This is a genomic window from Paenibacillus sp. 2RAB27 (genome assembly GCF_052115445.1).
GTDB lineage: Bacteria > Bacillota > Bacilli > Paenibacillales > NBRC-103111 > Paenibacillus_E.
The window spans coordinates 1-115,343 of record NZ_JBFRGR010000001.1; the positions used below are offsets into that span (position 1 = coordinate 1).

General features: G+C 44.9%; 108 protein-coding genes (1 of these 108 running past the window's edge). 17 read left to right on the forward strand and 91 right to left on the reverse strand.

Going from position 1 to position 115,343, the window contains the following annotated elements:
- Positions 1-1,062 (reverse strand): 3-hydroxyacyl-CoA dehydrogenase family protein (locus AB4114_RS00005; protein WP_441986559.1); only part of this gene is annotated, 1,062 nt, incomplete at its 3' end.
- Positions 1,063-1,114: 52 nt separating this feature from the next.
- Positions 1,115-3,154 (reverse strand): (Fe-S)-binding protein, encoded by a 2,040-nt coding sequence (locus AB4114_RS00010; protein ID WP_441986560.1) that lies wholly within the window; start codon positions 3,152-3,154, stop codon positions 1,115-1,117.
- 252 nt (positions 3,155-3,406) lie between these two features.
- Between AB4114_RS00010 and AB4114_RS00015 the strand changes: the two genes are divergently transcribed.
- The 3 genes from AB4114_RS00015 to AB4114_RS00025 all read left to right on the forward strand — a co-directional run bounded on the left by AB4114_RS00015 (position 3,407) and on the right by AB4114_RS00025 (position 5,844).
- The gene (locus AB4114_RS00015; RefSeq protein ID WP_441986561.1) at positions 3,407-3,994 is read left to right on the forward strand and encodes a TetR/AcrR family transcriptional regulator; all 588 of its coding nucleotides are present in this window, start codon (positions 3,407-3,409) and stop codon (positions 3,992-3,994) included.
- A 63-nt stretch (positions 3,995-4,057) separates the two neighbouring features.
- Positions 4,058-4,822 (forward strand): electron transfer flavoprotein subunit beta/FixA family protein, encoded by a 765-nt coding sequence (locus AB4114_RS00020; protein WP_441986562.1) that lies wholly within the window; start codon positions 4,058-4,060, stop codon positions 4,820-4,822.
- A 38-nt stretch (positions 4,823-4,860) separates the two neighbouring features.
- Positions 4,861-5,844, forward strand: a complete 984-nt coding sequence (locus tag AB4114_RS00025; protein ID WP_441986563.1) for an electron transfer flavoprotein subunit alpha/FixB family protein — start codon at positions 4,861-4,863, stop codon at positions 5,842-5,844.
- Positions 5,845-5,899: 55 nt separating this feature from the next.
- Here AB4114_RS00025 and AB4114_RS00030 read toward each other — a convergent pair whose 3' ends face one another.
- From AB4114_RS00030 to AB4114_RS00045, 4 genes are all read right to left on the reverse strand, one after another.
- The gene (locus tag AB4114_RS00030; RefSeq protein ID WP_441986564.1) at positions 5,900-6,472 is read right to left on the reverse strand and encodes a hypothetical protein; all 573 of its coding nucleotides are present in this window, start codon (positions 6,470-6,472) and stop codon (positions 5,900-5,902) included.
- 161 nt (positions 6,473-6,633) lie between these two features.
- Positions 6,634-7,779 carry a winged helix DNA-binding domain-containing protein gene (locus tag AB4114_RS00035; protein WP_441986565.1) on the reverse strand — a complete coding sequence of 382 codons (1,146 nt, stop codon included), beginning with the start codon at positions 7,777-7,779 and terminating at the stop codon, positions 6,634-6,636.
- A gap of 163 nt (positions 7,780-7,942) precedes the next feature.
- Positions 7,943-8,737: an SDR family NAD(P)-dependent oxidoreductase gene (locus AB4114_RS00040; RefSeq protein ID WP_441986566.1), complete on the reverse strand. Its 795-nt coding sequence runs from the start codon at positions 8,735-8,737 to the stop codon at positions 7,943-7,945.
- A gap of 131 nt (positions 8,738-8,868) precedes the next feature.
- Positions 8,869-9,888: a helix-turn-helix domain-containing protein gene (locus AB4114_RS00045; RefSeq protein ID WP_441986567.1), complete on the reverse strand. Its 1,020-nt coding sequence runs from the start codon at positions 9,886-9,888 to the stop codon at positions 8,869-8,871.
- Between the two features lie 205 nt (positions 9,889-10,093).
- On the opposite strand from AB4114_RS00045, the gene AB4114_RS00050 reads away from it, so the two are divergent.
- A complete protein-coding gene (locus tag AB4114_RS00050; protein WP_441986568.1) occupies positions 10,094-10,519 on the forward strand; it encodes an ester cyclase in 426 nt (141 codons plus the stop codon).
- Positions 10,520-10,608: 89 nt separating this feature from the next.
- Here AB4114_RS00050 and AB4114_RS00055 read toward each other — a convergent pair whose 3' ends face one another.
- The 3 genes from AB4114_RS00055 to AB4114_RS00065 all read right to left on the reverse strand — a co-directional run bounded on the left by AB4114_RS00055 (position 10,609) and on the right by AB4114_RS00065 (position 12,741).
- Entirely contained in the window at positions 10,609-11,559 is a 951-nt protein-coding gene (locus AB4114_RS00055; protein ID WP_441986569.1) for an alpha/beta fold hydrolase, read from the reverse strand.
- A gap of 113 nt (positions 11,560-11,672) precedes the next feature.
- A complete protein-coding gene (locus tag AB4114_RS00060) occupies positions 11,673-11,891 on the reverse strand; it encodes a YezD family protein (protein ID WP_441986570.1) in 219 nt (72 codons plus the stop codon).
- A 19-nt stretch (positions 11,892-11,910) separates the two neighbouring features.
- Entirely contained in the window at positions 11,911-12,741 is an 831-nt protein-coding gene (locus AB4114_RS00065; protein ID WP_441986571.1) for an alpha/beta hydrolase family protein, read from the reverse strand.
- 327 nt (positions 12,742-13,068) lie between these two features.
- Here AB4114_RS00065 and cysT point away from each other — a divergent pair, with 327 nt between their 5' ends.
- Genes cysT through AB4114_RS00085 form a run of 4 tightly spaced genes read left to right on the forward strand, consistent with a single transcriptional unit; the run spans position 13,069 to position 16,937 of the window.
- Positions 13,069-13,875, forward strand: a complete 807-nt coding sequence (cysT, locus tag AB4114_RS00070; protein WP_441986572.1) for a sulfate ABC transporter permease subunit CysT — start codon at positions 13,069-13,071, stop codon at positions 13,873-13,875.
- Entirely contained in the window at positions 13,872-14,702 is an 831-nt protein-coding gene (locus AB4114_RS00075) for a sulfate ABC transporter permease subunit (protein ID WP_441986573.1), read from the forward strand. The genes cysT and AB4114_RS00075 overlap by 4 nt, the downstream gene beginning before the upstream one ends.
- On the forward strand, positions 14,692-15,777 hold the full coding sequence (locus AB4114_RS00080; RefSeq protein WP_441986574.1) for an ABC transporter ATP-binding protein: 1,086 nt from the start codon (positions 14,692-14,694) through the stop codon (positions 15,775-15,777). Before AB4114_RS00075 ends, AB4114_RS00080 begins: the two co-directional genes overlap by 11 nt.
- A gap of 44 nt (positions 15,778-15,821) precedes the next feature.
- Positions 15,822-16,937: a sulfate ABC transporter substrate-binding protein gene (locus AB4114_RS00085; RefSeq protein WP_441986575.1), complete on the forward strand. Its 1,116-nt coding sequence runs from the start codon at positions 15,822-15,824 to the stop codon at positions 16,935-16,937.
- Between the two features lie 54 nt (positions 16,938-16,991).
- On the opposite strand, the gene AB4114_RS00090 is transcribed toward AB4114_RS00085, so the two are convergent.
- The 12 genes from AB4114_RS00090 to AB4114_RS00145 form a co-directional block, all read right to left on the reverse strand.
- Positions 16,992-17,774, reverse strand: coding sequence for a DUF817 domain-containing protein (locus AB4114_RS00090; RefSeq protein WP_441986576.1), 783 nt, complete (start codon positions 17,772-17,774; stop codon positions 16,992-16,994).
- Positions 17,771-18,586: a VanW family protein gene (locus AB4114_RS00095; protein ID WP_441986577.1), complete on the reverse strand. Its 816-nt coding sequence runs from the start codon at positions 18,584-18,586 to the stop codon at positions 17,771-17,773. Before AB4114_RS00095 ends, AB4114_RS00090 begins: the two co-directional genes overlap by 4 nt.
- A 117-nt stretch (positions 18,587-18,703) precedes the next feature.
- On the reverse strand, positions 18,704-19,168 hold the full coding sequence (locus tag AB4114_RS00100) for a hypothetical protein (RefSeq protein ID WP_441986578.1): 465 nt from the start codon (positions 19,166-19,168) through the stop codon (positions 18,704-18,706).
- Between the two features lie 148 nt (positions 19,169-19,316).
- On the reverse strand, positions 19,317-19,790 hold the full coding sequence (locus AB4114_RS00105) for an acyl-CoA thioesterase (protein ID WP_056621059.1): 474 nt from the start codon (positions 19,788-19,790) through the stop codon (positions 19,317-19,319).
- A 58-nt stretch (positions 19,791-19,848) separates the two neighbouring features.
- Entirely contained in the window at positions 19,849-21,027 is a 1,179-nt protein-coding gene (gene purT / locus AB4114_RS00110; RefSeq protein WP_441986579.1) for a formate-dependent phosphoribosylglycinamide formyltransferase, read from the reverse strand.
- Positions 21,028-21,349: 322 nt separating this feature from the next.
- Positions 21,350-23,251 carry a cobaltochelatase CobT-related protein gene (locus AB4114_RS00115; protein ID WP_441986580.1) on the reverse strand — a complete coding sequence of 634 codons (1,902 nt, stop codon included), beginning with the start codon at positions 23,249-23,251 and terminating at the stop codon, positions 21,350-21,352.
- A 28-nt stretch (positions 23,252-23,279) separates the two neighbouring features.
- Entirely contained in the window at positions 23,280-24,170 is an 891-nt protein-coding gene (locus AB4114_RS00120; protein WP_441987038.1) for an ATP-binding protein, read from the reverse strand.
- 284 nt (positions 24,171-24,454) lie between these two features.
- Positions 24,455-25,117 carry a hypothetical protein gene (locus tag AB4114_RS00125; RefSeq protein WP_441986581.1) on the reverse strand — a complete coding sequence of 221 codons (663 nt, stop codon included), beginning with the start codon at positions 25,115-25,117 and terminating at the stop codon, positions 24,455-24,457.
- Between the two features lie 28 nt (positions 25,118-25,145).
- Positions 25,146-25,301: a hypothetical protein gene (locus AB4114_RS00130; RefSeq protein WP_171630764.1), complete on the reverse strand. Its 156-nt coding sequence runs from the start codon at positions 25,299-25,301 to the stop codon at positions 25,146-25,148.
- A 358-nt stretch (positions 25,302-25,659) separates the two neighbouring features.
- Complete coding sequence (locus AB4114_RS00135; RefSeq protein ID WP_441986582.1) at positions 25,660-26,139, reverse strand: hypothetical protein; 480 nt, start codon at positions 26,137-26,139, stop codon at positions 25,660-25,662.
- A 47-nt stretch (positions 26,140-26,186) separates the two neighbouring features.
- Positions 26,187-26,822: a trimeric intracellular cation channel family protein gene (locus AB4114_RS00140; protein WP_441986583.1), complete on the reverse strand. Its 636-nt coding sequence runs from the start codon at positions 26,820-26,822 to the stop codon at positions 26,187-26,189.
- Positions 26,823-26,839: 17 nt separating this feature from the next.
- Positions 26,840-27,916 carry a Gfo/Idh/MocA family protein gene (locus tag AB4114_RS00145; protein WP_441986584.1) on the reverse strand — a complete coding sequence of 359 codons (1,077 nt, stop codon included), beginning with the start codon at positions 27,914-27,916 and terminating at the stop codon, positions 26,840-26,842.
- 256 nt (positions 27,917-28,172) lie between these two features.
- On the opposite strand from AB4114_RS00145, the gene AB4114_RS00150 reads away from it, so the two are divergent.
- Positions 28,173-28,394 (forward strand): hypothetical protein, encoded by a 222-nt coding sequence (locus AB4114_RS00150; RefSeq protein WP_056621044.1) that lies wholly within the window; start codon positions 28,173-28,175, stop codon positions 28,392-28,394.
- Here the strand turns inward: AB4114_RS00150 and AB4114_RS00155 are convergent.
- Genes AB4114_RS00155 through AB4114_RS00165 form a run of 3 tightly spaced genes read right to left on the reverse strand, consistent with a single transcriptional unit; the run spans position 28,391 to position 29,636 of the window.
- On the reverse strand, positions 28,391-28,777 hold the full coding sequence (locus AB4114_RS00155; protein ID WP_173119451.1) for a kinase-associated lipoprotein B: 387 nt from the start codon (positions 28,775-28,777) through the stop codon (positions 28,391-28,393). The genes AB4114_RS00150 and AB4114_RS00155 overlap by 4 nt on opposite strands.
- Before the next feature lie 14 nt (positions 28,778-28,791).
- Positions 28,792-29,115 (reverse strand): thioredoxin family protein, encoded by a 324-nt coding sequence (locus tag AB4114_RS00160; RefSeq protein ID WP_441986585.1) that lies wholly within the window; start codon positions 29,113-29,115, stop codon positions 28,792-28,794.
- Between the two features lie 2 nt (positions 29,116-29,117).
- Complete coding sequence (locus AB4114_RS00165; protein WP_441986586.1) at positions 29,118-29,636, reverse strand: hypothetical protein; 519 nt, start codon at positions 29,634-29,636, stop codon at positions 29,118-29,120.
- 73 nt (positions 29,637-29,709) lie between these two features.
- On the opposite strand from AB4114_RS00165, the gene AB4114_RS00170 reads away from it, so the two are divergent.
- Positions 29,710-29,931 (forward strand): hypothetical protein, encoded by a 222-nt coding sequence (locus AB4114_RS00170; RefSeq protein ID WP_171630778.1) that lies wholly within the window; start codon positions 29,710-29,712, stop codon positions 29,929-29,931.
- Positions 29,932-29,995: 64 nt separating this feature from the next.
- Here the strand turns inward: AB4114_RS00170 and AB4114_RS00175 are convergent, their stop codons facing one another.
- The 16 genes from AB4114_RS00175 to AB4114_RS00250 all read right to left on the reverse strand — a co-directional run bounded on the left by AB4114_RS00175 (position 29,996) and on the right by AB4114_RS00250 (position 48,136).
- Complete coding sequence (locus AB4114_RS00175) at positions 29,996-31,609, reverse strand: ABC-F family ATP-binding cassette domain-containing protein (protein WP_441986587.1); 1,614 nt, start codon at positions 31,607-31,609, stop codon at positions 29,996-29,998.
- 221 nt (positions 31,610-31,830) lie between these two features.
- Positions 31,831-33,786 carry an ABC-F family ATP-binding cassette domain-containing protein gene (locus AB4114_RS00180; RefSeq protein ID WP_441986588.1) on the reverse strand — a complete coding sequence of 652 codons (1,956 nt, stop codon included), beginning with the start codon at positions 33,784-33,786 and terminating at the stop codon, positions 31,831-31,833.
- Entirely contained in the window at positions 33,783-34,832 is a 1,050-nt protein-coding gene (locus AB4114_RS00185) for a M42 family metallopeptidase (RefSeq protein WP_441986589.1), read from the reverse strand. The genes AB4114_RS00180 and AB4114_RS00185 overlap by 4 nt, the downstream gene beginning before the upstream one ends.
- 153 nt (positions 34,833-34,985) lie before the next feature.
- Positions 34,986-35,276, reverse strand: coding sequence for a Dabb family protein (locus AB4114_RS00190; protein ID WP_056621024.1), 291 nt, complete (start codon positions 35,274-35,276; stop codon positions 34,986-34,988).
- A 25-nt stretch (positions 35,277-35,301) separates the two neighbouring features.
- On the reverse strand, positions 35,302-36,858 hold the full coding sequence (locus AB4114_RS00195; RefSeq protein ID WP_441986590.1) for an ABC-F family ATP-binding cassette domain-containing protein: 1,557 nt from the start codon (positions 36,856-36,858) through the stop codon (positions 35,302-35,304).
- A 197-nt stretch (positions 36,859-37,055) separates the two neighbouring features.
- A complete protein-coding gene (locus tag AB4114_RS00200) occupies positions 37,056-38,501 on the reverse strand; it encodes a DUF6382 domain-containing protein (protein ID WP_441986591.1) in 1,446 nt (481 codons plus the stop codon).
- Between the two features lie 13 nt (positions 38,502-38,514).
- Complete coding sequence (locus AB4114_RS00205) at positions 38,515-39,051, reverse strand: A24 family peptidase (RefSeq protein ID WP_441986592.1); 537 nt, start codon at positions 39,049-39,051, stop codon at positions 38,515-38,517.
- Complete coding sequence (locus AB4114_RS00210) at positions 39,052-39,717, reverse strand: TadE/TadG family type IV pilus assembly protein (protein ID WP_441986593.1); 666 nt, start codon at positions 39,715-39,717, stop codon at positions 39,052-39,054.
- A 16-nt stretch (positions 39,718-39,733) separates the two neighbouring features.
- A complete protein-coding gene (locus AB4114_RS00215; RefSeq protein WP_441986594.1) occupies positions 39,734-41,992 on the reverse strand; it encodes a hypothetical protein in 2,259 nt (752 codons plus the stop codon).
- 14 nt (positions 41,993-42,006) lie between these two features.
- Positions 42,007-43,011, reverse strand: coding sequence for a TadE family protein (locus AB4114_RS00220; protein WP_441986595.1), 1,005 nt, complete (start codon positions 43,009-43,011; stop codon positions 42,007-42,009).
- Complete coding sequence (locus AB4114_RS00225) at positions 43,001-43,228, reverse strand: Flp1 family type IVb pilin (RefSeq protein WP_441986596.1); 228 nt, start codon at positions 43,226-43,228, stop codon at positions 43,001-43,003. The genes AB4114_RS00220 and AB4114_RS00225 overlap by 11 nt, the downstream gene beginning before the upstream one ends.
- A 15-nt stretch (positions 43,229-43,243) precedes the next feature.
- Positions 43,244-44,113 (reverse strand): type II secretion system F family protein, encoded by an 870-nt coding sequence (locus AB4114_RS00230; RefSeq protein WP_441986597.1) that lies wholly within the window; start codon positions 44,111-44,113, stop codon positions 43,244-43,246.
- Position 44,114: 1 nt separating this feature from the next.
- Entirely contained in the window at positions 44,115-44,993 is an 879-nt protein-coding gene (locus tag AB4114_RS00235; RefSeq protein WP_441986598.1) for a type II secretion system F family protein, read from the reverse strand.
- Positions 44,990-46,249 carry a CpaF family protein gene (locus AB4114_RS00240; RefSeq protein WP_441986599.1) on the reverse strand — a complete coding sequence of 420 codons (1,260 nt, stop codon included), beginning with the start codon at positions 46,247-46,249 and terminating at the stop codon, positions 44,990-44,992. Before AB4114_RS00240 ends, AB4114_RS00235 begins: the two co-directional genes overlap by 4 nt.
- A complete protein-coding gene (locus AB4114_RS00245; RefSeq protein WP_441986600.1) occupies positions 46,230-47,360 on the reverse strand; it encodes a hypothetical protein in 1,131 nt (376 codons plus the stop codon). The genes AB4114_RS00240 and AB4114_RS00245 overlap by 20 nt, the downstream gene beginning before the upstream one ends.
- Positions 47,361-47,623: 263 nt before the next feature.
- Entirely contained in the window at positions 47,624-48,136 is a 513-nt protein-coding gene (locus AB4114_RS00250; RefSeq protein ID WP_171630805.1) for an acyl-CoA thioesterase, read from the reverse strand.
- A gap of 131 nt (positions 48,137-48,267) precedes the next feature.
- Here AB4114_RS00250 and AB4114_RS00255 point away from each other — a divergent pair, with 131 nt between their 5' ends.
- Positions 48,268-48,750: a TspO/MBR family protein gene (locus tag AB4114_RS00255; protein ID WP_441986601.1), complete on the forward strand. Its 483-nt coding sequence runs from the start codon at positions 48,268-48,270 to the stop codon at positions 48,748-48,750.
- On the opposite strand, the gene AB4114_RS00260 is transcribed toward AB4114_RS00255, so the two are convergent.
- The 9 genes from AB4114_RS00260 to AB4114_RS00300 all read right to left on the reverse strand — a co-directional run bounded on the left by AB4114_RS00260 (position 48,734) and on the right by AB4114_RS00300 (position 58,438).
- Positions 48,734-50,377, reverse strand: a complete 1,644-nt coding sequence (locus AB4114_RS00260) for a serine/threonine protein kinase (protein ID WP_441986602.1) — start codon at positions 50,375-50,377, stop codon at positions 48,734-48,736. The two genes, AB4114_RS00255 and AB4114_RS00260, sit on opposite strands and share 17 nt — an antisense overlap.
- Before the next feature lie 88 nt (positions 50,378-50,465).
- Complete coding sequence (locus AB4114_RS00265) at positions 50,466-51,503, reverse strand: SAM-dependent methyltransferase (protein WP_441986603.1); 1,038 nt, start codon at positions 51,501-51,503, stop codon at positions 50,466-50,468.
- A gap of 54 nt (positions 51,504-51,557) precedes the next feature.
- Positions 51,558-52,331, reverse strand: coding sequence for an ABC transporter ATP-binding protein (locus tag AB4114_RS00270; RefSeq protein WP_441986604.1), 774 nt, complete (start codon positions 52,329-52,331; stop codon positions 51,558-51,560).
- A 19-nt stretch (positions 52,332-52,350) separates the two neighbouring features.
- Positions 52,351-52,704 carry a cyclic-phosphate processing receiver domain-containing protein gene (locus tag AB4114_RS00275; protein WP_441986605.1) on the reverse strand — a complete coding sequence of 118 codons (354 nt, stop codon included), beginning with the start codon at positions 52,702-52,704 and terminating at the stop codon, positions 52,351-52,353.
- Positions 52,682-53,542 (reverse strand): deoxyribonuclease IV, encoded by an 861-nt coding sequence (locus AB4114_RS00280; protein ID WP_441986606.1) that lies wholly within the window; start codon positions 53,540-53,542, stop codon positions 52,682-52,684. Before AB4114_RS00280 ends, AB4114_RS00275 begins: the two co-directional genes overlap by 23 nt.
- 15 nt (positions 53,543-53,557) lie before the next feature.
- A complete protein-coding gene (locus tag AB4114_RS00285) occupies positions 53,558-54,361 on the reverse strand; it encodes an Fpg/Nei family DNA glycosylase (protein ID WP_441986607.1) in 804 nt (267 codons plus the stop codon).
- A 107-nt stretch (positions 54,362-54,468) separates the two neighbouring features.
- Complete coding sequence (locus tag AB4114_RS00290; RefSeq protein ID WP_441986608.1) at positions 54,469-55,881, reverse strand: ribonuclease H-like domain-containing protein; 1,413 nt, start codon at positions 55,879-55,881, stop codon at positions 54,469-54,471.
- Entirely contained in the window at positions 55,878-58,166 is a 2,289-nt protein-coding gene (locus AB4114_RS00295) for a DEAD/DEAH box helicase (protein ID WP_441986609.1), read from the reverse strand. The genes AB4114_RS00290 and AB4114_RS00295 overlap by 4 nt, the downstream gene beginning before the upstream one ends.
- A 59-nt stretch (positions 58,167-58,225) precedes the next feature.
- Positions 58,226-58,438 (reverse strand): hypothetical protein, encoded by a 213-nt coding sequence (locus AB4114_RS00300; protein WP_441986610.1) that lies wholly within the window; start codon positions 58,436-58,438, stop codon positions 58,226-58,228.
- Between the two features lie 156 nt (positions 58,439-58,594).
- Here AB4114_RS00300 and AB4114_RS00305 point away from each other — a divergent pair, with 156 nt between their 5' ends.
- Entirely contained in the window at positions 58,595-59,203 is a 609-nt protein-coding gene (locus tag AB4114_RS00305; protein ID WP_441986611.1) for a nitroreductase family protein, read from the forward strand.
- 91 nt (positions 59,204-59,294) lie between these two features.
- The gene (locus AB4114_RS00310; protein WP_441986612.1) at positions 59,295-60,794 is read left to right on the forward strand and encodes a hypothetical protein; all 1,500 of its coding nucleotides are present in this window, start codon (positions 59,295-59,297) and stop codon (positions 60,792-60,794) included.
- 57 nt (positions 60,795-60,851) lie between these two features.
- Here the strand turns inward: AB4114_RS00310 and AB4114_RS00315 are convergent, their stop codons facing one another.
- The 17 genes from AB4114_RS00315 to metH all read right to left on the reverse strand — a co-directional run bounded on the left by AB4114_RS00315 (position 60,852) and on the right by metH (position 82,168).
- A complete protein-coding gene (locus AB4114_RS00315; protein ID WP_441986613.1) occupies positions 60,852-61,415 on the reverse strand; it encodes a PulJ/GspJ family protein in 564 nt (187 codons plus the stop codon).
- Positions 61,412-61,843 carry a type IV pilus modification PilV family protein gene (locus AB4114_RS00320; protein ID WP_441986614.1) on the reverse strand — a complete coding sequence of 144 codons (432 nt, stop codon included), beginning with the start codon at positions 61,841-61,843 and terminating at the stop codon, positions 61,412-61,414. The genes AB4114_RS00315 and AB4114_RS00320 overlap by 4 nt, the downstream gene beginning before the upstream one ends.
- 27 nt (positions 61,844-61,870) lie before the next feature.
- Complete coding sequence (locus AB4114_RS00325) at positions 61,871-62,524, reverse strand: stalk domain-containing protein (protein WP_441986615.1); 654 nt, start codon at positions 62,522-62,524, stop codon at positions 61,871-61,873.
- Positions 62,525-62,543: 19 nt separating this feature from the next.
- Complete coding sequence (locus AB4114_RS00330) at positions 62,544-63,443, reverse strand: hypothetical protein (RefSeq protein ID WP_441986616.1); 900 nt, start codon at positions 63,441-63,443, stop codon at positions 62,544-62,546.
- Between the two features lie 10 nt (positions 63,444-63,453).
- Positions 63,454-64,431: a hypothetical protein gene (locus AB4114_RS00335; RefSeq protein ID WP_441986617.1), complete on the reverse strand. Its 978-nt coding sequence runs from the start codon at positions 64,429-64,431 to the stop codon at positions 63,454-63,456.
- Positions 64,428-65,618, reverse strand: a complete 1,191-nt coding sequence (gene pilM, locus AB4114_RS00340) for a type IV pilus biogenesis protein PilM (protein ID WP_441986618.1) — start codon at positions 65,616-65,618, stop codon at positions 64,428-64,430. The genes AB4114_RS00335 and pilM overlap by 4 nt, the downstream gene beginning before the upstream one ends.
- Positions 65,619-65,672: 54 nt before the next feature.
- On the reverse strand, positions 65,673-66,458 hold the full coding sequence (locus AB4114_RS00345) for a prepilin peptidase (protein WP_441986619.1): 786 nt from the start codon (positions 66,456-66,458) through the stop codon (positions 65,673-65,675).
- 92 nt (positions 66,459-66,550) lie between these two features.
- The gene (locus AB4114_RS00350; protein ID WP_441986620.1) at positions 66,551-66,949 is read right to left on the reverse strand and encodes a prepilin-type N-terminal cleavage/methylation domain-containing protein; all 399 of its coding nucleotides are present in this window, start codon (positions 66,947-66,949) and stop codon (positions 66,551-66,553) included.
- A gap of 32 nt (positions 66,950-66,981) precedes the next feature.
- Positions 66,982-68,193 (reverse strand): type II secretion system F family protein, encoded by a 1,212-nt coding sequence (locus tag AB4114_RS00355; RefSeq protein WP_441986621.1) that lies wholly within the window; start codon positions 68,191-68,193, stop codon positions 66,982-66,984.
- Positions 68,194-68,222: 29 nt separating this feature from the next.
- The gene (locus AB4114_RS00360; protein WP_441987039.1) at positions 68,223-69,257 is read right to left on the reverse strand and encodes a type IV pilus twitching motility protein PilT; all 1,035 of its coding nucleotides are present in this window, start codon (positions 69,255-69,257) and stop codon (positions 68,223-68,225) included.
- 129 nt (positions 69,258-69,386) lie between these two features.
- A complete protein-coding gene (locus tag AB4114_RS00365; RefSeq protein WP_441986622.1) occupies positions 69,387-71,051 on the reverse strand; it encodes a GspE/PulE family protein in 1,665 nt (554 codons plus the stop codon).
- A 210-nt stretch (positions 71,052-71,261) separates the two neighbouring features.
- Positions 71,262-72,257 (reverse strand): metal-dependent hydrolase, encoded by a 996-nt coding sequence (locus AB4114_RS00370; RefSeq protein WP_441986623.1) that lies wholly within the window; start codon positions 72,255-72,257, stop codon positions 71,262-71,264.
- A gap of 28 nt (positions 72,258-72,285) precedes the next feature.
- Positions 72,286-73,200 carry a lysophospholipid acyltransferase family protein gene (locus AB4114_RS00375; protein WP_441986624.1) on the reverse strand — a complete coding sequence of 305 codons (915 nt, stop codon included), beginning with the start codon at positions 73,198-73,200 and terminating at the stop codon, positions 72,286-72,288.
- Between the two features lie 17 nt (positions 73,201-73,217).
- Entirely contained in the window at positions 73,218-73,991 is a 774-nt protein-coding gene (locus AB4114_RS00380) for a GNAT family N-acetyltransferase (RefSeq protein WP_441986625.1), read from the reverse strand.
- A 162-nt stretch (positions 73,992-74,153) separates the two neighbouring features.
- Positions 74,154-77,396, reverse strand: a complete 3,243-nt coding sequence (locus AB4114_RS00385; RefSeq protein ID WP_441986626.1) for a discoidin domain-containing protein — start codon at positions 77,394-77,396, stop codon at positions 74,154-74,156.
- A gap of 304 nt (positions 77,397-77,700) precedes the next feature.
- A complete protein-coding gene (gene rnz / locus AB4114_RS00390; protein ID WP_441986627.1) occupies positions 77,701-78,630 on the reverse strand; it encodes a ribonuclease Z in 930 nt (309 codons plus the stop codon).
- Positions 78,631-78,730: 100 nt separating this feature from the next.
- A complete protein-coding gene (gene metH / locus AB4114_RS00395; protein ID WP_441986628.1) occupies positions 78,731-82,168 on the reverse strand; it encodes a methionine synthase in 3,438 nt (1,145 codons plus the stop codon).
- 215 nt (positions 82,169-82,383) lie between these two features.
- On the opposite strand from metH, the gene AB4114_RS00400 reads away from it, so the two are divergent.
- Complete coding sequence (locus tag AB4114_RS00400) at positions 82,384-82,923, forward strand: 1,2-dihydroxy-3-keto-5-methylthiopentene dioxygenase (protein ID WP_441986629.1); 540 nt, start codon at positions 82,384-82,386, stop codon at positions 82,921-82,923.
- Between the two features lie 84 nt (positions 82,924-83,007).
- On the opposite strand, the gene AB4114_RS00405 is transcribed toward AB4114_RS00400, so the two are convergent.
- The 3 genes from AB4114_RS00405 to AB4114_RS00415 form a co-directional block, all read right to left on the reverse strand.
- Complete coding sequence (locus tag AB4114_RS00405) at positions 83,008-83,802, reverse strand: HAD family hydrolase (protein WP_441987040.1); 795 nt, start codon at positions 83,800-83,802, stop codon at positions 83,008-83,010.
- 41 nt (positions 83,803-83,843) lie between these two features.
- Positions 83,844-84,029 carry a DUF896 domain-containing protein gene (locus AB4114_RS00410; RefSeq protein ID WP_056620911.1) on the reverse strand — a complete coding sequence of 62 codons (186 nt, stop codon included), beginning with the start codon at positions 84,027-84,029 and terminating at the stop codon, positions 83,844-83,846.
- 144 nt (positions 84,030-84,173) lie between these two features.
- A complete protein-coding gene (locus AB4114_RS00415) occupies positions 84,174-84,575 on the reverse strand; it encodes a LysM peptidoglycan-binding domain-containing protein (RefSeq protein WP_441986630.1) in 402 nt (133 codons plus the stop codon).
- A 145-nt stretch (positions 84,576-84,720) separates the two neighbouring features.
- Here AB4114_RS00415 and lexA point away from each other — a divergent pair, with 145 nt between their 5' ends.
- Positions 84,721-85,338, forward strand: a complete 618-nt coding sequence (gene lexA / locus AB4114_RS00420) for a transcriptional repressor LexA (RefSeq protein ID WP_056620907.1) — start codon at positions 84,721-84,723, stop codon at positions 85,336-85,338.
- A 70-nt stretch (positions 85,339-85,408) separates the two neighbouring features.
- On the opposite strand, the gene AB4114_RS00425 is transcribed toward lexA, so the two are convergent.
- The 11 genes from AB4114_RS00425 to AB4114_RS00475 all read right to left on the reverse strand — a co-directional run bounded on the left by AB4114_RS00425 (position 85,409) and on the right by AB4114_RS00475 (position 98,737).
- Positions 85,409-86,647, reverse strand: coding sequence for an aminopeptidase (locus tag AB4114_RS00425; protein WP_441986631.1), 1,239 nt, complete (start codon positions 86,645-86,647; stop codon positions 85,409-85,411).
- A gap of 659 nt (positions 86,648-87,306) precedes the next feature.
- The gene (gene glnA, locus AB4114_RS00430) at positions 87,307-88,635 is read right to left on the reverse strand and encodes a type I glutamate--ammonia ligase (RefSeq protein WP_171630981.1); all 1,329 of its coding nucleotides are present in this window, start codon (positions 88,633-88,635) and stop codon (positions 87,307-87,309) included.
- Positions 88,636-88,691: 56 nt separating this feature from the next.
- Positions 88,692-89,102 (reverse strand): MerR family transcriptional regulator, encoded by a 411-nt coding sequence (locus tag AB4114_RS00435; protein WP_047676992.1) that lies wholly within the window; start codon positions 89,100-89,102, stop codon positions 88,692-88,694.
- Positions 89,103-89,197: 95 nt separating this feature from the next.
- Positions 89,198-90,418 (reverse strand): methionine gamma-lyase family protein, encoded by a 1,221-nt coding sequence (locus AB4114_RS00440; RefSeq protein WP_441987041.1) that lies wholly within the window; start codon positions 90,416-90,418, stop codon positions 89,198-89,200.
- Positions 90,419-90,449: 31 nt separating this feature from the next.
- Positions 90,450-91,778, reverse strand: a complete 1,329-nt coding sequence (gene hflX / locus AB4114_RS00445) for a GTPase HflX (protein WP_441986632.1) — start codon at positions 91,776-91,778, stop codon at positions 90,450-90,452.
- A gap of 210 nt (positions 91,779-91,988) precedes the next feature.
- Positions 91,989-93,254: an iron uptake transporter deferrochelatase/peroxidase subunit gene (gene efeB, locus AB4114_RS00450; RefSeq protein WP_441986633.1), complete on the reverse strand. Its 1,266-nt coding sequence runs from the start codon at positions 93,252-93,254 to the stop codon at positions 91,989-91,991.
- A 19-nt stretch (positions 93,255-93,273) separates the two neighbouring features.
- Positions 93,274-94,440: an imelysin family protein gene (locus tag AB4114_RS00455; protein ID WP_441986634.1), complete on the reverse strand. Its 1,167-nt coding sequence runs from the start codon at positions 94,438-94,440 to the stop codon at positions 93,274-93,276.
- Positions 94,441-94,466: 26 nt separating this feature from the next.
- The gene (locus AB4114_RS00460; RefSeq protein WP_441986635.1) at positions 94,467-95,954 is read right to left on the reverse strand and encodes an FTR1 family iron permease; all 1,488 of its coding nucleotides are present in this window, start codon (positions 95,952-95,954) and stop codon (positions 94,467-94,469) included.
- 184 nt (positions 95,955-96,138) lie between these two features.
- A complete protein-coding gene (locus AB4114_RS00465; protein WP_056620891.1) occupies positions 96,139-97,116 on the reverse strand; it encodes an AAA family ATPase in 978 nt (325 codons plus the stop codon).
- Positions 97,117-97,236: 120 nt separating this feature from the next.
- A complete protein-coding gene (locus AB4114_RS00470; protein WP_441986636.1) occupies positions 97,237-98,244 on the reverse strand; it encodes a lipoate--protein ligase in 1,008 nt (335 codons plus the stop codon).
- Positions 98,245-98,263: 19 nt separating this feature from the next.
- Positions 98,264-98,737, reverse strand: a complete 474-nt coding sequence (locus tag AB4114_RS00475; RefSeq protein ID WP_441986637.1) for a GNAT family N-acetyltransferase — start codon at positions 98,735-98,737, stop codon at positions 98,264-98,266.
- 122 nt (positions 98,738-98,859) lie between these two features.
- Here AB4114_RS00475 and AB4114_RS00480 point away from each other — a divergent pair, with 122 nt between their 5' ends.
- Positions 98,860-99,666: a GNAT family N-acetyltransferase gene (locus AB4114_RS00480; protein WP_441986638.1), complete on the forward strand. Its 807-nt coding sequence runs from the start codon at positions 98,860-98,862 to the stop codon at positions 99,664-99,666.
- A 34-nt stretch (positions 99,667-99,700) separates the two neighbouring features.
- Positions 99,701-100,567 (forward strand): SDR family oxidoreductase, encoded by an 867-nt coding sequence (locus tag AB4114_RS00485; protein WP_441986639.1) that lies wholly within the window; start codon positions 99,701-99,703, stop codon positions 100,565-100,567.
- Positions 100,568-100,621: 54 nt separating this feature from the next.
- Here the strand turns inward: AB4114_RS00485 and AB4114_RS00490 are convergent, their stop codons facing one another.
- The 11 genes from AB4114_RS00490 to AB4114_RS00540 all read right to left on the reverse strand — a co-directional run.
- On the reverse strand, positions 100,622-101,335 hold the full coding sequence (locus AB4114_RS00490) for a YdcF family protein (RefSeq protein ID WP_441986640.1): 714 nt from the start codon (positions 101,333-101,335) through the stop codon (positions 100,622-100,624).
- 5 nt (positions 101,336-101,340) lie between these two features.
- Positions 101,341-102,000, reverse strand: a complete 660-nt coding sequence (locus tag AB4114_RS00495) for an alpha/beta hydrolase (protein WP_441986641.1) — start codon at positions 101,998-102,000, stop codon at positions 101,341-101,343.
- A 44-nt stretch (positions 102,001-102,044) separates the two neighbouring features.
- Complete coding sequence (locus AB4114_RS00500) at positions 102,045-102,782, reverse strand: peptidylprolyl isomerase (protein ID WP_441986642.1); 738 nt, start codon at positions 102,780-102,782, stop codon at positions 102,045-102,047.
- Positions 102,783-102,859: 77 nt separating this feature from the next.
- The gene (locus AB4114_RS00505; RefSeq protein WP_441986643.1) at positions 102,860-105,439 is read right to left on the reverse strand and encodes a PBP1A family penicillin-binding protein; all 2,580 of its coding nucleotides are present in this window, start codon (positions 105,437-105,439) and stop codon (positions 102,860-102,862) included.
- A 176-nt stretch (positions 105,440-105,615) separates the two neighbouring features.
- Complete coding sequence (gene hfq / locus AB4114_RS00510; protein ID WP_441986644.1) at positions 105,616-105,855, reverse strand: RNA chaperone Hfq; 240 nt, start codon at positions 105,853-105,855, stop codon at positions 105,616-105,618.
- A 191-nt stretch (positions 105,856-106,046) separates the two neighbouring features.
- On the reverse strand, positions 106,047-107,018 hold the full coding sequence (gene miaA, locus AB4114_RS00515; RefSeq protein WP_441987042.1) for a tRNA (adenosine(37)-N6)-dimethylallyltransferase MiaA: 972 nt from the start codon (positions 107,016-107,018) through the stop codon (positions 106,047-106,049).
- Complete coding sequence (locus tag AB4114_RS00520; protein WP_441986645.1) at positions 107,009-107,785, reverse strand: class I SAM-dependent methyltransferase; 777 nt, start codon at positions 107,783-107,785, stop codon at positions 107,009-107,011. The genes miaA and AB4114_RS00520 overlap by 10 nt, the downstream gene beginning before the upstream one ends.
- 4 nt (positions 107,786-107,789) lie before the next feature.
- Positions 107,790-109,895 (reverse strand): DNA mismatch repair endonuclease MutL, encoded by a 2,106-nt coding sequence (gene mutL / locus AB4114_RS00525; protein ID WP_441986646.1) that lies wholly within the window; start codon positions 109,893-109,895, stop codon positions 107,790-107,792.
- A gap of 4 nt (positions 109,896-109,899) precedes the next feature.
- Complete coding sequence (locus tag AB4114_RS00530) at positions 109,900-111,339, reverse strand: S41 family peptidase (protein WP_441986647.1); 1,440 nt, start codon at positions 111,337-111,339, stop codon at positions 109,900-109,902.
- Positions 111,340-111,420: 81 nt separating this feature from the next.
- Positions 111,421-114,060 carry a DNA mismatch repair protein MutS gene (mutS, locus tag AB4114_RS00535; RefSeq protein WP_441986648.1) on the reverse strand — a complete coding sequence of 880 codons (2,640 nt, stop codon included), beginning with the start codon at positions 114,058-114,060 and terminating at the stop codon, positions 111,421-111,423.
- 238 nt (positions 114,061-114,298) lie between these two features.
- Positions 114,299-115,343, reverse strand: the 3' portion of a protein-coding gene (locus AB4114_RS00540; protein WP_441986649.1) for a putative amidoligase domain-containing protein. It continues 425 nt past the right edge of the window; only the last 1,045 of its 1,470 coding nucleotides appear in the window; its start codon lies beyond the right edge, outside the window — the gene reads right to left on this strand; its stop codon occupies positions 114,299-114,301.

Consider the following 115,343-nt stretch of genomic DNA (forward strand, 5'->3'; position numbering starts at 1 on the left):
GAGTAAGGCTTTCAGTTTCCCAACTGTCCCCTTTGTTTGTTTGGCCGCCTCCAAGGACGCTGAGCTTATTTTACGGACTACCGCGTATTCCATCGACTCCAAATTCAAAGCCTGAATTTCTTTCCCCTCAGCCGATTTCACTTTCTTATAAAAGCCTTGCCCCTGTTTCTCACCTATCCAGCCTTTGGCAACCATTTCTTTCAATATAACAGGGGTATCGAAGACATCCTTCTGGGCAGGATCTGTCACGAGATCAAACACATTGTTCGCCACATGCACGAATGTATCGAGACCAACAAGGTCCAGCGTGCGGAATGTCGCGCTTTTCGGCCGTCCCATGGCAGGTCCTGTCACCGCATCGACTTCTTCAACCGTATAACCTTTGGCCAGCATTTCTCGTAGAGTAATCAGCAACCCGTAAGTACCAATCCGATTACTTATAAAATTAGGTGTATCTTTCGCTTGCACAACACCCTTACCAAGCTTCTTCTCACAAAAATCACTCATACTCGCGATAATGGCTGGATCCGTTTGCTCATTCGGAATAATTTCCAATAATTTCATGTAGCGCGGAGGATTAAAGAAATGCGTCCCAAGGAAATGTTTCTTGAATGCTGCCCCAGCGTTCTCTACCATGGCATTTATCGAAATCCCTGATGTATTCGACGAAACGATCGTGCCGGGCTTCCACACCTTTTCAATCCGAGCGATAAGCTCTTGTTTCGCCTGTAGATTTTCGATAATAACCTCGACAATCCAATCCACTTGGCTCAGCTTAGCCAAATCATCTTCGATATTCCCTGGTGTGATCCGTGAGGCAAAAGTTTCACTATACAAAGGAGCCGGGTTTGTCTTGCCGAGCTTTTCCATGGCACTTACTGCGAAACGATTCCGCACTTTAGGGTGATCGAGTGTAAGCCCTGCTGCTTCCTCCTGTGGTGTTAACTGTTCAGGCACACGATCGAGCAATAAAACAGGAATACCTACATTGGCCAAATGCGCAGCAATTCCGGAACCMATTACACCCGAACCGATTACCGCTGCCGTACGAATAGTTGTCATGAGATCATCTCCTTTAAGTTTTCGTTAGAAAACTGGCTTCGAAAGCACTACTTTAGTTTTTCGATAGACCAAACACCGATTGTGCCAGAATTTCCGCAATATCCCGTGCTTTCACCTGCTCTTCTACTTCTTTCAGCTTCGTGCCATCCTCCACCATCGTCAAACAATAAGGACACGCCGAGGAGATCACCGTTGGCTTGACACTCAGCAGTTGCTCCGTACGCGCCACATTTACACGAGTACCTGCTGTTTCCTCCATCCACATCATGCCTCCGCCCGCCCCACAGCACATGCTGTTCTCACGAGAACGCGCTTGTTCCACAAGTTCCACGCCAGGAATTGCCCGCAACACATTACGGGGCTCTTCATACACCTCGTTATAACGACCTAAGTAACAAGAATCGTGGTATGTTATGCGTTCTTTGACCTCATATTGCGGAGTCAAGCGTCCTTCTTTCACCCACTGATCCAGCAATTCTGTATGATGAAAAACCTCTGCAAGTAAGCCAAATTCGGGATACTCATTTTTGAACGTGTGATACGTATGCGGGCACGTCGTGACGATCTTCTTTACCTTGTACTTTTGAAACGTAGCGATATTGTCCGCACACAGCTGTTGGAACAAGAATTCATTCCCCATCCGACGCGGAGTGTCACCAGAATTTTTCTCCTCATTTCCTAATATGGCAAAAGAGATACCAGCCTCCTTCATTAATTTCACGAATGCATGTGTTATTTTACGACTGCGATTATCATAGGCACCCATCGAGCCCAAAAAGAACAAATACTCGAAGGTTGGATTTTCCTTTACAGTTCGCACTTGAAGTTCGTCTTCCGGGTCAACCTCTTTGACCCATTTCACTCGATCATTGCGGGAAATTCCCCAAGGATTGCCTTGTCTTTCGATATTCTGCAGTGCGCGTTGCCCGTCATGCGGCATACTGCCTTGCGTCAGCACCAAGTGCCTGCGCATATCGATGATTTTATCCACATGCTCATTCGCAACTGGACATTGATCTTCACAGTTTCGACAGGTTGTACAAGCCCACAGCTCTTCCTCGGTGATCACACCTCCAATGAGTTCCACTTCGAGCGCGTTCCCTTGCGATTCTGGTGCGAATACCATGGCAGGTACCCAAGGCGACTTTGAGGTAATGGCTGCACCTTTCTCCGTCAAATGATCGCGCAGCTTTGTAATGAGGTGCATCGGCGACAGCAGCTTCCCTGTCGTATTAGCGGGACACACGCTCGTACAACGACCACATTCCACACAGGAGTAGAAATCCAGCATCTGCTTTTGCGTAAAATCCTCAATCTTTCCAACCCCGAATGTCTCGGCGTCTTCATCCTCCAAATTCAGAGATGCGAGCTTACCTGTCGGCTCCGTGCGTCGCAAAAGTATATTAATCGGAGCGGTAATAATGTGAAAATGCTTGGACTGCGGCACATAGATAAGGAAAGATAACAGAATCAACAAGTGCATCCACCAGCCTGCATAGAAGCCCACCGTCGCCGCTGATGTTGAGATCCCATCGAATAAGGCCGCCCAAACCGATGTCAGCGGAGCGAAGCCTGATGCTGGAAGCCCCTCACGAATACGTTCAAACCCACCGCTTATAACGACAGACAGCATCAAGAACATGATAAAAAACACGACAATACTTGGCTTCCAGCCTCGTTTAAGGCGTTTGAGCTTCTCGATATAGCGTCGATAGGTCGCGTAACCCATGGCTAGCACGATCAACCCGACCGTCACTTCCTGCATGAGGGTGAAATAGCCATAACCTGGGACAGGTAACCCTCGGTCAATTAATCCTTTTAAAATAAGGTCCAAAGCACCTAGCTGTAGAATAATGAAGCCGTAAAAAATGACGATATGCATGATACCGCTCTTTTTATCCTTCAATAACTTCGTCTGGCCAAACACTTGAACCGCAAATCCCTTGAGCCTTAAGCTAGCTTCCTTCTTCAAATCCACCGATTTCCCCAACTGGATATATAAATATCGGTGATACACTACCCGGCCGAACCCGTAGAGTGCCAAACCCGTAACCGCCAGAAAAAGGAGAAACTGAATCAGCGTACCGGTCATGGAAGACCCTCCTTTTATTAAATTTGTTAACGCTTACATTCGCGGATCGCAAAAAAGCAAATTCCATGAGTCCCTTTTTGAATAAGAGTAGAAACCTGCTTCCATGTGAAGAGTAAGCCGACAAACCTCCCTACTGCTTGGTTAAGCGGAATAAGTCGTTGACAAGGCGTACTACGTATTTTATGATGAAATTACGAAAATGAATGAGTATTCATTCACCGATATTTGTATTCTAACACCGAGGTGATCTCCTTGACAAGTGGCAAAAAACCAGACAAGTATTATGCGATTCTCGAAGGCGCGATGAAAGTATTTGCGGAAAACGGGTTTCATAAATCCCAAGTTTCGCGCATTGCCAAAGAAGCCGGCGTCGCGGATGGCACCATTTATCTGTACTTCAAGAAGAAGGAGGATATCTTAACTAGTCTTTTCCAAGAGAAATTAGGCGAGCTTGTCGAGAAATTCAACGCAGCTGTCCGAGAAAGCACGAGCCCGAAGGATGCGTTGCGCAAAATCTGTGAGATTCATTTTAGCGAGCTGGAAAATAACATTCATATGGCCTACCTCACCCAAATCGAGCTTCGTCAAAGTGATTTGGAGCTTCGTAAAGAGATTGGTCTTGCTCTAAAGAGATATATTATCCTCATTGAAAATATATTAGAAAAAGGAAAGAATGACGGCAGCTTCCGTGCGGATCTGGATGTGAAGCTGGTGAGACTTCTTATTTTTGGAGGTATGGATGAAGTCGTCACCTCTTGGCTGATTTCCGGGCAAAAGTATTCATTAACTGCACAGGTTGGTCCTACGCTTGATTTTTTCATTAAAGGCATTGAGTCATAATTCAAGCGTTCAGCAAGCGAGAAAGTGTCTCTATTTCATGTATATTCAGGAGGGAGCTTGACTATGGACATTTTTGTATTATTGAAGCAAACGTTTGATACAGAGGAGAAAATCGTCTTGCAAAATGGCGTTGTTCAAGAGGATGGCGCGAAGTTCGTCATCAATCCGTACGACGAGTATGCGGTAGAGCAAGCGATACAACTGCGAGATGAGCATGGCGGTAAAGTGACACTGCTATCGATCGGACCTGATCGCACAGCGGAAGCACTGCGAACCGCTCTCGCGATGGGTGCTGACGAGGCTGTTTTGATAACCGATGATCGAATCCTCGGGGACGAATTCGAAATTGCTGAAATTTTGGCAGCGTATTTACGCAGCCAGACTGTCGACCTCCTGCTAGGCGGTAACTTCTCCGTTGATAACGGTGCAGGTCAAGTAGCCATTCGTCTTGCTAATCTACTTGGATTGCCTCATGTCGCTTCGATTACTAAGCTGGAAATTACAGGAGAAACAGCGCATGTTCACCGCGATGCCGAAGGCGATATCGAAGTGATCGAGGTACCACTCCCTGCACTATTTACAGCCCAACAAGGCCTAAATGAACCTAGATATCMCTCCCTTCCTGGGATTATGAAAGCAAAGAAAAAGCCTTTCCAACATTTAACCCTTGATGATATTTCTGGTGCGGATGCCATTCTTGCCAAAACGACTCGACTGGCGTTATCCCTCCCGCCCGAGCGTCAAGCTGGCCGCATCCTCAAAGGTGAGCTTGCCCACCAAGTAACTGAGCTCGTTCAAGCACTACGTAACGAATCCAAAGTGATCTAAATGCAGCCGAAACTATAATAACTTAGGAGGCTATATCGATGGCTAAACAATTTCTTGTAGTTGCTGAAGCTCGCAGTGGCAAGCTTCGTCAAGTATCCTTTGAGGCCCTACGTTCGGCACAGCTTTCTGCTGCTGATGGTGATACACTTGCTGCCGTTATGTTCGGTGGCGCTGGCACCAAGGCGTTAGCTGGTGAGCTCGCTGCTTATGGCGCAGACACCGTCTACGTTGTCGAGGATCCTCAGCTTGAGAGTTATAGCTCGGATGCCTATCTCAGTGCCTTGTTGGCCGTGACCGCTGTTGCCGGACCAAACGCGATTTATTTCGGCCATACGGCGATGGGCCGAGACCTTGCCCCATTGGCTGCCGCTTCGCTTGCAGCCGGCCAAATCTCTGACGTTACCGCCATTGAACGCAGCGGCGATAACGTCTTGTTCACCCGACCGCTTTACGCTGGCAAAGCTGTCGAGAAGAAAGCGTTTACCGACCCGGCTGCGCCTTGGGTCGTCACGGTAAGACCCAACAACATCGCAGCCGCAGAGCCTGACGCTTCGCGTCAATCTGTGATCATCGATGTTGCCTACCCCGCTCCCTCCCTGCGCAGCATCATCCGGGAGGTCGTGCGTAAAACGTCCGGCGCCATCGACTTGGCTGAAGCCAAGATCGTCGTCTCCGGAGGTCGGGGCGTGCGCAGCGCCGATGGGTTCCAGCCGCTCGAAGAGCTGGCTGCCGTCTTAGGCGGCGCTGTTGGAGCTTCCCGCGGGGCTTGCGACGCGGGGTACTGCGAATACGCGATGCAGATCGGCCAGACCGGCAAGGTCGTGACGCCGGAAATTTACATCGCGTGCGGCATTAGCGGCGCCATTCAACATTTGGCGGGGATGAGCTCATCGCGCGTCATCATCGCGATTAACAAGGATGCGGAGGCGCCGATCTTTAAAGTTGCCGACTACGGTATCGTCGGCGATCTGTTCGAGGTCGTGCCGCTGCTGACCGCGGAGTTTAAGAAGCTGCTGGCGTAACGCCAGCAGCAACAAGCAGCCCCCTTCGCATTGCGTGAAGGGGACTGCTTATTCATTACTTTCTCCATTTTCGCCGCCGAACTAAGAAAAAGGTCGTACCTAGCACAACAAATCCAACTATCGCAACCCTGATAGCGGGTTGGATCCGTGACAGTTCACCTTCAAGTTGAACTTGTTCCGTAGGAATTTTCCCCTCACCTAATACAGCCAGATCCTCTTGCGCTTGATTTAAAGCAACCGTCCTGTCACAAATAATGGTAACAAGCAACTCTTTACCTCCATACATCGATGATGGCGCAGCATAAACCAAATATTCTTTGCCTTTTTCAAAATTAATTCCACAATCCCCGCCACCGCTTCCCGTATGAATAATAATTTGAGATTCAGTGCCGCCTTTCCATATACGACTTACGTCGAATAGCGCAGCTTTGGTCATACTTCCGTTTACGTTTTTTTGCTCCTTCACTTCAAGCACTTTCCCAGAAAAAACAGCTTCCGATCGACTAAATTGATCTTTCACAGCTTGAGGCTGAGCACAAGAGCAAGCATATACATTTGAAGAATGGAAGACCATCATGAAGCTTAATCCTAGAACCGACATCAGTATTATACTTATTACTCTTCTCACTACAGCTCCCCCTTCTAACCCCAAAAGCATCAACAACTCACACAACTCTTAAACGGACCATCGTTCCCAAATGTTTCAAGCAAATTGTAAATTAATTCCTACTAGCTGATCCATTTTGGTTTTCGAGACCATGTATTCGTTGTGCTCGCTGAAGGAATTGCCTATGTTATGAATTGGATTTCGTGGGTCTGGTCGTCTACCGCTGCAAATTTCAACAGGTTAGCCCCCTCAAATGCTATTTCATCTTGTTCCTGAGAAGATAACCTCCTGAAGGGTTCAATGGTGAGTGTTGCTATTCCGCTCCCCCGCTTGAGATTCCATAACCCACCAACAAAGCCGTCTATGAGGATAACTGATCGAATAATGCCATTCTTTGTGAATACCCGATTTCGATAAGTGTCATCAATAATTCGCGACCGATCCGCATGCGACAATAGGATATTATCAAACTCGCCCAAAAATCGTGCTGGGGCCGCAATGTCAGGGTCGGGTCGCGGAGCATCTTGCAGGTCGAACAGTTCACTCCCCTGCTCGTCACGAAAGCAGATGAGATCAGGTCGAAGCTTCTCGATTACCTCGCGCAGGCTAGTTAGTCCCGACCATGCCTGCATATCCTTGACTGAAGCTGGGCCAAAGGCAGACAAATAGCGTTGGATCATTAACGCAATCTTCGGTTCGGAAGTGAGGGACGATCCTAACCAGAGTTCTACTGACGTATGCAATGCTTGGCCGCTTTGACCCCAAAGTCCGCGTGGCGGTACTTGAACAAGTGGCACCAAAGTCCGGATGGCAGCTGCGAGAGCATCCGGATCCCGGTCATGCCACTCTTCATTTAGCTGCTTGCCGAGTTCGCTAAATGTCATCGGCTTTGCTTCGACAAGTGCTCTCCCTGCGGCAGCTAGCGCCTGTGCATCTAAACCGTCGAGACTCTTGCCGTAAGCACCGCCAAAACCTCGATCGTGGACTGATTGTACCAAGGGTCGCAACTCCAAACAATCACGAGCCGACACCAAGTGAATCGTAGAGCGCATCATCGCGATGCGCACCACCTTCCTTTCTTCAAGTAACCGGCTAAGTTCTTCCTGTCGAAATCCTTCAAGCCGTGTCCACAAACCATAATACGGAGGATTCGGTGCTTGGGCCTGCAAACCAACTAAATGTTCAATCGCAGCCAGCGCTGGTAGATGAACTCGCCCCAGCAGCAATTGTCTCTCAAGCAAAGCTCGGTTCAAGGCGCGTTTTCCAAGAACTGGAGCCGTTTCTCGGTTTGCTTCGGTATTGGCCACCTTCTTCTTACTTGTGTTCACGCACAAGCCCCCCTATATAAATGATGGATCATAATGAGAAGTTAATGAGATGCAAGTTTTCATCTCTGCTTTCGAGTTTTACTATTATTTTCAATATAATCATAAAAAGAACCTTGAGATCAAATTCAAGGTTCTTTTTATATTTAATMTGCATATTAAACTATCAAAAAATAGTAGGTACCATCCCCCCATCCATACGGATCGGAGAACCTTTAAATGCGGAAGCATAAGGGCTACATACGAACGCAGCTAGTCTTCCTATTTCAATAGGATTGATAAATCGTTGGATTTCTGATTGCGGTAAGATTGTAGACATCAATTGTTTCTCTTTTTCTGAAAAAGTCATATCTTCATTCGGATACATACTTTCAATTATTTGATGCACATTTTCAGAGAGTGTTGGTCCTGGCATGATCGAATTGACGGTAACTTCTGTTCCTCTTGTTAATTTAGATAAGCTTTTTGACAATGATAATAGCATTGATTTCGTCATACAATACTGTGGCATTTGTCCAGACGGCATCATTGCTTCTTCACTCGCGATAAAAATAATGCGACCAAAATCATTTTTCAACATTTTAGGTAAATAAAACTTAGATAACCCATTTGCAGCTAGAACATTGGTACGGAAGTACTTCTCCCATATTTCATCGTCAAGGTCCTCATATTGCATCATTTCATATATCCCCATATTATTCACTAAGATATCAATGTCGGGGTATTTTTTAAATAGAGCCTCACGTTGCATAGTATCCACAATATCGGCAGTCGCATTTTGAGGTGAGGTAGCTGGAAATTCCGACTTCATTTCTTGAACAATACGCTCAACCTCTTCAAAGTTCCGTCCATTAATGAGGACATTCACACCTTCTTTGGCAAGTTCAATGGCTATCGCTCTACCAATCCCCTTTGTAGATCCTGTAACTAAAGCTGTTTTATTGTTTAATCCCATATCCATTATGCTTGTCTCCTTTTATATGAAATACTGGGCCCGGATAGGGATAATATTACTTGGTCTGGATTGTTCCGTAACTAGCCTATTGCGCCTAAGTTCTTGCATAACACGCCAAATTATAAAAAATGCACCTATTAGTTCTTAGCAGCAAAGGTTACGTTGGCCGCACGCCAATTGGAAGGAGTCTCCCCTTCCCACATCCGGAAGGCACGGTAGAATGAATTCTGGTCTTCATATCCGATCAAGAAAGCCACTTCTTTAATTTCGAACGAGGGGTCTGCCAAGTACTCCCTGGCCTGTTCATGTCTAACTTGAGTCAATAGTTGCTGGAAGCTCGTATTTTCATCTGTTAGCCGACGCTGTAATGTTCGATCACTCATACCTAATTCCTTCGAGACAGTATGAATGTCGGGACATCCTGCTGTTAGACTACGCTTCAAGATCCATTTGACCATCTCAGTAATAGAGCGTCTAAGCTGCTGCTCATCCAAGGATTGATCAAGAACAGGAGTCAGCATCTCCAGCAATTCTTCGTTGTACGAAACAAAGGGGCGCTCCAAATCCCTTCGATGTAATGTCAAACGGTTACTTTGCGAACCAACCCCGACGCGGCAACCAAAGTATGCTTCAAGTACTTGTAAATCGCCCATGGGAAGTGCAAATTCGACGAATCTCGCCGTTAAAGGTTGACCAGTACCTCGGCGCCCGAGTTCCAGTAGATATGCCAGTGTAATACCGACCAATACTGGAGGACCGGCTTGCTCTGTCGTCAGCCAATTTAGTTCGATTACACAGTTCTCTCCCTCCTCGGTGATATGTAAGCTTTCAGGCGGGCAYATTTGCTTATAACGAACCATTCGGTTTAATGCGTCGCGATAGTCACGAGCGTGGTAAGTCGCTAAGACGGACGGTGGGTATTTGGCTGTTTCAAAGGCAGTCACAAGCTTGATAATTCCTTGAGCATTGTCGCCAATAAGATCGGAATAAGCCTGCCAGATCGCGAAATATTGGCTAGTGCTGACTTCTGGTTCCGTAATAATGGTTAGTGGCAATTGCGCTTGGCGAGCTATATCGTGAGGGGAAATCCCCAATTCACGTAAAGCAGACCAGAATCCTAGCGGGATTTTAACTCGATCTGAGGTAAGATGCTTCATAAATTGGAGCCTCCTTCATCTCTATATATAGGTTGTGCATAAAATCCAAATTTGATGGCGTACTTGACGCACTTATAGTAGTTTAACACACTACCTTTGAAAGTTACCTGACTCATGGCATTCTCATAGGCCGCTTGCACTTCCACCTGCAATACCCTATACTTTTCTACCAGTCACTCATATTTCATACTAAGGAGCTACCCCTATGTCTTTATCGTCAAGAGACGTCGTGCAACAATTTTTCCAACTCGTCCGCTCTGGACAGCAGCCTGATGCAGCCCATGATTATATGGCCGACCAGGTTCTAGCCCATCAGATGACAGCTGAAAACGAAACAACCGTCCATCGGACCCCGATGAATTACGCTGATCATGTTCGAGAAATGCTTGACGCTTACGGCACTTTTCATTTAGAAGTTCAGGAGCTCCTCGCCCAAAAAGATCGTGTCTATGTACGCTGGAAGCAAACGGGTATACATATTGGAGAAGTTGATGGCTTTCTGCCGACTGGAAAACCAATCATCGAAATCGCTAGTGCTGTTTATCGCGTAGAGCATGGCAAAATCATAGAATACTGGATACAAATCGATCGTGAAGGCATTCGTGCACAACTCGTACGGAACGCGAAATAGCAACTAGTGAACACATTCTGTGACTTTTCCCCACCAACACCAAAAAAGCTGTTCCCATAAGCCATCAGGCCGATAAGGAACAGCATATTTCACTTTGCGATCCAACAATCTAATCTAGCAACAATATCTTGCATGACCTCTTCGCGGTTAATCTCATTCAACATCTCGTGCCTGCCACCTGGATATAACTTATAACTGATATCATGTATCCCCAGCTTCTCATAGGTCTTAATTAAGCTGCGAACTCCCTTCCCTTGCCCGCCAACTGGATCTTCCTCACCCGAGAAAATATAAATTGGAATCTCCTTACGAATACGAGCCAAATGGTGAAATTTATGTATTTCCACTAAACCTTTGAAGAAATCCCTAAAGTATCCCGATGTAAAAATGCTACCGCAATACGGATCATTTATGTAAGCATCGACCTCTCGCTCATCTCGACTCAACCAATCAAACGGTGTACGATTCGGCTTGAACTTCGTATTAAACGATCMGAAAGATAGTGCTGTCAACAGTACACTGCGAAAATGATCTCCTCTTAAAGCTGCTTCCAACGTTGCAATCCCAATTCCAACTTGTAGGACTGGGCCTTCTTTTCCATTCGAACCAGACAATAGAATCCCTTGAACATGTGTAGGGTATCGCTCCAAATAAGATCCCATGTAGTACTGCGTTAAAAATGACCCCATGCTATGCCCTAACATAAATAATGGTAGGTTAGACTCTTCATACCGCGTACGAATTTGTGATGTAATTTCCCCCATTGTATCAGCCATGGCATGAAAGCTATCCTTGCCAAACTTACCCAGGGCTTCTAGAGAACCCGCTGTTTGGCCATGTCCCAAGTGATCATTCGCATAGACAGCGTATCCGTTCTCAGTCAAAACTTGAGCTAACCGCACATATCTAGCGGCCGTTTCTGCCATCCCGTGTGCGATCTGCACAATCCCCTTGAATCCCACGTCTTCCGAAGGTAGCCACTCGTACACATAGTGTTTGATTCCCTGCGCATCTTCCCAAATAAAGTGACCTTTACGCATAAGATTCTCCTTCCAAATCTCGCTCCTACTCCTCCTTAGTATACGTCTTCTGACGAATGAAAACAGCCCCCATTCCAATGAATGAGGGCTAATGGATAAGTGCAATATCATAGCTAAACTTTACTCTTTTGTTTGGTCGTCGATTTCACAGCTTGTAATGTAGCTTGAGCTTGTGGAACAGCAGTCGTCTCAAATCTTTTTCTTTCTGTTTTATCAATCTGTGTAATCTTGCCATCATGAACMACAATTTGTACAGAACCATATTCTAGTCCATCTAAAATTTGTTTAATTCGCTCTACCCAAATTTCATCTAATTCCAGTGGTTTCGCCATCGCCATGCCTCCAACTCATTTATATTGTCCAATCATTCCACTCTTTGTTTCGTTTGTACGTATAGTTCAGCCAATTTTCCGTTTTCTCCAGCAATTCAGTCGTTGATTGTGTCGTCGAGTACGTGTGATTTGCTTGATACACGAGCTCCAGGTCACATTGACCTTCTTTGCGCAGCCAGAACATCTTCTGATATAACGGCGCATAATCGACAGGTATGGTTTCGTCTGCAGTTCCATGAACGACAAATACATCGCCAGTAAATTTACGTAATTGTTCAAACGGTTGATGCTGCGATAATGATTCGAAGAATCGACTTGTTAGTTTGTAGCCATGATGATCGATCGTACCACCTAGCGGCAGTTTCTCGTATTCGTTCTTGCCGACGATTCGCATAATATCGTTGTGTGGATGGGCTACAGCCGACCAAAGGAATAGCGTTTTCACGCGATGATCCTTCGCTGCTGTTAACACTGCCGCGGCACCGCCTAAGCTATGTCCAAGTAGTATAACTCTGCTCAGATCCACACAATCAATTGAAACACCATAATCAATAACTCGTCTAGTCTGTTCAATGAGTACATCTAACCCACCTGCGCCATAATCCCCTGTACTCTCGCCACAGCCTCCATAATCAAAACGAAGTACAAAATAGCCTTGTGCACTGAAAGAGCGAGCTGCCTTTACAAAAAGCCGGTCAACACCGATTCGACTCCCAATAAATCCGTGACAAATGATAATCAAGGGCCAACGCTGACAATCTGCTTGAACCGCTGTAGGTTGCTGTGTAGGGTAATGTAAAGTTGCAGCTATTTCGACATTGTCGCTTTGAATCGTGATGGCATGCTCCATGATGGTAACTCCCTTTCCTTACTCATATTAATCTTATCTACTTACTCGGAATTAAAATGTAAACTAATCTTAGCACGGGATGGTACTTGTGTCAACGTATGTTTTACTTATTTACCCAAACTTTTCTCATAAAAATTGTTAATTACTTTCTTATCGATCCCTTTTCACTTTCGGAAAATGTCTTTGTACTATTATATGCAAAAATAAAGACTTAACATCAGTCATTTTACCGAAAAATACGTATTGACAGAATAATCCTGTCGCTGTTATAGTCATTTTAATAAAACCAAGTAAGTTGGTATGTTTTATGAGAATAGGTGGTGTTCCATGCGTAACAAGGTTTTCAAAGCGACGGTTCGATCCGTGCTTATAGGCTACTTAATTGTGCTTCTTCTTATCCCCATTGCCACCATCTACGTCAAAGGCTTTTCGCTAGGCTGGGAACCTTTTTGGAAAGAAGTCACAGGACCTTTAGCATGGAAATCAATTGTCTTAACAGTCAAGTTAAGTATTATTGCAACGGTTATTCAAGCAGTGGTGGGAACGATCATCGCTTATGTCCTTGTCCGATATCGATTCCGAGGACAGAGCATTCTGAACAGCATGGTCGATCTCCCCTTCTCACTTCCTACTTCCGTTGCAGGCTTAATGTTCCTCACCCTACTAGGACCACAAAGTCCACTAGGAGCTTGGTTAGACTCGGTAGGAATCAAACTGCTCTATAATCAAACTGCCATTGTTATTGGTCTAGTCTTTGTCACTTTCCCATTCGTAGTACGTACAGTTCAACCACTATTGGAGCAGATTGATCCAGCAGAAGAACAGGCGAGTTTCACACTTGGTGCAAACAGATTCTATACGTTTTACCGCATCGTATTGCCAGCGCTATTACCTGGTACGATTGCTGGTAGTATGCTCGCTTTCTCCCGATCACTTGCAGAATTTGGTGCCATCTCCCTAATCTCCGGTAATTTACYCGGTAAAACGATGGTCGCCTCAGTCTATATATATGGTGAAACACAGAACTACAATCCTGAAGGTGCAGCTGCTATCTCACTAGTCCTCCTGACGCTCTCCGTCCTGATTTTATGGGGAATCCATTTATGGACTCGCGGAAAGGGGCGGCTAGCATGAGAAAATTATTGATTGGCATTTCTTTTTCGGTCATATTCCTACTAATCATATTGCCTTTCTTAGGAATTTCCTTTGGTGCATTCGAAGATGGCCCTGGCGCATTCTTTGATGCCCTTGTTCGTCCAGAAGCCCTGCACGCTTTGAAAATTTCTTTGATAATCGTCAGTATCGTTACCGTGCTTAATGCCATTATCGGAATTTATATTTCCATAGAAATTGTAAGAGGTTCCTGGATTTCACGTTGGATGAAACCGATCATTAATGCCCTGATCGACCTGCCATTTGCGGTGTCACCTGTCATTGTAGGTTTAATGGTGATCTTGATCTTCGGACCCAACACGGCACTCGGTGCATTTCTCGAAGATCATAATATGAAAATCGTTTATGCGATTCCAGGGATGGTCATTGCCACTATGTTTATCACCTTTCCTCTAATGGTACGTGAGGTAGTCCCCTTACTCGAGGAGATCGGAACACAGTCCGAAGAAGCTTCTGCAACCTTAGGCGCAGGACCTGTCCGTACTTTCTTCCAGGTGACATGGCCGAGTATCCGATGGGGTGTCATGTATGGCTTGATTTTGACAATCGCTCGGTCGCTTGGTGAATTCGGCTCCATTCTTGTCGTATCAGGCAACATCATTAATCAAACACAAACAGCAACGACACTCGTCTATCAAGATGCTGAACAATTTCAGCTCGTAGCAGCCAATAGCGTGGCCTTCGTATTAGGTCTCATCTCCATAACGATTTTATTAACGCTAGAGTGGCTGAAACGAAGAAGCGAAGCAACAAGAAATCATGGAGGAGGATCCCCACATGCACATTGAAGTAACCAATCTTAATAAACATTTCGGAGACTTTCATGCGATCAAAGATGTTAATTTCAAAATTAAAGAAGGGAATCTTGTCGGTTTGATTGGACCGAGCGGCGGTGGTAAAACCTCCATCCTTCGGATGCTATCTGGACTCGAATCCCCAACAAGCGGTGATATTTATTTTGATGGGAAGCTTGCTACTCACCTTCCAGTTCAAGAAAGAGGTATTGGCTTCGTTTTTCAAAGTTATGCACTTTTTAAACATATGACGGTGTTTGACAACGTCGCTTATGGATTGAAAGTGCTCAAAAAGTCGAAGGCTGAGATTCAGGATCGCGTCACGTATCTGTTGAACTTAATGGGTCTTGCAGGTCATGAGCGAAAATATCCTCATCAACTATCAGGCGGACAACGCCAGCGGGTAGCTTTCGCTAGAGCCCTAGCACCTGAACCAAGGCTGCTTCTACTCGATGAGCCTTTTGCCGCGATTGATGCCAAAATCCGTAAAGAGCTTCGCGTTTGGCTGCGAAATTTGATCAACGAATTCAAAGTAACGACCCTTTTCGTAACGCATGATCAGGATGAGGCGATCGAGGTTGCCGATGAAATCATCTTGGTCCAAGGTGGCAAAATCGAACAACAAGGAAGTCCATGGGAAATTTATACGAAACCTGCTTCATCCTTCGCAGCTTCCTTCATTGGAGAATCCAATGTTCTTCCCTCCTATTCGCCGCTTGTTGGATTCCCTACGCTTGCTGATCTTCAACAAGATGGCAAATGGCTACCTGATGTAAATGTACTAATTCGTCCTGAGAACATCGAAGTTCGTCCGCACAATGTCAGTCATTTGGCCACAGCTGGAGAAAAAGGCAAAGTAACACATGTTCACTTCCGCGGAGATTCCTGGTATCTAGAAATGGATACGGGTCATATCAAGCTTTTTGCCTATCAGTCCGTGAAAGAACGCATTTATCAAGTTGGCGATGAAGTGAATATTCTTATCCATCAGATTTCTGTATTTACCCAATCAGGTACAACCTGGATTGATAATCAGGCCAAACAAGATCCACAGCCTGTCTTCATATAACCTAATACCAAATAAGCTTTAGAAAAGAAGGGGAGTTGTTAACCATGAAAAATGTTAAAACGCTTGGCCTAGTTACTGCAGCCTTATTCACAGCAAGTATTACCCTTACAGCGTGCGGATCCGGTACGACCAAAACAGCTAGCACCAGTGCTCCATCTGCCGCTGCAACGACAGCTGCAACAGCTGCTGCAAGTACGACACCGAAAGCTGATGGCGGTAAAGTCACGATTACGGTCGGTGCTTACTCCATTTTGAAAGAATCCTTTGATGTAATCCTGCCAAAATTCAAAGAAGAATATAAAAAGAAAACCGGTACAACCGTTGAATTCCAAGAATCTTATGTCGCTTCCGGCTCACAAGCTACGGCTATCATTCAAGGCTTTGAAGCGGATATCGCTCCACTCTCTCTTGAAGGTGATATTCAAAAAATCGTGGAAAAAGGTCTAATTACACACGACTGGAAAAACACGCCACAAAAAGGTTTCGTAACAACTTCTATCGCCGCTATTGGTGTGCGTGAAGGGAATCCAAAAGGAATTAAGGATTGGTCCGATCTAACAAAACCAGGCGTTGAAGTCCTCATTCCAAACCCAAGTAGTTCTGGTGGTGCTAAATGGGATATCAATGCTGTCTACGGTGCTGGACTCAAAATTTCCGAAGCTGCTGGTAAGCAAGACCCTGCTGTAGCCAAAGATCTCGTAGCTAAAATATACAAAAACATTAAAGTTCTCGATAAGAGTGGCGCCGACTCCCTAGCGACCTTCGATAAAGGTGTAGGCGATGCGATCATTACGTATGAGAATGAACTTGTCGCTCGTATTCAATCCGGTAAGAAATACGTTGAAGTTATTCCACAATACACGACTTCCATTGAAAATCCCGTTGCTATTATTGATAAATACGTTGATAAGCATGGTAATCGTGCAGCTGTTCAAGCGTTCTATGACTACTTGTTCTCTGCTGATGCTCAGAAAGTATTCGCTGACAAAGGCTTCCGCTCAGTTCTTCCAGAAGTCGCTAAGCAATATGAGAAAAACTACACAACGCCTCCAGGCCTATTCAATATCGAATACCTAGGTGGTTGGGATAAAGTGAACAAAGAACTATATGGTAAAGGTGCGATTTGGGAAACGATCCTTGCTGAAGGTGGAGCGAAGTAAACGAATTGCAAAAAGAACCCCCAGAGGCTACGAGCTTCCGGGGGTTTCGCTATTTCATGCACCTTTAACTTGCTTTGGATATTTGATACGCTTCAATTCTGCTACGATGATGATCGTAATAATGACCAACATAAACCATGAACTAATTTTCCCCCAATGAACAATCCGCCACGAAATTTCTTGATCTGGATAGCGCCAAGCTCCAAGAAATGTTGAAATATTTTCAGCCAGCCAAATAAATAAAGCAACTAACATGAAGGATAAGACCGTATGCATGCGATAGGTTTGGGTCGTTACGGTGAATAGAATATGAGATTTGTAAAACAGAATCACGATCAAGGCAATGAGAATCCACCTGATATCAACCATAAAATGATGGGTAAAAAAATTAGCATATATACCTATCGATACCAGGATCGCCATGTATTTGCTTGGCCAGTTAATGAGATACAAATCAAATCGTTTCCACGCCTGACACACATAACTGGAGACACTGGCATACATAAAACCGCTATACAGCGGGACTCCGGCTATTTTCGTCAAGCCTTCCTCTGGATAAGACCACGAACCCATGTGTACTTTATACAACTCAAGAGCAAGTCCAATAATGTGAAATACCGTGATAACCTTCAGCTCATCAACACTCTCTAACTTCGTCCATACCAATATCAGTTGCGCAAGAATACACACAAGTAAAATGAAATCATAGCGATGCATGAATGGCAGCGGTACTGCTTTGGATACAGCCAAAGTCATAAAGATGATAACAGGAAACATACAGCATAAGGCTTGTTTCCAACCGAAAATGAGAAAATCCTTCACATATTCACTCTTCATTCGTTCTCCTGAGTTCCGTTAGATTTCATATACTTGACCTCTGCGTGATTCACGTTAACCAACTCTTCATCCACGATAGAATCATCTTGCTTACTTACTTTTTGCCGCCAAATTTCGTTCCCCCTGAACCACTTGTTTGAAGTTTCGTAGAATGAATGGTTCTTCTCTTTCACTCGATAATCATATAGCAATTCTGTATCGCAGCTTATCGCACCTTCTAAATACGCTTCCGTGACCTCCAGATGAAATTGAAACCGATTCGAAGTTGGATTGTAAAATTGTAAATCTACGTAATTATAAAATACACTCGTTCCCGTACCAAAGGGGATTACTCTTCGGTCGTCTGGAAATAGATCGAAGCTGTGATGGTGTCTTTCTTTGATCACAAGCGGCGTATGTAACGCAAGCCAATATAACATATTCGCTAACTGACACAAACCACCGCCGGTACCTACACGAACTTCGCCATGAGAGAGCATGAGACCCTCGATATAACCCTTTTCTTTACTAGTCACACCAATTAGCTTCCAAAAGGAAAACGTCTCACCGGGATGAATTACGATCCCATCCACATGCTTCAGCGCGATTTTCAAATTCACGATCTTGTTTTCTTGTAAAATAGGATCTGTATTTCCGAGCACCMGCCGAAGTATAGATTTGTGCTTCTTTGCAGTATAAGTAAATGGCTGAGAACTTCTAACATAAGCATATTTAATTTTGGGATTTAAATTCATGATGCGTCGCTGTACGATCAGCTGCTGGACGCGGAGCCTATATAAGAAAGGAAATCGCTTGCCTATCCGTTGTTTCATGTCAATAAGTCCCATTGATTCTTCATCCTTATCTGTAAAAATAATATGGAGGCATGGTTTTTCTCTTTATTTGACTTCCTAAACACTTAAAAAGTTGTGTACTAGGATGAGTTTCCTCTACTTTGGATTAACGGATACAATCCAGAACCTGCCCGTCTTTTCATCAAAGTTTAATTTCACAGTTCCTGATTGATTTTTCTCTAATCGTTGATACCCCGTTCCCATCCCTGTAATACTTCGTCCAGGCATAAACGGAATTGGAGACAAATACCTATTTGAAAGAAGATCATAGCGTTCATAAGCTATAATTTCTTCACCTTGTGTCAGATTCATGCCTTCTTTCATGGTGAGCACGTTTTTGATAACAATCCTAGTAGAAACTAGCTTATCGCTAATATGTTGCTTACCTGTTCCCATGACTTCCGCTTCTGCATCAATTGGAATTGTAAAGAAATCATATTCCCCGTACGTTTGGTCTCGTTTATCTAAAATAAGATACTGATCTGTAAGGCGATATGTTATGGCGGCGACTACTAATACGATGACATTTGTAAGCAAAATCTTTATGACTCTTGTCTTCATTCGGACGCCTTTCTTGGAACAAAAGTGGGTTACAAGATTTCATCTATTCCTAACTATTCAATAACCATCCAGATACCCCTTCCTTTACCAATAAAAAAAAGCAGTTCCCTCATAGGGAACTGCTGGCTGAATCAGGAAACCGGAAAGCTTATAGTCGTGCTTCCTTACGAAGCTTTCGTGCTGTAAACCGTGCTTCCGCGGATTCGAAGAGCTTCTTCTCTTCATCCGTTTCCGCAATAATGCCTGGGACTGGACACGGCTGGCCCGCGTCATCTAAGGCAACAAACGTCAGAAACGACGTGGCTGTATGTTTTTTTTCACCGGTCAGAAGATTCTCGGACTCAATTTTCACATAAACCTCCATCGAACTCCGATGCGTCCACGTAACAAATGCTTCCAATTGAATCGCCTCGCCAAGCTTAACCGGTGCGAAAAAATCCAAGCTATCACTCGAAGCTGTTACCACACTCTTACGACAATGGCGCATGGAGGCAATCGTGGCAACTTTATCAATATATTGCATTACGCGACCACCAAAGACGGTGTTATGGTAGTTCGTGTCCGCTGGCAAAATAATTTCTGTCAACACGGTTCGAGACAGTCTTGCTGCTTTAGGTTCCATAGTGCTTGCCTCCGGATGATGACTTCAGACAGGGATTAGCGTTCTTCAGTCATTCAGTTTAGTTGTAATTCAAAGCGAGCTTAGCTGCTGCTTCTTTAGCTAGGCTGCGTGCTTCCTCCACAGTTTCCCCAGAACTCAGGGCAACAGCCATACGGCGACCTACTTTGGTTTCAGGCTTGCCAAATACTCTTACTTGCGTATTCGGTACAGATAGTGCCTCGTCAATGCCGCTAATTGTATATTCGACTTGCTCGCGATCAGCTTTCAGCGTGTAGCTGGCACCTGGCGTCAATAAGCGAACGCCCGTTATCGGGAATCCAAGAATTGCTCTTGCATGCAGCGCGAACTCACTGAGATCTTGTGTAGCCATCGTAACCATACCTGTATCATGCGGACGCGGGGACACTTCACTGAAGTATACGCCATCTGCGGTTAGGAATAATTCAACGCCATATAGACCATGACCACCAAGTGCATCGGTAATCGTTTTTGCCATTTGCTGCGCATCCACAATTTGCTGCTCAGACATGGTATGCGGCTGCCAAGATTCGATATAATCACCGTCTTTTTGAATGTGACCAATTGGCTCACAGTAGGTTGTTCCTGAAACAGAACGAACCGTCAACAACGTAATTTCGGATTCAAAATGGATAAATTCTTCGACGATCACACGCGCGTTCTTAGCACGTCCGCCTTCCATCGCAATGTTCCATGAAGCTTCTACACCCTCAGCCGTTCGGCAAACACTTTGCCCTTTTCCAGATGAGCTCATGATCGGTTTGATCACACAAGGTGTGCCGATTACAGCTACAGCAGCGTGCAATTCTTCAAGACTATTAGCAAATTCATATTTGGCTGTGCGTAGTCCCAGTGTTTCCGAGGCAAGTCGGCGAATCCCTTCTCTATCCATTGTTAAACGGGATGCTGTCGCTGTCGGAATAACACGGAAACCTTCTTTTTCTAGTTCAACAAGAACAGACGTCGCAATCGCTTCGATTTCTGGCACAATGAGATCTGGGCGTTCTTTCTCGATAATCGCACGAAGCTGCTCGCCATCCAGCATCGAAATAACGTGGCTGCGATGCGCAACCTGCATGGCTGGTGCATTCGCATAACGATCCACAGCAATCGTCTCAATACCGAGTCGTTGTGCTTCAATAATAACTTCTTTACCTAGCTCACCAGAGCCAAGCAGCATAATTTTCTTGGATTTGTTGGATAATGGTGCTCCGTACATGAGATGAAATGCCCCCTAAATGAAAGATGAGTACAAGCTATGAATGATGTTACGTATGTAATTCATCCGATTTGTGTCGGAGTTTGGCGAATTTTACCTAGAATGATCCTGATCTATTGTACTGGATTTTGAGGTTAAAAGATAGATGAGATCTTCAGATTAAGCTCTTGGAATTTACACTACCCGTAACATTGCATGTGGCTCAACTAGGGTAATAAAATATTGAAAGTTATCCAGTTAATTCTAAGTATTTAGGGAATACATCTTGAAAATCCCGAAAATAACTGGAGTTTATGTAGGTAATGACAAGCGAATGAACTAATTATGACTGGATCGATTTCAGCAATAGCTTACGTAAAATCGGAACAAGTTGTTCATGTAGTCCTTCCACATTCGGAACAACGATACTGCTTCGCCCGTACATATTACGCATCGCGTTTCGCTGTGTTTCATGCACGGTGCCATTTGCTAGAAATACGCTAATCACCTCGACACCCATGCGTCTAGCTTGTAGAACGGCTTCGTGTGTATCCAGGATGCCGACATCGTTGTAGTTGGCTGCCGAAGGCTCCCCATCCGAGAACACGAGGAGGATGCGCTGCCGCTCTGTGCGCCGCAGCAGCCGCTTCATCATCTCGCGAATAGCGAAGCCATCGCGATTGTCCTGCTGCGGCTCCAGCTGCATCAGAGCCGCGCCACTCCCGACCGCGAGACAGGAGCCGAAATCCACCGCAACCTGGAACAGATTCGGTGCCTCCTGCTCGGTTACGCGGTCCGCGTCCTCCCAGAATCCCACAATTTCATGCGGGATTCGGAGGTTTTGGAGGGTCTCGTGGAATAGCACGAGACCGAGTTTGGTTTCGTCCATTTTGTCATACATGGACGCCGAGCAGTCGACGAGCAGCGCGAACGCTGCGTCGAGCTGGGGTACAGGGGCGCGCTTCTTATAGAAGAGGCGCGGCATCTCTTGCGTGATGGCTCGCGTAAGCCGCTTGTCGAGCCGCCCGAACAGCCGATCGCCGCGCGGGGCGATCCGCCTCTGCTCCAGCGTGCGCCGTATCGCACGCTGCAAGGGCTTCGCGAGCGGCGCTGCGCGCTCGCTCAAGCGCCTGAACCCGTCCTCCTGCGCAGCAGTAGGACGTTCAGGCAAGAGCCAGGTCGCCGTCGCATACGCGGCGACCTCGCCCTCCCCGTGACCCGCGGCAGCGGGCACGGAAGGCCCTTGGCGCCGCCCAGCGGCGGCGCCGGTGCGCTGGGCGCGCTGCGAGCGCCCCTGGGTGATGGCGAGCGCCTGGTCGGCGGCATCGCCCTCACGGGGCGCAGAGCCCTGCGCGGCGGTGCGAGCGCCGCGCTCCAGCTCGAACCGCAGCAGCCCTGGGCTGCGGTCGCTGCTCTCACGATGCCAAGTCGGCATCCGCTCTTGGCCGGGCAATTGATGCTCCCCCTCTTGGTCGGGGAGCACATCATCGTTAGCGAGCCTCTTCGCGCGCTTTAGCTCGCCTTTATAGTCCGCAGGCAGCGGATCTGCAATACCGCTTCCTTGCTGTGTCCAGAAGTAACTAGACACAGCATCACGCTCCAACCACGGGGACAGCGTCTCCAATATGTCTTTACACAATGCCGCAACTTGAGCCGTATAACTTGCTTCCTCCACTTGCTCTAGCATCGCATAGAGTCCCCCCAAACGGCCCGTTAACTCGCTGCCAAGCGCAGAGAACGACTCACCTTGCCACGACTTTCCAGTGAACCATCCATATACGATCAACAGTAACGCATCCGCCAACTCACCTTTGCTCACATGCGTTCGTAGCTTATGTTGGAAGTATCCGCCTAAGATATGATGCCGATGTGCAAAGACAGCTCCCATTCCAGGACGTTGACTGCGGCAAATGCGCTCCAAACGCATATCCTCACATAGTGCAAATAAGCTATTCGCCAGCTTCGGAAACTTGACACTCGAACAGTAATGAAGGTAGTCGGTCACTGCCACCTTACCTGTAAACCAAGCGCTGCCAAGGCAACGCAGATACACATCGCTTTTCATACCCGCTGTTTTGTCACGAAGCGGATAATCCCACCAAAACTGACTCACCGTCATTTGCAGGGCAGTTTCATCATAATGCGCGTGAAATCCAGCCTCGACTTCCAGCTTTCCACGTTTCGTAAATAAACGAGCCAAATCCACCAACTGCATATGGAGCAGCGCATCGATTTTATCATCCAATCGGCTAAGGCTTCCTACGAACATGGTTTTACAGTAACGTTTCAGCCGTATTCATCACAGCTGCACGTTCCCTTTCATCCTCTAGCTTGTCCGCAATCGCCCGCGTAACTGCCCGCATCGGCGGTATATAAGCTGCCAAATCACATGCATCTAACAGTGCTCTAATCGAACCGGCTTCATCGGGTAGTTGACCCATTTCAATCAGGGAAAGCAAATCAGCGGATAGTTGAACGAAGGTGCGTAACAGCTTATCATCCCGCAACACGGAACGACTTTTTAACAAATGAAACAATAATTCACCTTGCAAATAAGGCACTTCCACCGTGACAAAACGATTTTTCAGTGCTTCATTTAACGGGACAGTACCAATGTAGCCTTCATTAATCGCTGCGACAACTCTGAAATTCGGATGGGCAGTTATTACTTCGCCTGTAAAAGGGTTTGTTATTGATCTGCGGTGATCCAGCACGCCATTGATAAGAGGCAGCGTTTCTGGCTTGGCCATATTAATCTCGTCAATATAGAGAAAGTGCCCCTTGGTCATCGCTTTCATAATTGGACCAGGGATAAAAGCAATTTGACTACGCCCTTGCTCATCATGTCTGAGCGTTTTGAAGCCAAGTAGCGCCTCTGCATCCAAATCCGTGGAACAATTCACGCTGTGCATGGGCTGATTAAAGACAGCGGATACGTGCTCAGCAAGCTTCGTTTTGCCAGAGCCTGTCGGGCCCTTTAGGAGTACATTTTTGCCTAGAAAAAGTGACAAAATCGCATCTGTGAGCAGCTCTTCTGTGGGAGCTTCATATGCCGCAATACCGATTAACTTACTGTCCTCGGCGGTATGAAGGATTTGCTTGTGCTCCTCCAAACGTACTCGAACCTCTGGTGGCCATGCATCTATTTTCAAAAAATCTGTCATCATCGCGTCGGTATTCCTTTCCTGATTGCATTATTCTCTAACTATTATCAGGAAAGCGCGAATTGTCAAGCTTCATCAGGTTAACCAAGGCTCCTCAATGACGGAGTGAGCATAGAAAGCCATAGCTTCTCCACAAGAAGGGCAGCTTGGTTTGGAAGAAAATTCGTTGTATACTTCCGCCAAACTAAAAGCCGTCTCATAATTAATCGCGATCATCACATCTTCTTTGTGGACATATTCACATATTCTCGAGCTGCAGTAGGCACGAACCTTGTATTTATTACTCATTTGGGACTATTGAATGTATATTGCACCATCGTATTAAACTCGTGCAAGTACATATCCATGCGTTTGTTTTTTCGTTGCTGCATGTCGTAGTACATCATCCGGTTTACGAACAAAGCATTCGACGAAATGAAAATATGGGAATCAGGATAAATACGCGTTAAGACATGACGAATCGCATTGAGACTGTCACTAGGTAAAGGCTTCGCAGATACCCAATCCATATGAGCGCCCATGCCTGAACCGAATAATCCCGCTTCCGTCGCTGAATCGTTATACTTGCTTAATCGCTTAACTTGATCAATCATACCTGGATCTTGAAACTCTCCCGTATCAACAGCTACGTAGATATTCGAATCCGTCATTGCGATTGAAGTCGTGCCCAAACGCGCCTCTTGCATCACTTGATCAGCTACTTCGCGGTTCATGGAAAGATATGTATTGTGATGTGGATCCTCTTCCTCTATGCGTGTTTGATCTACCTTTCTGGCAGGTGCAGCGACTTTCATAGGGTCTCGAAGCTTCGCATCTCCAGAATCTGAAAGTCCGACACTTTGAATTGACAGCGATGCCTTTTCTAGTTTGTTTGAGTGAGTTGCTGAACACCCCGTCAAACCGACGAAGGCAGCCGTCATGATGACTGACATTTTCACAGCTTTCATCGTCATTCCCCCTATTTCTCTCTATATTTCACTTACTTGAAAGCCCATCCGCTTCCTTGGTATACGCAATTAGCGCAATTTCGTACCCTAGTTCCTCTTTCATGCGAGTTTCTAGATTGCGAAGATCTTGCATTAATTCCTCATGAATACCTAAATTTGCAAAATGATACGATTCCATTTCCATGTTCAAATCCCCCCTTTCTACTCTTCAATCAACACTAGTGTTAATATGGTCTATTTCCATTATTTTTACTAACCACCTAGGTGAAAATTTGACAACTCTTCTCCTGACAACCCTGGCTCCATTTAGAAAATGTAAAACTGCACTTATTCTTAGGCGCGGCCCAAAAGGCTACTCGTGTAAGTAACGCTATGCCATAACGTTATTCAGATGAAATCCTCATTTTCCCATGATATAGGGTGATAGCATAACGTTATATTCTCCAACGTTTCACATACGATGGTTAGGTGAATCACAAAAAAACCTCTATCGCCGCCACTCAGGTTGAGTGGCGGCGATAGAGGTTCATTTCGCTTTCAATCTAATCTTCTTTCTTCCTGGTCTCATCCATATCTTCTAACAGCTTGCGAACAGCTTCCGGATCTACATTTCCTTGATCATGAAAAGCTCTAAGCTTCTGAAGGAGATCGGCCGCAATGGCCTCATCCTCGGATTGTTCTGCTTCATGTGAAGGATCAAACCAGATGTAGAAACCTTCTGGTCCATTTCTTAAGAAGGAAGCATTCCAATGCTCTGGATAGGCATACCCTTGCTCGCCAAAAATCATGCCAAGCACATCATCATTCTCAATTGGCATTAAGTAATGAAAGGACTCCGGCTCACCTGTATTGGTGAAATCTCGGTGCATATAAGCGTAATGCAAGTAATGTTCACCAGTCTCTGAATCCTTCGATATTTCATACAGATCCAACTCCGTTTGCAACAATTCCTTTACGGAAATAATACGAGTCGCAATTGTTTCAGCTGATATTTTCTGTTGCTGTGTTAAAGATGCTTTCATTTGACTCTCCTCCTATCTCCAAGCGATTACCCTGCAGGTGAATTGGACTACGAATCCGATCTTCGTGTGGATTCCACTAAAGTATCACGCAAAGAGCGTTTCGGCAGCTTCCATTTGTAGTTAACTGAGAACATACGCAAAATGATGATAAGTGCAAAAAGAATGGCTAACTGCCATGTACCCTGTGACCAACCAAGCCCAACTAACGCTCCCGCTAGCATACCCCAGACCGCATAAATTTCATCTTTGAGCACCAATGGTTTCCTACCTGCTAGTACATCACGGACCATACCTCCGCCAATCCCAGTGAGTACCGCGGCAACGATAATGGCACTTAATGGATGGCCCATATTCGTCGCATAGAGTGCCCCTTGGATGGCGAATGCCGCTAAGCCAATGGCATCGAAGAAGGCTTCCCAGGTTTTCCACATTCGAATATATTTCACTGGCATAAGGAAGACAGCTGTCATCGCAAATAAAGCGATTTGAAAGTACATCCCTTGCTCCCACAGAAGTACAATCGGTTTTCCGATAAGCATATTGCGAATAATCCCACCGCCAAACGCGGTAACAAGCCCAAGTACATACACACCTAAGATGTCATATTCTTCTTCCATCGCAACGATCGCACCACTAACTGCGAAGGCGATCGTCCCGATGATACTAAATAACTCCCAGTTCACTTGCTTGCAGCTCCTGTCTACTCGATGTCCCAGTTCAATTTCACTTCATTGCCCGTTTGCGATGAACGGTAAATCGCATCTAGGATCAAATTATTCGTGTAGCCTGACATGACAGAAGTTAACGGCTCAGAACCACTCGCGATACTAGACAAGAAATGCTGCACCATGCGTGCACGTGGATCATCATTCGCTGCAGGAGCCGAAAGTTCCGTTTCCACGATCCGATCGAATTTTTCAGCAAAAAGCTTTCCTTTCGCACCTTTCAAATAGGCACCGCCTTCAGAACCAAGCAGCTGCACAACAGGCAAGTTATCCGTTTCGAGCAAGCCTGCCCAGCTGACATCCAAGGAGAGTGTTGCCCCATTTTCAAATTTAATCAAGGCTGTCGCTAAATCCTCAACATCAAATTTCCCTTCCCAGTTCGGAGCTCCCCATGTGCCAATCCCTTGTTTGCGTGGTCCGAACTCGGCATAGGTTGATCCATACACCGAAACTGGCTTTGGATTCCCCATCAAATACATGGTTAGATCTAACATATGTACGCCAAGATCGATTAAGGGACCTCCGCCTGATTTATCCATTTGGGTGAACCAAGTTCCCCAGCCTGGAATGCCCTTACGTCTCAGATAGCTCGCTTTCGCATGATAAATGTGACCAAGCGCACCTTTCTCCACTTGCTCCTTCACTGCTATGGACGCTGCTTCCCAACGCATTTGGTGCGGAATCATGAGAATCTTGCCCGATTTGCGCTCTGCTTCAACAATTTGACGAGCAGATGCTAAATCGATCGCCATCGGCTTTTCCAGCATGACATGCTTGCCAGCCTCTAACGCCTTTACCGCAATTGGTGCATGCCACTCATTCGAAACCGCAATGACAACGGCATCAATGGTAGGATCCTCTAACAATTTATCTGAATTTGCATATACCTGTTCAATGTTATGATCTTTCGCTCTCATTTCAGCAAGCGGCAAATAGACATCTGTCACACCTGCAAGCTGCGCCCATGGTATCGTTTTGAACGTTTCCATGTGTACATTTCCGATATTTCCGGCGCCAATAATCCCAATGCGAGTTGGTTTTGTTACTGTCATTTCTGTGACMCTCCAGAACCTGTTAGAATACAATCTTATCTATTATAAATGGGGATAACCCTCCCCGCAACCACGAATCTGGCCCTCTAAAATTTATCTTAGCGGAACTAGCCCTGTAGCGCTATTATTCACATATAATAAATTGCTAAAACTTTTTTAATAGTTGCACGCAAACATATTTAACATTTGAAATGTATCCTAAATAGTGTAAGGCAGCAACAAAGCAGCATTTACAGTGTAAAGGAGGGCTTTAAACATGCAAGCAAACACAATCCGTTTCAAGAATAAATCGATCCCTGTGATGAATTTTACTCATAAACGTTCCCAGATGGAGTTACTCTCAACTAAATTGAAGGAATACGAACTCCATTTTGAATTTCGCAGAAAATTAAAAATGATCTCGATGATCGAGATCATTGGTGATGTCGCTATTTTCAAATACAATGATGGTACCAAGTTGTACTTAGAAGTTTCCTAATTGGATGGTGGAAAATATTCTTTACTCAGCTGATCAAGCTCCTGCAGAGAGCGTCGGGCCCATGCTTCCATGTCCGACAGCTTATCGATCTGAGCCAATAACGCTCTCTTCAGCGACACTTGGTAATCCGGCACCTCGCCCGCATAAGGACGAATTGTTGCAATCGGCATTAACGCAATCTCTTGATGGGATAATGCCCTTCTTTGATGAAAAAAAGCTACGCTTGGATCCATCGGATTATGTAAATCTCCCTGTGTTGGGTGATCCTTCACGGCAAGAATACGGACAGCCGCCTTCATGCTAGAGGACATCTCTACAACCTCACCATAATAAACCCCTGTTTTATACTCAGCGATAACGCGGTCTCCGATTTGAAAGCTCATCGTATACTTCACTCCTATTCTYGTTCTCCTAATGGCATTAGTCTGCGGTATAGCTCATCCACGGATTGCATCCGATATATATATTGTTTCTCTTTCCCTGGTTCGATAACGACAACACAGGGGACACTTGCAATTCGCCATTCTTGACTGATCTGAGGCAAAAAATTAATGTTACATTTCACTAAGGGCATGTTCGGCTTCATCGTCAGTATAATGTCCAGCATGCGTTCTGTTACTTTGCAGGTACCGCATAGCGGCGTGTACATAAATACTGCAAAGGACTTGTCCTTATCTTGATTTACTTTGAATTGCAATTCTTGTTGAGACAATTCCTGCATCGCTATGCCCCTCTTTCATCCAGCCAGACTAGGCTTTCAAACGCATAGGCGATCAAATCAGAAAAGTCATCGAGGTGGCTCTCATCAATTTTTCGGCCAAAGGATAACGTAATGAGATTGAGGTACTCCTCTGGTTGTTCTCCAAACAAATACGAAATTTGCTGGGTAATACGAGGTCGTTGTTCCCAAATGGCGTTCAATTGCGCTTCTATCAATGGGCAATCTAATTCAGGATCGAACACAAAGGTGTGAAGCTTAATTAACAGCGTGCAACCCGGCTTAGCCGTAGGATTTTCTAGAATCTCAGCTGCCAAATCACTCAAATGCACATGTAAGTGAATTTCCGCTTTATTCGGTAATCCTACTTGTCTAGCAAACTCAATAGCAAATGTGCGAGACATCGAGGACAAGTCAATTCTATCTTCTCTTCGTGTTATGATGATTTTACCCTCCAAATCCAAATCATAGACGGCCCCTTCGAGTACAACTTTGATATTGTCATAGATCGTCGGATCAAACATCCCCACACACCTTCTTTCATCTTTTCTTTGATTCGATTATACTATGGATATACCACGTAAAGAAGGTGTTCTTATGTCAGACAAGCCTCAAGATCAGCAAGCCGACCAGGTCGAGCCACAAGGTGTCAAAAAAGTCAGTTTAGCCGACGCGATCAAAGCCAAACTAGCACAGAAACAAGCGGATCAAGCCGCAGCGCGCGCTAACCCGAAAGCAGCAGGAAATGCGAATCAAACTGCGAAAAGCCAAATGACCAAAAAAGTAAATAACCAACGCCGTCGCACCGGCGGCAGCTAGACAACACTTTGTGTAGCTAAAAGCGCCCTGAAAGTAACACTTCAGGGCGCTTTTTAGTTTATTCTTACGCGTAATGAATTTCGCGCTGTTTTTTCACATCTTCGCTTTCCAAATACTCATCATACGTAAACATTTTATCGATGAGACCTTTTGGCGTAAGCTCCATAACGCGATTAGCAATCGTTTGGATGAACTGATGGTCATGGGATACGAATAGGATCGTACAGTCCGTATCAACAAGCCCATTGTTCAGCGCCGTAATAGACTCCAAATCCAAATGGTTGGTCGGCTCATCAAGGATCAATACGTTGGCTCCGCTTAGCATCATTTTGGAGAACATACAACGCACTTTCTCTCCTCCGGAAAGCACATTCGCTTTCTTCAATGCTTCTTCACCAGAGAACAACATGCGCCCTAGGAATCCGCGAAGGAATGACTCATCTTGATCCTTGGAGTACTGACGAAGCCAGTCTACCAATGTCAGATCAGAGTTGAAATAATCTTGGCTGTCTTTCGGGAAGTAAGCTTGAGAAGTCGTGATCCCCCATGAGAAAGTACCGCTGTCTGCTTCCATTTCGCCCATCAAAATTTTGAACAGCGTCGTTTTCGCAATGCCATCAATGCCAACAAAAGCAACTTTATCGCCTTTATTAATCGTAAAGGTTACGTTATTTAATACTTGAACACCATCAATTGTTTTGGAAATTCCCTMAACAGCGAGCAACTGCTTGCCTGCTTCACGCTCACCTTTGAAGTGAATGAACGGATATTTACGGCTGGAAGGACGAATATCCTCAAGTGTAAGTTTCTCCAACTGCTTTTTACGGGAAGTCGCTTGCTTCGATTTGGAGGCATTCGCACTAAAGCGCGCGATAAAGGCTTCCAATTCTTTACGTTTTTCTTCGGTTTTCTTATTCGCATCACGTGTTAAACGAAGTGCCAATTGGCTGGACTCATACCACCAGTCATAGTTACCAACGTACATTTGGATTTTACCAAAGTCGATATCTGCGATATGGGTACACACTTGGTTCAGGAAGTGACGGTCATGTGATACGACGATTACAGTGCCTTCGAAACGGGACAAGAAGTGCTCCAGCCAACGAATGGACTCTAAGTTTAAATGGTTGGTAGGCTCATCGAGTAAAAGAATGTTCGGGTTACCGAATAGCGCTTGTGCCAAGAGCACGCGAACTTTTTCGTTACCATCAAGATCCTTCATTTTCGTGTCATGCATGGACGTTGGAATACCTAGACCAATCAAAAGCTCTGCTGCATCGGACTCTGCTTGCCAGCCGTCAAGATCTTGGAATTCGCCTTCAAGCTCAGCAGCTCTCATGCCATCTTCTTCGGAGAAATCAGCTTTCGCATACAAAGCGTCCTTCTCTTCCATGATTTTGAACAAACGGGAATGCCCCATAACAACAGTTTTTAAAACTTCGATTTCATCAAACTCGTAATGGTTCTGTTTCAGAACAGCCATACGCTCGCCTGGTGTGATGTTAACTTCACCTGTGTTAGGCTCGATCTCACCGGAAAGAATTTTGAGGAAAGTCGATTTACCTGCACCATTTGCTCCGATCAAGCCGTAGCAATTTCCTGGTGTGAATTTAATATTGGCGTCTTCGAACAGGGCTCTCTTGCCGTAACGAAGCGTCACGTTATTTACACTAATCATGGAGTATATATACCTACCTTTATGTTATTTTCTTTTAATAAATGTTCAAAAAGTCGGGTTTTCAGCACCGAGAAGGTTGCGAGAACCTGAAGAAGGAGGAGCGGAATGTAGGCAAACCTACATGAGCACCAGACTTCAAAGGTGAACGCAAGATTCGATGTCGATTAGACTTCTTGGCTTACTTCGTGATCAAAACACGGCTTTTTGAACTACCTCTACTATCATAACTTATTTCGTTCTATTTCTTCTACTATCTCTGATAAATAAGTCCATCTTTCCATAGCAGCTTCAAGTTCCGCAGTGGTTTGCAGCTCTTGTTCATATAGATCACGAGCGAGATCGAAGTTACTTCCAGAGCTTTCGATCTGCTTTTTCAAGCTGTCGACTTTGTCCTCCAGGGTAGCAATGAGATCTTCGATTTCGTTCCATGCCTTCTGGTCTTTAAATGATAGTTTCTTCGGACGATTCGTTGACGGAGCTGTGCCTGCACTTGAAGGCGTAGCAGCAGGACTGCCGCTAGTCGTCTTCGAGTTCGCTTGGCGCACGATTTCTTTACGAGCTTGCTCCGCCTCTTCTTGTTCCCGTTTATCTTCCAAATAGTCGGAATACGTTCCGATGAACGGCTCGATCCCACCATTTCCATCGAAGGCAAATAGATGTGTCACGGTTCGATCCAAAAAGTAGCGATCATGAGAAACCGTAATAACAGCCCCTGAGAATTGATCCAGATAATCTTCCAGTATCGTCAAAGTTTGGATGTCCAAGTCATTGGTCGGCTCATCGAGGAGCAGAACATTCGGTTCACCCATAAGCGTACGCAATAAATAAAGTCTACGACGTTCTCCGCCTGAGAGCTTGCCAATTGGCGACCATTGCAAATTAGGAGAGAATAAAAAGCGCTCAAGCATCTGTGCGGCCGAAATGGTTTCACCATCCGACGTGCGAATCTGCTCTGCAGCTTCCTTAATATATTCAATCACACGCATCTTCTCGTCCATCTCGACGTTCTCTTGTGTGTAATAGGCTAACTTGACGGTTGTGCCGGTCTCGATCGTACCACTGTCGGGCTGGATGCGCCCGGCGAGCATGTTCAGCAGCGTCGACTTGCCGCTGCCGTTCGGACCAATGATGCCGAGACGATCCTTCGGCATCACGATGTAGCTGAAGCCGTTGAGCAGCTGCTTCCCGCTGTTGAAAGACTTGGTGATGGCGTCCAGCTCCATCACCTTTTTGCCAAGGCGGCTGCCGGCCAGCGCCATGTCGAGCTTGTCAGCGGGACCGTCTACTTTGCGGTCCCGAAGATCCTCGGCGCGGTTAATACGCGCCTTCTGTTTCGTCGTGCGCGCCTTCGCGCCGCGACGGAGCCATGCCAGCTCGCGGCGCAGGAGGTTCTGCCGCTTATCTTCACTAGCGGCTTCGGAATCCATCCGCTCCGCCTTTTTCTCGAGGAACCACTCGTAGTTCCCCTCATAGCTGTAGATCTTGCCCCGGTCCAGCTCCAGGATGCGGGTGGTGACCCGCTCTAGGAAGTACCGGTCATGGGTAACGAGCAGCAAAGCGCCGCGCCATTTGCTGAGAAACTCCTCGAGCCAGATGGCCGTCTCGTTATCAATATGGTTCGTCGGCTCATCCAGGATGAGCAGATCGGCGGGTTGAATGAGCACGCGCGCCATGGCGACGCGTTTGCGCTGACCGCCGGACAGCTGGCCGACGGGCTTGTCGAACTCGCTGATGCCGAGCTTCATCAGCACGGTTTTGGCCAAGGTGCTGGCTTCCCAGGCACCTTGCTCATCCATGCGCGCCTGGGCAGAGAACAGGCGCGCTTGTTTCTTCTCGTTGGAGGAATCCAGCTCCAACTCTGCAAGGGCCAGCTCATAGTCGCGCAGCGTCTTCATGAGCGGTGAATCTCCGTGGAATACTTGCTCAAGCACCGTGGAGTTCGGATCGAACTCTGGGTTTTGCGGCAAGTATTCCACGCGGAAATGGTTCGCGTGCACAAGCTTGCCGCGATCCGGGGATTCCAGACCCGCCAGCATCTTCAGCAGCGTGGACTTGCCTGTGCCGTTCACGCCGATGAGGCCAATGCGCTGCTTCTCGTTCAGTGTGAACGAGATATCATCGAAGAGCACTTTGTCTCCGTAGGTTTTGGTAATATCGACTGCGCTTAGAATATTCATCCTTGCACCGGCTCCTGGATGTACGCGGCAAGCAGAGCTGCTGTATTCACTACAGCATCCATATGCGTACGCTCCATGCTATGTGACGCATGAACTCCTGGCCCAATTAGCGCCGCCCGAATGTCGCGGCCACCTCTAAGCGCTGCGGATGCATCCGATCCATAGCGCGGATAAATATCAACAGCGTAGCCGATTTCCAGCTTCTCGGCATGTTCAATCATTTTCGACGTCATCGCATAGTCGTAAGGACCTGACGAATCTTTTGCACAAATGGAAACATCGCGCTCGCTGCCGCTCAAATCATCACCAAGCGCACCCATATCAACCGCGATAAAGTCTGTAATATCCTCAGGAATAAATGCGGAACCATGACCAACCTCTTCATAATTGGAGAAGAACAGCTTGATCGTATAGAAAGGTTGGATGCCTTGTTCTTTCAACAATTTAAGAAGACCAAACAGGGATGCCACGCTCGCTTTATCATCCAAATGGCGAGATTTCACATACCCATTTTCCTTTACCTGTACACGCGGATCGAAAGAGATAAAATCACCGACACGAATACCAAGTGCTTGCACATCTTTTTTGGAGTTCACATGTTCATCAATCCGTACTTCCATATTCGCTTCATCGCGTTTGTACTCTCTCGCATCCTCATATACGTGCACGGATGGTCTTGACGTAAGAATCGTACCATCGTAAATACGCTCATCACGGGTATGAATTTGCACGTACTCATTCTCGATTGCRCCCATCATAAACCCGCCAAGTGACGTAATTTTCAATGTGCCATTCTCTTTAATTGAACGAACCATAGCACCAAGTGTGTCCACGTGTGCAGAAATGCCGATTACGCGATCAGAACTCGTGCCTGGAATAGTCACGATGCCGCAGCCTTTATTCGTATAAGAAAGCTCAAAGCCAAGCTTACTCACTTCTAGCTCAACTTTTTGCATAATGTGATGCGTATACCCTGTTGGACTAGGAGTCCGCAGCAGCATTTCTAGAACTTCTGTCATGTAAGCTCTATTTAAATTGGACTTCACTTGGATTCCTCTCCCATGTCTATGTAATTTTGCACCTGCGCTAAACACACAAAAAACAGTGCAGCCTAAGAATTTTCGCTCGTCCCTGACAACGTCAAGAACGAGCCTCTTCTAAGGATACTACACTGTTCTCTTATGTTTTTCAAACATGGGTTAGCTTACAAAATCAACACAGATGGACGTTCCATCAAGAACTGTTTTCATATGAGCTTTGACTTGTTCGTGCACAGGGTGCGTATCGTAAACCTTCAAATCGTCTAGAGAATCAAATTTCGTAATAAGTGCGATATCGTATGAACGCTCTAGATGTAAAATATCTGTTCCAACCTCAATGTGCCTTAAAACTGGGATTTTACCCTCCATATTCGTAAGAACGGCTTTGGTTACTTCTATGGCTTCTGGACTACGATCTTTGAGTTTAAAAAACACGACATGCGTTAACATCGTTATCTCCTCCGATTTGAATAAATTAATTGGTTACCTTTGCGGACCATTCTTCAACGTCCCATACACGAGTTACCCAGCCTTCATAGAATTCAGGCTCATGACAAACAAGTAGAACAGTACCCTTATACTCTTTCAGAGCACGCTGAAGCTCTTCTTTGGCTACTACGTCCAAATGGTTCGTCGGCTCATCGAATAACAGCCAATTGCTTTCCTGCATAAGCAGTTTGCACAAACGTACTTTCGCTTGTTCGCCACCACTTAACATGCTCATCGCTCGCGTGATATGCTCATTCTTAAGCCCGACTCGCGCAAGCGCTCCTCTGACTTCATTCTGAGTCATGGAAGAAAAAGAATTCCATACATCATCAATCGGAGTCATGCTTGGTGCTTTGACCTCTTGTTCAAAGTACGCAGGATTCAAATAATCACCGCGATACGTCTTACCGCTGAATGGCTCTATTTTGCCAAGAATCGTCTTCAATAAAGTGGATTTACCAACCCCGTTGCAGCCGACGATCGCAATTTTCTCACCGCGTTCAATCGTCACATTCATTCTTGGAAGCAAGGCACGATCATAGCCGATCTCCAAATTTTCAGCTTCAAATACAATTCTACCACTTGAACGCGATTCTTTGAATACGAAGGTAGGTTTCATTGCCGTTTCAGGGCGCTCAATGCGGTCAATTCGATCCAACTGCTTCTCACGGCTCTTCGCACGAGTTGAAGTTGAAGCTCGTGCTTTGTTACGTGCGATGAAATCTTCCTGCTTCTTGATATACTCCTGCTGTTTCTCATAAGCATCGATATGCTGCGCTTTATTCATTTCAGCCATATCAAGAAATTTCTCATAATTCGCCGTATACCTCGTCAACTTGGAAAACTCCAAATGATAGACAACATTGACGACTTCGTTCATAAATTCCGTGTCATGTGAAATCAACATGAACGCATAGGGGTAATCCTTCAAGTACATTTTCAACCACTCAATGTGCTCCACATCCAAATAGTTGGTAGGCTCATCGAGCAATAGTACGGTTGGTTTTTCTAGCAAAAGCTTAGCTAGGAGAACCTTCGTTCTTTGTCCACCACTAAGAGACGTTACATCACGATCTAATCCAATCGCATTTAAACCAAGACCATTACCCATCTCTTCGATTTTCACATCAAGCAGATAGAAATCACCGATCTCCAAACGTTCTTGAATTTCACCCATTTCCTCAAGAAGCACTTCAAGCTCCTCAGGCGTGGCATCTCCCATTTTATCCGTAATGGCCATCATTCTTTTTTCTTCTTCATACAATGGCAAGAATGCATCACGCAAAATATCACGGATTGTACGACCCGCGGCCAACACAGAGTGTTGATCCAAATATCCGTAGTGGACTCTCGGGGTCCATTCCACCTTGCCTGTATCCTTCAAAAGCTTGCCTGTTAATATATTCATCAACGTGGATTTCCCCACGCCATTAGCTCCTACGATGCCAACGCGTTCACCAGCAAGCAAGCGGAACGAAACATTTTTGAACAATGTACGATCGCCAAAGCTGTGGCTTAAATCTTCAATTGTTAAAAGACTCATTTTGCAAAACCAAACCCCTGTCTAGTTCCATAATAAACGGCTGCGCCGTCCTCTAAGGACGAGTGCGTTTATAGAGAAATATAGCCGACTTATTATGTGAAACATATAGATTCTATATTTTAAGATAATCACGTATTTTACTCGCGACTTCTTATTATACCACTGCTAAGGGCAGACAGGAAGTAGAACTATTTGTATTAGAGCCGAAAAGTCAGTTCTTGTCGAATAATTCGCACAATATCCCCATCTTTTAACGGATATCCTTGATAGGTAACGAGAGGGAATTCATTCAGAAACGTGCCATTCGTAGAGCCAGCATCTCGAAGTTGAAAGCCGTTGCTAGTTTGAACAATTTCCGCATGGATTCTGGAAACACCTACATCTTCCACTACATAATCGACTCTGCTGCTTGAATCCCCCCTTCCAATTGTAAATACCTCACTTTTAATAGAAACCGTTTGGCTAACTCCTTCAATTTGAATCTCCAATCGTGGACCAACTTGATCACGCTTGGGAGATTTCCCAAGAAATACAGTTGCATTCGAATGTGACGGACTGAGCAAGGTTGTATGTAAGGAAAGATTTTGATAGTAGTGTTGGATATCCAGTGGATCCGTCGCCTCACTCGAAGCGTCATCACGCATGACTTCCTTATCGGGATTATATATGTTATGAGCGATGGAGGAACTTTTCTGATTTTGAATTTTTCGACTAGAGAAATCAGGACGACCTAAGAATAGTAGAACGAAGCCCACATCGCCTGTTAACAGCGTGATTCCAGCCATTATTTGCAGCAAGCTCGCCCCAGGGTGAGCCAAATATTGCTGCCACAGAAAAGCAAATAGAATGATGATAAGAGCTATTGTCATCCATCGCCCCTGTTGTTTTAGAGGAATGAAGGATAGTGGGATCAGTTCCCGTTTAGACAAGATGGAATTTTCAGTTTTTGGTTGGATGTGTTTCGCTTCATCACGGTTCCAATGTGCTTTGGGTAATCCTAGTTCTGGTAATGGGGATTCGATAGGCTCGGAATGTGGTGCAGCAATTGTTTCTCGTGTAAGAATCGGCTCGTCCATCAACTTTAATAACGCTTCCTTATAGGCGTGAAAACTTTTTCTAGCTACATGTGTTCGCATCCACGCTTGTAGTTGAACCTGTTCCTCTTCACCAAGATGTAAAATAAGCTTATGGAGAAGTGCATCTATCGCAGGAAAGCTCTCATCGACATCATGAGCTATATCTAGTGGCGCATACGTTAGGTAAACATCCGACCAATCTTGTCCTATGAAAATAAAATTTTCTTTCAATACGAAATTCATTTCACTCAGCATATAATTTTTGCTTTCATCCAGTGTACAAACGATCGCGTACATCAACTTGGCAAGTAAACGGATCGAGAGATGCTCTACCTTCAAAACATGTGACAGCATTCGTTTGGAGGACAATCTATACAGTAGTCGAATGTTTGAATCCACCTCATGAATGTCGAGAGGCAGCAGCCTCGGAACTTGATTGGCTTCTAACATGCGCACCTGCAAATTCGAAAGCTCACTTGCTTCTAGACCTCCTTCCTTGAACAACTCCATAAGGTGTCCATGTCGATAAACAAATTCATAACGAAGTCCGAATACTTCTTGTGTCATACTAACACCTCATTCAAAGCAAAGAATAGTAAATCGTAACAGCAACAGCTGGAAAAACCGCGTACATAAAGGGGAATTTGATGTTTTTTTGTTGCTTAAGTTCAAAAAAAGATTCAAACTTTTTGAGCGCCAATATAGAGAACAACCAACCTGCAAGCTTACGACTCGTTGTTCTTATTTTTCTTTGAATAAGTAGAAGGAATAGTCCGATTAAACCTGCCCATAAAATCGCATAAACAAGTGTTTGCATAACAAACATAACACCCATTATTGCTCCGATAGCAGCGAAAAGTTTGACATCACCAGCTCCCAAAGCACCAATTACATACAATACAAATACAATTAGAAAACCTGTACATGCACCAATGAGGGAAAAAAGCAACCCATCCCAGCCTTCTGACCATGAGTGGAACGATAATCCGAATATCGTTCCACTCAAAGTCAACTTATTGGGGAGCTTTGAATAACGCACATCAATGATTAAAGCCACCGTGATAAAAATAATAAATAAACCAAGACATACAAGAATAAGGATACTCCTCCCTTCCAATTAAGCTCCTACCCAAGCCCGCTCATAAGCCCTTTTTTTCAAAACAATCGTCTGGCTCATAATAGGGATAGGCAATTTATAGATCAGTTGAGCTTCAATTCCAAAAAACGCCTCTCCGTCTTGTTTCAAACTCGGTATCGTTACGGAGATAACTTTAAAATTCCTCTTATCAACGATCTTTGCATCACAAAATGCGAACACAATTGGTGTAAAGACAGCCAGCATCCGCGGCATAACGTGCGTATTATAAAATCCAGTCAACTCTTCTTGTGCCATACCTTCGCCTAACTCTCGCTTCTCTTTTTCCCAGCGTACGAGCGCTAACAGCGAATCTGGTATGTAAGCCGCGTATTCATCAGCGATATCCTCTGTACTCATTACGTGGTTCCTTGCCGATTGGACTTGATCAACGACAGCGTTAAGCATCTCCGCGGCACGACTTTGATCATATTTCGATTGGGCTTCTTGAACTAGTATCCTCACGGGGTACAGTTGACCTGCAATGGACTTCGTTGCCTCGGATACGCCGGCCTGCAACGCCATTTCCACCAAAGCAATTTGAATGAAAAGAACAAGACCTACTACGAAAGCAAGAAACAATGGCAGAATAAGCGAAGCCTCCAGGACGATGCCGCCTTCTTGCTCTTTGTGCAATTTGAGAAGCAAATCCATATCTCCTTCCTCAATACGAAACGACGGCAGCGCGATTCATTTGACATTGTGTTCCAACAACTTTACACCCTAAGAGTCCTGTCCCATCCAGCAACTTCATGACTTGAGGAATAAACCAAAGCCTTATTTCACTCGTAGCATTTGCTTGGATATAGGTGGTTAGTTGATTGAGATCTTTCCCCGTCTCTAATTCGTGCAGTGCCTGCATTCGGGACATCAGCTTGGAGTTGTTGCTATGCAACATAAGAAATAAACGGAGATAATCTTTATACGTCAATTTGAGTGCTGATGAGATGAGCTTTGACGATAATTCAACAGCATCTCCTTTCACCAAAACGTTCATGTCGACGAATGCCTCTGCTGCACCTTGAGCCGCGGCAGCCAGAAAAACGAGTAACGGGGAGCCTATTTGGAGAAGTTCTTTTTTAGGATCTAATAGCGCTTCAACAGTACGAATCGCTAAGCGTAAAGAAAACATTTCTGCATAGGCCGAAGACATATTAGCCGCGCAGGAAGAGAAACCATACAACAAATATTCAACCTCTTGATTTACTAAAGCGTGTGTCCCAGGATCAACTAGCTCATTCGACAATTTCGGGTTACCATTTGGATCTTTCTCTAATCCATAGGTTCGGAAGTTAAATTTCGTTAGCGCATATTCATTTACGTAAAGTTCATCTCGGAGAACTTCCGCCGCGTTATTTAATACGCCAAGCATATCCATTGCCCTCATGCTAGCAGGTTCTGCTTTCTCCATATCATAGGCGACATCGTTCCCGATCATTGTATCTTGCGCATTCGCTTGACGGTATTTCTGATAGTAACCTGATTCACCTTGGAGCTTATTATAAGAAACCGAATCACTAGACTGCGTACTCGTCGGGCTGCAACCACCTATAGCTTGCTTGGCCTTATCCATAATGGCTTGGATTTTATTCTTTTGTGTCTGCTTATTCGTCGTTGTAGCTTCATTTGTATTCATTCTGGATTTTTCTAACAGACTTTGTTTGGCATGAAAATCATTTGCGACTGCTAAGTAGCTGTCGTTAGCTCGATTAACCTCACTTGTATGTACGGAAGTATACACAATGACACCCTCGACAGCAGAACGAAATGATGTAAATAGAGCAGCGATTGCTGCGATTGACGTTTGATATTGGTAAAAATAATCATCCCCAATTAATGACACATGTTTAAATACATCATAAGCAGTTGTTTTTCCCTGCGCAGATGAACCCGAGACTCCTGTCAGTTTTGAGCGTATCTCGTCATTTTTCTGTTTGGCTTGTCGCAAGATTGGCTCAATCACCTGCTGGAGTTGTTGAATCACTTTTTCATCTGCAGCCACCTCAAGTTTCGTAGAGATGACAAGAGCTGTGTAAGTCATAATTTTCTGAACTAAAGTTTCCAGCTCATTTAACTTTTGCGAAAGCATTCCAGCCTGCTCCTCAAGCCTGCTTTTGGCTTCGGCAAGTGATCGGATACTTGCTGCAGCTTCAGGACCTGCTTGTACAAGTGATGCTAATGAAAGATCCATATTCCTTATGCTCGCTGTAAGTGAACGCAAATTCTCTTGAACTTGACTGATTTCGCTGCGAACTTCGTCAACTGTATGAAGGCCGATTTCAGCAGCTAATTTGTCCAATTCAGCAACTCTGGTTCTATAATAACTATGAAATTCAGTAGTTCTGGCAAAGAGCTCCTCCGCGCTCCTCCATGCATCATCTAGTGAGTCTTCGCGTTGTTCGATCAACTTTTCAAGTTCTGACGCTTCCTTGGCAAATTGCGAACCCATCTGAAAAGGCTCACGGACGCCGCTCTTTTGAAACTTGTCAACAATTTCGAGCGTGTATTCAATCGGTGCTTTTAATTTCATATCCTCTAAGAGCTGCCCCTCAAATATGACATGACTAGCCAGTGTATACACAGGTGTGACACGCAGCGCTCCATCGACAGCTTTGGTATTAATAAAGTGAAAAGCATTCGCGGAGACTCCGCCCGATAAGTTTTGGATAAAAACATCGTTAAGTAATTTTTCTGACGCCTCGTAAGAGAGACCCATGCCATAAAGCCCTCTCTTCTGCAGCTCGAGATCAAAGGAGGACATTACTGATCGTGCAGCTGCATGTAAGGCAGATTCCGTTTCTTTCTCCGCTACTTTTATTCTTGCGAAATCAATGAGTACCGCTTGAAATAAAAAAATCGGCACAATAACAAGAATCAAATAGACGGATACTGTGCCGTTTTCTGCTTGTAAGAATCTTTTCAATAGCTCCCCTCTTTCTAATTATGAATAACGACTACGATMCCTTTACGTTCGAGTTCTTTGCGAAAAGAGTCTGTGGGCATCCCTTTGCCGCTGGCATCCTTCTTAAAAAAATGCCAAACGATGCCTCTCACAGTTGGATCATGCTGGAGCAGTTCAACATCCTTCGGGAGTTGCTCAGTGMGTAGCTGAGCTTCCGTCATACTATAAAAGGCTTGATGACCAATGCCTCTTGCGTCTAAAGCATCAATTTTTCTGCTTTTACCAGACGCAGTCGTCCGCACAACCTCTGTCCCTCCCACAAGTGACCTTAAGTAGGAAGATGCCTGACGTTCAGATTGAATAGTGACGCTTGGCCCAGACAAATCGCTTTTGACCGGATCTACAAGTGCCGCTTTCGCTTTCTCGGAAGATATCCGACCTACTAAAGTTGGCAAATAGGTGCGTGTCAGATCTGTGGTTCTGATCAACTCTATAGAATCAATAACATGTACGACAGCTTTACTTTCCGTTTTCGTTGCATGCATCCACCGATTAAGTATTGAAGGCGTGATAAAAGACTTGTTCACAGTTACCTCAACGCGATGATCTACTAAATAATTCGTATATGACGCTGTGCCAGTAACGCCATCCGGAAGTAATCCCCCGGCTTTGGCCAGTTTTTTCTCGACTAAACTCTTAGCTTGATTGGTGGGAAGTATGACACTAGCCCCTGAGTTACCTTGTAACAAGCCAAATAAGTCGCTTACATTGTCTTGCGTCAGACGCCAATACAAGCCGTCCGTTTCCTGCGGATGATAACTTCCTGTACTTATCTCTTTATAGCTGTTCGTCCAAGTAAATGCTAACTTTTCAGCTGCGGAACGAGCTAGTTGCCCTATGTAGACATTTTGATAGGCAAACATGCCTACAAACAACAATGTCACTGTGCAAATTAAAATCACCGGAAATACCAGCGAGGCTTCTAACGTAAAGGTACCCAGGTCATTGTTAATGAACTGACGAAGTCGACTACGGCGCACAACTCGTGGTCGGGCTCGGCGCACAGGGGGCAACCGCACTGTTATCCTTCAGGTCGGAGTTGGCATCACCGATCAACTTCTGAAACCATGAAACAATCCACTTTCTGAAAATAATCGCTATCGCAACCAACACTGCTACAATCAATAAAATTTCTAATGTGCCTAGTCCTTCTTCCTCTTTCCATACACGCTTAAATGTTTCAAGTATTGTATTCATTTCAACATTCCTCTCCTATTGGTTCATCATGAGTATCGCAGGTGCAGCAACAATCACCATCACCACAACAAAAATTAATACCATTGGGAATACAAGCTTAGAAGATGCTTCCTCCCCTAATGTCCGCGATACACTCTTTCTCCGCTGCCACAGCTCCAGCGAAAGAGAATGCAGTGAAACAGCAAAGTCATTGCCGCCTCTTCTATAGTTCAAACCTAACGTTGATGCAAATAATGACACTTCATGTAACGCGCAGCGTTTACTAAAGTCCTCTAATACTTTCGTGAAGGAGATGTTCATCTCCAGCTCATGCACAGCTACATGCAGCTCTTTGTAAAGCGGGGAATCCGACATATTTGGCTTTGCTTGAACACAACGTATCCAAGCACGGTTGACAGTCTCTCCAGCATTTACTAAAAGCACGATTGTACTCAAAAATTCAGGCAGCTCAAGGATCATCCTTTGCTGTTTTTTACGTATTTTGCTGTCCAAATCACGAACCATCATCACGGGTGTCGCTATTGCAGCAACCACACCAAAAGCAAGCAACGAACTATCTTCACCTGCTAGAATGGCAAGTACAGTAACGACGAATAGGCACACCATGCCAGCGGAAATAAGTTCTGCCATGAACCATTTACTGCCTTGCGAAGATAAGCTTCTTCCATACAAGGTCATACATTTATGATGGATTTTTGAAGTGAAATCGGGGAACCTCTCTAACAATTGGAGCTTATCAATCACATAATAGCTAGTCGGTAAGAGCATTTTCATCCGAAAGGGGTACGTTTGTATCTGAAGCTGACTACCGTATTTCTTCCTTCCGATCACCTGTAGTGACATACAAAACGCAATTTGCGCTAAGCCAAATAACCATATCCACATCCTACACCTTGATATTCATTATTTTTTGAGTGAGTACATAACAAGCGCCAAGAAATAACAAGCAGACAGTCATGATGAGAATCCCGCTCCCACGATATAGGGGAACCATATAATCAGGCGAGGAAAACGCCAATACAGCAACAATGAGGATGGGAGCAACAACAAGTACTCTCGATTCAAAACGTTTTTGAGCGACCATGACTGAAATTTCCTGGGTTATGTCTAACTTCTCGGAAATGACCGTTGCTGTACGTTTCATCACCTCAACTAGATTGCCTCCTGTACGTTTACAGGTCAGAAAAACATCAGAAAAGCTCAGAATATCTTCCAAATGACTGCGATCTGCAAAATGTCTAAGTGCTGTTTCAATCGGTTCACCGTTTTCGACCTTACGGCAAATCAAGCCAAACTCAACGACGATCAAACAAGCTGGATCAGGATAAAGCAGCTTCAGATCCTCCCATGCCTCTCGAAATGCCGATTCAATGGATTTCCCCACCGTCATAGAGGAAGAAAGACAGCTGAGAGCCTGCTTAAATTGTACATAAAGCATATTCTTTCGTTTTTGAATTAATTGCTGCCGACGATAGCGAGGAAACAGAAAACCCGTAGATGCTAAAGCGGCGGCGAGGATAACATTTTGGTAGAAAATATAACCGATCATGAATGCTGGTAAACCTAGCATGATTATGGCTGCTATTCTCTCTTTGGAGGACAAGTGATACTCGTTATAATCGATGAATACAACCGGGAGGATTGGCGGTGACTTGTGTGTTTGGGGGCTCTCGCTTTCTTTACGAGGCGATTTTCGTCTTTCAAGAAATAGTAATAGAAGCCAACTCGTGCCACCCATGAAAATGAGCATCAACCACACACTCATCCCACATCACCTCCTACACTGCAAATAAACCAACTAGGCAGTTGCTTACCTGCCATTTGAAGTTTGTACTTATTAGCAAGTGTCTGACCCGTATATCGGAGTGTTCCAAGAAGCTTCCCATCTGGCGACTCTCCGCTCTCCTCGAAGAGAAACAGCGGTTGCAGCTGAACTTCCCCATCCTCCATGCCAACAACTTGATGAATCTCGGTCACTTTGCGTGATCGATCCCTCATCCTGGAAATATGTACAATGACATCAAGTGCTGAGGCGATCTGCTTACGTATGACTTCAATGGGAAGTGGAGCCGCACTGAGTACCATCGTCTCCAGTCTACTGAGCATATCCTGCGAGGTGTTCGCATGCCCGGTACTTAAGCTACCATCATGCCCAGTGTTCATTGCAGCAAGCATATCTAAAGCTTCAGCTCCACGTACTTCACCTACAATAATGCGATTAGGACGCATCCGCAGGGAAGATCGAATTAATTCTCGCATCGTGATCGCTCCCTTCCCTTCCGTATTCGCATTTCTCGTTTCCAATCGTACTAAATTAGGTACAGTTTGGATCTGAAGTTCAGCTGAGTCTTCGATTGTAATTACTCGTTCATGTTCAGGAATCCAAGCACTCAAAGCATTGAGAAACGTCGTTTTACCAGACCCCGTTCCACCGCCAACGAATATATTAAACCCCGATTCAACCATGATCCGAAGCATCTCCGCCGCTTCACCAGAAATACTTTCCATACGAATCAAATCCGACATATCCAATGGCTTTGCAGGAAACTTTCGGATCGTTAAGGTTGGACCACTAAGAGAGGCTGGTGGAAGCACGATATTTACACGCGAACCGTCTTTTAACCTTGCATCCACAATTGGAGTCGCTTGATTAACAATCCGATTCACCTTGGAAACAATCATTTGGATTAAGTCTTCAAGCTTCTCTGAGCTTTCTAGCTCATATGGGTAACGTTCAACTGCACCCATCCGTTCGAAGAAAATACAGCTATGACCATTAACCATGATCTCTGTCACCGATGGATCGTCGATTAACGGTTGGAGAATATCTAACCCCCTAAAGCTATCGAAAATACGCTTAACACCGATGTGCATATCACTTGAAGTCCAGCTATGCGCACTTGCAGCGCGAAAAATGGTTTCTTCGATGTGCCCCAATAACTGTGCATCACTAACCTCATGTGTGAGATCGAGATTTTCTTTAATCTCCTGCTTTAATTCGTTAAACAGCGCTTGATTCAAGATAAGAATGCGCTCCTTCCTTAGAATTTCCCTCAGTCTCATTGCTTACAGCTTGCAACATGACATACACCTGTTCTGAAAATATATCCGATTGCCAGACTTGTTCTGCTGAACTCATCACCTTCCAATCAGGAATATAGGGAAGTTTGAATGTTATTTCTTTACCTAGAAAATCATATGAATTGGTTTGAGTCCCCCTAAAACTCGTCATGACAAAGTGGATTTGAGGATATGCACACATTTGTTTTAATAGTGTTTTGGTTCGGAAAGCATCCTTCCAATCATCTCGGATTAGCCAAATGATCGCATCGCTAAGCTCTAAACTCTTGACGATTCTGGGATGAACGGACGTTTCAAGATCCAGGATGAGGGTATCGTAGACGGACAGGCCAACTATGGACGCAATGAGTTTTTTTACGTGCTCACCACTCATTTCTTGCATCTCCCGCATTTGCTCAAGTGGTGTTAAATAATCGAACCTTCGAGTGGCATCATGTGATTTCAAAAGCGCCAACTTAGGTCCGATCGATTCCGATGAATCTTTCAAATAATAAAGGAGCTGTGATAATCGACCCGATTCTCCCTGCAACCACTGAGAAGCAACACTAATGGACTCCAAGCTCAGATACAAGACACGTTCCCCACGAAATGCCAACTGTTTCGCCATATGAACAGCTGTTATCGATTTACCGGCATTGCCACTGCTGCTATACACAGATATCACACGTGTGCGATTAACTTGTGTTCGACCAGAACCGGATGGAGATCTATCCGTGTATATGACATGAATGTGTGAGATCAAATCGTGAAGTGGTTGAAAGCGGAATAAGAAAGGATGGACAGTTTGAGGCGAATCGGAATTTCTGATATGTTGACTCAAAAAAATTTTACTTAATGACGTACGATGATGCTGCAATAACGGATAAAAAGCATCAGATATTAATAGCACACCACTAAGGTTAGGTTCCTCTAACACCTGCAGTAGGAGCTCAACTTGCGAAAAAAGCTTTACTTGCATACGTTCAGCGAACTCCGTCGCTCGGATGAATATGGCTAACCGTTCGGCATAAATCATGTCGTCATCTAAGACAAACAATTGAAGCTTCTTCATTGCAGCACCCCTCTCACAAACATTCGCTATCCAGCAAATTTCGCGTACATACCATTGCCAATGAGTACACAACCCATAACAGCGAGCACGATGGCTATTCGCGTTATCGTTTCCGCCCTCATATTCCCCCTCCTGTCTGCTTCGGAAAAACAAAAAAAGCACGCGCTGACAATAGAGATTATTCCTCTACGATCAGCGGTGCTTCCGCTTGTCCGACTTTCAATTACCCAAATTGTACCACATTCCCCTAATAAATCAATCCCTTATTCCCAAGGATATTTCATCGTGAAGAAACTAGCCAGCTTCTTACTTTCCACGCGGCGAATACGTCTCATCTCAGCGCGGTGTGGAGCGGATTCGTGGAGTTTCTTCTCTTCTTCCGTTTCGGGAATGACATCTGGCACTTCCACTGGCACCTTATTTTCATCTAAAGCGACAAAAGTTAGGAAAGAGGTGGCTGCAATTTTTCTCTCCCCAGACTTCAGATCCTCGGTAACGACCTTAACGAATACCTCCATCGAGCTTTTACCTGTCCAGGTCACGAAAGACTCTAAACAGACGGAGTCCGACGTATGAATCGGTGACAAAAAGTCAACAGAATCCGTTGATGCCGTCACAACTGACCTCCGACAATGCTTATGAGCCGCTATGGAAGCAATGTCATCGATATAAGACATCAATTTTCCACCAAAAAGCGTATTATGGTTATTTACATCAGTTGGAAAAATACGTGATGTTTTGAAACATCTAGATTCTCTGGAAAATCGTTGCTCCATGTCTGTTTCCCCCTCTTTATCTCATRCAAAATATGACTCATCATATCATACTTTTGGCTGGATTTGGTTATAACTTATCCCAAGCGTGTAATATAGTAATACAAGCTGAAATAAATAGGAGGTGTTTGCATGTGTTTACGTTTATCATTGTGTTCTTGATTACCTATTCACTATTTTCGATTTCAGGCGTACTGTTCCCAACAGATCTGACCTATTATAACTCTCTGAAAAAACCAAGCTGGAATCCACCAGCTAAGTTATTCGGAATTGCTTGGGCGATCTTATATGCATTAATTTCTGCATCTGTCGCCATTGTTTACACGAAAACCGATGGCTTTCAAGAAGCGGGGGGCAGCTATGTTTTGATATTAATGGTAAATTACCTGGCTAACCAAGCCTTCACTTTTTTTGAATTCAAATTAAAAAACTTACGTCATGCTTTCCTTGACTCTGCTATTGTTGCTATCACCACGTTTTTATTAATATACGCAACAATTCCTTATTCCAAGCTAGCTGCTTGGCTATTGGTTCCTTATTTACTATGGTCTTGTTTCGCTACCCTACTAGCTTGGACAATTTATCAGTTAAATAAAAACACTAACCGCGCTTATTGAAACGGGAAAATATCGATTTTTTGGGTTGTAGAGCGAATTGATTGAGGCTTTCGTCCGGGACAATCTCGCTGAGGAATGGTTTCAATGCTTCGTAAAAAACGTCCAAATACTGCGGCTGATCTTGAATACAATCACCTTTCCACACAGCTTGCACGACTTCGGATCTTGCAATTAAGGGCATGGTACATAATGGTTTAGTTGGAAATGAGTCCTGCCACTCCAATCGATAATGCGATGGCAAAGCACCATTCGCGATGTAATGCACTTTCTTTCCTCGCTGCTGGTAAGATGTGAATTGCGCTATTCGCTGGCGCGAACGTGGGCGATCACATTTGCCAGGCAAACTATCTACAATAACGATTATTTCATCTGCACTATAACAAAGTTCCTGTACAGCAGGATGCTCCCACTCAGTCGATACATCCCATAGGATGATCGGCTTTTTGAGCATGTGCAGAAGCTTGAATGCATGAGAGGCCTGCCAATTACCTTGAAAACCATCAGGATTAATGGGTGCCCAAGTAGTAAAACCATTGATCCATGGTGTAGTGAAAGTAGAAGATGCGTCACATATGTGATCAGAGGGAAACATATAGGGGCTTGGTGCATGGCGATCTCCATACAATAACATATATAAATCAGGTTCAATCGTCGGCTGTTCAACAAGCGCGTTGGGGATTTGGAGAGCATGCAATAATCTGGCTAGTGTAATAGCTGTGAAAGTCGCACCGACACCTGCAAATAATCCGCCAATGACGATTAATTTATCGGACGTATTTGATTGTTGTGAGGTGACTTGGAGCCCAGATTCGATAACAAGTTGATCGGCTTCAGGGGTTAAGGAACGAAGTCTTAGCTTCACTTCCATGGCGGTTTGACAGCGGTTCTGAGGTTGATCTTGCAGGAGAAAATGAATTGTTTTGCGCAAAGTTTCAGGGATCTCATCATGCCGTAGTTCCAGAGGCTTGGCCTTGCTATATACATAGTGACCGCCTGACAACAAATAATATAACATAGAACCAAGTGTATAAAGATCCGTTCGGGCGTCTGTTTGCAGCCCTAGATATTGTTCCGGAGCAGCGAACCCGATCGTTCCCATCTGCATGGTATCGGAAGTTTGTCCTTGTTTAAATTGTCTAGCTACTCCAAAATCAATTAATCGGACTTGATTATGTTGGTTAATCATGACGTTGGACGGCTTAAGATCGCGGTATATGATGGGTCGGGGCTGAAGTGTGTGTAAGTAGTGGAAAATATCAAGTAACTGAAAGGCAATTTGAACGATTAGCTTAATTGGAAGTTCACGTTGGCTTTTTTCGAATAAATCCTGTAGTGTTGGACCCTCGATATAGTCCATAACCAGATATCCATATCCACCCTCGGTAATAAAATAATCCACTAACTGCGGGAGCTGTGCATGCCCTAGCTTGGCGAGCATTTCCGCTTCTTCCAAGAAAGCAGTCTCATCGGAACCTACGCACTCAACCTCTTTCACTGCCCAGCGCTTGCCCTTTAATTTCTTATCCCTAGCGAGATATACCTGGCTCATGCCGCCTTGTCCAAGCATGGACACGAGTTCGTATCTCCCTCCTACAATTGACCCTTGCCACTGTGGTCTAGGCTTCACAATTAGTAAAAACCCCCTCTTATATCCAAGTTATATTGCTCTTGATTATAAGGGAGGGCTATTGGAAAATCTAGCTATTTTTCCGTTTTTATATTTTTTGCAAATAAAGTGTCAATTCTTCCCGATTATGAAACAACTGCTTCGCCTTCAAGAGGAAAAGTGAGTCTTCGAAAATGCGCAGAATATCGCGAACCGTTTGGAACGGTTTTTTATGCATAAGCTTCACGGTAATGATGGCTGTTCCGCCACTTTGCAGAGAGAAAAGCAAATCCGACACAAGATGTCCCATCTGCCGCGGATCCCAGCTCATATCACAGACTAGTAAATCAAACTCATTCTCACGCAGCTTCACATCATTCGCATTTTTCTTCAGGAACGTCAGCAATGGATTGCCTAGTAGACGTGGGTTCATCGCAGCCGGGTCGATCGCCGTAACTTTCAAACCGCGCTCTAGCAGCAAAGACGTCCATCCGCCAGGCGCAGCTCCAATATCAATCGCTTTACGAGCGATACTGAAATCAATCCCGAACCGTTGCTCAGCTTCCAAAAGCTTAAATTTGGCACGTGAAATTTGATCCTCTTCTTTCATGAAACGGATCGCACCACCTGACCAATCTGATAAGTTATCACTTGGTTTTGAAATACCGATATAGACCTTTTTGGCGCTTATGTACACCGATATAATATGATCCGCATAACGAACAACAGGTTCGCCACCACATTCAGCAGTGAGGATTTCATCTATGGCTGCCTTAATAGCAAAAGGTGCATAAGGAACATCTGCCCGCTCTTCCTTCCGAATTTGCGTGGCAATTTTCTCTCCGTAACCAAATAAACCAGTGGCATAAGCTTCACGAAGCCAAGCTGTCAAATGCGCAATGTCAGCATCCGTACGGCTAAGCTCCCATTCTTGATGAACAGGTTGAACATGTCGTAGAAAGATAGGTTCATTCTCTTGCATGGTAGAAATGACATCTGTCGTATCTTCAGGCACCTGGAAATAGAACACTTCTGTCGGTACCAGTAAAGTAAATTTGGTGAGTGGAAATAACTTCCGAAGTTCGTCTTGCGCATATTGTGCGAACCCATGATTCGAGGTTCCAATATAGGTCGTTAATTGTGTCATAGCCGCATCCTTTTAGTAATCTACATTCTTTTTAGGCTAACTTACTAAATAAGCCTATTTGTCCGCAATAACCTTGATCCATGGGCGATCTTGGAACCATTCCAAGGCAACATGAATTCCGAAAGCCTTATGAATATTCTCAGGTGTCAATACATCTTCCTTGCGTCCGGAGGCAATTAATTCACCTTGCTCAATTATCGCAACATGCGTAAATAAAGGCATGATTTCTTCGATATGGTGGGTGACATATACAACCGTTACATCCTGTTTACTAAGCTCATTTACGTCAGATAAGAACCGCTCGCGCTCAAACAAATCCAAGCCCGCAGCAGGCTCATCCATAACGAGGATCGCTGGCTTACTCATCAAGGATCGTGCAAGCATGACCTTCTTACGTTCCCCTTGTGAAAGGCTTCCCAGAGGCTGATCTGCCAGATGTGGAATGCGTACACGAGTAAGCATCTCCAGTGCTCGGTCTTTCACTTCCTGTGGAATTTCTTGGTAGAACCTCAGATAAGCGTACTCACCTGTTGCAACGACCTCAAGGACTGGATCAATTAAGCTTAATTTTTCGAAAAGAGATTGAGAAATATAACCGATCTTCTTGCGAACTTCCCGTACATCACATTGACCGTACCGGTTTCCGAGCACATCGACTGTGCCACGGCTTGGAAATTCATAGCCATTCATCATTTCAAGCAGCGTTGTTTTGCCAGAGCCATTTCGGCCCAGCAATACCCAGTGTTCACCGGATTCGATATGTACATTCACATCGTTTAAAATATGGCGTTCTCCACGTATAAAATGAATACCGGATAAATGGATCATAAGTTCGTTTCCTTTCACATTACGGTTTACTTGGATAGTCTTTTTGTGCAACCCTCATCAATACTTCATCAGGCATACGATGCGCGTAAAGCCCCATTTCATCTGGCTTGACAGCATCAAGCATCTGATACATCTGCGTGCATGTGGAAGGACTAGAGGTATGAATATAAATCGTTCTTGGAAATTTACGCTGCTGGGTCAACCAAATGACAACATCCATGCCCGTTTGCTTCGACATCCAACCCAAATCATGATCCAGAGATAAGATGTCTACTTCACATTCCTGAAGCAATACAATACATTCTTGCGCATCTTTGGCCAAAACAAATCCCTGGGGACAAGGACGCGAATCATCTAAGTATACATGAATCATCCTCACATTTCCTTTCCAATAACGAATTTACGAACGCAATCTCTTCCCGATGCGTGCCATCACGCCCGGTACCTGTCTCAAGTACAATTGGAATGTCTCGTAAATAGGGGGAGTGTAATAGGCTTTGAAAATTCGAAATACCAATATGACCCGCTCCAATGTTGGCGTGCCGATCACGGCGCGATCCCATTGGATACACCGAATCATTCAAATGAATAGCTTTCAGATGAGGTAGATAATCTAGCTGATCTCCCTTCGACTCCAGTTCTGCCCAATCCGTCCCTTGCCAAAGTCGACTAGCAAAAGCATGACACGTATCTAAGCAAAAGCCAATTTTCTCAGGTGAATCGCATAGCTTACGAACTTGCACCATTTCTTCAAAAGTCAGACCCAGTTGGGAACCTTCACCTGCTTGATTTTCAAGCAATATGAAAGAAGCTCCCGTGTAACCCTCCGAAGCACTATTCAAACATTGTATTATATTTTTGTAACCTTGTAACGGGTCTTTTCCCGTGTATTTACCAAAATGCACCACAAGTCCAACGGAACCGCAGGCATTTGTAATGTCCAAGCCATTTTTTAGCAAGTTAACCATGATCTCACGTTCAGGCTCATCTGCTGCGGGATTTAAAGCATACGGAGCATGTCCGATGGAGAGAATGCCATGTTCCTCACATAATTGAGCACATGCGTTCGCGTCATTAAGATTGATAACTTTCGTAGCCAAACTCCGCGGATTCATCGGAAAATATTGAAAGGCTTTTGCACCAATTGAAATGGCGGTTTTGGCTGCATTCAAATAACCGCCTCGCGTTTTTACATGGGCGCCGATAAACATGTTCAATCCGACCTTTCACTTCTGGCAATGGGCACAATAAAAACATTTACGGCTTGAGACTTCCGTTTGAATGATAGGATTCCCACATCGCAAACAGGGCTCATCTTTACGATCATAGACACGACATTTCGGATTATATTGTCCTGTTAGACGATCTCCCACGAAAAGAGGTTCTTCCATATAGCCACCGACCGCAATCGCTTCACGAAGCAAAGTCTGCATAGCTTGGAAGAGCTGTTGTTGATCAATTTCGGTAAGAGAGGATATCTTCCGCAAAGGGAGAATACCCGCTTCAAAACAAATTTCATCCGAGTAACAATTCCCTATACCAGAAAGAAAGGTTTGATCCACAAACGTTACTTTAAGATTTCCCCGCTTAGGCCGCATTACGTTTCGAAATTGTACGAAGTTAAGCTCGAGCGGTTCTGGTCCAAGCTTTTGTAAGAGCTTATAGGTTACCTCTGGTGTATGAAGATGCAAGTAACCCAAACGCAATCCAATAAAGGACAGACTCTTGATCCCGAAATGAATCTCCACTTGAATCGTTCGATCTGGCTTCTCTTCTTGGGTACCAAAGAATATCCATCCGCCAAGCATGAGATGCAAAAGCAGTATCTCACCTGTGGCCAAATGAAACAGTAGGTGTTTGGCTCTGCGCTCAATCCGCACAATCCGATTACCAATAAGCTTCCCCGTAAATTCTTCAGGATCTACATTCAACGACTTCGGACGTGTCACATCGACTCCTGTAATCGGTACTCCTATGATAAATCGTGTCAACTGCTGACGATACGTTTCCATTTCCGGAAGCTCAGGCACGAGAATCACTCCTTGCCATTTTTATACCTTGTATAACCAATTGGCGGATTGTGTAAACGCGAACCCTAGGGAGAATGGATGAGATGTGATGACTAGATGACTATTCATTAAATTAATCCTTCGCTCACGTAAGTGGGTTTTGGTGCCTTTTTGCTTCTTTTTGTTATTACCATTTTATCTGAAGATGATGGATACGAATCTGCTAGCGCTCGTAAACTCATCTCTTTCTTTCGCATTTTCTGCTTCAGACGTGCAATCCGCTTTTCCCAGGCTTCTTCAATCTCATTAATCTTCCGATCACCTCGATGAAGCGCACGTCGCCGCCAAAGCCTCGCCCACGCTTCCTCTGCATAAAAGACGGCTTGACCCAAGTCCTTCTCACGGTGTTCATAGTACATCGCAAGCTCTAAATACGGTTCTAGCTGCAACGAAATGCTTGCAGGTTTAAGTAAAATAGCCTGCTTCCATAGCTCGATCGCCAGGTTATATTGACCAATTTTCTTATAGTAGCCTGCTAATTGTAGCAAGACTGTTTCTTGTTCAGCTGACTGGGCAGCAGACTCGTTATTCATTAGTTTCTCGAATAAAACATTGAAATATTGCTCCGCCTTGGTAGGCCTTGCCATTTTGTCGAGCCAAAGTCCGGTCCGAAAAAGTTCTTCGGAGTCAAGGTTGGAAATGAGCTCTGGATTAGGATTAGAAATGAGATCGAGATCATTCTCATCTGGACGCAGTAGCTTGCCAAAATGGATCGTCAACGCGGCCAATGTCACGATATCGTGCTCGTTATGAATAAACACGCCCTGAAGAACAGCAGGGTCTTTCTCAGCCAAATATTGAAAGTACAACGCTGGCGCCATAGATCCTGGCACATCATCTATGCGTTCAAAACCTAGTCTGCTCTCCTCTACCTTGCTCAACCGACAGGAGGGCAGCGTATTACGCCACAGACTTCGTGAAGCATAGAGAAGATCGAGCTGAAGCAGCTTCGAGTCATCTAGTTTAAGACGATTCAGCACGAAGCGATTCTTGAGAATCGGCCAATCGAACGTACGGCCGTTATAAGAGACGATATGCGTGTATCGTCCTAACAGTTCTTGTAAGTACACCAGCATCGCATGCTCTTCTGCCGGGTTGCGTATCATGAGCTGTTCAACCGTGAACAGCTCGCCCGTGTAGTAGCCGATGCCTACCATGAACGGCACGTTGCCAGCACCGACGCCGAGTCCGGTAGTCTCCGTATCGAAGAAKAGCAACTCTTCGAGCCGGACGACGGCGTCTCCGTCGTGAAAGCTGGACAGCTGCGCAGCCACATCGGCGAGCTCACGCAGCCGATAGATGCCGTGCACGCTGTCCGCGCCGTACTGGCGGCGCCGCATGACGAACGAGCCCGCTGGGCTCGTCGCAATATGGGCGCCGAGCTGCGCCCACTCGCCCCCTGCCTCCGGCGGGGGCGGCGGTGTTACCCCAGCCGCTGCGGATCCCCGCAGGCGGCCGAGCCTTTCGCGGAGCCCGCTCATCGGGCACCGCCATCGAGCTCTGCGAGCAGCTCCAGCGCGAGCTTCTTGCCCAGCAGGCCGACCTCTTCGATCGGCCCTACACAGGCTGGGCAGCCGCTGATGCAACCGCAGCTCTTGATCAGGCTGCGCGCCTGATCCATCAGCTGTCCGTGGACCTCGTACAGCCGATCACTAAGACCCACGCCGCCAGGGTAGCGGTCGTAGAAGAATACGGTCGGCAGCTTGCTATGCACTGCCTTCACTTGCGGAACGACCCGGATATCCATCGGGTCGCACATCAAATACAGCGGCGCTAGATGCGCCAGGACGTTAGCGATGCCAAGCAGCGCATGCTGCATGTCATTTGCCGATCGTCCTGCCGCCATCGCCTCGTCGAAAGTGAACCAATAGGAGCTCGTATGCAGCTCCTCTTCTGGCAATCGAATCGGCCCCGAGCCGATATTCTCGTGTGTCCGCAAACGGATTTTCTTGAAAATCGTTGGCTGCGCGTTAACAGTCACTTCACCTAATTGACGAAGTAGACCGCCAACACGACCTTCCCGATTCACGTGAAGCACCTTGAGCTGTACAGCCATACTCGCATCCGTGAAGTAGTCTACATTTACTTGCCTCACGAACGCTTTCTTCTCTTCATAATCCAACTTTTCAACTTGGAATTGTATGCCTTCATGGATATAAATAGCTTCTTCATGAATCAAGGTTGGCGCACTGAAACGATCACATTCCCCAATCACGCGATGACCATTGGTCATATCAATAATGATGAAATTCTCTTGCGCCGCAGAGCGCAATGAAATGTTATGAGCAGGGAACGACTGCTCCATCCAATACCAGCGATCATTGACTTGGTGCAGCACCTGCTCTTCAGTCAAGTACTCCAGAACATCGGTGAGCGACTCCTCACCGAACTTCTCATTCGCTTCGAAAGGCAGCTCATAGGCCGCACACTTCACATGATCCACGAGGATGATCAGGTTATCTGGATGAATGCGCGCCTGCTCTGGCGGACGCTCGAAGAAATAGCGCGGATTCTGGATCAAATACTGATCCAGCGGATTACTGCTCGCGACGAGAATCGTCAGCGAGGTTTCCTGCCGCCGTCCGGCACGCCCGGACTGCTGCCAAGTGCTGGCTATCGTGCCGGGATAGCCATTAAGCACGCAAGCTTGCAGCTGGCCAATGTCGATGCCCAGCTCCAGCGCGTTCGTGCTCACAACCCCGCGGATTTCCCCGCTACGTAGACCTTTTTCAATCTCCCTGCGCAGCTTAGGGAGATATCCGCCGCGATAGCCGCGGATCGACTTGCTGCCCAGCTCGTGACTCACGAGCTCTTGCAAATAGGTCAGCAAGATCTCCACACGCACGCGGCTGCGGGCAAACACAATCGTCTGGATCCCACTCCGCAGCAGCTTGCCTGCTAGCGTACGTGTTTCCAAGACGGAACTTTTACGAATCCCTAACTGTTGATTCACAACAGGCGGGTTATAGAATACAAAGTGCTTCTCGCCTGCCGGCGCACCGTTATTATCGATCAACGCAACGGTTTCACCGATCAGACGCTCAGCATGCTCCTTCGGATTATCGATCGTCGCCGAAGCACATATAAATTGCGGATTGGAACCGTAGAAGCGGCAAATCCGTTTCAACCTGCGAATCACATTCGCGACATGACTGCCGAATACACCCCGATAGGAATGTACTTCATCAATCACAATGTAGTTTAAATTCTCGAACAGCTTCACCCATTTGGTATGATGCGGCAAAATCGCGGAATGCAGCATATCTGGGTTCGTGACAACAATATGTCCTGCGTTTCGTATCGCTTGCCGAACTGTAGGCGGTGTGTCGCCGTCATACGTATGCGTCTTAATATCCACATCCATAAATTCAATCATTTCCTGCAACTCTGCAACCTGATCTTGTGCCAGTGCTTTAGTAGGAAATAGATAGAGTGCTCGCGAAGCGTCGTTTTCCAAGATCTTCTGAAGAACTGGCAGGTTGTAGCAAAGCGTCTTCCCAGACGCCGTCGGAGTCACAGTAACAACGTGATTGCCTGCCGTCACTTGGCGAAACGATTCCGCCTGATGCGTATATAATTGCCCGATGTTTTTATGTCGAAGCGCAACACAAATACCCTCATGCAATCCTTCTGGAAAATCAGCCAGCTTCGGATCTCTTGGGGGTATCGTATGCCAGTATGTAACTTGTTGCATGATTTCAGGCGATTTGCGCAACCCGTCAATCATCTCTATCATTGAAGAAACCTTACCTGTGAAAGGATTCATAAACTGAATCTCCTTACCCATTTCGTTTCTTCCATTTTACAGAATATACGTTCGTATGTCTACATCAAATCAGCTGAATCATCATAATCGTATCGTAGGCCATCATGGTCACTAGTGATCTGAGCTGTGACCGACAGCGCTTGGTTGGCACTCTCTTGCATTTTGAACAAAACTTCTTGATAGTCTCTCGACCGGTGCTCTTCTCGATCATGTTTCATGGCAGTTCTTAAAGCTCTTTCAATAATAATGACATCATGACTCGTGAATTTCACGGTTTTCGCACCTCTTCTTGGTCCATCATGTTCATATCAACTAGCTTTGCCAAATTGCACCAATGACATACAAGATAACAAAAAAATGAGAAATTCGTAATCAAAGTTATAATAAGGTAAAATTAGGATGAGATCCACAATAAGGAGGAATAACTTATGTCCACATCTTTACCCAATGAAATTGAAGATCACCGCCAACCTGATCATGAAATTAATCCACAGTTTCTTGAGCGTTGGTCCCCTCGTTCCTTCTCGAATCAAGAAGTATCGGAAGACGTATTGTTAAGTCTATTTGAAGCAGCACGTTGGGCACCATCTGGAAGTAATAATCAGCCTTGGCGTTTCATCGTTGCCCATACACCTGAGCAACTTGCTAAATTCCATACATTTATTAATCCATTTAACCTTGTATGGTGTGAAAAAGCTCCTGTACTTACACTCGTTATTTCGCACACCAAAAGTCCAAGAGGTACAGACAATCCTAGCCATGCATTCGATGCAGGCGCAGCGTGGGGATATTTAGCGCTTGAAGCGAATAATCAAGGGCTAATCACACATGCGATGGGTGGTTTCGAACGTGAACAAGCACGCGAAGCACTCCAAATTCCTGCTGACTACGAACTTCATGCAGTTATTGCCATCGGGTACCGTGGTCCTGCAGATGCCCTCCCTGAAAATCTGCAAGAACGCGAAGTCCCATCMGGCAGACACCCGATAAACGAAATCGTATTCACAGGTGAATTTGGTCAAAATTTGTCGAAGTAATTTGAGCTAGTATAGTGCTTAAGCACTATACTAGCCTTTTTTTATTCGATATAATAGGAGATATGTAATCCACGAAAAAGGAGAGTTCATCATGAAATTTCTTATTCCACTCCAAAGTGAAAGAGGAAATGTGCTTACCTACGTGCTTCTAATTCTCCTTGTCCTGATGATCGCAACACCTGTTATACTTGTTTCGTCTTCAACGAATCAACTTGCCAATAGCCAAACTGACTATGAGAAAAAGGCTACTGATCTAGCTGTTAGCGGCATGGAAGCTTTTATTACTTATCTGAAAAGTTACGATACCTATGCAAACGGAATGGACCGAAGAACCTACTTCAATATGTACGGCGGTGGTTCGGGAACGCACGGATTAGGTTGGGTCGCACGAAACATTACAACTCCAGAGGGCATTGCAACGACTTACGAGCAATATGTTGAAGTGGCTGCCACCAATACTAGAATCACTGGTCCCGTTACTGCTGACAATGTGTATAATGTTTTTTTCAAAGCTACCGTCAATAATGCACATAGTAAATTAATCAAATTTCAAATATCTGCATTTAACGCAATCGTAGTAACAACACCAACACCTGGCCCTCCCCCCAATACATCGACCCACATTGAACCGGGGCAAACCGTGCCTATTCCAGCKGGAGTTGGTGTCTTGTACGGGAATAGTTCCAATGTTAACGCAGGAAAAAACACAACGCTTGCACCGGCAATTACCAGCTATATGTCCAGTATCAAATCTAGCGTATCATCAGCCATAGACGACTATTTGAATGTGACAAAGACACCTGGTCTAATCACTTGCACATCGTGCAGCATAAGTCAAGTAAAATCGAATATTAGTGCAAGTTCAACCAATCCTGTTGTTATCTATGTGCCAGGTACACTAAGTGTCTCCAGCACTGAAACTATTGGTTCCAGTACAAAGCCTGTCATTCTAATCGCAGATAATTATTCAATTAATAATTCAAATCTAGAAGTGTATGGTAATCTAATAGCAAACCAAACTACGTCTAATCCAACTACAACTGGAAAAATTACTGGAAGTAATCAACTTGATATAACAATTAAGAGCGGCAATGGCGGCACCTACGGCAACTTGTGGAGCGAAAACAGCTTTATTACAGGCACGCAGACTACATTGAAAATTGATAATAACCTCTATGCTGGAAGTATGACACTTAGCAATGGAGGTACCGTAACGACTAAACAAATGACAATCGATGACACATTTAAAATTGAAACCCAAACCACCTTGAATATCTCAAACGGTAATCTAGCTTCTGGAAATATTTACGTTAAAAATAATGCTGAGTTTAAAGTTACTTCAGGAGATATCTTTGTATCAGGAGATTTTACTTCTGGGACTCAAATTAACCTTACTACAGGGGGCATTATTGCTGTTGCAGGGAAAATTGACTTTAGTAACAATAAAACAATTACAACTGGAACATCCAATCCGCCTGTAACGTCCTTACAATTAAGTGGGACTTCATCCGCTACACCGACACCATCTTCACCAACATCAACATCACCAACTCCTTCACCACCACCTGATTGGAATCCGATTAGAAAATAAAAATAAGCCCAAATGCTAGGGACAAATCCCCCTAAGCATTTCGGGCTTTTTTTCAGTTTAATATTGAAGCAGTTTAAATCCTGTTTCTCTCTTCACATTGTAATTCTCAAACCCACCGAACATCTTTGAACGCTGAAATGTAAAAGTCATAACCATCCTGAATGCTGAACCGCCAATCAAATTCCMAAATAGTGGTGTATTCCCTACAGTAGGCAAATACTGTAGCCCTGTAACATGAGAGGTTAGTACTCTTTGATTCGTATAGATTCCAGGAGTTGCTAAAGTTACACTGTCTTGAATAGTCGAAGAATTAAAGTCATACATCGATAACGTTTTCGCAGCAGCATCATAATACAGCGATTTCACTTGTCTAGTGCCTGATACATAAGTCACATAACGAAAGTCATTCGTTGCTGCATAAGCATGATTTGAATCACTGATCTCTTTCGCAATCGTATCCATCGTTTTACGAATCTCCGCATCAACATTGTATTTCTCTCCACTTGATTTGGATTGAAGGCTTGTCGAGGATAGCAGCATAAAAACTACCCCCAACAATACAGTGCTTATGGTCAGCGTCGCTAATACCTCAATTAAGGTAAGACCGCGTTCATTCTTCAATTCGTCGCCCCCCAGTAAACCGTTACCGTCAAAATGCGCGGAACTAGCGTAGCAGGAGTTGTGCTTACATCTCGGAATAAGACGATACTTTGAAGTGAAACTAATTTCCTGTTCGTAAACACAGCTGGTGAAAATGGGGGATTTTGCAAGCTGGATTGTTGAACATATACCCCATAAGGTATAGCTGGATCTAATGCGGGATTAAGATCTGCCCAATTTTGTAAAACGGGTACGGCAGTAGTGTAAGTGCTCCTATATTCATTTAACTTCTGCTCTGCTAAATGTAAGGCATTCACGCGCAAATCATCATTTTTATTTGACATCATAGAAAAGGATGAAATATTAAGAAACATTAACACGACAAGACTTAAAATAACTGTCGCAGCCAGCACTTCCAGTAAGGTAAGCCCTCTCTCATTTCTTATCATTTGCATCCCTTCTCTCTTCAATCAGCTTCATTTTTTTATAGACTTGTCAATTAGTTCATAGTGATACGACTCTGATAATTTCGTTGTTAGATCCTTGTTCAAAATGTCAGCATTCTTACTGTATATCGTCCAAGCCAGCATATAGTCATCCGTATTTTTCTTCTCCCAACCGGTTTGTAATAAAATGATGGCAGCTTTCATTTTATCGATGGTTTGGGACATCGTGAGATCATCGATGTCTTTCGCGATTTTGCTGATCTCTGCATAGCGCTCAACGATACTTTTCAGATCGTTGAATTCTGTGTTTTTAAACATAGGAATTAAATCTTTGGTAATTTGATTATTTCGAATAGCCACATATTGAACCATTTTTTTCTGCGAAGCTGTGAAGAGCTCATTCCTATTATCATGGATAAAATCAAGTGCTACGCTCCTATTGTCACTATCCCAACCAACCTGTGCGCCTAGCATTTCGGATAAACTACGTAAAGGCACGTACACGGATCCATCATACAATATTGAGTCTTTCGTGAGGGTATTTTGTTGACCGTTAATGGTTACATTTATTCTTTGGAAAAACACTTCAACGTTTCGGAATTGATCTTCCGCCCATGCCGAACCACTCATCGTGAATAAGCCAATGATCCCAATTGAAAGAATCAGTTTGTACTTCCTAATCATTCAATTATCCCCTTTTACATTAATTAGCTGGCTTAGAAGCTTGTAATTGCTGGAGTTGTTTAAAATACTCTTCATCTGTTTGAACCGGATTCGTTCGCTTACTTGGTTCATTTACCGGTAAAGCAGGCAGCTCTTTCAATTTCCCAGCAAAAGATGGCGCATAATAAAAGGAGCATTCCAAAGTAACTTGAAGTTTCGACTCTTGGTCCTCTGTCTGATTTGGTATTGTGATGCTCACTGCTGGAAGTACATTCGAAATGTCTGTTTGCTCTGTATGACTGCTTTTTACTGCAGCTGTTTGCCAGCTCCATTTTTGAATCGAAATAAAACGCTCACTACGTTGAACCTTATTCATAAAGTCAATAATTTGTGGATACGTACCCGATGCTTGAATTGTAAATGATTCTTCCATGATGACCGTTTGCGTCTGATTCTGCTGAGTAGCACCAGCTGTTGGACTTGATGATGGAGCTGTTTGTTGAAAGCCATTCGAGTTTGTCGTATATCCCTGCGTAATGTTCGCTTGCCCGTTCGCATTTATTAAACTATCTGCCGAGCTGCTCGCTGGCCCTTGGTCACCGAATTTTATCGAAAGAATTGATAACCCAACTTGCTGCTCTAGCTCTCTGATACCAAGTAATAAACGCGGTAACTCTTCTTTCGTTGGTACTTGATACAATGCTTGCTGAATCTCATTTTCTTCCACTTTTTTGGGAATAGGTCGCTGCAGAATTCGTTTTTTTTCTTGCTCAACTTTACTCAGTTGCATTTGAAGTGTTAAATGCTGCTTCGAGGGTGGAAGCACATCACTCACAACAATATATCCATTGATCAAGCATCCTACAAGTATTACGAGAAACAAAATGGTTGCCGGGGATCTTAATCGACCTATGAGATGATGCCATTGTTCTTTATTCATAAGCCCCCCCTTATTTACTAGTAACAGGATTTCTCAGTGTAATTTCAATAACTACTTCATATACGTTATATTTTTGTGCAGTTGAAGCTTGGTTTGCGGTAGAAGGAGTCTTGGCTTCGGCTTCAGTCGATTTTTCAGACTTCATTTTCATTTCACTAAGCGTTTTACGTGCATCCTCAAAATCCGCATCCGTTAAAGCTGAAGTATCATCCTGGTCAATTTGCGTATTTGTTTCATTATTAAATTTTTTGTCTGGCAGTTTTAATCCGTATTCTTGTTTTGCGATTTGCTGATTCATTGTCCATTTAAGTTCGTTTAGGAGCTTATCTCCTTCATTACCGCCTTCAGTAAGCGTGTCTTCAAAAACTTTTTTTATATTTTCAACTGTTTGTCCCGATGCAGCTTGTGTATTCGTAGTAACTGGACTTGGTGAACTCGCAACAGCTGTACTAAACGTTTTTTCCGTTTTAACCGCCGATAGGATGGAAATGGAATTAAACATTGATGAGCTTTGCAGTAAAGAAATATAATCAGCTACTGATGATAAAGCTGCGAACTCAAGCTTCAAATTTACGAGAACCGGAGTAGTTTGAGAAACAGCAGAATTAGATCCATTATTTTGTTCTTTATTCTCATCCTTAGGAATTTCCGCAGACAAAATTCGCCCAGTTGCCGGAAGCTTAGCGGAGATCGTCTCTAAAACAGGAATCCAATCGATTCGTTTATTTTTTAGTTTATCAATTTCGGCATGCAAGTTTTGATAGTTGATTGATTGTTCATCCAATTGACGCTGTTGGGTTAACGTTTGAATGGAGGCATTCGTTAAAGCGATTTGATCTTCAACATGTTGCATGTTGTTCTTAAAGTAGTGACCTGCATACAGAAGTGATGATGAAAGGATTAGAAAAAATAAAACTGATAACACCAGTAGGGGTAAAAATATCCGCTTAGATCTGGGTGCCTTAGGCAGCAAATTTATATTTTTCATGATTCAGCCCCCCTTAGAGCTAAACCCAAAGTAACAGCATACATGGATAGATCATCTTTGAAAGCCGAATTACGACTAAAATAACTGGCAGATTGAAACAATTGTACTGGAATCGGGAGCCGCTCGGTCAAAAATGATACGATTTCAGGCATTCTTTTCAAATCACCGGAGATGACCACACCTGCAAATTCTTGATTCCGATTATTTAGCGTATAACGATAAAAGTTCATCAATCTTTCAAGCTCATGTGCCAAATCATTACAATGATTTCGAAAATCAGCATCGCCGTCCAAAAACTCTGAGAAGAGATGATCCGCACTCGTTCTCACATCTGTATTCCCCTGCGGCTTTGCTGAGAAACTAAGTGGAATACTACGAGTAATCTTGAGATTCTCACCCTGAAAAATGCTAAGATCGCCAGTAGTTTCGTTCAAATCAACGATCAAGTAGGTGTCCTTTAACTTAGTCAACGATGTGCTTTGCAGCAAACGAAATAAAGAGAGTGCTTTAATCTCAATACTCGTAAGTTTAATCCCTGCGGAAGCCAAAACTTCAAGATATTGATCCATCATTTCTTTAGGAGCCGCAACCAGCATAACATCGCATTGCATAGCAGTATCTGCTCTGGATTCTTCCTCCTGGAAATCATCAAACAACCCTTTGCCCCCGCCTAGATCCGCTTTACCAGCAGCAGCCTCCAAGATATAATCGTTCCCCTTGGGAGCATCAGCTTCTTTTATTAACTTATTTGCAGTTTTTCTTTTTTTATGGGCAGTTCCATTCATTTTCACAAAATCATAAAGCGGATTCTCGAAAGGTAAATGTATATTGTGTTTTATCTCAAAATCAACTAGCTTAGCCAAGTCCTTCTCTGGGATATCCGGTAGCTTTAAAAATCTTACCATCACAAGCTGGCTAGGAAACACCAGATGTACACGCTTTGGTTTTGCCTCTAATCGCGTCATCATGGTTTGCAACGTTTGTATCAAGCGAAGGGGTTCTTTAATTCGACCTTCTTCCATAACATGAGGTGGAAGCTCCTCTATTATATTCATCTGAATCAACGGTTCATTATTTTTTCTTATCAATACTTTGCTCATTTTTATGGTTGAATCAGAAATTTCAATTCCCAAGGAAGTTTGTCCTGGTTTCAGCACTTTAAAAATATTAAATGATGATGTTAGCATGTCCAGACTCACTCCTTTGTTGAATTTCTGAGATGTATGCATCGTTATGAACGCTTAATTAAAGTGAATTAAGCTTAAGTACCAGTTAATCACGGGCTCTCCCCAAAAGTAACTAAAGAAGGCACCTGCAGCTATGAAAGGACCAAATGGAATGCCTTGATCTTCTTGCGACGATTTCTTTCGTATTTGTACAAGTCCATACATAGTTCCTACTAAACTAGCAGCAAAAAGGGTAAATAAGGTTAATTTGATCCCGGCAATGAGGCCAATATATGCGAATAATTTGATATCACCGCCGCCCATACCTTCTTTTTTCATGATTAACATGGATGAAAGTGCGATCAGATAAAGTAATCCGCCACCAACGAAAAACGCTGCTACGTAGTTCCAAAAGGGTAATGGATGTATCCAAATGCGAAGGATGAAAGCAAAACCCATGCCTGAGAAAACAACGACATCTGGGATGATCCTGTATCTGCTATCCGCAATGGAGCAAATCATTAATATAGAAACAAATACAAGTCCTACGATCAATTCTAAAGAAGGCCCAATCTGCCAAGTAGTGACGGCAAAGGCAACAGCAGTTAGGAGTTCACCAATGGGATAAATCGGAGAAATTTTAGCTCGGCAATACCTACAAGCTCCTCGTAATCCTATATAGCTTAGTACAGGAATTAGATCTAGTGGTTTAAGTTCATGATTGCAGTGAACACAATGTGAAGGCGGGTATGCGATGGATTCCTTTTTTACAACCCTAATCCCTACTACGTTAAAAAAGCTTCCAAAAACGAGTCCGAATAGTGCAGCTGTTATTGTGTAAAGGAGAGTTAGAGAGTCCATAGTAGCTCCATTCGGGTAGGATTGAGGGATTCAATAAAGGTAACTCGTGAGAGTTACCTTTATTGGAGGTATAAATTCCTTACTTTAAGCACTTATGGAGTTGATGGTGATGTTGCTGTAGCCTTCCAACCAGCTGCTGCGGTATATTCGACTGTAACACTAGTGTATACAGGCGTGTCTGTACCTGACTGTTGTTTAGGAGCTTCCTTTAAATAGTTTGCTGCAACTAAAGCAGCAATTGTCACAGAAGTAACATTACCAGTACCTGATGGGTTAGTATTTGTTAAATAATGCACCGCAGTATCTTTCAACAATAACTCAGTTTGCTTATCCGCATTAACCTTAGAATTATTAATAATTCCCCCAATAGCCGGAACCGCAATCGCAGCAACAACCCCCAAAATTACGATAACAGCCAACAACTCGACAAGCGTTAACCCTTTTTGATTTTTAAGCAGTCTAAGCTTTGTGTTCATCATTTTTTTAAACATAGTACCCTCTCCTTCGAATAATCAAATTATATTTAATGAATACCGCCCATCAGTTTAAACGTTGGGAGCATAACTGCTAAGACAATGCCTCCAACGATTCCTGAAAGAAGTAATATCATTAGCGGTTCTAATAGCGATTTCAATCGATCAGCCATCGTATCCACATCAGCCTCGTAGAAATCAGCTACCTTTTCCAACATACTATCCAGAGCACCTGTCTTCTCACCAATCGCGAGCATTTGAACAACCATTGGCGGAAATAGCCATGAATCTTTGAACGGATCGGCAAGTGCTCTTCCGCTCCTGAGTCCTTCTCGTGATTCCAAAATCAGCTTTCCTATGACTTCATTGCCTACTACATTTGAAACGATAGTCATGGCTTGAAGCATTGGAATTGCCGCTGCGTACAATGAACTGAAGGTCCGACTGAAGCGTGCGATGGATTGTTTATGCGCTAGCTTACCAAAGACGGGAATCTTGAGTCTAAAATAATCCCAGTAATAATTCCCTTTCTTAGAACGCTTCATTGCTTGAATAATAAAACTTGGCGCGACCACGAAGATTGGTATAAAGAACCAGTAAGAATTCAGAAGATCGCTCATCTTGATGACAATCCTAGTTGGTAGCGGCAACTCCAATCCCATTGACTTGAAATTTTCCACATATCTTGGAATTACGAATGTCATCATAAGCGTGACGACTGCTATCGTAACGACACCCATAATGATCGGATAGATCATGGCAGACTTTACTTTTTCCTTGGTGTAATGCTCTTTCTCGTAAAATACAGCTAAGCGATCCAACATGTCGTCTAAATTCCCGCTTGCCTCTCCAGCTCGGATCATATTGACGAAAACGGTGGAAAATACGGTTGGAAACTGAGCGGAAGCGACTGAAAGCTGCGTACCTCGCTGCATGTCCTCGGCAACTTCTTTCAAAATCTTTTTAAACACTTTGCTCTCTGTTTGCTCACTTAAGATACGAACAGACTCAACCATATTGACACCGGATTTATATAACGTTGAAAGTTGTCGACAGAACACGGTGAAATGCTCCATTTTGACCTTCGGGCCACCGAAAGTAATTTCTCGATACAAGATGCTCTTACCTTGGTCAAAGCAATCGAGAATCCATAGACCTTTTCCCTTCAACTCATCTGTTGCTGATTGAAATGAAGCAGCTTCGAGTACCCCTTTATAGTAATGACCATGATTGTCAACAGCTTGATACCTGAACTTTGGCACTCGAGCTCATCTCCTTACTTACAGCTCCCTTATTGCAGTTCTGCGAAACCAAAGAGCGCTTCTTTCGCCGTATCCACAGTGATTATGCGCTGCTGAAGCAATTCGCGAAGCGCCATTTCCATGGTCTGCATGCCTTGAGCTTTGCCAGTTTGCATGACAGAACGGATCTGATGTACCTTCTCCGAACGAATAAGGTTCGCTACCGCTGGGGTATTAACCAACACTTCGATCGCTGCTACACGACCGCTGCCATCTGTGGTTGGTAAAAGTCTCTGCGCCATAACGCCTAACATAACGGATGCGAGTTGTACGCGAACTTGTTGCTGCGCTTCCGATGGAAAGACATCAATGATTCTGTCAATGGTTTGAGGAGCATCCGCCGTATGTAAAGTTCCAAAAACCAAATGACCTGTTTCAGCAGCGGTAATCGCGATACTAATCGTTTCCAAATCGCGCATTTCACCCACCAGAATTATGTCTGGATCTTGCCTTAGTGCTGCTCGAAGGCCTGAAGAAAACGAATGGGTATCAACGCCAATTTCCCTCTGATTGACAATACAAGATTTATGCGGGTGAACAAACTCAATGGGATCTTCTAGTGTGATAATGTGGTCACTTCTTGTACGATTGATAAAATCTAAGATTGCTGCTAATGTCGTTGATTTCCCGCTTCCTGTAGGTCCTGTGACGAGCACGAGACCTTGCGGCTTTTTGGCAAAATCTTGTGCAATCGATGGTAATCCTAACACTTCCATTGCCGGTATTTTTGTAGGAATAAGACGAATGGTCAGACTAACGTTTCCTTTTTGTTTATAAACATTGACCCTATATCTGGAAACATCTGCAATACCATAAGACAGGTCTAGATCCCCTCTTTCTAAAAAATATTCATATTGTTCGTTTGTCATTAATTCTTTCGCCATCTCTAACGTTGCAGAAGGGATCAGAATTTGATCGTTAACTGGCTTAAGCACGCCATGAATACGAAACATAGCTGGTGAATTAACGGTAATATGTATGTCAGAAGCTTTAAGGTCATGAGCAAGCTTCATCAACTCTACCATGCTCACAAGAATCCCTCCGTTCTACATTAATAGGTATATATACTCATATATACATAGTACTATAGAACTGTTAGGTAAGTGTTAGAATATTAATCGACATTTTTTTCATAAATTAAGTAAAAAAAATAATCAACCATTGCCCGTAACACGGAACACTTCCGCAAGTGTCGTTTGACCAGCGATCACTTTGCTAATACCATCTTTAATCATCGGTACCAACCCATGTTCAGTTGCGTAATTCTGATAATCGTTATCTGAACGTTTTTGCAAAATCATAGTCCGAAGTGTATCATCAATTGCCAGAATTTCATGAATCGCAAGTCGCCCCTTGTATCCACTTCTCCCGCATTCTCCGCATCCATTGCCTCTACGCAGTATCTCAACTGTATACCCATGGCCTTCCAGCAACACCGTTTCTTCTTGCGAAGGGATATAGGAAGTTGAACAACCAGGACAAATTTTACGTACAAGTCGCTGTGCAATAATGCAGTTTACTGCGGATGAAATCAGGAAAGGCTCAACTCCCATATCAATAAGACGAGTAATCGAACTCGCTGCGCTATTTGTATGCAATGTACTGAGCACGAGATGTCCAGTCATGGCTGCGCGAATGGCAATCTCAGCTGTCTCTACATCCCTGATTTCTCCAACCATCACGATGTTTGGATCTTGACGCAGAATCGTACGGAGCCCTTTCGCGAATGTCAGTCCAGTTACCGAATTAACTTGTACTTGATTAATACCCTGAAGTTGATATTCTACGGGATCTTCAACGGTGATAATGTTAACTTCCTCATTATTCAATCTGGATAAAGCGGAATACAGGGTTGTTGTTTTACCGCTGCCAGTCGGTCCTGTGATAAGAACTACGCCATGAGCATTGTTTATTCCTTTTTGAAATAACATAAGGTTGTGTTCAGAGAGTCCTAATTTCTCAATTTCGGTAAGCGTGCTCCCCAGATCGAGAATTCGCATGACGACTTTCTCTCCATGAATCGTAGGAAGAGATGAGATTCGGATATCTACCTTTCGGAATTCAATATCCATCTCAACACGACCATCTTGCGGTAATCTTCTTTCTGCCACGTTCATATTGGCCATGATTTTGATCCTAGCAATAATAACACTCTGCATGTGAGGAGGTAATGTCCTCTCCGTGCGCATGACGCCATCCACACGATATCGAATACGCAAGCTATCTTCCTGTGGATCAATATGAATATCACTTGCTCCAATTTGGATCGCTTGGATAATGATTTGATTAACCGTCTTGACGACTGGTGAATCTTCATCTTCCACTACTGGCTTCGCTTCTTCCGATTCACGAATCGTTAAGTTCTGCATGATCTGCTCAACAGATTCCTGCAATCCATAATAGCGCTTAATCGCCCGCTGGAGTTCATCTTTCGAAGCAATCGTAGGCTCAATACGGAAACCAGTCGTCATACGAAGCTCATCAATTGCAAAATAATCCAGCGGGTCAGCCATCGCCAAAATAAGTTTATTGCCTTCAGTCCGAATGGGTAAAACCTGATGTTGTTCAGCGAGCCGCTGAGGGATTATATTAATAATTTTTGTTTCAATTTTTTGACGGTAAAGCTGGATATGCGGAATTCCCAATTGGAACTCAAGAACTTCAATTAACTGCTGTTCTGTGATGTAGTTACGGGTGATTAGCACATCGCCGAGCCTCATATTCAGCTCTTTTTGCTCTCTGAGGGCATTTTTCAATTGTTCTTCCGAGATCAGGCCAGATTCAACCAAAAGATCTCCGATTCTTTTACGAGGAGCCATAACTCCATTCACCCCCATCGATTTCAAAAAAAAAGGCCAGTTGCTTAATTCGCACCTGACTCATTTGCGCCTATGACAAGAGGTCAACCTATTATTAGAGGCACAAAATGGATATATGCTTTTATTTAAACATATCGTGAAATCTTTGGTCAATGTCAGTTTCATCCAAATCGCCAAATCCTTGCAATCACAGTGTAAGACACAACAAGATCACACAAATGGCGGATCCCAAGCTTTTTTGTCCATACCAATCCGATCACTCACAACATTCATATCCTGATCCAGATGCACATCGACTCCGAAGCTCAGCTTGCGTTTATGCCAGAAACGCATATCCCGCCACTGTACTTCATATCCACCATTCTTCTCTTTCCAACACACATAAATGTGCTGAGCAAATTGTAAAAAAGCGCGCACACCATCTGTCCCCATCGTTGCTTTCACAATTGGATGTGATTGCTGTTGATTGTAATCCTTCTTACTATACTGCTCAAGAACGACCACCTGACCATGACGAAGCTCTCCTAAATAAAAGCTGGTATCACTTTCAAAGACAAACTGCCAATAGAACCAACTTAAACTCGGTACAAGACGACATACACCTGTAGGAATTTTCAACTCACTATGCACAAGCTTAATGAGCTTATTTCTTTGAGATTTTTGGAACCACACATAGATAAGCGATGCTGCAAAAATAAGAGCAAACATCTCCCCGATATGACTTCCGGCCATGCCTCCCCATACGGCAAACCACAGGATCACCCCGCCAGCATGGAGCGTGAACAAGAATGGATCATACAGACACAGCGTATCCAAATGCACCCATTTTTTCGTAAAAGGCCGTAAGCATTGCACACCGTATACATTGAAGGCATCCAGCCCCACATGGCATACAACAGCTAGGAACGTCCATAGGAATAGATGAAGGAAATTCTCCCAAACGCCGAACACAGCTGCGAGCGGTAAACTTATCACTAGTGGCCAGATCAATAGCGCTGGTATTGAATGCGTCACACCTCGATGTAATCGAACATAACTCGCATACCCCCGTAATCGGGCTAATGTATCTAGATCCGGTGCATGGGATCCAATCAACGTTCCAGCGAGAATAGCGTGACTTAATGCGGGTTGCTCCGAAACCACCGTTTCTAAACAAGCTAATCCTGCAAGGCTAACCCCAAACAATAAGTGGCTTGCTGTATCCATTTATCGATTCCCCCCGTCCTTATGTCCATTATGCTTCCTGAAGACCGTTTTCCCAACGTTCATGAACGTTAAACCAGTAAAACCAAGAAGCAGGCTGCTCCCGAATAACCTGCTCTACGAAGCTATTCAATATCAGATTGGTTTCAACCCTTGCAGCTCGACCACCACTATTATCGTTGGCGTGTACAGAAAGCGGCTCACCCACCACAAGCCGGTGCTTGAAGCCATGGGAACGGAATCCATAGAAAGGTACGATTGGAATTTGCAGCTCAAGCGCCAACATCGCCGTACCTTCAGGAGTACGAGTCACCCTGCCGAATAATTTCGACAATGGAAAGGAAGGCCGCCAGAAATCGCCAAGCAAGAAAACGACGCCTCCGGATTGTATATGTCTTTTTAAGCTGCGATATAATTCCAGTGGGGGAACGCTGTCATAATCTAAGCCTTTGCAACCTAATGCCGCGAACTTATCATATAAGGGCTTCAGTTCAGGGCTCCCCGCTGATGCGACTGTAAGACAATCAAACCTTCTCGTGAAGTACCAATAGTAATTGAAAAAATTCCCTACATGTGGTGTGTAAATAATAAACCCTTTCCCACTGGCTAACTGTTGCGCGGCATGCAAATGCTCCTCACCTTGCAACTTGAATTCACTCGTAGGCAAGCGATCCGATTGGAAACAAATTTCGAATAGCGAAAACACAACATTTCGTACATAATCCCTTGTAAGAGATCTGACTTTACGTTCCGACATCGGTCCTAAAACATCTGTCAGATTGTGTCTCACATTCTTTAGAAACCCGTTTCGTGAAATTAGATACCATATTGAAGCTATTCCCCAACAAAGGAACGACAACATCCACAATGGAACAATGGGTAACACTCGCACCAGAAGACTTCGTTCTCCTTCACCTGAGGTTAACTTGGCGATCCATTCATACAAGGCAAGCCCACCTCATCTCACTCAGCATTGAGAAAATGACGTTTATATCGACGCGCCACCTTATCTTTTTGCAATATGATAAAAAAATCTATCGTCCCAAACAGCTCATCATACGCAGGATCCCCACCAATTTCAGCTCCAAGCCACTGATATCCTTTCATCAAAGGCGGCAGTTTGCGAAACATTTCTTTCTCATTACAAGAGAGATCAATTTGAGCGAGGCCAGCAATCCGATGTGTTTCAAGGGGTTTAATCCCAAATCGATCCGTCAACACCTGTTTCTGCTTCAGCAGCGAATAAATTTCATTTAAATCCTCAATCGTTGAAAAGTGTACACTCGCACATCCGATTAAATGAGTGAAATTGCGTTCACTAATATAGCTCGCAATCCCTTCCCATAACATTTGTATAGTCCTTCCGCCGCGATAAGCTGGAGCAATGCAACTGCGACCCAGTTCCAAAGATTGTTGTCTCAGTTCTGACATTGCGCTTAAATTAAATTCGGTTTCGGAATAAAATCCAATCCCCTCGCTTGCCCGATCACCTGGCAAAAGTCGATAAGTACCGATCACTTGATCGGTTTCAAGGTCTTTGACAATTAAGTGATCACAATATGGATCATAAGCATCACATTCCAGCTTTTGTTCATTCATCAACCGTAAATTTTTCTCTTCCTCCACAAATACTTGATATCGCAGTTGCATGGCTTGCTCAATTTCTTGTTCATGCTTAGCAAGCTTCACGATCAGCTTAGCAGGTTGTGGCGCCGCCAACAGAGGTACTCCATTCATTTTTCCTCACGCCCCTCGACTAGAGTTTACAATTTCAGATTAACAAAGCTTTATTTTCTGTTGATTTGCTGGTTGTGAAGGTTTTGTAAGCATCATGACATTTGCTGAGAAAAATGAAAAAAAACACAATTCCCCAAAGGAGAATTGTGTTTATAGGACTCATCAATTGATAAATTGTAAATAGATTAACAACCGTTTCAGCATGACAGCCGCTTGCGCTCGAGTCGCGAAGGCATTGGGATTAAGCTGTGTCTCCGTGACTCCTTGGATTAACCCTGTTTGCAGGGTAAACGCCATTGCTTGCCTAGCCCAGTTGTCGATGGCATGTTGATCTATAAATGGATTAAGAACTGTATCTTGTGCATAGCTTACTTGCTGGCTGCCTGTGACCTGAATCGTTCTATTGATCATTGCAGCCATCTGCTCACGTGTCACTTGCAGTAGCGGTCGAAAGGTTCCGTCTTCAAAGCCTTCGATTAGTCCTGCTTTAGCCGCTGTGTTGACCATGTGCGAATACCAGTCATTGTCCTTAATATCCTTAAAACCAGAGGTTCCAGGAACGGTTTCGTTAGCTTCCATGCCTAGGGCACGGATGAGCAATGTAGCGAATTCTGCACGAGATATTTCCTTCTCTGGTTCGAAATTTTGTTCATCTACCCCAGAAATGATCCTTTTGGAAGCAAGTTTTTCTACATCCTCACGTGCCCAATGCGTCCTCATATCTTCAAAATGCTTATCTTTCTGAATGATCGTGTATAACCCACCATATTGGTCTTTAATGACCATCTTCCAAGCTCCATCACCACCGGTTAGGAGAGATGGAACGAAGGCGATCTCACCGGACTCCGCATTTAATCTTACAGCGGTCACATTGGTCGTGTAGGAAGTGCCAGGAAGAGCAATTGATCTCTCCACGGGCATGTTTTCATAATGACGAATCGCAACACCGCCTGCTTGGATTTCAAACTCGATTGGATTGGTCAGGAGCAAAGCAGTTTGTTCGGCGCTTGCTTTTTCTTTCAATGTTTCTGCAAGTTGACTTGGTTCATGTCGGATAATCACGGAGAAGAGTCCATTGGAACCTTCGGCTTCACTTACATGATTTTTGAAAAGACGCAATGGAATTGTAAACTGAATCGCGTTCATATCCAGTTGAATACTCCCATTCATATCMTGTAAATCATTAAAGACGTTGGATGCGAATTCGACGACTGTCGTATCGTGATCATCTTTAATTTGTAAAAGCAAAGATGAGGCGGAACCCTCATTTATTGCGTTGAAAGCTTCCTTGAGCTCACCTTCATCAGCATGGAATTTGGAGAGCATCATACCGTCAGGTGCCGCTTCACGGACACGCTGACTCGAAATTAGGAGAGCCTGAGAACCTGTTGACTTCAAAGCACCTGTTAACGTGTAAGTTACGACGGGTCCAGTAGAGGACCAATTGTTTGCTACATCTCCCGCTTCCACTTTAAAACTCATGTTTATGCCAGCAGCTAAGCCTGATAATTGCGTAGTAAGCTCACTAGCCCTCACCGTAGTCAGCAGTTCTGAATCTTTATATATCCGGTAGGAAGTGACCCCAACGTTGTCCGTTGCTGCCGACCAGGTTAAAGTGACAGAAGAACCGGAGCCTGGTGTTACCGTTACATTGGCACCATAGTTCCAGGTAGGAGCTAATATGTCTTTGAACCCTACTGTGACATAAATCGTTGTCGAGATTCCATTATAAGTCGCGGTAATGATTGCACTCCCTGCGCTGACTGCTGTGATATAGCCGTAACTACTTACAGTAACGACAGAAGAATTTGAACTTGTGAAGCTCGTATTCGAGGTTACGTCATTGACATTAAACTGCGAATCATACGCATTGATTGTAAGATACTGTGTCCCATTTATCTCCAAGGAAACTGTACTTTCATCTGCTTCTATTCGACTAACCGTGGTTGTCACACTCGCTGATGCTGTGAAACTACCATAATATGTTGTAATCGTCGTTACACCAGGCGAAATGCCAGTCACCAAGCCACTTGAATTTACACTTGCCACTGCTGGATTTGAACTCGTGAAGGTCAGGCCAGTTGTCAACGTTTGTGTGCTGCTGTTATTTTTATAGCCAATCACGTAGGGAGACCGTGTTGAGCCAGACTGAAGTGAATACGAATAGGAGTCGAAAGCTATCCGATTCAAATTCCCCAAAGTAGAAGATATCGTAATGCTGGCAGAAGTGGATTGGCCGTTATAGGTTACTGTTAAAGTTGTTGAACCTGCAGCAACTCCCGAGATAACGCCATTCGCATTGACTGTTGCCACAGCTGTATTTGCGATTCTGTAGCTAGCTCCAGATTGGATAGTAAATGTATTGCCATTCGCATAAACCCCTGTTAAGTAACTGGCTATCGTTCCAGTTGGTTGCAGGTTATAACCTTCATCATCCAAATACACGCGAGTAAGCGTTTGGCCATTGGGATTATTGTTTAAACCACCATCCGGACCATAGATTTGAAACTCTGCAACGCTAGCATACCCTCCTGAGGCGACGCGCGTAGTTGTTAATCGAAAGTATCGTGCCGTGACATTCCCTTCATCCACATAACGCGGATCTCCCACCTGCATACTCCCTGTTCGATCGGTAAAGGTATACCAGATGATACCATCTATTGAAAAATCAATTTTATAACCATATATATCCTGGATATTGGAATACGTCGTCTCAAAACGCTGCACATTGCGGAGTTGCCCCAGGTCCACAACCAGCCATTGCGGTAATGATGTGCTACTGGGTGCCCAACTGGATAACAATTGACCATCCACAGCCTTATCAGAGCCCCAAGAACCCGAAAAACTTGATAGTGCAGCCGTTGTCTTATTTTGTGAGAGAAGTGTCAGAGCCTCACTCGTTGAATATACGCGAAAATCAAACACGCTGGCTTGATCTCCTGGTGAGCCAACGCCTACTACTAGTAATCTGACGAATCTTGCTAGAACATCCCCACTGTCCGAATAAAAAGGGTAGTTAATGGCAGTATTCGCAGAACGATCTGCAAAAAGGCTCCAATTGATACCATCAATCGAGGATTCAATCTTGTAAGCATACGAGCTATTCGCATGCTCAAACACAGTTTCAACACGTGAAACAAGAACGTTTTGCGAAAGGTCTACGGTTAACCATTGTGGAAGTTGTGAATTAGTTGCTAACCATTTGGTATGAATGAAACCGTCCACTGCTTTACTTGCACTATATGTAGCTCCTGTAACAGATGACGCCATAGCAGATTTCCCCTGAGAAACTGGTATTTCAGAGGCATAGGCATCTCTTGATAGACATAAAATCCCAATAATGACACAGACAGAAATGAGTAACGCAAAATGGTATACAGTCACTCTGTAAACCGGATACGTCATGTCCACCCCCCAGTTATGAAGCGTTTACAACTATTTTATCAGAAGCCCTATCAGTGCGTATAGGGCTTTAGATCTAATCTTCGAACTATTCTGAATCTTTGTACGACTTTCTAATTTCCTTAATCATAATGAAAAATATCGAGGATATAAAGATAGAAAGTAGCACTTCACCGAGTGTAATTCCCATACCTTCACCTCGATTTCCGTTGGTTTTGTTTAGTGTATGAGGTGAATGCAAGAAATTGACGTTGGATACAAAAATAAGCTTCTCCCAATAGAAATAAATGGGAGAAGCTTATTTATTTTACACTTTGCGAGGTATATCAAAGCTCCAGAAATCCCTTGCTAAGTGACTATTCGCGTGAATTTGTTGTGCCTGGTGAAGCAGTTCAGTTACACTATCCCCTTGATACCGCGAGCTAAGATGTGTCATGATCAGCTCATTCGCACCAGCCTCCTGCGCGGTTCGTGCCGCATCGGTCGATGTCGCATGATCGAAGGCATAGGCTAGCTCCTGCTTATCCATGGCAAAGGTCGCTTCATGAACGAGAACATCGGCACCTCGAGCAAGGCGTTTAGCTCCATCGCAGTAGCGCGTGTCACCCAGGATAACAACCACACGACCTGGAACAGGCGCACCTAAGAAATCTTTCCCATGTATCGTTCGGCCATCCTCAAGCTGTACCGTGTGCCCTAGCTTTAATTGGCCATAGATCGGACCTGCCGGTATTCCGAGTTCCTTCAGCTTTTCATTTAGAAGCTTGCCGGGTTGATCCTTCTCCACGATGCGAAAACCAAAACATTCAATACGATGCTCTAATCGAGCCGTTTCCACAAGAAAGCTTTCGTCTTCGAAAATAATACCCTCTTCATCAAGCTCGACAAGGTGCAGTGTATAACTCAGATGTGCTCCGCTGATTTCCAGCGCAGTTTCTACGAATTGTTTGAGCCCCCGCGGACCATATAAGGTCAAAGGTGTATCTCCACCCAAGTAGGAGCGACTCGTTAATAATCCCGGAAGCCCATACAGGTGATCACCATGTAAATGCGTGATGAAAATTTTCTCCGTTCGTCCCAACTTCACCGGCGAGTTCAAAATCTGCTGCTGCGTTCCCTCACCACAATCAAACATCCAGTATGTTCCCCGTTCGTCTAATAAATTCAAGGCTATTGAGGTTACATTTCGTTGCTTGGAGGGCATGCCTGCCCCCGTTCCTAGAAAATACAAGTCCACAAGCCAAACCCCATTCTATCTCAATATCACATCGGCAAAACGGAAAGCGAGGATGCCGCGGAACAGGATCGTTCACACTCGCTACCTCGCTCTCGCAATCTTATCCTACGTTAAAATAACGTGCTTCTTTATGGGCAAATACAATCGCAGATACGGAAGCTTCCGGCTCCATCATAAATGACTCCGTAAGCTCAACGCCGATATCCTCAGGTTTCAGCAAATTAAACAGCTTCGCTTGATCTTCGAGATTAGGGCAGGCTGGATAACCGAACGAGAACCGTTGTCCGATATATTTGGCTCCAAATCTTTCTTGCATCGTCATATCAACACGATCTGCAATACCAACAACATCGCGCATAATGTGATGAACGCGTTCTGCAAAACCTTCGGCTACTTCAAGCGCTGTCGCTTGCAACGCATGGGATTTCAAATAATCCCCTTTGTCACGCCATTCTTTTGCCAATTCATTAATATCATGTCCAGCTGTCACGAGTAGGAAACCAACATAGTCCATTACGCCGCTTTCTACGGATTTCAAATAGTCGGCCAAGCAGAGGTACGGCTCTTTATCTTGACGAGGGAATGTAAATGTCTCAAGCACCTTGCTCGTATCCGCTGGATCATACACGATGATATCATTCCCGTTCGATTGTGCAGGGAAGAACCGATACATACCGTGAGCCTTAATGATACCGTTATGCTGCGCAGCATATAGGATTGAATCTACTGTGTCTTTCAGCTGAAGTGCTTTGGAATCCTTATCACTCAATAACTGCTCTACTTTACCCTTTAAACCAAGGTGATGACCTAGCAACATCTGCATGTTTACATAAGGCATCAGATGACTAATCGGGTAATCGCGTAAAATATGACGATCGGTGTCTTGTGGTACCTGAACAGGCAAATCTTTAGAAACTGCAGAAGAACTCACACGCGTAAGCTGTGGCATCTTCTCTTCTTTTTTTCCTGTGTCCATGACATCGGATTCCAGGCTATCACGTAGCTCTTGAATCAACCGTTTACGCTGCTCAGGGTCACTCAACTTGTTCGCGATATCCAGACCATCCATCGCATCCTTTGCATAAAGAACAACACCTTCATATTCTGGTTGAATACGTGTCTTGGTGAATTTCCGTGTAAGTGCAGCTCCACCGACGAGAATCGGTACATCCACGCCTGCAGTCCGTAAATCCTGCGCTGTGATAACCATTTGTTGCGCGGATTTAACTAACAATCCAGACAGCCCGATCGCATCTGCTTGCTCTTTGCGATAAGCTTCAATGATTTGCTCCGGCGGTACTTTAATCCCTAAGTTGATAATCTTGTATCCGTTATTGGATAGGATGATTTCAACGAGGTTTTTCCCAATATCGTGAACGTCCCCTTTAACGGTTGCCAAAATAATTTTACCTTTCACCGCAGTCTCGGATTTCTCCATGAACGGCTCTAGGAAATTAACGGATGCTTTCATGACCTCCGCGCTTTGAAGCACCTCAGCCACGATTAGTTCGTTGCCATTGAACAGACGCCCAACTTCCTCCATTCCCTTCATAAGTGGCCCATTGATGACCTCTAGCGGTGAATAAGTTTGAAGTGCAATCTCCAAATCCGGTATTAAGCCTTCCTTCGTACCTTCAACAACATAAGAGCCCAGTCTTTCTTCCAGAGATAAGTTCGAAATCTTCTCCTTCTTCTCAACCTTCTTCTCACGGAAATGGGCAACGAACTTCGCCAAGGTATCATCGTTCGTATTATAAATGAGTTCCTCTGCCAGTTGACGCTCTGTATCAGGAATCGACGCATACCGTTCTAGTTTCTCCGTATTTACGATGGCATAATCAAGTCCCGCCTTCGTACAATGGTACAAATAAACAGAGTTCAGAACCTCACGACCCGCATCCGGTAAACCGAATGAGATGTTACTTAGTCCTAGAATCGTTTTGGCGAGAGGATACTTTTCCTTGATCAGCTTAATCCCCTCAATTGTTTCTACGGCAGAGCCAATGTACTGCGGATCTCCTGACCCAACGGGGAACATATTCGGATCAAAAATGATATCCTCTGGATTCATGCCATATTTGCCAGTAAGAAGTTCATACGAACGTGTTGCTACTTCGATTTTGGCTTGACGGGAAACCGCCTGCCCACGCTCATCAATGAGAATACAAACAACCGAAGCCCCGTAGCGATGAATCAGAGGTAAAATCCCTTCGAATTTGCTCTCTCCATCTTCCAAGTTAATCGAGTTAATAATCGCTTTACCTTGCGAATATTTGAGTCCAAGCTCGATAATGTGATCATAAGTCGAGTCAATCATTAACGGAACTTTGACCTTTTTTACAACTTCTTGCATGAATTCTTCTACCGCGTATGCTTCATCAATGTCTGTATCCTGTAGATTAATGTCGATAACATGAGCGCCATTTTTCACCTGGTTACGCGCAATTTCAGAGCCCTCTTCAAATTTTCCTTCTTTAATTAGGCGCTTAAACTTCCTAGATCCGGAGATATTCGTCCGTTCTCCAACCATGATTGGTCGATTTTCCGGCTCGATATAGACAGTCTCAATACCTGAAATTGCAGGTGGATGAGAACCGTATTCCCCTCTTGGTTTATAATTCGCTAGTGTTTCAGCCATTGCCCGAATGTGTTCAGGCGTCGTTCCGCAGCAACCACCAGCAATATTGAGCCAACCTTGCTCAGCAAAACCTGCCATCTTTTTGGCCAAAGACTCCGGAGATTCATGATAATGCCCGTTCTCATCCGGCAACCCTGCATTCGGATAACAACTGATGGCTGTATCTGCGATGCCAGAGAGTGTACGAATATGATCCCGCATAAATTCAGGGCCAGTCGCACAGTTCAAGCCCATCGAAATTGGCTTCAAATGCTCCAGGGAAATATAAAAGGATTCAATATTTTGACCAGCTAGCGTTGTCCCCATCGGTTCAATTGTACCCGAGATCATAATCGGAAGCTCTACACCTAATGTTTCAAAAGCTCTGCGAATCCCGATACTGCCCGCTTTTACGTTCAGCGTATCCTGAGATGTTTCGAGAAGCATCGCATCAACGCCTGTTTCGACAAGCGCAAGTGCTTGCTGATAGTAGCTTTCTTCTAGTTGTTCAAAAGTCACGCCACCTGTGACAGATAAGGTTTTGGTCGTCGGTCCCATAGCACCTACAACGTAACGTGGCCACTCCGGTGTCGAATATTTCTCAGCGGCTGCAATCGCCAATTTCGCAGCGGCGATGTTCAACTCCCGGTGACGGTCTTGTAAATCGTATTCCGCCAGTACGACACTCGTCGTCCCGAACGTATTCGTTTCTATCATATCAGCGCCAGCGGCGAAATAAGCTTCATGAATTTTTTGAATAACATCTGGGCGTGTTACACATAGAATTTCATTACACCCATCGAGGTCGTCACTTCCGAAATCATCAGCAGTCAAGTCCTCTTGCTGAATCATCGTACCCATGGCACCATCTAGGATCATAATCTTCTTCTTAAGCTGTTCTTGAATCGGTGGTTTCTTCATGGCAAGGCTCCCTTTCAACTTTTCCTAAATCAGGATTAAAAAAAACGACAAATTATGTTAAGATTTAGTGTAACAGAATACGGCTTCTATGAAAAGATTTTGAATTATGATTAATCCCTATAGGTTTTATCGGAAAAACTTATATCCTTCCATCGACAGTAAGCTTGATATCCTCTATAATATGGTTATATTTATTAATGAAAGAGGGATGTAACGTGGCACAAATTAGAATTCGAAATACCAATGAACGTATCGAGGGCGAAGCAGAAGTTAAAGCCTTCTTAGATAGTCAAGAAGTCGTATACGAGCATTGGGATGCGAACAAGCTTCCTGTAGCACTTCGCGAGAAATTCATTCTTAGCGATGATGAAAAAGCAGAGATCATTTCCACTTATGAAGCTGAGATTAAAGATCTAGCTGCTAGACGCGGCTATGAAATTTGGGATGTCATCTCCTTATCTGATGTTACCCCGAATATTGAAGAGCTTCTGAAAAAATTCGAACAAGTGCACACGCACACCGAAGATGAAATCCGAGCTATCGTTTCTGGAAAAGGAATTTTCATCATCAAATCCGAAGAACTTGGCTATTTCGATGTTGAACTTGAGCCAGGTGATGTGATCTCTGTTCCTGAGAACACGAATCATTTCTTCACCTTGATGGATAATCGTGAAATCGTTGCTGTTCGCCTTTTCATCGAAAAAGATGGCTGGGTAGCTTACAACATTGATGATCCTGACTTTATTAAAGCTTAATTGTTAAGTTAACACAATAAGCCCAATAGCACTTCAGACCATTGTGTCCAAAGTAGCTGTTGGGCTTTATTTTTTATTCAAAAATTAACCGTTATTGATGATGGGTAAAATTTCTTGAAGACGCGTCACTTCATAAGCAGGTACGATCTCATCGCCACTTTGAAGCCMATGATGATTAATCCAAATGTTACGCATACCAATGCTTCCTGACCCCAAAATATCTGTCGTCAGTTTGTCCCCGATCATAATACCTTCATCCACACTAATCTCAAGCAGACCCAATGCATAATTGAAGATAGCCGCTGCTGGCTTCCCTTGTCCAAATTCTCCAGAAATCACGATGTGATCAAAGTAAGAAGCAATCTCAGGAACCCCTGCTAATTTCTCTTTCTGCAAATCCGGCGAGCCATTCGTTAAAAGAAGAAGCTTGTATTTGCCTTTCAACTCGTCTAGTACGCGGAATGTTTCTTCATATACATAGGGACGACTGCGGCGTTCGGCTGCAAACAATTCACCTAGCTTGAACCCTAACTCACGATCTTCGATCCCTAGTCCTGCAAGTCCTCTAGTCCATGATTCTGTGCGATAGCCAGGTGCTAGCTTCTCTAATTTACGGAAGTTTTCGTCCTCACCTTGCGTGAAATTGGCCCACAGTCCTTCAAACGGGTTAATCCCAATCATTTTGGTAAATGGGAACGTCTCGAATGATTCATATAAACTCCTTGCTTCCTTTCGAACAGATGCTTCTAATTCCTCTGGGTTCAACCCATTGACTTGCTTCGCTGCTTCTGCGCATGTTGCAGCAAAAGCTTCCTCCACACTACGATCGTCCCATAACAGCGTATCATCCAAATCAAATAGCACAGCTTTCAACGTCATCATTCATTTCCCCTTTGAATGTAGTATCTATGTGTGTAGGCTTATTTCTCTTCGTCAGTAAACTTAATGGAATCTAGTTGAACCTTTAGGTTCCCCCTGAAGGCATTAATATAGATTTTCCTTAGCTCATTTCGCTCATCAATCTCTGCATCCGTTAGGCCAACTGTCTTCGCCTTTCGAGCTAGTTCATTGATTCGCTCAATCGTCTTATCCATGCTGTCACTCATTGTAATCCTCCCAGTCAAAATTTCAATATGAGTATTACTTTGCCATCACCGAATAGGATTGTCAAGGATACAAAGCAAAGAGACATAGCAACAGACGGCTATGTCTTAAACAAACATCTATATAGTGAACTAAGAATTATTTCATTAAGGTAGTAATAGAACTTGCCCCTCTTGCAGTGAACTGTTCGTTAAGTGATTAAATGCTTTCAATTTTTCGACGTAGGAACGCGTGTTCTCACCCTTCTTTTTGTGAGTTTCTGCAATTCCCCATAGCGTATCACCACTTTGAATAACAACTTTCTCGTTTTGAGTATCTTTCGCTAATGGTTGCGCGGAAGTGATTGGTGTAGACACGGTAACAGTACCATCACCTGCATAGGCTTGTACGATCGCACCGAACGACAACACTGTTCCAAGAATTACTGCTATCAGTATGAAACGAAGAAGTAGCTTCGCATAACCGCGTTTAATCGTCATCCCTTTGGATGCATGAGCAGTACCCCGAAGTGTTGTTGTTCCGTTAGATTGTGAATAAGCCATATACATAAAATTCATCCCCCAAACATTTGTTCTGATATTAGAATAACACGAACACATGTTTGAGTCAACCGTTTTTCGAACTTATGTTTGTACGAACTCGGGTTCTATGTTATACTTTGGGTAATGATTCCCAGTATTGGAGTGATATCTTATGAGTAAAATTTCGCAGCGTCAACAAGCAATAATGGAATTCATTAAGAACGAAGTGAAAGATAAAGGTTACCCGCCTTCCGTTCGAGAAATCGGCGAAGCAGTTGGACTAGCCTCTAGTTCTACTGTGCATGGCCATTTGGAACGTCTTGAGAAAAAAGGCATGATTCGTCGAGATCCAACCAAACCGCGTGCAATTGAAATTCTAGGGCTTGATGGTGCTGAATCCCAATTCGCCGTCTCCGTCGCTCGTGTTCCCCTTGTTGGTAAAGTAACGGCTGGTGTTCCTATTACTGCCACTGAGAATATCGAAGATTATTTCCCTCTTCCTTCAAGCATGGTTGGTGATAACAACGTGTTCATGCTTAGCATTATGGGTGACAGTATGATTGAAGCTGGTATTCATAATGGCGACTATGTCATCGTTAAACAGCAACAAACAGCGAATAACGGTGATATCGTTGTCGCAATGACAGAAGATGATGAAGCTACAGTTAAGCGTTTCTACAAGGAGAAGGATCATATTCGCCTACAACCGGAGAACTCCGCTTTACAACCAATTTTATTGAAAAATGTAACGATCCTTGGTCGTGTCATTGGTTTATTCCGAGATATGTAAGAACGGCAGACACCACAAAAAAGCAAGGCTCCCAAAGTGGATTTACACTTGAGAGCCTTGCTTTTTGCATTTAAAACGTCAATACCCAGTTCCCCGCACGGAAGATCGGTTCGATCGTCCCATCTGCAAGTTCACCATCGATTTCAAGCTCAGCAGAACCAATCATGAAATCCACATGAATCAAGGAGCTATTCCCTCCGCGAGCCTTCAACTCTTCATTCGATAACTTGGTGCCATCCTTCAAATTAATCGGATAGCAGCTACCCAGCGCTAAGTGACAGGAAGCATTCTCGTCGATGCCTGTGTTGTAGAAAATACGATTTAAATTGGAAATCGGGGAATCAAACGGCACGAGTGCAACCTCACCTAAATACCTCGCGCCTTCATCCATATCAAGTAATCGTGCCAAATGGTCATAACCAACTTCCGCTTGGAAGTCCACAACCTTGCCCGCTTCGAATGTAAAGGTAAACCGGTCCACTAAGGCACCATTAATATTCAAAGGCATTGTACTCGCTACCGTACCACTAACACCTGTTCGGTTTGGGATGGTGAACACTTCCTCCGTTGGCATATTCGCTACATAACGGATACCGCGAGCGTTCACATTATCCCCACCTAGCCAAATGTGTCCTTCTGGCAGTTCAACACGCAAATCCGTACCCGTTGCTCGATAACGTAGAGCTTTATAGCTTCTTTCATTCAATAAGCTATGTGTGGCCTTCAGCGTATCCAAATGGGACTGCCAAGCTGCTACGGGGTTCTCTTCATATACACGGTTAATTTGGAAAATAGCATCCCACATCGCAGGAATACGCTGCTCCTCTGGCAAATCCGCATACACAATCGAAGCCCAAGCTTCAGTTGGTGCTTTAATTAAACACCAGCTAAATTCACCCGTACGCACATAGTGCTGATACTTGGCTCTTGCCGTTGATGCGGCTTTGGAAGCTCTTGAAATCAGACTGGCATCAATGCCATCGTACAGATTCGGATTCGGTACCTTAATGTTCAATAAGGCCCCTCCGTTTTCAACAAAACGTTCAAGCATCGTCGTATACCACTCCGGGTAGTAGTCCATTGAATCTTCTGATGCATAATCAAATTTATTTCGCGTAACGACATCATCCTGCCAATGCACATGGACAAAGTTTGCGCCAGCCTCATACGCCTTCTGAACGATTAATCTTGTTAAATCCAATGTTTCTATGGGAGCTTCAACCAACAAATCTTGGCCTTTATTCAAGTTAACCCCGATTCGAATCACTAACTCTGCATACTTTTCTAAATTTCGATTGAAATTGTCCATAGTTCAATTAGTCTCCTTCGCGTTAAAAAGCCCATCAGTTCATTCTATGCGTGACCGACGGGCGTTAAGTATCTAGTTGTCCTTCTTATCATACAATACCCCCTTAGAGGTTGGCAATGTAGCATGAACAGCATTCGATAAGGAGATTTAAGGAGATTTCTGTCAAAGCCGCTCGTGGATACGTGTTATGAACTTCGGGAATGTCAACATTCTTTGTGGAAGAGAGTGGTACGAACGCGTATTCTCGTCACACAGTCGTTTTTAGCAGAGGTGTAGCTTAGATTGGCTAGTGTAATGCTGCACAAACTTGAATTAACTGGAAAATATACAGTTATTATCGATGAATTTCCTCGAAAACTCGTTTTAGATGGAAAACATGTAGGTAATTCTGCCACTTTTGTTCAAATCGAGTAATATGGTTAAAATAAACTGTAGGTAATCCATCTATTCTGGATTTGATCGTAAAATCCAGAATTTTAACTGTAGAAAATCCATTTATTTGCCGGAACACGAGATAATTACGAAACTCGCTCCCCCGCAACTCTACTCGCAACCAACCTACCACACAGCACCACGCCCAATGGGGAAGCATCGCTCACCTCAAGCAGTGTCAAAAAGTAAAACCCTCAACGCTTTCAGCGCCGAGGGTTTCAATCATTTTAGTACAGAGACAGATATTGATCTCTCTCCCATTGGTGAACCTGAGTACGATACATATCCCACTCAATTTCTTTCAATTCGTAGAAATGCGCTAGCGCATGCTCACCAAGTGTGTCGCAAACGACATCGTCACGAAGCAACTCGTCTAGTGCTTGTTTCAAGTTAAGAGGCAAGCTAGGAATGCCTTCAGCTTCACGCTCTTCTTCCGTCATCACATAAATGTTGCGATCTGTTGGCGGAGGAAGCTGCATTTTGTTCTTAATGCCATCCAAACCTGCTGCAAGCATAACCGCAAGTGCAAGGTAAGGATTTGCCGCTGGATCCGGGTTACGAACTTCAACACGCGTGCTTAGACCGCGGGAAGCTGGAATCCGAATCATTGGGCTGCGGTTACTTGCAGACCAAGCTACATAGCAAGGCGCTTCATAACCAGGAACTAGACGTTTATATGAGTTAACCGTTGGGTTCGTAATCGCAGCGAAAGAACGCGCGTGACGAAGTACACCAGCCATATATTGTCTTGCAACCGTGCTCAAGCCTAATTTGTCGCTCTCATCGTAGAATGCATTCGTCTCACCTTTGAACAAGGATTGGTGACAATGCATACCAGATCCATTCATTCCGAACAATGGCTTCGGCATAAATGTAGCATGCAAACCATGCTGTCTAGCTACCGTTTTCACAACTAGTTTGAACGTTTGGATTTGGTCAGCAGCTTTAATCGCATCTGCATATTTAAAGTCGATTTCGTGCTGGCCTGGCGCTACTTCATGGTGAGAAGCTTCGATTTCAAAGCCCATTTCTTCCAGCGTTAGCACGATATCACGACGGCAGTTTTCCCCAAGATCCATCGGTGCCAAATCGAAGTATCCACCTTGGTCATTCAATTCCGTTGTTGGATTACCTTTATCATCTGTTTTGAACAAGAAGAATTCCGGCTCAGGTCCAACGTTCATTGCTGTGTAGCCCATTTCTTCTGCTTGCTTCAACGCATTTTTCAAAATGGCGCGTGGATCTCCAGCGAACGGCGTACCGTCCGGCATATAGATATCGCAGATCAAACGAGCAACTTTGCTCTCCGTTACCCATGGGAAAATAACCCATGTATCTAGATCGGGATACAAATACATATCCGATTCTTCAATTCGCACATACCCTTCGATGGAAGATCCATCGAACATCATTTTATTATCAAGCGCTTTCTCAAGCTGGCTCAAAGGAATTTCAACGTTCTTAATACTTCCCATCAAGTCTGTGAATTGCAAACGGATAAAGCGAACGTTTTCAGCTTTGGCAATGCGAAGAATATCTTCTTTGGAATAGTTAATGTTGTAGCTCACGTGTGCATTCTCCTCTCAACTGTTAAGCGTTTTGACAACCGATTTTACTTGTAGAATCTGGACAACTGTCCCTGAATTAAGGAAACCTGATCCGGGCGTTTACCTCCGCCAATCAATTGTTGCTTCAGCATTTTGTGCAATTGAGAGTCGGTTAATTCTTTCCGCTTCACTTCAGTGTGCTCGTTTAGAATCGTTGCATCCTCTGAATCCTTATCCACAGGGATAAGAACTTGCTTGATACCCGCAATGTTCACACCTTTTTCAATCAAATCTTTAATCTCAAGAAGACGTTCCACGTCATTAAACGAATAGAGCCGTTGATTTCCAGCTGTTCTAGCTGGGATGATTAATTCGTGTTGCTCATAGTAACGAATTTGTCTTGCTGTTAGATCTGTCAGCTTCATGACGATCCCAATGGGGAATAACGCCATATTTCTACGTATTTCATCACTCATGCTAATCACTCCTGGTCAGTAAGTACCTCACTCTCATTGTACCTTTCTAACAAAAACGTGTCAAGGAGTGTCAGGTTTGTTCACAGTTTGAATTTTCACAGCAATCCCTTGTCTTCCATATGTTGGATAGCGGTTAGTACACCTAACTTGCAATGTGAGTAGGTCAAGCCGCCTTGCATATAAGCGATAAAAGGTTCACGAATCGGAGCATCCGCTGACAGCTCTAAGCTGCCACCTTGGATGAACGTCCCTGCTGCCATGATAACAGGATGCTCATACCCAGGCATGTCCCAAGGCTCGGGTACGACATGCGAATCGACAGCAGATGCCTTCTGAATGCMTTGCACGAACGTAATCAAATGTTCCGCGGACGTGAAGCGGATCGCTTGAATTAAGTCCGTTCGCTGCGCATCCCAGCGCGGTGAGCTGACAAATCCGAGGTCTTCGAATATCGCTGCCGCGAAGACCGAGCCCTTGACGGCTTGCCCCACCAAATGCGGGGCAAGGAATAGCCCTTGAAACATGGCTCGAGTAGCGCCGAGCATGGCCCCAACCTCGCCCCCAATGCCGGGGGCGGTCAATCTGTACGCGGCGAGCTCCACAAGGTCGCGTCGCCCGGCGATATAGCCGCCGGAAGGGGCGATGCCGCCGCCGGGGTTCTTGATCAGTGAGCCGGCTATCAGATCGACGCCAACCTGCGTCGGCTCCTGCGGCTCTGTGAATTCACCATAGCAATTGTCCACGAAGACAATGAGCTCTGGGTTGATTTCTTTGACAAATCGGACCATCTCGCCGATTTGCTCAATCGTGAACGACGGCCGCCAGGAGTAGCCGCGTGAACGCTGGATGCCGATCACCTTCGTGTTCGGCTGTATGGCTGCCGTGATTGCCGACCAATCCGGCGAGCCGTCTTCCAATAGCTCGACTTCACCGTAGCCGATGCCGAAGTCTTGCAATGAGCCTGTGCCATCACCAGGCTTTCCAATGACCTTGTGCAACGTATCATAGGGCTTACCTGTGATGTAAAGTAGTTGTTCGCCAGGACGCAGTACACCGAACAAAGCTGTACCGATCGTATGTGTCCCCGATACAAAATGTGGGCGAACTAGTGCTGCTTCTGCTCCCATTGCATCTGCATAGACGAGGTCAAGCACTTCCCTGCCTCGATCATTGTAGCCATAACCTGTTGAAGAAGCAAAATGATAATCACTTACTTTATGTGTTTGGAAAGCACGTATGACCTTCCATTGATTGAGATCGATAGTTTTCTCAATTTGACGAAAAGCGCTCTCTACACGCTGCTCCGCCCTTTCCATTCTGGCCATAACTTTTTCCCCGAAATGCATCTTAGTTGCTCTCTCCCTCGTTCTCATCCTGCACTTGCTTCGATACTGATTGATCATAATCTACCAGTAAATGAGCTTGTTTCACATAATCCTCCGTGTTCACTCTTACCTTGAAGACCATGTCTTCCCCATCCACATCCGTCTCCAGCACCTCGCCAATACGGTACATGAGGGCGATAATATCCCCTTTGTTGGCTGGAATGCGGAACTCTTTGCTATCTCCCATCAGCTTATCTTCAATCGTAAAACGAAGACGTTCTAAATCCTCAGGTGCGTAAGCACTCACCTTCATGAACTCGCCTTGGTCAGACAGCAATTCCCGCTCTTCTTTTGAGATAAGATCAATTTTGTTGAAGACAGTAATCTGTTCCTTTTGATGGGCTCCTAACTGCTCTAGTACCTCTCCAACAACACGCATTTGTTCGTTACGCATATCCGTAGAGCTATCCACCACATGCAGAATCAAATCTGCCTCATTCGCCTCTTCTAACGTGGCGCGGAACGAAGCGACTAGATCATGGGGTAGATTTTGAATAAAACCTACTGTATCTGTGAGGACGATTTCCTTGCCGCTTGGCAATACCATTGTCCGAGACGTCGGATCTAAAGTAGCGAATAGTTGGTTCTCAATATAGACGTCTGCTTGTGTTAATTGTTTCAATAACGTAGACTTCCCTGCATTGGTGTACCCAACTAAAGCAACTTGAAATACACCGCTTTTCTTACGACGTTCACGATGCAGAGTACGATGACGCACAACTTCTTCCAKCTGCGCTTTCAGTTCGTCAATACGTCCCCGGATATGCCGGCGATCCGTTTCCAGCTTCGATTCACCGGGACCTCTTGTCCCGATACCGCCACCTAAACGCGACAAGTTTTTGCCTTGTCCAGACAGTCTAGGCAAGAGATAGCTTAACTGCGCTAATTCTACCTGGATAATGCCTTCACGTGTTTTGGCACGCTGTGCGAAAATATCCAAAATGAGCTGTGTACGATCGATAATTTTCACATCAAGTGCTGCTTCCAGGTTACGAACCTGTGCACCCGATAGTTCCTGATCGAAGATCGCCGTATTCCCGCCAAGCTCTTCCAACATCAGCTTTAACTCTTCAACTTTCCCTTTCCCAATAAACCACTTGGTATCCTTAGCTTCTTTGTTCTGTGTCATCGTGTCCAGCACTTGAACGCCAGCCGTTTCTGCCAGTTTTACAAGTTCTTGCAACGAATATTCTGCCAGCAGCTCATTTTTCTTCTGCTTCTGTGTAATCAAACTGACGAGCACCGCTCTGTCGTCGATTTCTTTTTCTACCATATGTGAAGTTGTTTTCATAGTCGTCTCCTTTACTTCCCGCAAATTGCTTAAAATGACGGAAATAAGGCCTAATTGGCCTATACCTTCATCATTGTGGAGGAAATGATTAGGAAAGTCAATTTGAGACACAGGAAAATTCGATTATAACGATCTTGCTAACAAAAAACAGGGCATTCACACAAGTAGATCACTCTACTCGAGGAATAACCCTGTTCCAACTTCTTTATTTCATTCAAACAATGTCTGCCCAAGATAAGCACCTTTCGCAGAAACCCCTGGCAATACAGCAAAATACCCTCCGCCAGTCGTATCCGTATAGGCCAGCATTTGATCCGGCATTTTCGGATTCGTTAAGCGTTTCTGGATCGATTCGAACTGAGTTTGGATATTCCGATTGAAGCACACAAACAACAATCCGGCATTCATGCGACCTACGTTGTCCAGGTTTTCCATAAAATTATATCCGCGCCGCAAAATACGTTCACGCTCAGAATTTTCACCAGTGCGTGGGTTAGATAACCGTATATGCGAGTCCAAAGCCGTCACCTTGCCTTCGGCGTCTGCGGCAAACTGCGGCGTATCGAATTCAGCTTTGCCATCCATGGGTGCTCCAGATACCTTTTGACGGCCAATGATCTCTTCTTGATCCGAGTAGGTTTGTTGATCCCATGTTTCGATTCGCATATGAATGCGACGAACAACCATATAGGTTCCGCCTGCTAACCACGGTGCGCTATCMTTATCGCTAGCATCAATCCAGACGTTATTTTTCATAAAAGTCTCATCTTGTAAGGCAGGGTTAGCCGTACCATCCTTAAAGCCAAATAAATTACGTTTCGTTCCTTGCGCTTTCACGCCAAGTTGACCTGTTTGCTGCCAACGCAAGTGAGCAACGCCTCTAGCCGCCTTCGTTAAGTTGCGAATCGCATGGAAACAGATAATCGGATCGTCAGCACATGCTTGAACAACAATGTCCCCATGAGTCAATTGCTCTTGAAGTGAATCTTTATGAAAGATCGGCATCTCGGTCAATCCTGCCGGTTTACGGGAGCGAAGCCCGAAACGGTCAACACCTTCTTTTTCAAAAAGAGAAGCCCCTACAGCAAATGTAATTGTTAATTTCCCAGTATCAAGACCAAACTGCTCGCCTGTATCCATTGGTGGAAAAGCCCCATCCTGCGGCTCCACAGCTAACGGTTTACCTGCCATCAAGGTGGCAGCCATCTCCGTCCACTGCTTCATAAGTGCTTGCAGTTCTTTCACATCACTAGTCGTTACATCAAAAGTCGCCACATTAGCAAAATTTTGTGCAGGTGTGACAACTCCTGTTTGATGGGTGCCATAGAAAGCCAACGTCTCACTAGTCGTGGTAGCGGTAGCTTTATTCGTTGGAATGGCGGCTTGTGCCTTCCCCAACAAATCTCCCAAAACAACGCCCGCCGCACCCGCAGCGGTCATTCCTAAGAAGGTTCGACGATTCATTTTGTCCGACATACCACTTAACCTCATCCCTTTATTTACTTAACGTTCCTGGCATCTTCACAAGCGGTTCAGCCAAAGCTTCTAACTTATTTTTCAAATCGACTTGTTTGGCTTGTTCTAATTTACCGAAATCATTCCATGTTGGGCCAACAGGCGAAAGTGTGTTCATCGTTTCGATAACGGCTGCTAAGCTCTTACTGATTTTCTCATCCAACGCCGCATCTTTCTTCTTCAATTCAGCTTTAACCAGATCATAGATTGCTTGAGCGCCTTCTACATTTGCACGGATCACCGGCACTGTCGCACCGCTCCAACGCTCTTCTTCACCTGTAATTTTGCTGGATTGCGCTTCTTCCATCAATTCTCCAACGCCTGCGATAAAATCTGTAGGAGCAATCGTTGTTGCTGCAATCGCTTGTTGCATTTTCTTACCATCTTCAAGCAAACGTGCTGCAAATGGCTCGGCATCCTTCATGTTTTTCTTCACAAACAATAAGTATTCAATTCGGTGATACCCTGTAAAAGCAGGATCCTTCTCGTTTTTAAAATCATCCACACGCGCATCCATCACACCGTCCAGCTCACTGAATGTTTCGATGATTGGCTCAATTCTCTCATACGGCATACGTGCTAGTCCATATGCTTCTGTTGCTTTTTTCATATCACCGCTTTTAATGGCTGTATTCAGTTGATCGAGCACTGTCACCAGTTGGTTACCTTGGTCTTGCACATATTTATTGTAAGCTTTGGCGGCATCCTTCAGCGCAGTAGAAGCTTCAATGACGTCTTTATTAATAGCACCTTTGTTATTTGCAAAAGAAGTTGTCAACTCCGTCAACGCCGCTTTTAAATTCGTATTCAGAGCCGTTAGCGTAGGGAAATCCAACTTATCTTCTTTTAACCCCGCTTCAAGAGGTGTCAAAAACTTTTCAACTTTAAAATATAATTCAGGGAATTTAGGCTTTACTTCATCCTCGAAGCTTGCCCATTGATCTTCCAGCTGGTCGGMAAGTTTCTTTGCATCCTTGACTTTCGACGCATCTAATTGACCCTTCAAACTATCGACACTTGTTACTAAAGTCGTTGAACCCTCTTTAAATGGCACTTTTGCGACCTCAGTTGGCTCTGATTTCCCACAACCTGCGAGCACAAGTGTAGTTGCTGCTGCTAAAATAATAAGTTGTTGACTTTTTTTCATGGGATAATCCTCCACTTTTCTTTAAATTAGGATTTATTGTTTACTAACATATTTCTGTTAGAAATGGTTTTAAGACGATCCTTGATCACTGCAATGAGGGCCAGAAGCAATAGGAGGAACTGTGGGATTGCGCTCTCTAAGGTAGGATATAGAGCAACGGCATCCCAGCTTGGCAGCCAATCGGCTGTAGTTGCGGGCAAATAACCGGCTAATTGAAGTCCATGAACGCCCATCCCTGCAAATTTGAAGCATAAGTAGAAAACAAAAACACTTGAAATTAAGAAAAAGGGACGCATCGGGATACGAAGTCCAATTTTCAGAATCAGAAAAGCAATAATGAGCAACGAACCTACACCAATCCCGATTCCACCAAGCAGCGAAGCCAATGAAATGGAGGAGGCCATCCCAATCATAAAGAGGACCGTTTCTGTCCCTTCACGGAAAACAGCTAGAAAAGCAAGCACGCTAAGCGAAGCCAGGCTGCCAGTTGCTAATGCTTTGACACTTTGATTACGAATATAAGATTGCCAATTGGAAATACTTGACTTGCTATGCAGCCAATAGCTCATATACAGGAGCATCAGAGCGGCAAAAATCCCCGTACATCCGGCAATTAGAAAGTTGTTATTCCCAAACGCACTCGCCGAAAATAACTGTTGCACCACAATGCCCAGTGCCATGCTGACAACGAGTCCCCCATACACGCCAAACCAAATCCATTTTTTCTTGTCTTCGTGGCCAGCCTTTTTGAGAAACCCAAGTAACGCAATAACGACTAGCAAGGCCTCAAGCCCTTCCCGAAGGATAATCGTCGTGGCATCAAGCATGGAGTAGCTTGTCTTTGCTGCCAAAGGTTGTAAATCGGCATGCATCCGACTAATCGTCACAGCGGCATCCGAAAGTTGAGCCGGACTAGCTGAAAGCTGAGCATACGCTGTTACCATGTCTCGCTCCATGGAGGTGTACACGGCTGAGGACTGTGTCAATACGATTCCCTCAATAAGCAACCAAGAGTTACGAAGCGTTTGAATACTCTCGGAAGCTCCCTCAATATCCTTCTCCTTCACTTGATCAGATGCATTCTCCAACAAAGTTACTAGCGATGAAACGGTTACTTTACTATCGTTATTCGCAGAAGACCCGAACGCAGAGAGATCTCCTTCTATGAAATAAGCGTTCAACTTATGTAGATCCTTCAACTTCGCCGCAAGTTTCTGAGCATCGACAGGCTGTTTCATCGTTTGCAGCGATGCTTCGCCCATTGCACCTTCGATTTTCTGATATGCTGCCAAGGATTGCGCCTTAATGCCTTCCTCATAGTTCAGCCAATTGATTTGAAAAGCTTCAAACAACTTCGTCGCTTGCTCGATATTTCCGCTTTCTGCAGCTTGAATTGCACTTACGATGCCTGCATCTTCCTTGGCTAGATCATCCTGAGGCTTGGCACAGGCGATCAATGGTACTGATAGAAACAATAAAATAGCGATCCAACTGGCTAAAACAACTTTCCGCATACATGACAACTCCTTTGGAGTGGTGAACATTACACGCTCCAACTTTTATTTAGAAACAATATTGATAATCATTATCAGCAAAATAGTTACTCTGTATATTTTACTCTGATCCTCTAAACTGTCAATTACTTTCCCATAAAAAAAAGCCAATTAACTTAAATAAGTTAATTGGCTCTTGGATCTGTCATTTAAATTTCACATCTTCCGGACGAATCGACATCAGCTCAAGTTTGGATGGTGCGTTCACATATTGACTTAACAATCGTACAGCTTGATGCCGCATCGCTTTCTCCAAAATATTCCGAACATACCTCGCATTGCTGAAAGAACGCCAGGTCATCGCCTTCTCCTCGGCTAGGTGTTGCTTTAGCTTCGCTAATGTTTGTGGCAGCAGGACATATTCCCGATCCTTCGCCATCAACTCCGTAATTTGGATCAATTGATCAATGGCATAATCCTCGAAATCAATTTGAATCGGAAATCGTGAAGGAAGTCCAGGGTTCGTTGCTAGGAATTGCTCCATTTCTTCACTATATCCTGCTAGGATGAGGATGAAATCATTTTTCTTATCTTCCATTCCTTTGACTAGCGCATCAATCGATTCCTTGCCAAAATCTTTTTCACCGCCACGTGCCAAGCTATATGCTTCATCAATAAATAGGACGCCGCCCATCGCTTTTTTCATGAGTTCGCGCGTTTTTAGTGCAGTATGTCCAATATATTCACCTACGAGGTCTGCACGCTCCACTTCAATGAAATGCCCTTTACTCAGTACGCCCATCGCATGAAACATACGACCTAACAATCGTGCTACCGTCGTCTTCCCAGTTCCAGGGCTGCCCTTGAAAATCATATGGTACACATGAGCATTGCTCATAAGTCCGGCTTCAACTCGAAATTGAGAGATCTGCAGCAGCGCATAAATTTCATGCACGAGCTCTTTAACATTTTCTAAACCAATCAGCCCATTCAGCTCTTTGAAAACATCCGATAGCGGACCCTCCATTGGCGTCCTTTTGCCAGAGATCATCGGCTCGGCGTCGGCAAGGGGCGAAGCGCCTGACTGCCCACCGGATCCCTCAACAGTTCGCCGCTGACTGCCAGGTTCCGGCTGCCGTAAAACGATGTTGATTTGTCTGGATGGCAAGCTTCTACCACTCATGAGGATCACCTCGTTTACTTGATGGTTTATTAGTGCATATCCACCATCCTACGCTTGTAAACGCCATTTTAGACCGCAGCCTCTGTCCGAATACAGTAGTCTCTGCTTATTTACATGGAATTATGTCAAAGTCAGCATAAGTAAGGCCACGAATGTCTCCTTATCCAAAGCTCCGAAATAGCGTCTCAGTTCCACTTCTGCCAATCGTTCACGAACTGCACTTTCCTCATACCGCGTGCCAACCAGCATTTGTTCAAGTTCAGCGACATCATGGGCACCGAAGAAATCACCAAATATTTTAACATGCTGCAAATGACCTTCTTCGATGTCTAAATGAATATCCAATCTGCCAACGCCTTCAATTCTTTTGGCATGTTGAACAGTGCTTTTAGGTGATTTCCCATAATTCCAATCCCAGTTCTGATAGCGTTCTTTCGAAATCTGATGAATCTGCGCCCAATCTTCCTCTGTTAGCTTATAGCTAGGTACTTGTTCAGCATCAACTCCGAAAATAGAACTAAGCAACTTAGATCGAAACTCTGCCATCGTAATCGGTTCTTTCAGAAATTCCACAATATTCGCGACCCGACTACGGATCGACTTAATACCTTTGGATTGAATTTTATCGGGATCAACGCGAAGTGCTGAAACGACATTCTCTATTTCCGAATCGAATAAAAGTGTCCCATGACTGAACATTCTTCCCTTGGTGGAAAATTGCGCATTGCCTGAAATTTTGCGTTCACCAACTTGAATATCATTGCGCCCTGTTAATTCAGCTTGAACCCCAAGTGAATGCAAGGCTTGGGCCACTGGCGCCGTAAACTTCTGAAAATTATGAAACGAATTCCCGTCATCTTGGGTGATGAAGCTGAAATTCAAGTTCCCCAGATCATGATAGACCGCACCTCCACCAGACAATCGACGAACCACATGCAGGTTATTCGCTTTCACATACTCTGGATTAATTTCTTCCAGTGTATTTTGGTTTTTGCCAATGATGATCGAAGGTTCGTTTATATAAAAGAGTAAATAACTCTCTCCCGCTGGGAGCTTACGCAAGGCGAACTCTTCAATAGCCAGATTAATTCTCGGATCCGTGATTCCTTCATTATCTATAAAAAGCATAGGTAATCTCCTTCTATTTCTATAAATTTGTCGTAAGGGTGCGGTTTAATGTCTGCATGCCAAGGGATGCATAGAAAAGCAACGCTCGTTCATTAAATTCCCAAACATTTAACTCAAGCGATTCGGCTTCGCGTGCTCGTGCCCAATCAGCAGCAGCCTGATAAAGTCTTTTGCCAATTCCTTGACGTTGATGTGTGGAGGCAACGGCAAGTTCATTTAAATAAGCATATTTACGCGGCACAAGTGCTTCATAGTTTGGACTTTGCTTCATCTCTAACATAGCGACACCGACTACTTCCTGTCCAATCTCTGCAACGATAATCTCTTTGTCCGCTCGATCAGAGAAGCTTCGATACCAACCCATCGCAACAACATGATCAAGTTTGGCAAATCGGTCTGGCAATGCCTCGGCATGTTCTTCCTGACCTTCACGGATGATCGTATTCACAGCATCATAGTCCTCCCATGTGGCCGTTCGCAATCGTAGTTCCATCGTCAACTCCCTCTCCAAACACTACTTGTAAGATCTTCGCAAGTTCAACAATTTTTAGTTTGAATTTTTATGCATTAAATTGTATATTTATGTAATGCTTTTCGAGAATGGAGGCACTTTTCATGCAAACAGAATATGATTTTTTCGAATATCTTGATCGTGTAGCTGCAAATACTTGGCCTGCTGAAAGTAACACAATGATTGATCAATGGCTCATTCGAGCATCAAACGGAATAACGAAACGCGCAAACAGCGTGTTTGCTATTGGCTCTTACCCTCGTGATGACAATTGGTTATCGCATGTTGAACAATTTTACCATAGTCATGGGTTACCTGCTATTTTTCATGTTAGTTCTGCTTCTCCTGATCAATTGGACAGTTTGCTGCAAGACCAGGGCTACGAATTAGATACTCCTTGTTACATGATGACAGCTGATTCCCAGCAAGTGGCTTCACACGCTGAAGAACGCATAAAGAAGCAATATCCTTCAGCACTGGATCTTGAATTAGAAATTACACAATCCGTAACGAAAGAATGGCTAGATGCTTTCCTCTTCTTAGAGCAGTACCCGGAGGAACGTCGAAGCTTTTATCAAGGATTAAGTGACCGAATGCCGTCCCCGAAAGCCTTCATTACACTGAAAGATCATGGCCAGATTGTCGCACTTGGCACAGCTATCGTTGAAAGAGAATGGGCAGGCTTTGTGAATGTGATCGTACACGCAGAACACCGCGGCAAGGGATACGGCTATGCCATTCTTCATGCCATGACAGCATGGAGCATTACACAAGGCGCAACGCAGCAATATTTGCAAGTAATCGCCAACAATGTGCCCGCAGTTACGTTATACGAGAAACTTGGGTACCAAATGAAATATGGCTATCATTACAGAGTGAAGTATGATTTGGCTGATCTTGTATCATCCTAACTAAGAATTTCTTAGGATGAAAGGAGCCGATTACATGACTGCCACTAAGGAAAAACCTGTTTTCCCATCACAGCATCAGAACCATCAGCCCGGCATCGAATCGGAAATGAAGCCACTACCCGAATTTGAGAATGCGAACTATAAACCCGCTGGTAAACTGAAGGATAAAGTTGCTATCATCACTGGAGGTGACAGCGGCATAGGGCGCGCTATTGCCGTGGCTTACGCCAAAGAAGGTGCCGATGTGATCATCGTCTACCTGAACGAGCATAAGGACGCAGAAGAAACACACCGTCATGTGGAAAAGGCGGGTCGAAAGTGCCTACACGTCGCAGGTGACATTGGTGAAGAGAGCTTTTGCAAGCAAGTTGTTGCGCAAGTCGTCAAAGAGTTCGGCAAGCTCGACATTCTGGTGAACAATGCGGCTGAGCAGCACCCTCAGAAAAGTATAACGGATATTACGTCAGCGCAGCTTGAACGTACGTTCCGAACGAATATTTTCTCCTACTTTTATATGACGCAAGCCGCCCTTCCTCATCTAAAGCCAGGTAGTGCGATCATAAACACCGCTTCGATTACTGCTTACCACGGTCACGAACAATTAATTGATTATTCATCAACGAAAGGTGCGATTGTCACCTTCACGCGTTCGCTCTCCTTGCAATTGAACACCAAAGGCATTCGGGTGAATGGTGTAGCTCCTGGGCCCATCTGGACACCGTTAATTCCATCCACCTTTACAGCTCAGGAAGTTGAAGTCTTCGGATCTACGACACCGATGAAACGGGCCGGACAGCCCAGTGAATTGGCACCTAGCTATGTGTTCTTAGCCAGTGAAGACGCCTCATACATGGCTGGGCAAATTCTTCATATCAACGGTGGAGCCATCGTAAATGGCTAAATAAAAGAAAGCATGACAAGCAGCGGCATTTCCCGCTTCCCTGTCATGCTTTCTTCATTTCAGTCCGAGCTTCAATTGCAGTTTGGTTAAATACCAATTCGTGTAAGCTAGCGTTTCTCGCGTATCATGGTAAGGCATGAAGAGCACTTCTGACTTGGCCCCGGAGACTACCGGATCTTTGAAACCTATCGTTTCTGCAATATCAAGTGAACGAGAGCTATGAAACTTATGGGTGATAATAATTGAGCTAACAAGCGACTTCTCGTCCATAATTTGCTTACTAAACAGTAAATTCTCATAGGTACTCGTTGCCTTAGGCTCAAGTAGTATGCTTGACTTAGGTAAGCCATTCTTCACCAAATAGTCCCTCATGCCCTCAGCTTCAGTCAGCTTAGAACCATTATGATCCAAACCACCAGATACAATAAGCTGCTTGAAACGCCCCTGCTTGTACAACTCCACAGCCATATCCAKCCGCTCTTGCAGCCCAGGACTTGGGATATCATTACGCAGGGAAGCTCCCAATACAATGCCTACATCAACTTGCTTAGGCAAGCTCGATTGACTGGGGCCTAACTGTACTTTCCACTGAATAAACACAACCCAACTCACCAGCAAGGCAAAGGAGATCAACACGAATTGAAACGTCCTTACAAATATGCGGTACAACTTAGATGGTGTTTTCCCTTTTGAAGTGCTTGCCTTCTTCTTCGTTGGTGCAGGTACGATGGCGCGTTGTTTTTTGTTCATGCTAGGCTTTGCCGGCATCCTTCCTACTCCTTATCCAGAAATGTACTTACCTGCCGAAATAAGGCTGGGGCGTCCTCGCTCAAACAGATTAAATGATCTGATTTGGCGTGCCAGTGAAGCTCTCGCTGCCCTCTGAGCTTGCTATATATATACCGTGCACTCTGCGGATGAATCACTTGATCTCGTTCCGCTTGTGCAATAAGGGTAGGCTTATTGACAAGGCTAAGCTCCGGCTTCAGATGTCGGACAAGCCTCGTAAACTGCCAGGTCGCCACCAATGGTGTTGATTTCCCCTTGATGAAACTAATTTTACGTTGATACTTCCATTCCTCACGAAGGACGTTCAAGAGCCGGCCTGGACTCACATAAATGACCGCCGTGTTTAGCAGAATGAGTTTACGAATAGGGTAACGAACCGATAAGTAGGCTGCCAATAGACCTCCCATAGAAAATCCAACCATATCAAAGGAGCCATAAGTCTCTGTCATTTTGGCCGCATGCCATTCGGCTGCCTGCACCCAATCTTCCCAACGCGAAGCGTGAAGCTGATGACGGCATTCTCCATTCCAAGGTAGGATTGGCACCTCACACAGCTGTCCACGCTCTCGTAAATGCCGAGCTAACGGCTCAACCTCATAAGGTCCACCTGTAAATCCATGGAACAATAGGCACGGTTGTTTCATGAGATCCACTCCTATCTTTTGATGAAAGCGTTGTTTATGTTAGTTTATTTTTCTTTGATTAAAATGGTGTTAATCGTTACCTTCTCTTTTGGCTTACTTGGGGTGGATTCTCCACCCATTTCCACTGGTGTTTCTGCAATTTTCGTAATTGTGGCCATACTGTCTGCTGTGACTTTTCCGAAAATTGAATAATTCGGCGTACTGTTCAAATTCGCGCAATCCGTACCCGAACAAATGAAGAATTGGCTGCCATTTGTATTCGCACCTGAGTTAGCCATTGCCACAGTACCCGGTTCATACTTATGCGTTGTTTTCAGTTCATCAGCAAATTTATAGCCTGGGCCCCCTCTGCCTGTCCCTTGCGGATCTCCCGTTTGGATCATGAAGGTTTTGATAATACGATGAAACGTAACGTTGTTATAAAAGCCCTCTTTGGACAAAAAGACAAAGTTATTCACCGTTTTCGGTGCTTCTTTGGCGTACAAGTCGATTGTAAACGTCCCTTTCGACGTTGTTACTTCAGCCTGATATGATTTGTTCGTATCAATCATCATATCTGGGGCTTTGCTCCATTGCTTGCCTGCTGATGCCGATGTCGATGCCGCAGGTGTTGCTGTTGCTGTTGCAGATGATGTTGGTGCTGTAGTGTTAGAAGCAGGCGTTGCCGTGCCGCCAGTTGTTTCCGTAGGTTTATTGCCGCACGCGGATGCGATTAGGGTTAATGTAAGCAAGGAAGCAGTGATTAGCGTTTTGGACTTCATGGATTTAGTGGCTAGTTTCATTGAATGGTCCTCCAGTTTGAATTTGTTTGATGGAGCTATAAGGCCCTTTCTGGGCCTTATTATGCTCGCAATGCTAGTTAATTACCGATCTTCAGTTTCTCGTCAATCGGCTTATTTACCGGTGATGGCGTCGGCGTTGGACTCGGTTTTGGACTTATGGATGGGCTAGGTTCTGGTGTTGGGCTTGGACCTGTTTCCGTTCCTGTGCCAGGTTTAATCGTTGCTCCTGGAGTTGTCGAAGGGCCTGGCTTCCCGCTAGGTGATGGGGATGGATTAGGATTATCCCCCCCGTTCCCAGGCGATGGTGACGGCGAAACCGATGGGGATGGTGATGGAATACCACCATTCGGAAGCGAATCATCCTTCGGAATTTCAACAGTCGCGATATTCGACTTCGCACCTGGTGTATTCGATTCGTTCGCCAGCGGAACCACATAATATTGATAGGTTTCACCGCTATTTATTGTCGTGTCCTCGACCAGCACTTTAGGTGTTTGAACAATCATTTTCGCTTCAGCCTCAGTCGCGCCTTTACGATACACTTCGTAGCTAACTTTCTCTCCCAGAGATGTCCATGCAATCTTAACACGCTTTGACTCCGGTATATAAGTAGCCGTAACATCTGAGATTCCACTAGGCGGTTCCTTCAAATCTTCCACATTGGCAGGCTTAACGAAGTTTGTAATTGGCTTGCCGTCTAGAGCTTTGGACATGACAGTCTTGAAAATGGCGGCAGTGCTGCCGCTACCCACCGTCACATAATGTTTGGAATCGACTTTATCGAAGCCTTCCCATACGGCCGCAGTCCATTCAGGGGTATAGCCAACGAACCATACATCTCGATCGTACTGTTCAATGCCCTTAATATCAAGTCCTGTTGACCCTGTTTTCCCAGCAACTGGACGATTGAACTTCGCTTTCACACCCGTACCGCCCGTCTCCACAACACCTTGCAGCAGCAGGGTCATATAGTAGGAAGTCTTTGGCTGCATAACTTGCTTTTTCTCAGGCTTATAAGCGGCAATTTCTTTACCTTGGGCGTCTGTAATGCGCAAAATGGCATGTGTTTTATTTTGCGAACCTTGGTTTGCAAAAGCTGTATAGGCTCCAGCCATTTGCAATGGCGATACACCGTCAGTAAGACCACCTAGCGCAATCGCTAAATTCTTATCTTTCTGTGGATTTAAGGTGGTTCCTAGTTTATTCGCAAATGCAATCCCCGTATTCACACCGATTTGGTTTAATAACCAGACAGGTGCAAGATTGTAGGATTTCTTAACGGCATCGAACATAGTAACCTGGCCATGTGTTTGGCGATCATAGTTTTGTGGTGTGTACGATCCGAAAGACGTCTGTGTATCATCTAACAACGAATACGGTGTATATTTCCCACTATCTAAAGCAGGTGCATAGACCGCAATTGGTTTAAAAGACGAACCTGGCTGCCTTTTAGAATAAACACGGCTGAACCCTTTTGTTTTATAATCCCTGCCACCGATTAATCCCATGATACCGCCGGTTTTATTATCCAGTATAACCATGGAGCTTTGAATTTTCTGACCATCTGCTGCATCCTTTTGGAAGAAACTCGGATCTGCGTAGGTTTGCTCGATGGTTTGCTGAGCTTTAATATCCATCGTTGTGTAAATACGGTATCCTTTGGTTAGTAGCTCATCTTCTTCAATACCGTACATGTCCTCTGCTTCATTAACCACATAGTCCACGAACGAAGCATACTGTTTCGTCCCTCCCGTACTTGTCGATACAGGCGGCACGTAATCGACATCAGCGGCTTTAGCACGCTCAGCCTCCGTAATATAACCCTGATCCGTCATCAGCCGTAGGACAACTGCTCGACGTTCTTTCGATAAATCAGGGTGGGTTAATGGCGAGTAGCGGGAAGGTGCTTTGGGTAGTGCGGCAAGTGTCGCCATTTCCCATACTTCCAATTCGTTCAAATTGGATTTGTTAAAGTAAACCTTGGCTGCTGCCTTAATCCCGTAAGCGTTACTTCCGAAGAAGATTCGGTTCAAATATTTCTCCAGAATTTCATCCTTCGTAAATCGCTCATCCAACGCAAATGCAATCGACATTTCCGTACCTTTCCGGAAGGCTGTTTTCTCTGAGCTTAGGAATACGTTCTTGGCAAGCTGTTGCGTGATCGTACTGCCACCTTCAACTGCAGACATATGAATAATATCTGTGACAAGCGCACGCCCGATAGCTCTCAAATCAACACCTGAGTGTTCATTAAAACGACGATCCTCCGTGGCGATAAAAGCTTGCTTCAACCGTTCCGGAACATCTTTGATATTGACGCTTTCCCGATTTTCACCGCGATAAATTTTGGATATCTCCGTGGCAGGTTTTTCTTTCCCATCCTTATCTTTCCCTTCCTCTTGCGCATAAATAAGGGTCGACTCTGTTGTGGAACTAATTTTATCAATATTTGCATCCAGGATTTTGAAGCCGCTCATGATGACAACAATATATATCCCCGTTGCGCAAATCACAGCGACAATTGCGGCAATGATGGAACCCATAATGAGCTTACGTGCATTGAATTTTTTCTTCTTGGGGCCCTTGTTCTGGCTTGGTTTAGACTCCCTTGGCTTGGTTTGCGGCGCGGATGGATGTCTCGTAGGTTTCTTATCCAAATTCACCAACTCCCTTACGTTTCGTTTCTCTCTAGATCGTCGATTTATCAAGCCCAATGAAAAATCGACCAAATTCCAACAAAAGAACAACCTTTATACAAGGTTGCTCCCAAAAGTTTCTATTCGGTTAGACGTTTCAGTCCATTAAAAAGTTGCAAATTGAAGCGATATACAGATTATTCCGTTGCTTCTGCAGCCGCCATTAACGAAACAGCAYGCTGTGGTGTGAAGGTAGAGATCGCATGCTTGTACACCATTTGTTGACGGCCTTCGCTGTCAATGATGATCGTGAAGTTATCAAATGCACGAATAAGTCCTCTAATTTGAAAGCCATTCGTTAAATAAACGGTTACGGGAATGCTTTCTTTACGCAGCTGATTTAGAAAATTGTCCTGAATATTAATGGATCGGTTCATCAGTATGTCCCCCTTAATGGAATGAAACTTTCGCCCAAACGGCGCTATTTTTTACCACATAGGAAAGTTTGCCTTTGTTAAGCAATAAAGTGCGTAACAAACGTTCCTATTGGCGATAAAAACAACCTCTAAACGCGGTCGCTCATCTTCGAAATGACTTCGATAGAAGTTTTTATCATTGGTGATATTTGTTAATTATATTCTATTTTAAGTACAAACTTTCCTGCTAGTATATCACTAATCATTTCGAAATGGGCAGAAAAATTTGCTGTATCTGTCACATCAACCCAATCAATGTCCTTCATGTGCCTAAACCAAGACAATTGACGCTTCGCAAATCGACGTGTATCCCGCTTGAGCAAGATTACGGCATCTTCGAAGCTGAGCTCATGCTCCAAATAACTGACGATCTCTTTATAACCAAGTGCTTGCATCGAAATGGCTGACTTTGGGGTGCCAGCAGCAAGAAGCGCTTGTACCTCTTCGACCAACCCTTCCTGAATCATCGCATCGATGCGTTCTTCAATCCGCTGATATAGCAGGGCTCGGTCCATCGTGAGTCCAATGATACATAGTTCGTAGGGAGATTCTTTTTTCTGGGAGGCCAAATGAGCGGTCATGGTTTCTCCAGATATATGGAAAATCTCAAGTGCTCGTATGACGCGCCTGCGATCATTCGCGTGCAGACGGTTGGCACTCTCAGGATCAATTTCCCGCAACTTGGCATGTAGAGCTTCTTCCCCATGCGTATTTGCAAATTCTTCCTGCAATAACCTGAATTCCTCATCCATGCTGACATCCGTAAATTGATAATCATAGCATACCGATTCGATATATAATCCTGTGCCACCTACGATAAAAGGTAGCTTGCCGCGCGAGTGGATGTCTTGAATCAATCCTTTTACTCGCTCTTGAAACTCGGCTGCAGAAAACGAATACGACGGATCATGAATATCAATTAGATGATGCGGGACGATTTGCTGCTCCGCCTCGCTCGCTTTGGCGGTTCCAATGTCCATGCCACGATACACCTGCATCGAATCACCAGAAATAATTTCACAATCGAAGCGCTGAGCAATTTCCAAGCTGAGCTTGGTCTTGCCAACAGCGGTTGGACCAAGTAGCACGAGTAATTTCGGCTTGGCTGATGGGGCTAACACAATCGAATCACTCCATACGTTGTTTTCGTTGTTGAACGTAACACATGCTCGAACCCTAGCCGAGCAAACTCAGAACTGTCACGGTTTTCCTTAAGCACAATACTTTTGCGTGCAACGCGTCTTGCTTCAGCGATCGAAGCCAAGCTAACGGCTTCATCGTTCGCACGATGCCGAAGTGGGGATATCGCATGCGATTCCTCAATCGGACTGCGAAACATGGGATCAAAATAGACCACATCCACACTCTGCGTGTCTAACTGCTGCAAATAGGATAGGTGATGCGTGTGCCTAACCTCAATGCGTCTCATTGCAGCATTCAATTCCGGTATTTCCGACTGATACTGCACCAAGCCTTCTTGAATCAGCATGGCTGGGATCTTTTCACTTTCAAGCGCTGTTACATGCCCTACCATACCGACCACATAGGAGAAGACGATGGCATCCGACGCAAGCCCCGCTGTACAATCCACGACACGGTCGCCGGAAACGGCTCCTGATGCCTCTATGAGTAAATCAGGCTCCCCCCTCTGCATCCGTTTGACACGAACGAGAGACATACTTGGATGGAAAAAAGTTGCTGGGTGGTCTTCTTCATAGTACCTGATCTCTTCCCTTGTCACAAGCAGAACAGAACTATCCTTATAATTTCTCCTAAGATGTTCCAAAGAATACTTCTTCCGGGGCACATTTCGGCCCCCGTATAATTCGGATAAGCGTGCGGCTTCCGCCAGCAATCCAGCAGACGGGTTATACGAAGTTGTTACTAGCACAGGGTTACATCACTCGCTTAAACATTTTTTCTAACTCATAAGTTGTAAAACTTACTACAATCGGTCGTCCGTGTGGACACGTATATGGATTTCGACAGCCTGCGAGACGATCAATTAAAGTCTCCATCTCCAATATACCAAGGCTTTGATTCGCTTTGATCGATGCCTTACACGAGCACATTATCGCTGCTTTCTCTCGCAGTTTGGCGATATCCAAAGCTTTACGATCCGAAATAATGAGCTCACACATCTCTTCGACGATAGCCTTCTCTTCCCCTGAAGGGAACCAATGAGGATGCGCACGTACGAGGAACGTGTTGCCGCCAAAGGCTTCCATATACACGCCAACTTGTTCAAACAAGGCTAGCTTATCCGCAATAACCCCCGCTTCAGAAGGAGTAAATTCCAATGTAATCGGAACGAGCAATTCTTGGCTCGCCTCAGCAGGATTGCCAAAATGCTCATAAAAATATTCATAGTTAATACGTTCATGTGCTGCATGTTGATCGATTAAATACAACCCTGTCTCATTCTGCGCAATCAAATAGGTGCCATGCATTTGTCCGATCGGATCCAAACGAGGAAACGTTGGGAGCCTAGGTGCATCACTGTCCTCATTCGAAGGCATCAAATCCATAAATGCCTCATTCGTGCGACGTTGTTGTTGAATAGAAGTGCTTCGAAATGATGCATCGCGCACAGGCGTGTAGCTCTGACTAACCGTTGGCGTACTTTTGGTTGCAAATCCACGATCTGAAGGTGAAATGGCACTCGAAAAGGATACCTCAGGCTGCTGCTTTTGCAAAGGTTGTGTTGAAGGAAAGGGCGCTTCCTTCCGATAGTCAGGAGCAGCTTCTTTGATCTGAGGCGGCAACCACTGCGTGTCATCCTTCCTCTGATTAGAACTTGATTCCTTCAAGCCATCCAATTCATGAAAAGTCTGCAACCCCTTCGAATCTTTGGAAACCTCAGCATCCTTGTGATCCTTATAGAACTCCGCATCCAGCTCCATCGATGGACTACGGGTTTCCTTTAGCGGCTCCACGGTACGTGTGAGCTCTAATTGTTCCTGTACGTAAGCGCCTTTCGGGGCCGATGCCTTAACTCCCGTAGGTATCAGCACTTGTCTACCGAATAGCCGTTTCACCTCGGCTTCGATCAATGCCGTTAACTCCGCTTCCTTACTGAAGCGGACCTCCAACTTGGATGGATGCACGTTGACATCCACAAGCGCAGGGTCCATCCCGATGTGCAGCGCGGCAACGGGAAAGCGATTGATCGGCAGCAGGGTGTGATACCCTTGCAGCAGGGCATGATTCAGCGCGAAGTTGCGCACATATCGACCATTAACGATGGTCGATATGCCACCGCGATTCGCGCGCGTCATTTCGGGCTTGGCGACGAAGCCCGAGATGGTATAATCCAAGCTTTCCACTTGGATTGGAAGCATTTGCTTGGCAATCGCTGTGCCATAGATGCCGGCAATGACTTGGAGCAGATCCCCGTTGCCTAACGTTTGGAGCAAAACATTGCCATTATGCTTCAAGGTGAAAGCAATACCAGGATGAGCGAGCGAAAGACGATATAAATAATCAGAAATATGCCCAAGCTCCGTCTGGATCGTTTTCATATATTTCAATCTAGCTGGCGTGTTATAAAACAAATCACGTACTGTCACTTCTGTACCACGCGATGCGGCTGTTTCTTCCACAGCACGAATCGTGCCGCCCTCGATGGTGATTTTACGGCCCAACCCATCATTCGTCGCACTAGTAACACACTCTAGCCTGGAGACAGAAGCAATACTTGGCAGGGCTTCACCACGAAAGCCCAGCGTGCGGATCGAGAACAGATCCTTGCTCGTTGCAATTTTACTCGTAGCATGCCGTTGGAAAGCTAATTCACAATCCTCAAGAGCCATGCCCGAGCCGTTATCGGATACCCGAATTAAGGTTAAGCCACCTTCTTCAATCGTGACGTCAACACGGGTACTCCCCGCATCAACCGAGTTCTCAACCAGCTCTTTCACGACCGATGAAGGTCGCTCCACCACTTCACCTGCTGCAATTTGGTTCGCAATATGCTCGCTTAAGAGCTGAATTTTCCCCATCGTCTTAATTCCCCTTTGTAGCCTGAATTGAAACGTTCTCCCCTTGATGAGTGACCTTCAACTGTGGAAAATAATCATCAAATACATCAACATTCACGTAGCTCATACCGTTGACAATCATCAACTTATCGGAATCAATCGCAAACGCATGTGTTCCCTTGCTATCCGTGATATCCACGGTGCGATTCGGATCATTCCATGTAATTTTGGCCCCGATAAGAGCAGCTAGCCCACGTGCCGAAGCATAGAACTTACCTTTCTCACTAAAGCTGCCGAAGCCATAGCCAACGTCAACACCGTTAAACGTAACATTATGTTTGGTAAACGACACTTGGATATCCGAAATACCTGTTTCATGAAGTGCTGTAATTAGCTGTGCCGATACACCATCAACCTTCAAGTCCGGAGTAATGCCTACTTTGTTCACTTTTCGCATTTTGGGTGTTAAGTATTCTTCAACTGTGACCTTCAATACACTTTGATCGGGAAGCTCGAAAAGCTGCTGAACGCTTCCTTTACCAAATGTTTGCATACCAATCACTTTCCCAACTCCGTAGTCCTGTAAAGCACCCGAAAGCACCTCTGAAGCACTTGCACTATTCTCATTTGCTAAAATATAAACAGGAATCCCCAGCGGACTTCCATCTTGAAAAGTCACTGGATCATCCACACCATCACGGTTCTGGGTATGAATGAGGACGCCTTCTTTTACAAAATGCTTAGCAATATTACGTGCCGTTTCTAGATATCCGCCGGGATTATCACGAACATCTAGGATCAATGACTTCAGTCCTTTGGCTTGCAGCGCATTTAGTTGTTTATCAAATTCTTCATCCGCTTCATCTGAAAAGTCCGTGATTTGTACGTAACCAACGCCATTTGTAAAGCTTTTGCTATACACTTCGGGCGAATTTACAGCTTGGCGAGTAAGTTCGAACGTTATTTCTTTATCCCCGCGCAACACGGTAACCTTTACTTTGGTCCCCGCGACTCCAATGATTTTACTCCGAACAGCATCAATTGAAGTCGTCGAAGCGGCAACACCATCTACAGCTCGGATATAATCATCAGGCTGCAGCCCAGCAGCTTCTGCTGGGGAACCTGGGATTGTTCTCGACACATATACACCCTGGTCATCAAGACCAATAACACAGCCAATGCCTTCAAAGCTATTTTCAAGGCTATTCGAGAATTGACCGTAATCCTGAGGTGTGAAAAGTACCGTATACGGATCCTTCAAACCAGCAATCATCTGTTCAATGCTCTGATTTGCCAAAGACTCTAGGGAAACGCCGCTCACATGGTTTTCGACAAGTGTCTTTCGTACGAGAACGGTCTGTAGATCCTCATCTGCCATGGCACTTGCAGGCATAACGACGGCTAGAGCCGATGCGAGTGCCAGAGTTGCTTTAACTGCTTTCTTATTCAATGGTGAGAAACTCATATGCATATCTCCGTTCCAGTAGTGATATAAAGTCAAGTAATGAAGTGTGCGATTAAAAATAACTGAAACTGGCGACTTGGTTTACTGTAGTTTTTGCTTCCACTCATAGACTAAATTGAGCGCCTGTAGTGGCGTCATATTGATGAGATCAATGCCCTTCAACTGGTCAAGCACCAGTTGGGATTTGCCGTCAGGCTTCTTCTTGACGGCAACCTCAGCCGGGCTGTCCTCCTCGAAGAGGGACAGCTGCCGGATCGGCGTTGCCACGGGTGGTGCTATTGTGGCAACCGCAACGGTCGCTGCGGCTTGCGGTACGGCTGACGCTGCCGCGCGTTCTTCGAAGCCATTCAGCAGGGCATACGAACGCTGAATGATCGTATCTGGCAGCCCGGCGATTTCGGCACAGTAGATGCCGTAACTCGTGCTAGCTGCCCCAGGGATGAGCTTGCGCAGGAAGGTCACCTGCCTGCCGCTTTCTTTCACCGCCATGCAGTGATTGCGCAGATGCTCAAGGCTCTCTTCCAGATGTGCGAGCTCATGGAAATGCGTCGACACGAGCGTCTTGCAGCCGATCCGATCGTGAAGGAATTCAATGACGGCCTGAGCGATCGCCATACCTTCTCCAGTCGAGGTCCCGCGGCCCAGCTCATCAATGATGACAAGGCTTCTGCTCGTCGCCTTCTCTGTCATGACTTGGATGTCCATCATCTCGACCATGAACGTACTCTGACCGCCGATCAGATCATCGGCAGCTCCGATCCGCGTGAAGATCCGGTCCGTGACCGGAATGCGCGCGGAGCTCGCAGGCACGAAGCAGCCGATCTGCGCCATGAGGCAGATCACGGCTACTTGCCGCATATACGTACTCTTACCGGCCATATTCGGCCCGGTAATAAGCAGGATGCGGCCCTGCTCTTGCAGCAGGCTCGTCCCGTTCGCGATGAACGAGCCGTCCTGGATGACAGCCTCCACCACCGGGTGGCGGCCGTCTTCAATCGCAAGATCGAAGCCTTCGCCGATCTCCGGCTTGCGGAAGTGATGCGCAGCGCTGACCGCCGCCAGCGATTGGTACACATCGGCGGTGGCAATAACCTCCGCCAGCTTCTGCAATCTGGAGATATGCTTCGAAATCCGGTCGCGAAGCTCCGTGAACAGCTCATACTCCAGATCAATCATTTTATCCTGCGCTTCCAGAATGAGCGCTTCTTTCTCTTTGAGCTCTGGCGTCACATAACGCTCGGCATTCGCAAGCGTCTGTTTACGCTCGTAACGCCCTTCCTGCAGGGCGGACATGTTGGCTTTCGTTACTTCGATAAAGTAACCGAACACTTTGTTGTAGCCGATTTTGAGCGACTTAATGCCCGTTGCTTCGCGTTCTTGACGCTCCAGCTCGGCAATCCATTGCTTCCCGTTCTTGCTAGCTTCACGAAGCGTATCMAAGTAAGGCTGATAGCCTTCGCGAATCATTCCCCCGTCACGAATCGATACGGGCGGTTCGTCCTCAATCGCATTAGCAATCCATGACATGACGTCATCACAGACGTCCATATTCTCAACGAGCTTCCGCAGCGTTTCGGATCCCGATGTCGCACATAACTGCTGCAGCATCGGAACTTGCTGCAAGGAATGCTTCAACGCAATCATATCGCGGGCATTGGCATTGCCATAAGAGATTCGAGCGACCAAACGCTCCAAATCATAAACTTCCTTCAGGGCTTGCTTCACATCTTCTCGCACAATCAATTGATTGTAGAGCAGATCGACAGCTTCTAATCGTTCCTCAATCCGAGCCACGTTCATAAGTGGCTTCTCGATCCAACGGCGCAGCATTCGCGCGCCCATGGCCGTTACCGTCTTGTCCAACAGCCACAATAACGACCCTTTTTTGGCACGTTCACGAACCGTTTCAACGAGCTCTAAATTTCGACGTGTGAACGGATCCATCGTCATAAATTGATCCGGTTCATAGATGCGAATGTGCTTTACGTGCGTTAGTGCTCTTTTTTGTGTTTCTTTCAAATAAGCAAGCAACGAAGCGACACCTTGTCGACCGATGCTAGATAAGTTCGATAACGCGGCATCTTCTGCAAAATGCTCATCAAGCAGCGTTTCATCCGCTCTTGTCCACTCTGTCAGTACCATATTGCGGCCCCACGCAGCACCAGACTCGCGAATCGTTGTTAGCAACGCTTGACTGGTCACTATTTCAGATGGATTATAGACATTTAACTCATCAACAACGAGCTCCCAGGAATTAGCCAGCTGAGTTGTGTAAAGCTCCCCTGTTGAAATATCACAGGCTGTAAATGCATATCCATCTGCTTGGTTGACCAAAGATACGATATAGTTGTTGACGGATTCTCCAAGGAGTTTGCTATCCATCACGGTACCTGGCGTAACGATCCGTACGATTTCTCGGCGTACAACGCCTTTGGCCTCAGCAGGGTCTTCCACCTGTTCACAGATGGCAACTTTGTAGCCTTTCTCAATTAAACGAGACATGTAGTTGTCCGCTGCATGATGAGGGACGCCGCACATCGGAATTTTCTCTTCGCCGCCGCCTTCACGGCCTGTTAACGTAATCTCTAATTCGCGTGACGCATTAATGGCATCTTCAAAAAACATCTCATAAAAATCGCCCAGACGAAAAAATAAAAAAGCATCTGGAACCTGTGCCTTCACGGCTAAGTACTGCTGAATCATCGGCGTATATGTAGCCAACTTGTGTTCCTCCAACCTATTCCTTAATTAAAGGTGAACTCTTTGAAACTATCATTCTTATTTTCATCCATACACAGATTCATAGAAGCTATTCTGCTTGCATGTTGCCCAATTGCGGCCAGCAAGCAGAACAACGAAATGCGTGTACAGCTTTCACATCCCACTCATTTTCCAACCAATTTCCAACTACAAATAATCTCTTAACTATCACTAACTCTATGATGAGATAGATAATCTATTATAACATGATTCCTTCATCAAATGCTTCTTTCAGCACCCCGGGTGCAATTTTCCAAGCGGTCCGAATGTCCGTCTTTTCGTTCCACGATGTCAAGGAAGTCATTTGTGTACGAAGACCTTCCAACAATCCAGTATGGACCTCATATCCCTTAAGCTGCTCTAACTCCTTCCATAGCTTCGCTGCTTCATCCTGTAGCCTCCGCTTATCACCGCTGTAATAGGCAGCTTGGATATCTGGTTCTTGCAGTGGCATCCGCGTTAAACGCCAGTAGTTATTCACGATCAGCGCAGCCAATGCGAATACACCGCGCGTGATGATGGGAGAGGCCAGCCAACTTGGCAACGTACGGTACTCGAATCCCCCATGCGACTTCTTCCGGAAATCGCCTAGATAGCCATAGCGTGGGCGTCGACCACGCGTCGATTCGTCCTCGATCAAGATCAGCGGCAGCGCGAGATAGTTATCCAGCGCACGCAGCAGATGAACATTCATCCAGCAGCGGCTAAAATGCAGGTGACCGCCCAGCGGGTAGCCGCGCACGGGCATGCCGCCCGAGCACCAGGCGAGGCTATGGTCTGTGATCTTCCGTGCGGCAAGCCCCATGGTTACGCGCACGTTCTTTGCGAGCTGCAGCGGGTCCACGCTAGGCTGCGGGCGTAGCTCAGCTAGCGGCAGAATCACGCGATGCCCGCTTAGTACGATGGCGTCGCTGCCTACAGCGCCATCACGGGTTAGGAAGCGGTCGGCGAAGACGACCTTGCCCTGCGGATTGACGAGCAGGAACTCTGGATCGCAGCCGAGCATCGCTCGCTCTTTGCGTTCCAGCTCTTTCGCAAGTGATTGATCGTATTGATCGATCGCTTGCGCGAAGAGCTGCACCAATCTCCCATTCAGCTTCGGAACGGGATCGACGTCCAGCACGAGCGTATGCCCCGCGGGTGTGATACCGATGGTGACGAGGCCATAGTCTAAGCCAAGGGCATAGATGGCTTTGACGGATTCACGGCTCGCCCTCCGGGAGTGGAAGTTAATTTGACTAGGG

What these genes read in the sequence shown, in the direction of transcription:
- AB4114_RS00330 (WP_441986616.1), bottom strand. Translation starts at nt 63,443, where the DNA reads ATGAATAAAGAACAATGGCATCATCTCATAGGTCGATTAAGATCCCCG.
- AB4114_RS00270 (WP_441986604.1), bottom strand. Translation starts at nt 52,331, where the DNA reads ATGATCCATTTATCCGGTATTCATTTTATACGTGGAGAACGCCATATT.
- AB4114_RS00350 (WP_441986620.1), bottom strand. Translation starts at nt 66,949, where the DNA reads ATGTTTAAAAAAATGATGAACACAAAGCTTAGACTGCTTAAAAATCAA.
- AB4114_RS00275 (WP_441986605.1), bottom strand. Translation starts at nt 52,704, where the DNA reads ATGATTCATGTATACTTAGATGATTCGCGTCCTTGTCCCCAGGGATTT.
- AB4114_RS00090 (WP_441986576.1), bottom strand. Translation starts at nt 17,774, where the DNA reads ATGAAGAGTGAATATGTGAAGGATTTTCTCATTTTCGGTTGGAAACAA.
- AB4114_RS00365 (WP_441986622.1), bottom strand. Translation starts at nt 71,051, where the DNA reads ATGGCTCCTCGTAAAAGAATCGGAGATCTTTTGGTTGAATCTGGCCTG.
- AB4114_RS00135 (WP_441986582.1), bottom strand. Translation starts at nt 26,139, where the DNA reads ATGAAAGCATCTTTAACACAGCAACAGAAAATATCAGCTGAAACAATT.
- AB4114_RS00125 (WP_441986581.1), bottom strand. Translation starts at nt 25,117, where the DNA reads ATGAAAGCTGTGAAAATGTCAGTCATCATGACGGCTGCCTTCGTCGGT.
- AB4114_RS00145 (WP_441986584.1), bottom strand. Translation starts at nt 27,916, where the DNA reads ATGACAGTAACAAAACCAACTCGCATTGGGATTATTGGCGCCGGAAAT.
- AB4114_RS00040 (WP_441986566.1), bottom strand. Translation starts at nt 8,737, where the DNA reads ATGGATATGGGATTAAACAATAAAACAGCTTTAGTTACAGGATCTACA.
- AB4114_RS00065 (WP_441986571.1), bottom strand. Translation starts at nt 12,741, where the DNA reads ATGGAGCATGCCATCACGATTCAAAGCGACAATGTCGAAATAGCTGCA.
- AB4114_RS00200 (WP_441986591.1), bottom strand. Translation starts at nt 38,501, where the DNA reads ATGACACAAGAAGTATTCGGACTTCGTTATGAATTTGTTTATCGACAT.
- AB4114_RS00025 (WP_441986563.1), top strand. Translation starts at nt 4,861, where the DNA reads ATGGCTAAACAATTTCTTGTAGTTGCTGAAGCTCGCAGTGGCAAGCTT.
- AB4114_RS00130 (WP_171630764.1), bottom strand. Translation starts at nt 25,301, where the DNA reads ATGGAAATGGAATCGTATCATTTTGCAAATTTAGGTATTCATGAGGAA.
- AB4114_RS00190 (WP_056621024.1), bottom strand. Translation starts at nt 35,276, where the DNA reads ATGTTAACGCATGTCGTGTTTTTTAAACTCAAAGATCGTAGTCCAGAA.
- AB4114_RS00345 (WP_441986619.1), bottom strand. Translation starts at nt 66,458, where the DNA reads ATGGACTCTCTAACTCTCCTTTACACAATAACAGCTGCACTATTCGGA.
- AB4114_RS00380 (WP_441986625.1), bottom strand. Translation starts at nt 73,991, where the DNA reads ATGAATGGAGTACCTCTGTTGGCGGCGCCACAACCTGCTAAGCTGATC.
- metH (WP_441986628.1), bottom strand. Translation starts at nt 82,168, where the DNA reads ATGAAGAAACCACCGATTCAAGAACAGCTTAAGAAGAAGATTATGATC.
- mutL (WP_441986646.1), bottom strand. Translation starts at nt 109,895, where the DNA reads ATGGGGAAAATTCAGCTCTTAAGCGAGCATATTGCGAACCAAATTGCA.
- AB4114_RS00485 (WP_441986639.1), top strand. Translation starts at nt 99,701, where the DNA reads ATGACTGCCACTAAGGAAAAACCTGTTTTCCCATCACAGCATCAGAAC.
- AB4114_RS00480 (WP_441986638.1), top strand. Translation starts at nt 98,860, where the DNA reads ATGCAAACAGAATATGATTTTTTCGAATATCTTGATCGTGTAGCTGCA.
- AB4114_RS00415 (WP_441986630.1), bottom strand. Translation starts at nt 84,575, where the DNA reads ATGTATATGGCTTATTCACAATCTAACGGAACAACAACACTTCGGGGT.
- AB4114_RS00100 (WP_441986578.1), bottom strand. Translation starts at nt 19,168, where the DNA reads ATGAAGACAAGAGTCATAAAGATTTTGCTTACAAATGTCATCGTATTA.
- AB4114_RS00080 (WP_441986574.1), top strand. Translation starts at nt 14,692, where the DNA reads ATGCACATTGAAGTAACCAATCTTAATAAACATTTCGGAGACTTTCAT.
- AB4114_RS00120 (WP_441987038.1), bottom strand. Translation starts at nt 24,170, where the DNA reads ATGACAGATTTTTTGAAAATAGATGCATGGCCACCAGAGGTTCGAGTA.
- AB4114_RS00230 (WP_441986597.1), bottom strand. Translation starts at nt 44,113, where the DNA reads ATGTGGATATGGTTATTTGGCTTAGCGCAAATTGCGTTTTGTATGTCA.
- AB4114_RS00085 (WP_441986575.1), top strand. Translation starts at nt 15,822, where the DNA reads ATGAAAAATGTTAAAACGCTTGGCCTAGTTACTGCAGCCTTATTCACA.
- AB4114_RS00470 (WP_441986636.1), bottom strand. Translation starts at nt 98,244, where the DNA reads ATGCTTTTTATAGATAATGAAGGAATCACGGATCCGAGAATTAATCTG.
- AB4114_RS00165 (WP_441986586.1), bottom strand. Translation starts at nt 29,636, where the DNA reads ATGTTTGATCCGACGATCTATGACAATATCAAAGTTGTACTCGAAGGG.
- AB4114_RS00410 (WP_056620911.1), bottom strand. Translation starts at nt 84,029, where the DNA reads ATGAGTGACAGCATGGATAAGACGATTGAGCGAATCAATGAACTAGCT.
- AB4114_RS00170 (WP_171630778.1), top strand. Translation starts at nt 29,710, where the DNA reads ATGTCAGACAAGCCTCAAGATCAGCAAGCCGACCAGGTCGAGCCACAA.
- AB4114_RS00245 (WP_441986600.1), bottom strand. Translation starts at nt 47,360, where the DNA reads ATGAAGAAGCTTCAATTGTTTGTCTTAGATGACGACATGATTTATGCC.
- AB4114_RS00150 (WP_056621044.1), top strand. Translation starts at nt 28,173, where the DNA reads ATGCAAGCAAACACAATCCGTTTCAAGAATAAATCGATCCCTGTGATG.
- AB4114_RS00465 (WP_056620891.1), bottom strand. Translation starts at nt 97,116, where the DNA reads ATGAGTGGTAGAAGCTTGCCATCCAGACAAATCAACATCGTTTTACGG.
- AB4114_RS00010 (WP_441986560.1), bottom strand. Translation starts at nt 3,154, where the DNA reads ATGACCGGTACGCTGATTCAGTTTCTCCTTTTTCTGGCGGTTACGGGT.
- AB4114_RS00475 (WP_441986637.1), bottom strand. Translation starts at nt 98,737, where the DNA reads ATGGAACTACGATTGCGAACGGCCACATGGGAGGACTATGATGCTGTG.
- AB4114_RS00050 (WP_441986568.1), top strand. Translation starts at nt 10,094, where the DNA reads ATGTCTTTATCGTCAAGAGACGTCGTGCAACAATTTTTCCAACTCGTC.
- AB4114_RS00360 (WP_441987039.1), bottom strand. Translation starts at nt 69,257, where the DNA reads ATGGTAGAGTTGATGAAGCTTGCTCATGACCTTAAAGCTTCTGACATA.
- AB4114_RS00280 (WP_441986606.1), bottom strand. Translation starts at nt 53,542, where the DNA reads ATGTTTATCGGCGCCCATGTAAAAACGCGAGGCGGTTATTTGAATGCA.
- AB4114_RS00075 (WP_441986573.1), top strand. Translation starts at nt 13,872, where the DNA reads ATGAGAAAATTATTGATTGGCATTTCTTTTTCGGTCATATTCCTACTA.
- AB4114_RS00500 (WP_441986642.1), bottom strand. Translation starts at nt 102,782, where the DNA reads ATGAAACTAGCCACTAAATCCATGAAGTCCAAAACGCTAATCACTGCT.
- AB4114_RS00105 (WP_056621059.1), bottom strand. Translation starts at nt 19,790, where the DNA reads ATGGAACCTAAAGCAGCAAGACTGTCTCGAACCGTGTTGACAGAAATT.
- pilM (WP_441986618.1), bottom strand. Translation starts at nt 65,618, where the DNA reads ATGCTAACATCATCATTTAATATTTTTAAAGTGCTGAAACCAGGACAA.
- AB4114_RS00495 (WP_441986641.1), bottom strand. Translation starts at nt 102,000, where the DNA reads ATGAAACAACCGTGCCTATTGTTCCATGGATTTACAGGTGGACCTTAT.
- AB4114_RS00425 (WP_441986631.1), bottom strand. Translation starts at nt 86,647, where the DNA reads ATGGACAATTTCAATCGAAATTTAGAAAAGTATGCAGAGTTAGTGATT.
- lexA (WP_056620907.1), top strand. Translation starts at nt 84,721, where the DNA reads ATGAGTAAAATTTCGCAGCGTCAACAAGCAATAATGGAATTCATTAAG.
- AB4114_RS00295 (WP_441986609.1), bottom strand. Translation starts at nt 58,166, where the DNA reads ATGAATCCTTTCACAGGTAAGGTTTCTTCAATGATAGAGATGATTGAC.
- AB4114_RS00180 (WP_441986588.1), bottom strand. Translation starts at nt 33,786, where the DNA reads ATGAATATTCTAAGCGCAGTCGATATTACCAAAACCTACGGAGACAAA.
- AB4114_RS00235 (WP_441986598.1), bottom strand. Translation starts at nt 44,993, where the DNA reads ATGAGTGTGTGGTTGATGCTCATTTTCATGGGTGGCACGAGTTGGCTT.
- AB4114_RS00335 (WP_441986617.1), bottom strand. Translation starts at nt 64,431, where the DNA reads ATGAAAAATATAAATTTGCTGCCTAAGGCACCCAGATCTAAGCGGATA.
- AB4114_RS00530 (WP_441986647.1), bottom strand. Translation starts at nt 111,339, where the DNA reads ATGAGTTTCTCACCATTGAATAAGAAAGCAGTTAAAGCAACTCTGGCA.
- AB4114_RS00265 (WP_441986603.1), bottom strand. Translation starts at nt 51,503, where the DNA reads ATGACACAATTAACGACCTATATTGGAACCTCGAATCATGGGTTCGCA.
- AB4114_RS00155 (WP_173119451.1), bottom strand. Translation starts at nt 28,777, where the DNA reads ATGAGCTTTCAAATCGGAGACCGCGTTATCGCTGAGTATAAAACAGGG.
- AB4114_RS00435 (WP_047676992.1), bottom strand. Translation starts at nt 89,102, where the DNA reads ATGAGTGATGAAATACGTAGAAATATGGCGTTATTCCCCATTGGGATC.
- purT (WP_441986579.1), bottom strand. Translation starts at nt 21,027, where the DNA reads ATGTACGGAGCACCATTATCCAACAAATCCAAGAAAATTATGCTGCTT.
- AB4114_RS00250 (WP_171630805.1), bottom strand. Translation starts at nt 48,136, where the DNA reads ATGGAGCAACGATTTTCCAGAGAATCTAGATGTTTCAAAACATCACGT.
- AB4114_RS00370 (WP_441986623.1), bottom strand. Translation starts at nt 72,257, where the DNA reads ATGGATACAGCAAGCCACTTATTGTTTGGGGTTAGCCTTGCAGGATTA.
- AB4114_RS00325 (WP_441986615.1), bottom strand. Translation starts at nt 62,524, where the DNA reads ATGATTAGGAAGTACAAACTGATTCTTTCAATTGGGATCATTGGCTTA.
- AB4114_RS00195 (WP_441986590.1), bottom strand. Translation starts at nt 36,858, where the DNA reads ATGAGTCTTTTAACAATTGAAGATTTAAGCCACAGCTTTGGCGATCGT.
- AB4114_RS00320 (WP_441986614.1), bottom strand. Translation starts at nt 61,843, where the DNA reads ATGATAAGAAATGAGAGAGGGCTTACCTTACTGGAAGTGCTGGCTGCG.
- AB4114_RS00460 (WP_441986635.1), bottom strand. Translation starts at nt 95,954, where the DNA reads ATGCGGAAAGTTGTTTTAGCCAGTTGGATCGCTATTTTATTGTTTCTA.
- AB4114_RS00225 (WP_441986596.1), bottom strand. Translation starts at nt 43,228, where the DNA reads ATGAATACAATACTTGAAACATTTAAGCGTGTATGGAAAGAGGAAGAA.